The organism is Nakamurella sp. GG22 (assembly GCF_052976845.2).
In genome coordinates this window covers 55,566-163,238 of record NZ_JBRIIO020000014.1, presented here as the reverse complement: position 1 = coordinate 163,238, position 107,673 = coordinate 55,566, and the positions used below count along the sequence as shown (strand labels likewise).

Genomic DNA, 107,673 nt, shown 5'->3' with positions numbered 1-107,673 from the left:
CCAGGTCCGGGCCGGTCAAGCCCTGCAACGCCTGCTGCTGACCGCGACCGCTCTCGGACTGTCGGCGTCATTCCTGTCCCAACCCATCGAGGTCAGCGACGAGCGCAAAGAACTGCGCCGACTGCTGGCCGATAACCGGCACCCGCAGGCCGTGCTGCGCCTCGGGTTCTCCGCACCTGCAACGGCCACGCCACGGCGGGACCCGGCGGACCTGCTGCTGCCCGAACACATCGGGGACCGCGCACTGAATCGGCACACCCGTTGACACAGACACCTTCTCCTTCAGCCAGGACACCCCATGACGCGAATACCCTGAGTCGCCCACCGGGGCAATCACCAACCGCAGCATGCAAAACCCAAGCACAAGCAACCCGATTCATTTGCAAGTAGCTAACCGGAGGGCAAAATGCGGAAAGGTTCGGCACGCTGCCAGCAGCCCTGACGGTCACGGCCACAGCGGCAGTTCCGCGCGGCTGGCTCCGTCCACGTGGGCGTGGCCGAGACGCCATACAGGTCATCCTTGGCTGGAAACATCCGCTGACGGCAACCGGCCAGTCGGCGACCGGGCGCGGCAGCCCTGAAACTTCTTCTGCTGCGCCACCGGGCCGAGGAGAGGGAGCGACTGCTGGCGCGCCTCGAGCGCGGTGCAGGGCTTGGCTCACCGGGGAGGCGGTGGGCCATGTCGCTGTGGCAGACCACCCGCAGGATCGACGCCCGAAGGGAAGCAGCGCAATTCCTCGAGGTGCTGCGTGACGCCGAGCCGCGGGTGCGCGCCGACCTGTTCATCGGCGCCCAGCGGCAGGGCTGAGCTGCTGGGCCACAGGACGGGACCAGAACCCTGGAGTTCCCGGTGACACCGGGACGAAGCCCAGAGCCGTGTTCGAGTGTGGGCAACCCGGCATTTGTCCAGATCTGACGTTGCCGCATCCGGCGAGTCGACACAGAGCATCCCGGCTGACGGCCGTCGACACACCGCCAGTGGTGTTTGGATGTCGGTCATGACCGAGCACCCTGATGTTCCGCGCGTCGTCAGTGCCAGCCGGGAGATCGCGGCCGGCGCGTCGCGGATCTTCGAGTTCATCGCCGACCCGGCCCTTCAGCCCCGCTGGGACGGGAACGACAACCTGGCCGGGGCGTCCGCCGGCCAGCGAGTCCGTGAGGTCGGTGACGTGTTCGTCATGACGCTGACCAACGGTGCGACCCGCGAAAATCACGTGGTCGAATTCGACGAAGGCAGGCGTCTTGCGTGGCGACCCGCCGAACCCGGCCACCAACCGCCGGGACATCTGTGGCGGTGGGAACTCGAGCCGGTCGGTGAGTTCCGAACCGCGGTCACCCACACCTACGACTGGACCGACCTGAAGGACGAGAAACGCCTGATCCGTGCGCGGGCGACCACCGATGACAAACTCAGGGCATCACTCGACCGGCTCGCCGCGGTGGCCGAGGTCTGATCCGGGTGCACCGCGACCCGCCGAAGAACTCGGCTGTCACGGTGCCACCCGTCCCTTCTCGCGAGTGATTCACCCGGCGGTCACTTGCCGCTCTCCTCTCTTCGACGGTGATCGGCCCGAACGACTGTCCGCCCACATACAGGGGTCGATCGGCCCGACTTCACGGGACCAACGCCGCTGACCTCTGGATGCGGCCCGCGCTTGACTGGTCTTGGTGGGATGGGGGCGCCCTGCCCTGATCCGCCGTGACGAGCGCGAAGAGGCGATCGACATGCGTGCACTGATGGCTCTGTGGCTGACCCGACTGCAGGCGGGGTTGATCCGGGGAATGACCGAGATCGATCTGCGTGCGCTCGAACTGTTCCTGCCGGCACCGTCGTTCGTCGAGCGGCGGAAGAATCAGGAAGTCACCCGCGGGTCGGCGGAACCTCGTCACGATCCGCTGGACCGTGCCGTCCCGGGTCTGTGGCTGTGGGCCCCCAGGGTGGCGGTCGCGCTCTGGTCGGCCCGCCAGGTCGCGGCGCTGACGAGCCGTTCGCGTCCGGTGCGCCCGGTCCGCATCGGCCGGTAGGCATCATCGGCCGGAGGCGTCAGGCCGACAGAAACCCGGGAGCCGCAGGTCAGCAGGCGAGGTAGCGCACGGACCAGGCCTCGCCGGTCCAACTCGCGGTGAACTGAACCCCGTTGGTGACACCGTCGCCCGAGTCGGCTCCGTTGACGGCGGAGGGGTCGCCGTTCCACGCGATGTCGATGGGATCGGTTGCGCGGAAGCCGCCGTGGCTGCCGCAGCCCTCGTTGTTGCCGTCGACGTAGCCCACGCTCAGGGCCACTTCCGCGGCCTCCCGCGAGTGCGCGCCGGCGTCGGTGAACGGTGCCGCCGACGATGCCGCGGCGTGAGCCGCCGCAACGTCCGCCGGCATGGCAACGGCCGCGGCGTGCCCCTCGGCGAAGCAGTGCGGGTCGAGGTCGGCTCGGGTGAAGGTTCCGACCTGCACACAGGACTCGCCGTGCAGAGCGGCGAAGCGGGATTCCAGGTCGCTGTAGACCAGCAGCACGGCGCGCTGGACATCCCGGTCGAGACCCGCGGGGATGGCCGCCGCGACGGCCGACGGACGGGCCTGGTCGACCAGATCGACGGTCGCCCGGGTGAAGGTGACCGTGTCCCCGGCATAGCTGTCGTTGACGGCAGCGGCAGCGGCCGTGAGGGCAGCATCGGCCGTGTCCGCGGCGGCGAAGAACGGCTCCAGAGCATCGCTCGCCGAAGAATCGGCCGGTGGGAGCGTCGTACCCGGATCGGGAACGAAGGTCACATCCGGCGGCGAAGTCCTTGTGGTGGCGGGGTTCTCCGTTGTGCTGTCCGGGGCGGTCGGCGGTTCGGTCGCCGGAGCCTGGGTCCGCGACGGCTGGCTCGTCGGCTGACTGGGAAGCCGGGTCGTGCTGGGCGGCGGCGTGCTGGGCCGGGTGGCGGCGGACCGGGCCGGTGCTGAGGATCCGGCTGTCGCCGCGACGCTCCCGGTGGTCGGTGAACCGGAAATCTCCGTTCCGGCACAGGCAGTCGTCCCGAGCGTGAGGATCACAGCAAGCGGGATCGCGAGGGAAATGCGCATGGTTCTCATGGCGGACCTCCGTCCACTGACCCTGAGTGTGCGCCGAAATCCCCGGCCGGGACAGAGGCGGAAGTCCCCCGTGATCCTCGCGAGCCCTTCTGCGGGAACCGCCGAACTCAGCTGCGCCGGACCGACGCCTCGACCAGATCCAGCACGCCTTCGAGCCGGTCCGCCGGTAGACCGGCCGCCAGGTGCGCCACCAAACCCTCCATCACCAACTCGAGATAGCCTGCCAGCTGGTCGATGTCGACACCGGGCCGGAGAGTGCCGGCGTTGCGTTGGCGCCTCAGCCGGGCGCGCACCGCCTGCTCGAGGGCTGTGGTTCTCGGGGCCCAGAGCGCACGGAACCCCGGATCCGTGCGGAGTCGCCTGGCCAGCTCGAGCTGCGTGCCGAGCCGACCGGCGTCCGGTGCGGCCACCATCTCGCGCATCACCTGGACGAGCCCGTGTTCCGCGACGGTGTCCAGCATCGATTCGGCGTCCTCGACGGCCAGCGCCAGGAAGAGCGCGTCCTTGTCCGGGAAGTGATGGAAGATCGCGCCCCGGCTGAGCCCGATCTCCTCCTCGAGGATCCGGACCGTGGCGCCCTCGTAGCCGTGCCTGGCGAAGCAGGCCCGTGCCCCGTCAAGGATCTGCCGACGGCGCGACTGGAGGTGATCAGCGCTGACCTTGGGCATCAGCGCCGATCCCTCCTGCTAGACGAGCACCACCGTGATCGAACCGGGCGACGGCGTCAGGACGCCGCTCCGGCGAGCAGGCTGCGCAGCACGTACTGCATGATGCCGCCGTTGCGGTAGTAGTCGGCCTCACCCGGCGTATCGATCCGGACCACGGCGTCGAACTCCACCACACCGCCCGACGGCTTCGTCGCCGTGACCTTCACCGTGCGGGGGGTGCGGCCCTCGTTGAGTTCGGTGATGCCCGAGATGGCGAACGTCTCGTCGCCGTCCAGCCCGAGGGTCTTGATCGTCTCGCCCGGCGGGAACTGCAACGGGATGACGCCCATGCCGATCAGGTTCGAGCGGTGGATGCGTTCGAACGACTCGGTGATGACGGCCCGGACACCCAGCAGCGCGGTGCCTTTCGCCGCCCAGTCGCGGGACGAGCCGGAGCCGTATTCCTTGCCGCCGAGCACGACCAGCGGGACACCCTGCGCCGCGTAGTTCTGCGCCGCGTCGTAGATGAAGGCCTGCGGCGCGTCCGGCTGGGTGAAGTCGCGGGTGTAACCGCCCTGCACGCCGTCCAGGAGCTCGTTCCGCAGCCGGATGTTGGCGAAAGTGCCGCGGATCATCACCTCGTGGTTACCCCGGCGGGACCCGTAGGAGTTGAAGTCCTTGCGCTCGATGCCGTGGTCGGCCAGGTACTGCGCCGCCGGGGTCCCTGCCTTGATCGCGCCGGCCGGCGAGATGTGGTCGGTCGTCACCGAATCGCCGAGCTTGGCCAGTACGCGTGCACCCGCGATGTCCGTCACCGGCTCCGGCTCTGCCGGCATGCCGTCGAAGTACGGGGGCTTACGGACGTAGGTCGACTCCGGATCCCACTGGAAGGTCTTGCCCTCCGGGGTCGGCAGTGACTTCCAGCGCTCGCCGCCGTCGAACACGTCGGCGTAGCTGGAGGCGAACATCTCCTTGTTGATCGAGGACGCCATGACCTCCTGGATCTCCGGCAACTTCGGCCAGATGTCGGCCAGGAAGACGTCCTTCCCGTCGGTATCGGTGCCCAGCGGCTGCGTTTCGAAGTCGAAGTCCATCGTCCCGGCGAGGGCATAGGCGATCACCAGCGGGGGAGAGGCCAGGTAGTTCATCTTGACGTCCGGGTTGATCCGGCCCTCGAAGTTGCGGTTACCCGAGAGCACGGACACCACCGTCAGGTCGGCTTCGTTGACCGCCGCGGAGATCTCGTCGGGCAGCGGACCGGAGTTGCCGATGCAGGTAGTGCAGCCGTAACCGACCAGGTTGTAGCCCAGCTTCTCCAGATAGGGCCAGAGCCCTGCCTTCTCGTAGTAGTCGGTGACCACCTGGGAGCCGGGGGCCATCGTCGTCTTCACCCACGGCTTGACGGTCAGGCCGCGCTCGACCGCGTTGCGGGCGAGCAGGGCGGCGCCGAGCATCACCGAGGGGTTCGAGGTGTTGGTGCACGAGGTGATGGCGGCGATCACCACGGCTCCGTGGTCGAGCTCGAAGTCGCCGTACTCGGATGTCGAAACCTTGGTCGGCTTGGACGGCCGGCCGGAGGACCCGTCGGCGGCCGAATGGAGCGCCGCGACGACGGCGGGGTTGGCGTCCTCGTCGGCGTAGCGCGGGTTCGTGGAGGGGACATCGCTGGCCGGGAAGGACTCCTCGACCGCCTCGTCGAGCTTGGTTTCCGGTGTGGGGTCGCCGTTCACGACGTAGTCGTGGACAGCCTTGCGGAACGACGCCTTCGCGTCCGAGAGCTCGATCCGGTCCTGCGGCCGCTTCGGGCCGGCGATCGAGGGGACGACGGTCGAGAGGTCGAGTTCGAGGTATTCGGAGTAGACCGGCTCGTGATCGGCGTCGTGCCACAGTCCCTGGGCCTTGGCATAGGCCTCGACGAGGGCGACCTGGTCGGCGGGCCTGCCGGTCAGTTGCAGGTACTTCACCGTCTCCTCGTCGATCGGGAAGATCGCCGCGGTGGACCCGAACTCGGGGCTCATGTTGCCGATCGTCGCCCGGTTGGCCAGCGGGACGGCGCTGACGCCGGCTCCGTAGAATTCCACGAACTTGCCGACAACGCCGTGCTTGCGCAGCATCTCGGTGATCGTCAGGACGACGTCGGTCGCCGTGGTGCCCGGCGGGATCTCACCGGTCAGCTTGAAGCCGACGACGCGCGGAATCAGCATGGACACCGGCTGGCCGAGCATGGCGGCCTCGGCCTCGATGCCGCCGACGCCCCAGCCGAGTACTCCGATGCCGTTGACCATGGTGGTGTGCGAGTCCGTGCCGACGCAGCTGTCCGGGTAGGCGATACCGTCACGCTGCATCACCACGCGGGCCAGGTACTCGATGTTGACCTGGTGCACGATCCCGGTGCCCGGCGGGACGACCTTGAACTCGTCGAACGCGGTCTGCCCCCAGCGCAGGAACTGGTAGCGCTCGAAGTTGCGCTCGTATTCCAGTTCCACATTGCGCTCGAACGCATCCGCCCGCCCGAAGACGTCGGCGATGACGGAGTGGTCGATCACCATCTCCGCGGGTGCCAGCGGGTTGATCTTGTCGGCGTCTCCGCCGAGGTCCGCCATCGCCTCGCGCATCGTCGCCAGGTCCACCACGCACGGCACGCCGGTGAAGTCCTGCATGATCACCCGGGCCGGGGTGAACTGGATCTCGATGGTGGGCTCCGCCTCGGGATCCCAATCGGCCAGCGCCCGGATGTGGTCGGCGGTGATGTTGGCGCCGTCCTCCGTGCGGACCAGGTTCTCCAGCAGCACCTTGAGCGAGAACGGCAACCGCTGGGCGTTCTCCAGCCCGGGCACTCCGGCGATCTTGTAGATCTGGTAGCTGTTCTCACCGACGGTGAGGGTTTCCTTGGCGGCGAAGCTGTCCTTGCTGGCGGCAGGCACGGAACTCTCCTTGCATCACGAGGCGGCAGGTTCCTCCGGCGGCGGTGCTGGCGGAACGGCGGTGCTGGCGGACGGCGGTGCTGATCGAACTGCGGTGCTGATCGAACTGCGGTGCTGGCAGAACGGCGGTGCTGGCGAAGCTGGGCCCATTGTTTCGCGCCCTTCATCGAGCGGGTCACCCGCCCCCGGAAGGCCGCCGGCGACCGGCTCGCGGATCAAACAGTACGCGCGTCCTGTTAGCCGTGCAAACGCGCGGAGACGCACATCGGCCCCGGATGGGATCCATCCGGGGCCGATGTAGGGACGTCTGCACTGCCGCGTGTCGGGGCGGCAGTGCCAGACGGGTCAGTTGCCGGAAAGGCTGATCAGGTAGTCGACATCGCCGGGCTCGAGACCCTTGAGCAGCGAGACGAAGACGTCCGAGAACGAGCGGACCGGGCTCACGTACCACTGGCCGTCCACCTGCACGGTGACGATGCCCAGCCCGATGATCTGCTTGAACTCGCGCTTGATGATCTCCAGCAGTTGCGGGTCCAGGTCGCCGGAGCCGAGCGCGTCGCCGAGGTAGCTGTCGATGGTCGTCTCGTCGAGGGTGACCGCCGGCTCGCCGGGCACCGTCAGGGTGACCGAATTGGCCGCCACGTCACGGGTGAGGGTCACGGTCTGGCCCTCCGCGGTCAGGGTCAGCGACTGCAGGGACACCTTGGTTCCGCCGGTGACCTCGGAGGTCGTCCATGCGACATCGTCGACGGTGACGCCGAGGTCGTTCATGTCGGAGCTGAGCCCGTCGGCGTCGGCCTGCTCGATCAGCAGCTTGCCGTAGTCGTGCAGCACGCCCATCTCGTCGGGCGGGAGCAGGGCGATGACGCCCTCCAGGTCGCTGGCGGTGGCCTTGCTGATCAGCGCGTCGACGGCAGCCTCCGGCGAACCGGAGCCGACCGGTGCGATGCGGTCCGCAGCAGTCGGATTGGCAAGTCCCGCTTCGTGCACCGCGTTGTCGGCGATCGTGTATAAGAGGCTGACGTACCACTCGCCGTCACGCTGGACGGTTGCGACGCGGAACGGCTTGCCGTCGTTCTCGGCCACGGCCTCGGCGATGTTGACGGTCTGCGACTGCGGCTGCGCCTGGTCGATCTCGGTGCCGAAGGCGTCCTTGATCTTGTCGCTCAGCGGGATGTTGTTCGGATCGCTGGAAACCGTCACCGTGCCACCGGTCAGCTTGACGATCTGCAGGTTATCGTTGATGACCTCAGGAGCACCGTCGAACGTGAGGCCCTGGACGGTGATGGTGGTGCCCGTCATGGTGTCCGCGGATGCGGCCGGGCTCAGCACCTCGAGGCGCTTCAGTTCGGTGATGACGTCGGTGTTGAGGTCGGTGAACAGCGAGGCCTCGGCGGGATCGAGCCGATCGGCCAGTCCGATCGGGTCCGAGTTGCTCAAGGTGGTGAACAGCGCCGAGACCGAGTCCTGCGGGGTGTCGGCACCGGAGGCAGTGGAGGTGTCGGTGTCACGGATGGCGAAGAAGTAGACGGCTGCCGCCGCGACCAGGGCGACGACCACGGCGATGGCGGTGATCAGGACCGGGGTCCGGTTCTTGACCGGCGGCGGAGTCGGACCGGGTTGGCCGTACTGCTGACCGGCCGGGTACTGCTGACCGGCCGGGTAATGCTGACCGGCCGGGTACTGCTGACCCGTCGGGTACTGCTGACCGGGGGCGAACTGCTGGGTCTGGCCGGGCTGCTGCCAGCCCTGCGGTCCGGTCGGCTGGCCCTGCGGTCCGGTCGGCCGGCCCTGCCAGGGCGCCCCACCCGGGCCGCCGGCAGGCGGGGTGGTGGGCTGCCAGCCCTGTGGTCCGGTCGGCTGCCCTTGCCAGGCACCGCCGGCGGGTGGTGCGGGCTGCTGCCAGCCCTGCCCCGGATGGGCCTGCCCCGGATGACCCTGGCCGGTGGGTCCGTAGGGGCCGCCTTGCTCGCTCATCTGACTCTGATCCCTTCGGTGACTTCGTTCCGGGGAGGAGGGGTCCCGGACACGGGTGGTTCGGAGAATCGTCGTGCGCGTGCTCGCGTCCGCCGCCGACCGCCCGTGGGGGCGGCCCGTTGTGCGCTTGCTCGTCACTGCCGGGTTGAGGAGGGCGCCCCGCCGCGAAACGGACCACATGCAGATGTGATCTACGTCTCAGACGCCAAGATTCCCCCGACAGACATCATGACTGATCAACCCCGTTTGGTCGAGTAACGGTTAGGCCGATGAGGTGAACCAATACCGAATGCGAGACACACGCCGCCGGCGAGCAACAACAGCGCACCTGCGGTCATCACGGCCGGCCCGATCGGATCGAGGCGCACGGTGAGCCCGACCTTGCCGACCGCGACGACGAGGATCGCGATGGACACTCCGGCCGCCGGCAGGGCGGCCAGGACGGAGAGGATCCCGGCCGTCCGCCACCAGCGCAGACATCCCGCGATGACCGGGCTCATTGCCAAGACGCCGAGCAGTGGCCAGCCGGTCACAAGCAGTGCAAGAACACCGTCACCGGCGACGCCGAGCCGGTCGACCACTCCGACGATGGCGTAACTCGACCGGCGCACACTGCCCGAAACGACCCACGGCAGGAACGATCCCCAGATCACCAGGCCGAGACCGGTACCCCCGACGACGCAGCACAGCACCCGAAGTCGACGATCCGTGACCGGTTTCCGCTCACGCCCGGGGGTTCCGGACGGTCCGGCATCCCCCGCCGGTGACACGGTGCTCTCGATCACCGCCACAGTTTCCCCGGCTCGGTCACGTTCCGCCCGTGCGGGTGATCTTGTGCCCGATTTGCACGATTTGTTGTATTTGGGACCAGAGTGTTCATCGTGACCGCTGGCCAATAGGGGGACCAAAGTGGCATGGTGCAACTGGCGTGTCGCCTTGACAGGCCGCCGCTCTGTACGCCTGCGGCGTTTGTGCCGTTCTGAACCACCTGTCCGCGGTGACACCGCGGGGGAGGAGCGACGAGTGCCCGTCCACACCCGGGGTCGCGGTCGCGCCGCCACCCGCACGATCACCGGCCTGGTCGGTGGTGTGCTGGCCACCGTCGTGGCGGCAGCCCTTGTCGTCGGTGCCGCGCTGCCGGCCGGCGCCGTGCCGCCGCCTCCGGTGAACCCGTCGGACGAGCAGATCGAGGACAGCCAGCAACAGGCTGCCGCCACCGCCGCCGAGGTCGGCCGGCTCGCCGGCCTGGTCAGCAAGACCGAAGGCGACATCGAGCGGCTCAAGAACGACATGGAACTCAAGGCCGAGCTGGCGAACAAGGCGGCGGTCGACCTCCAGGTCGCGCAATCGGATGCCGCCGACGCCCGATCCGCCGCCACCACCGCCCTGGCCGAGGCCGATGCCGCAGGCGAGGCCGTCGTCGACGCGAAGGACAAGGCCGCCGCGTTCGCTGCCGCCTCGTTCCGCCAGGGTTCCGTCCTCGGGTCGATGAGCGCGTTCATGGGGTCGGCCAGCGCCACCGACCTGTTGCAGCGGCAGGAACTGCTCGGGCAGATGTCCGAATCACAGCTCAACGTCATCGGTGCCCTCGAGAGCACCCGAACCCACAAGGCCAACCTCGACTCGGACGCCCGGGCAGCGCTGGACGCCGCCAACGCGGCGCAGGTGAGGGCGGACGCGGCCAAGGCCGCCGCGGATGCCGCCCAGCAGGAGGCACGGCAGTCGCTGGAGAGCGGGCAGCAACAACTCGCGGCACTCCAGACGCAGCGCGACCAGGAGCAGGCCGCCTACGGCGCGGCGCTGGCCCAGGTCGCCGGATTGCAGAACCAGCGGCAGCAGTACAACCAGTGGCTGGCGCAGAAGAAGGCCGAGGAAGAAGCAGCCCGCAAGGCCGCCGCCGAGGCAGCCAGACTCGCGGCCGAACAGGCCGCCCGTGAAGCGGCAGCCGAGGCCGCCAGGCAGGCTGCTGCACAGCGCGCCGCGGCAGAACGCGCCGCGGCCGACGAGGCGGCCCGGGAAGCCGCGGCCGCCCGGCAGGCGGCCGAGGAGGAGGCGGCCGCGGAACGCGCGTCGGCCGCCCGCGAAGCGGCCAACCAGGCCGCCCGCGAGGCGCAGGAGCGGCAGGCGGCGCAGAACAACGAGCCGTACTACTCCAGTTGCGACGCCGCGCGGGCCGCCGGACGCGGCCCGATCGCCAGGGGCGAATCGGGTTATCGGTCGGCGCTGGACCCGAATGGCAACGGGATCGCCTGCGAAGGCACCGCGACGGCCGCCGCCCCGCCCGCGGCGCCCGCCCCGCCCGCGGCGCCCGCCCCGCCCGCGGCGCCCGCCCAGCCCGCGATGGACGAGACCTACTACGCCAGGTGTGACGACGCCAGGTCAGCCGGTGCCGCGCCGATCAACCGCGGAGACCCCGGCTACCGGTCGGCTCTCGATCCCAACGACAACGGCATCGCGTGCGAGGGAACGTCATCCGTCGCTGTTGCCGACCCGCCGGCGGCTCCGAGTTACTCGGCCGGGTCCGGCGCCGGTCAGACGGTGGTCAACGCCGCCATGGCGTATCTGGGCACCACCTACGCCTGGGGCGGCGGTGATTCCTCCGGTCCCACGCTCGGGATCAGGGACGGCGGGGTCGCCGACAGCTACGGCGACTACATGAAGGTGGGCTTCGACTGCTCGGGCCTCGCGCTGTACGCCTGGGCTCAGGTCGGCGTCTACCTGCCGCACTACTCGGGGTACCAGTACTCCGGTCAGCCGCACGTCTCGCAAGGTGATCTGCAGCCCGGTGACCTGGTCTTCTTCGCCCACAACACCTCCGATCCGTCGACCATTCACCACGTTGCGATCTACATGGGCAACGGCCAGATGATCGAGGCGCCGAACTCCGGTTCGTACGTCCGGGTCGCCCCGTTGCGCACCGACGGGTACATCGGCGCGGCCCGTCCGGGCGGGTGACCGGACCGGCGGCCGCGGTGATCCTCGCCGGCGGCCGCGGGAGCCGGCTCGGCGGCACGGACAAGCCGGCGCTGCGACTCGGAGACCGATCGTTGCTGGACATCGCCATGGCCGCGTCGGCCGGTGGCCGGATCGTGGTGGTCGGTCCGGGCCGCAATCTGCCGGCGGGTGTCAGCGGCGTCTCCGAGGACCCGCCGGGCGGCGGACCGGCAGCGGCCGTCGTCGCGGGTGTCCGGGCGCTCGCCGACCTGCCCGATGACGCGCTGGTCGCTGTGCTGGCTGCCGATCTGCCCGGCGTCACCCGCGACACCGTTACCGGGCTGTGTGCGGCGCTGTCCACGGCACGGCCGGCGGAGGGTGCCCGGGGTGATCGGCCCGGCGGTGCGGTGCTGGTCGACCTGGGCGGTCGTCGGCAGTACCTGATCGGGGTTTGGCGACGCAGCGCACTGGCGTCGGCGGCGGGTGTCCGGCAGGACTGGTCAGGGGTGGCGCTGCGAGAACTGCTTGCGCCCATCACCGTTCTCGAGGTGGCGGGATCGGCGCTGGAAACGGCGGACGTCGACACTCCGGACGACTGGCGGGACTGGCAGCAGCGACGTTGATCGCGCCGATCGGTCCACCCGGTCGGAAGTGCAGGGAACAATGGGGTGAGCAGCATGCTGCTCCGGCTCTGCCGGTTCGGGCGGGATTCTCATCTTGGCTTGATCTGCTGGCGCCCGCCGGTGGGGTCGGCCGGTGCCCTGTGCGCCGCCCGGCGCGTGAGAAGGACAGTCAGGCGGCCGTCGAGGCGGCCGATGCGAGGAGGACTTGGTGAGCTCAGACGTGCGAGGCGGGGGATCCGTCGCCGGAGTACCGGACGGGCGACCGCCGGTCCACCAGACGCCCGCGAACGACGCGGCCCTGCTTGAACGCACCGTGTTCGAGGTCAAACGGGTGATCGTGGGCCAGGACCGCCTCGTCGAGCGGATGCTGGTCGGGCTGCTCGCCCGGGGCCACCTGCTGATCGAAGGCGTCCCCGGCGTCGCCAAGACGCTCGCCGTCGAGACGTTCGCCAGGGTGGTCGGCGGCACCTTCTCGCGGATCCAGTTCACTCCCGACCTCGTCCCATCCGACCTCCTTGGGACCCGGATCTACCGGGCCGGCCGGGAGCAGTTCGACATCGAACTCGGCCCGGTGGTGGCGAACTTCGTGCTGACCGACGAGATCAACCGCGCACCGGCGAAGGTCCAGTCCGCGCTGCTCGAGGTGATGGCGGAGCGGCACGTCTCCATCGGCGGCAAGACCTTCCCGATGCCCGACCCGTTCCTGGTGATGGCCACCCAGAACCCCATCGAGAACGAGGGCGTCTACCCGCTGCCGGAGGCGCAGCGCGACCGCTTCCTGTTCAAGCTGCTGGTCGGCTACCCGGAGCCCGACGAGGAACGCGAGATCGTCTACCGGATGGGCGTCGTCCCGCCGGTCGCCAACCAGGTGCTGCCGATCGCCGAACTGGCGCGCCTGCAGCAGGTCGCGTCGAACGTCTTCGTCCACCACGCCCTCGTCGACTACGTCGTGCGACTGGTCTTCGCCAGCCGGACGCCGGCCGAGCACGGGCTGACCGAGGTGGCCGGCTGGTTGTCCTACGGCGCCTCGCCGCGCGCCTCGCTGGGCATCATCGCGGCGGCGCGCGCGCTCGCCCTGGTGCGCGGCAGGGACTTCGTCGTGCCGCAGGACGTCATCGACGTCGCGCCCGACGTGCTCCGGCACCGCCTGGTGCTCTCCTACGACGCGCTGGCCGACGGCGTGCCGGTCGAGGCGATCCTCGGACGCCTGATGCAGGCCATTCCGCTGCCGCAGGTCAGCCCGTACACGCACCCGGGCGCCGCCTGATGATCCCGAGTCACCCCGGGGCGCCGCCCGGCACCGCCGACCCGACACGGCTGGACGCGGCGTTGGCGACCCTCGAGCTGACCGTCCGGCGCCGGCTGGACGGTTTGCTGCAGGGCAACCACCTCGGGCTGGTCCCAGGACCTGGCACCGAACCCGGTGACGCCCGGCCCTACCACCCCGGCGACGACGTCCGGCGGATGGACTGGTCGGTGACCGCACGGACCACCGAACCGCACATCCGCCAGACGGTGGCCGACCGCGAACTCGAGACCTGGCTGGTCGCCGACCTTTCGGCGTCCCTGGACTTCGGCACCATCGGCTGCGAGAAGCGGGATCTGGTGGTCGCCGCGGCCGCCGCGGTCGGGCACCTCACCCGCGGCGGCGGCAACCGGATCGGCGCCGTGGTCGCCAGCGGGAACGGCGTGACCCGCATCCCGGCCCGCGGCGGCCGGCCCTACCTGCAACACCTGCTGCGGCAGCTGGCCTCGACGCCCCGGTCGGAACCCGGCGACCGGGGTGACCTGGCGATGGCGCTCGAGCAGTTGCGCCGACCACCCCGGCGCCGCGGTCTCGCGGTCGTCATGTCGGACTTCATCGGCCCGCTGACCTGGGAGCGCCCGCTCCGCGCGCTGTCCGGGCGGCACGACCTGCTGGCCGTCGAGGTGCTCGATCCGCGCGACCTGGAACTCCCGGCGGTCGGCCTGGTCACCCTGCTCGATCCGGAAAGTGGCCGCACGAAAGAGGTGTCGACCACCGCCGAGCTGCGCGGTGCCTTCGCCGCCGCGGCAGCGGAGCACCGCGCGCAGGTGGCGGTCGCCCTCCGTCGGGCCGGCGCCGCGCATCTGGTGCTGCGTACGGACGGCGACTGGGTCGCGGACGTGATGCGATTCGTGGTGTCCCGGAAACGGGGCTGGACGGGCGCAGCGGCCGCGACGGCCGGACCGGGGGCAGCGCGGGCGGGGGAGGCCTGGTGAACCTCGCTCAGCCGTACTGGCTCGCCGCGGGACTGCTGGTGCTGGCCCTTGCCATCGGTTACCTGCTCGCGCAGCGCCGCACCCGGCGGCACACGATGCGATTCGCGAACCTCGAAATGCTGGAGCGGGTCGCCCCGAAAAGGCCCGGCCGCTGGCGTCATCTGCCGACCGCCCTGGTGCTGGTCGGATTGCTGCTGCTGACCGTCGCGCTCGCCGGGCCGACCGCCGACGCGAAGGAGCCGCGCAACAGGGCAACCGTCATGCTGGCCATCGACGTGTCGCTCTCGATGCAGGCCACGGATGTGCCGCCGAACCGCCTGGCGGCCGCCCAGGACGCCGCGACCCAGTTCGTCGACGACCTGACCCCGGGCGTCAACCTCGGCATCGTCTCGTTCGCCGGAATCGCCACCGTGCTGGTCAGTCCGACCACGGACCGGACCGCCGCGAAGCAGTCGATCGCCGGCCTCACGCTCGACGAGCGCACCGCCACCGGCGAGGCGATCATCTCGAGCCTGCAGACCATCCAGTTGTTCTCGAAGTCCCTGCCGGGGCCCACCGACGGCAGCGACCCGGGCGCACCGCCCGCGCGGATCGTGCTGATGACCGACGGCAAGCGCACGGTCGGCCGCACCGAGCAGGACGCGGCACAGCGGGCAGCGGACGCCAAGGTGCCCGTCTCGGTGATCGCCTTCGGCACCGACAACGGGTCCATCACCGTCAACGACGAGACCATCCCGGTGCCGCTGGACACCGAGGCCATGCAGCAGATCGCGCAGATCTCGGGCGGCGACTTCCACACCGCTGCCACCACCGAGGAACTCAAGTCCGTCTATGCGCAACTCGGTGAGCAGATCGGCTACGAGATCCGGCAGCGTGACGTCTCCAGGCCGTGGATGATCGCCGGCACCGTGCTGGTGCTGCTCGGCTCGGCTGCCGCGCTGGCGCTGACCTCCCGGATCCCGTAGCGGATTCCCTGGCTCGAAACCAGAAGCCCGAGACCCGGAAACCCAGGACCCAGCGGGCCTGACTGCCGGCCGCCCCGCCGGACGCTAGGGTCGAGCGGCACCGGTGCGCGGATCGCCCGGTGGCCGGACGACCGGCTCGGCGGCGACTCGGAGGACAGCTCGTGACCGTGGCAGCACAGGCGGAGCCGGGGCGATCAGTCCTCGTCACCGGTGGCAATCGCGGGATCGGCCTGGCGATCGCGAGGTCGCTCGCGACGGCCGGTCACCGGGTGACGGTCACGCACCGCTCCGGCGAGCCACCGGAAGGCCTCAACGGGGTCATTTGCGACGTCACCGATCCGGCTTCCGTCGACGCCGCCTTCACCGAGGTGGAGAAGAACCAGGGCCCGGTCGAGGTGCTGGTGGCCAACGCCGGGATCACCGACGACACACTGCTGCTGCGGATGAGCGAGGACGCGTTCAGTTCCGTGCTGGACGCCAACCTGACCGGTTCGTTCCGGGTGGCCAAACGTGCGGCGAGCGGGATGCTCCGCAAACGCTGGGGCCGGATGATCTTCATCTCCTCCGTCGTCGGGTTGTCCGGCGGCGCCGGCCAGGCCAACTACGCGGCGTCCAAGGCGGGGCTGGTCGGTCTGGCCAGGTCGATCGCCCGCGAGCTCGGGTCGCGCAACATCACCGCCAACGTCATCGCCCCCGGGTTCGTCGACACCGACATGACCCGCTCGCTCCCGGAGGCCAGGCGCGCCGAGATCATCGCCCAGGTTCCGCTCCGCCGCTACGCCGCTGCCGACGAGATCGCCTCCGCGGTCAGCTTTCTCGCCTCCGACGCCGCTGCGTACATCACCGGCGCGGTGCTGCCCGTCGACGGCGGGCTCGGAATGGGGCACTGACCCGCCGGGCAGTACGTCTCCACCGACACCGCGTCACCCCGCACCGACCCTGCACCAGCCCCGCAACTGCAACCACAGGACGAGGACGAACACATGACCGACCAGCTCGGCACCGGACTGCTCGCCGGCAAGAACCTGCTCATCACCGGCGTCATCACCGAGGCATCGATGGCCTTCCACACCGCCAGGCTCGCCCAGCAGCAGGGCGCCACCGTCGTGCTGACCGGCTACGGCCGGTTGTCGCTGGTGGAACGGATCGCCAAGCGGCTCCCGGAACCGGCACCGGTGGTCGAGCTCGACGTCACCGACAAGGCGCAGCTGGACTCGCTGGCCGACCGGGTCGGTGAGTTCGTGCCGCGACTGGACGGCGTGCTGCACTCGATCGGTTTCGCCCCCGCGACGGCACTGGGCGGCGATTTCCTCGCCTGCCCGTGGGAGGACGTCGCCACCACGGTGCACACCTCGGCGTACTCGCTCAAGGCGCTCGCGGTGGCCTCGCTGCCGCTGATGACCTCGGGCGGCAGCATCGTCGGGCTGGATTTCGACGCCCGGCAGGCGTGGCCCGCCTACGACTGGATGGGCGTCGCCAAGGCCGCGCTCGAGTCCGTCACCCGTTACCTGGCACGCGATCTCGGGCCCCGCGGGATCAGGGTGAACCTGGTCTGCGCCGGCCCGGTCAAGACGATGGCGGCGAAGTCGATCCCCGGATTCACCGACCTGGAGAACGGATGGAGCGGCCGCGCGCCGCTGGGCTGGGACACCTCCGACCCGACACCGGTGGCGCGGGCGGCCGTCGCCCTGCTGTCGGACCTCTTCCCGGCGACCAGCGGCTCGATGGTGATGGTCGACGGCGGGTTCCACGCCGTCGGCTTCGGCACCGCCGAGATCCAGCAGGCGCACGGATAGCGAACCGGCGCCGGTCGTGGTCCGGTCAGTCCGACCTGCCGGTCAGTCCGACCTGCGGGCCCGCCCGGTCGAACGGCTCCGGACCGCATGCACGGAGCTCCTCGGCTCGCGCAGCGCCGTGACAGCCGCGCCGACGGCGGCCCTGCGGCTCTCCCGGATGGCGATGGCCAGCGGCCTCAGCACATCGTCCACGGCGGCCATCTCGTAGCTGGTGACCGCCGCCGTGTCCTGGCTGCTGGCGACTGTGAGCAGCGCGTGCAGCGAGATGGAGGTGGCCAGCAGGGCCGACGCCGCCGCAGGTGTACCCGGCGGGCAGCTGACGGCTTCCTCGAGCATCACCAGTCGCACCTGCTCGCGGGCCGAGTCGGAGCCCCTGGCCACATCCAGCGCCGTCAGTGACCGGGTCGCCCTGCCCACCGAGGTGTCCAGCAACTCGTGCGCCTCGGCCAGTCCGAGCGCCGGATGCCGGGTGTTGCAGGCGAACACCCGCCATTGGCCGTCGCTCGGGACCAGGGCGAGATCGTTGCCGGTCAACACGACCAGCGCACCGGCATCCAGGCCGGCCACGGTGAGCTCGCCACTGGTGGGCAGGCCCCGCATGTCACCCGGGTAGGGCAGCAGCAGTCCGGCGGGACCACCCGCGCGCAGCAGCGGCAGCAGAGCGGCCGAGCCCGTGCTGGGCCAGCCGGGACCGGGCAGGCCGGTGACGCCGGCGATCTCGTCGTTCGCGGCCCGTACGCCGGCCCGATGTCCCGAGTCGTCGATGGCGGACAGCACGTCGTCCGCACTGGCGCCGCCCTGCCACGCGGCAGCCCACAGGGCCAGCGTGGTCGCGGCGCGCAGGGTGCCGGCTGAAGACATGAGGGCCACCGTACGTCACGCCACCGTCTGCCGATGGTTGTGCACGGGGGCTGTCGGGGATCCCGCACCCGTCCGGCTGGCGTGGTTCGCCCGCGCCGGGGTTGCCGGCAGGTAGCGTCCTGCGCCGTGCCCACTCCCAGGACCACCGGCGGCGGGGGACAGCGGCCCGCGCGCACTCCCGGCCGGTACGACAACCCTTACCCGACCGACGTGCTCGCCCAGCGCCAGCAGGTCCGGGACATTCCCGAACTGCCCGCCACCGCCGACGTCGTCGCGGAGGACCCGCTGTCCGGGTTCTGCGGTGCTGTGGTCGCCTGTTCGTCCAGCGCCGTGACGCTCGAGGACCGGGCCGGCCGCCGCCGGCTGTTCCCGCTGGAGCGCGGGGCGTTCCTGGTCGACGGCCGACAGGTGACGCTCGTCCGGCCCCCGGTTGCCGCGGCGGCTCCGGCGTTGTCCGCGTCCGGCTCCAGGGTGGTGACCGGGTTGCGGGCCCGGACGGCGCGGGCGGCCCGGATCTGGGTGGAGGGCATCCACGACGCGGCCCTGGTGGAACGTGTCTGGGGCCACGACCTGCGCGTCGAGGGCATCGTCGTCGAGCCGATCGACGGGCTGGACAACCTGCCGGCGGCGGTCGCGGCGTTCGGCCCCGGGGAGGGACGCCGGCTGGGCGTCCTGGTCGATCACCTGGTGCCGCGATCCAAGGAAAGCCGTATCGCCGACGCGGTTCTCGCCGCACACCGGGACGTGGTGCTGATCACCGGGCACCCCTACATCGACATCTGGCAGGCGGTGCGCCCGTCCGCGGTCGGCATCGCGGCCTGGCCCGACGTCCCGCGCGGCGTCGACTGGAAGACCGGCGTCTGCGCCGCCCTCGGCATGCCGGACACCAGGCAAATGTGGGGCCGGGTGAACGGGGCGGTTCGCAGCTACCGGGACCTGGACACGCCCTTGATCACCGCGGTCGAGCAGCTGATCGACTTCGTCGCCCAGCCCTGAGGCTGCGGCTATCAGGACGGCGAGTCCGGTCAGCAGCAACGTGCCCCCGGGTTGGCGTCCATCGCCGCGTACCGGTCCCGCCAGTACTGCTTCTCCGTCGGAACCGGTGCCCCGGGATGGCGGCTCGCAAGGTGATCGCAGTAACGGGCGTAGGCGTTGTCGCCCATCACCGACGAGATCCACCACCGAATCCCGTTGCCCGCCCGCCGCAGGTCAGCCATGGCCGCCACCCGACCGGGCGGGGGTTCGGCCGGTCGCCGCCCACTGAGCGGCGACCTCCTTCTCGGCCGGTGTCGTCACGAATCCGCTGGGCGCGAACATGTGTGACGGCTCGTCCGGCTCCTCGGTGGTCGGCAGACCGCCTGCCCGGATGGACCGGATACAGACCACGATGGCCGCCAGCACGACGATGATCACCAGCGAGGCGAACAGTATCGACAGGATGCCCTGGATCATCGTGTTCCGGATGACGGCGTCGATCGCGGCCGGACTGCTGGCGGTGCCGAACGTCTGCGCGCCGGATTCCTTGGCGGCGACGAAGTTGTTGTGCTGGGTGAAGTAGCCGATCGCGGGGACCGAGGAGAAGATCTTCTGGTACGAGGCGGTCAGCGTCACGATCAGGTCCCAGACCAGCGGCACGCCAGGGATCCACGCCCACTTGTAGATCCGTTTCTTGATCAGGACGGTGAAGACCACGGTCAGCGCGATGGCCGCCAGCAGCTGGTTGGCGATACCGAACAGCGGGAAGAGGGTGTTGATCCCGCCCAGCGGGTCGGTGACGCCCATCAGCAGGATGGCTCCCCAGGCGAGCACGACAAGTAGCGAGCAGGTCCACGCGCCGATCCGCCAGGACGGATCCCGGAACTTCCGTGCACCGGGGATGTTCCCGATCGAGTCGGACAGCATGAAGCGGGCCACCCGGGTGCCGGCGTCCACCGTGGTCAGGATGAACAGCGCCTCGAACATGATCGCGAAGTGGTACCAGAACGCCTTGAGGCCGGCGCCGCCCACGACGCTGCTCAGGACCTCCGACATGCCGAACGCGAGGGTGGGGGCGCCGCCGGTGCGCGAGATGATCGACTCCTCGCCGACGTCGGCCGCGGCCTGGGTGAACGACTCGGCCGTCACCGGCGGGCTCGTCAGGCCGAGCCCGTTGACGTAGTCGGCCGCGGTTTCCGGGGTGCCGCCGGTCAACCCCACCGGCGCGTTCAGTGCGAAGTACAGGTGCTGGTCGAGGATGACGGCGGTGACCAGCGCCATGATCGCCACGAACGACTCGGTGAGCATGCCGCCGTAGCCGATCATCCTTGTCTGGCTTTCCTTCTCGATCATCTTCGGGGTGGTCCCGGAGCAGATCAGCGCATGGAAGCCGGACAGCGCGCCGCAGGCGATGGTGATGAAAAGGAACGGGAACAGCGAGCCGGCGAACGCGGGTCCGTTGCCCTCGGTGGCGAACGAGGTGACCGCCGGCATCTGAACCACCGGCCGCGCCACCAGGATGCCGACCGCGAGCAGCACGATCGTGCCGACCTTCATGAACGTCGAGAGGTAGTCCCTGGGCGCGAGCAGCAACCAGACGGGGAGCACGGAGGCGGCGAAGCCGTAGATCACGATGCCCCAGGCGATGGTCACCTTGCTGAGCGTGAACCAGCTCTGGCCCCAGTCTGTTTCGGCGACCCAGCCGCCGGAGATGATCGCCAGCAACAGCAGTGCGACGCCGATCAGCGAAACCTCCGACACCCGCCCGGGCCGCAGGAACCGCAGGTACACGCCCATGAACAACGCGATCGGCACCGTCATCAGCAACGAGAAGACGCCCCAGGGGCTTTCGGCCAGCGCGTTGACGACCACCAGCGCCAGCACGGCGATCAGGATGATCATGATGACGAACACGCCGATCATCGCCGCGACGCCGCCGATCCGGCCCAGTTCGTCCCGCGCCATCTGGCCGAGGCTCCGGCCGCGGCGGCGGGTGGACAGCCACAGCACGAGGTAATCCTGCACCCCGCCGGCCAGCACGACGCCGATGATGATCCACATCGTGCCCGGCAGGTAGCCCATCTGCGCGGCCAGCACGGGGCCGACGAGGGGGCCGGCGCCGGCAATCGCGGCGAAGTGGTGACCGAACAGCACGCGACGGTCGGTGGGATCGAAATCCTTTCCGTTCGAGTATCTCTCGGCCGGCGTGGCCCGCTCGTCCCGCGGTTTGACGACCTTGTACTCGATCAGCCGGGCATAGAAGCGGAACGCGATGATGTACGTGCAGACGGCGGCGAAGACGAACCAGACCGAGTTGACCTGCTCCCCCCGGATGATCGCGATCATCACCCAGGAGAATCCGCCGAGCAGTGCGATGACCAGATAGGTCACCCGCGCCGTCGGGGTCAGCCTGGTTCGCTGCCGGATCGCCACCGGGGGCTGGTCGGGATCGGTTCGGACGGTTTCGGTATCTGCAACCATTGGGCCACTTCCTCGTGACGTTTCCTGCCGGTGACCTGAGCCTGATCGGCCCGTTGTTTCCCCGGGCAACCATCGGAGAAACCGCTTTCCCGTCCTCGGGTCCGGTCGGGCCCGTGGACGATGAACTGGGTTCGCCGGGCACACCATGGCATGTGTTCCGTGCATTCGCCGTGCGAAAGGACAATGCACCGGTGTTATGCCCATAAAGTGTGGAAATGGGCGAATCCGAACCACTTTTCGCCTGCTGGAGGCTCGTTGTGGTCGGCCGGGCGCGCCGGGGCCGGCAAGACCCCGTCCGGGGCTGGCCCGCACTGGCATGATGAAGTTATGTCCGGATGGATCTGGTTCAGCGGAGCCGTGTTGCTCTCGATCGCCGAGGTGCTCGGCGGGGAGTTCGTGTTGCTCATGCTGGGCGGCGGCGCACTCGTGACGGCCGGTTTCGCTGTCTTCTTCCCGGAGCTCCTGTGGTTGCAGTTGATCGTCTTCGCGCTGTCGTCCGTGGCGCTGGTGCTCGGCCTGCGACCGGTGTTGCTGCGCAAGTACTACCAGCCGTCGAACATCCGCAGCGGGATCGAGGCCATCGTGGGTTCCAAGGGAACCGTGGTGTCAACGGTCGATGCGGACGGCGGGCAGGTCAAGATCGGCGGAGAGGTCTGGTCCGCCGTCAATATGGAAGGTCATCGTGCGCTGCCACCCGGCACCACGGTGACCATCGTCGAGGTCCGCGGTGCCACCGCGGTCGTGATGTGGGGGCCGTGAATTCATGGATCCAGTTCTGATCGTCGCCATCATCGTCGCCGTACTCGTTGTGGTGACACTCATTCGCTCGGTCAAGGTGATCCCGCAGGCGCAGGCCGCGGTGATCGAACGGCTCGGCCGGTTCAACAAGGCGAGCGGCGCCGGGCTGGTCTGGCTGGTGCCCTTCATCGACCGGATCAGGGCCAGGATCGATCTTCGTGAGCAGGTCGTGTCCTTCCCGCCCCAGCCCGTCATCACCGAGGACAACCTGACGGTCTCCATCGACACCGTGGTGTATTTCCAGGTGACCGATCCGCGCGCCGCCGTCTACGAGATCGCCAACTACATCGTCGCCGTCGAGCAGCTCACCACGACCACCCTGCGCAACGTCGTCGGCGGGATGAACCTGGAACAGACGCTGACCAGCCGGGATTCGATCAACGGCCAGCTCCGCGGCGTGCTCGACGAGGCGACGGGCAAGTGGGGGATCAGGGTCGCCAGGGTGGAGCTCAAGGCGATCGACCCGCCGCCCTCCATCCAGGAGGCGATGGAGAAGCAGATGCGGGCGGATCGCGACAAGCGCGCGATGATCCTGAATTCCGAGGGTCTGCGGGAATCGTCGATCAAGACGGCGGAAGGTCAGAAGCAGGCCGCCGTGCTGACCGCCGAGGGCGCGAAGCAGTCGTCCATCCTCGCCGCGGAAGGCGAGCGGCAGTCGCGCATCCTGCGGGCGCAGGGCGAGCGGGCCGCCCGATACCTGCAGGCGCAGGGCCAGGCCAAGGCGATCGAGAAGGTCTTCGCAGCGGTCAAGGCGGGCAAGCCGACGCCCGAACTCCTTGCCTACCAATACCTCCAGACCCTCCCGCAGATGGCGCAGGGCGACGCCAACAAGGTGTGGATGATCCCGAGCGACTTCTCCAAGTCGCTCGAGGGATTCGCCAGGATGCTGGGGACAAAGGGCGACGACGGCGTGTTCCGGTACGAGCCGCCGGCGGACGACCCGGTCGATCCGTCCAAGCCGAAACCGCGTCCCGGCGACATCGACGAGGACGTCGCTGACTGGTTCGAGGGCACCTCGGCCCAGGAGGTCGCCGAGGCCGTCCGGGCGGTCGAGCGCGAAGCGGCGGTGACCATCGAGGAACAGGACGCCGCGCGGCTGGCGGCGAACCGCGACCGGGCCGAACTCGCTGCCTCACCCGAGCGGCCCGCCATGCCGCCGGGCCAGCAGCAGTCGCAGCCACAGCTCGGCGGCAGCTACCCGACCCAGGGCTACCCCGGCCGGGATGCGCCGGGGTATGGCTACCCGCCCCAGCAGTCGGGCGGGCCGCAGCAGCCGGGCAGGCCGCCGTACCCGAACCAGCCGCCCCCCGGACAGCAGGGCCGGCCGGACCAGGGCTGAGGTGCAGCCGGTCGCCGTCGTCGGCCCCGGTCGCCTCGGGCAGGCCCTGGCCGCGGCCCTGCGGTCGGCCGGTCGCCCGGTGTCCGGTCCGCACGGCCGCGGCTACCGCGGAATCGGTGACGGCGTCGTGCTGCTCTGCGTACCCGATGACGTCATCGCGAAGGCGGCGTCGATCGTTGTCCCCGGGCCGCTGCTCGGCCACTGCTCCGGTGCCACCGGTCTCGACGCCCTCGGCGATCGGGAGGCTTTCAGCGTCCACCCGTTGATGACGGTGACGCCGGACGGCGCCGACTTCCGCGGGGTGTGGGCCGCCGTTGCCGGCTCGTCGCCCGCGACGCTCGAAGTGGCCCGTAGTCTCGCCACGGCCATCGGCCTGCGACCGGTGGAGGTCGCCGAGGCCGACCGGGTCGCCTATCACGCGGCCGCGGTGATGGCTGCGAATTTCCTCGTGACGCTGGAAAGTGCTGCGGCCGAACTGATGTCGACCGCAGGACTCGAGCCCGAGGTGCTGCTGCCGCTGGCCAGGGCGGCGCTGGAGAACTGGGGACGCAAGGGGCCGGCGGCGCTGACCGGTCCGGTGGCCCGCGGCGATGCGGTGACCGTCGGCCGGCACCGGGACGTGGTGGCGACCCGTACCCCGGAATTGACCGCACTCTTCGACGCCATGGTCGCCGCGACCGAGAGGATGGCGGCACTGCGGGGGCGGCGCGATGCCGGTGGCACCGCGGGTGCCGTTCATCTGGAACCATGACACCCCGGCTTCCACCGGATCAGGCTTCCGCCGGACCCGGCCCCGACCAGACGGAGCGCAGCAGATGAGGATCGTTCGCACGGTGCGCGAACTGCGCGCAGCGTTGCGGCCGCACCGCTCGACCGGGTCCGTCGGGCTGGTGACGACGATGGGCGCGTTGCACGACGGTCATCTCGAACTCTGCCGGCGGGCGCGCTCGGAGAACGACGTCGTCGTGATGTCCATCTTCGTCAACCCCACCCAGTTCAACGACGCGGCGGACCTCGCCGCCTACCCACGGGACGAGGCCGCCGACGCGCGGATGGCCGACGGAGCGGGTGTCGACCTGCTGTTCGCTCCCGATGCCGCGGAGGTCTACCCGCCCGGATTCAGCGCATCCGTGCAACTGCACGGGCCAATCGTGGAGACCCTGGAAGGCGCGCGGCGCGGTGTCGGCCACTTCCACGGTGTCACCACCGTGGTGTGCAAGCTGCTGAACATGGCCCAACCCGACCGCGCCTATTTCGGCCAGAAGGACGCCCAGCAGGCGCGGGTCGTGATGGCGCTGGTGGCGGACCTGAACATCGACACCGAGATCGTCACCGTGCCGACCGTTCGGGAGCCGGACGGGCTGGCGATGTCCAGCCGCAACCGCCGGTTGTCACCGGCCGACCGCATCCGCGCCGCCGTCATTCCCGGCGCCCTGGACGCCGCAGCGGCCGCTGTCGCCGGTGGCGAGCGCGATGCCGGAAAGATCGCCGGGATCGCCGAGCAGCGCTTCACTGCGGCGGGGCTGGCGCCCGAGTACGTGGCCCTGGTCGACGCCGCACGCTTCCAGCCGGTCGCGACTCTCGGCCCCACCGCCACCATCCTCGCGGTCGCCGTCGAGATCGGCGGAACCCGGTTGATCGACAACATCCCGCTGTCCGCCGGCTGACAACCGTCTCGGCGGTGGAGTCCGTCACATCGCGTTCATCCTGCTCGACTGCTGCTGGCGCAGCGAGCATGATCGTCGGTCAGAGGACGGATCAACCAGTTCAGGTCTCCGAATGAGCGCCGGTGGGGCACCGAGAGCCATGATCACCCCACACGTCGAAACCACCCGCAGTACCACCACCCGCAGGTCCGACCACCCGTCGTACTGACACCGCACAGATCAGCATTCCGCAGGGCACGGCGGTAGCAAAGGAGCAGCCGATGTTGACCCAACCATCCCTGCCGGCCGATCGGCGGCCGGTGACCATTCCGAATCTGCACGCGATGAAGCGTGCCGGGCGGCCCATCGTCATGGTGACCGCCTACGACTACCCGAGTGCACGTGCGGCCGAGGCGGCCGAGGTCGACATGGTCCTGGTCGGCGATTCCGGTGCGATGACGGTGCTGGGCCACCCGTCCACCGTGTCGGTGACAACGGACGAGATGCTGGTACTGGCGAAGGCGGCCAGGCGGGGGGTCGAACACGCGCTGCTGGTGGCGGACCTGCCGTTCGGCTCCTACGAGGGCAGCGACGAGCAGGCCATTGCCACCGCCGTCAGGTTCGTCAAGGAAGCCGGCGCCGACGCGGTCAAGCTGGAACGTGGCGACGACAGCTCGATCAGCCGGGCCAGGGCGATCGTCGGTGCCGGTATCCCGGTGGTCGGTCACGTCGGGCTCACCCCGCAGTCGGCGACCTCTTTGGGCGGGTACCGGGCGCAGGGACGCACCGCGGAATCGGCGATGCGGATAGCCCGCGGCGCGCTCGGCCTGCAGGACGCCGGCTGCTTCTGCATCGTCTTCGAGGCCGTGCCCACTGCGGTGACGGCCGAATTGATGCCGCGGATGACGGTTCCGATCATCGGAATCGGCGCCGGTCCTGCCACCGACGGCCAGGTGCTGGTTTTCCACGATCTGCTGGGCATCAGGGACGGCGCCGGCGCGAAGTTCGTCCGCCGCTACGCCGATCTGCAGGACGCGATGAACGAGGGCGTCGCGCAGTACGCGCAGGAGGTCAGGTCCGGCGCCTTCCCGTCGACCGAGCACGGCTACGGCATCGACCAGTCGGAGCTGGCCAGGTTCCGGGCGCTGCAGAGCGGGAGCCTGGGCCAGAACCATCTGGTCCGTCCCGCCCAGGCCCTGTGACGCGGGCTGGAGAACCGGGTCCGCACAACGGTTTGACCGACATCGCCGGCCTGCGGGTCGGGCACCACACCGCTGTCGGTGAGGGGCTTCTCACCGGTACGACGGTGATCCTGGCGCCGGACGGGGGAATGACGGCAGGGGTCGATGTCCGCGGCGGCGGACCCGCCACCCACGAGACCGATCTGCTCGACCCGACCGCCTCGGTACAGCGGATCCATGCCATCGTGCTGACCGGCGGCAGCGCTTTCGGGCTCGCCACCTGCTCCGCGGTGATGGACGAGTTGGCCGCCGACGGAGTGGGGCTGCAGGTGGCTCCGGACCCCACCGCGGTCGTCCCGCTGGTGCCCGGCGCCGCGTTGTTCGATCTCGGTAGGGGCGGCGACTTCACCGCCAGGCCCACCCGGGAGTTCGGGATCGGGGCGCTCGCGGATGCGCGCCGGGGCGGTGACCGGCCGGTCGGGGAGGGCTCCGTCGGTGCCGGCACCGGCGCGGTTATCAGCAACCTCAAGGGCGGCATGGGTAGCGCCTCCGTCGTCACCGGCTCGGGATTCACCGTCGCCGCACTCGTGGCGGTCAACGCGGCCGGCTCGCCGATCGATCCGGCGACGGGAGAACTGTTGGGCGCCAGACTGTTACATCCAGCCGACGGACCGGCGCCGGTGCGGCCGGACGACGCGGGACGGGACGCGCTGCTGGCGGCCACCGCTCCCCGCCCGCCCGGAATCGCCTTCGGCGGCGCAGGTCCCGCTGGTCCCGACGCGGACGCGGCGTCCATCACGAACACCACCCTGGCGGTGGTGGCGACCGACGCCGCGTTGACCAAGGCCGAGTGCTGCAAGATGGCCCAGGTGGCGCAGGACGGGATGGCGCGGGCCATCAACCCGGTGCACACGATGTTCGACGGCGACACCGTGTTCGGCGCTGCCACCGGTACGGCGGGGCAGCCGGAGGCGGTCGCCCTGTACGAGATCACCGCCGCCGCAGCCGACGTCGTGTCCCGGGCGATCGTCAGGGCGGTGCTGGCGGCGCGGACCACGAGCACACCGGTCGACCGCTGGCCGTCCTGGTCGGATGTCGTCGCCGGGACCCGATCGGAATGACCCGCGGGTCGGGCGCCGCGGCGGGCGGTGCGGAACCCGGCAGCACGGCGTGGCGCACGGCGGGGCGCGCGTGCGCCCTCGTCGGATGGATCTGCTGGGTTGTCATGCAGGTGGCCGCCGGCGATCCGTTTCCGCCGGACATCTCGATCTCGCAGTACGGGCTCGGCGGCGCCGGCTGGGTCTTCTCGATGTGGGCGTTGTCGCTGGCGATCAGTCCGCTGCTGCTGCTGGAATACCGTCCGGTTCCGGAAGCCGCCCGACCGCTCCTCCTGGTGGGCCTGGCCGGCGCCGTGGTCACGGCCCTGGTCCGCACCGACGAAGGCGGGCTGCAGGTCTCGCTGACGGCGAAGCTGCACATGGTCGGGGCCGTGGTCGCGCTGGTGATGATCCCGCTCGGAATCCTGTTCGCGATGATGCACGCACCCCGCCCGTGGTGGCGGTTCGCGGTCGGACTGGCGCTGACCACCGCCGCTGTCGGCGTACTGGTGCTCGCCTCGGCGGCCGGATTCGACACCGCCGGGAGGGGGTCGGCGGGGTCATGGGCGTTGTGGCAGGGCGTTTTGGGCGTTTTGGAAATGGTGCTGGTCGGCACCTACGCTCTTGCCGTGACCAGCGTCGATCCACCGTCGGCTCGGCCGGGCACCGGTCCGCCGGTACAGTCTGCGATCCAGTAAGTCCGTTCGTCCCGGCAGCGTCCGCACCAGCACCGTTCGCAGCAGCAGTTCGCACCAGCACCGTTCGTTGAAGCACCGTTCGTTGAAGCACGTTCGTTTAAGCACCGCCGCATTCGGACACTGACCACAAGGCTCACGTCGTCACGCCGCATCCGGCCCGCCCGAGTGGCAGCCGTGCGACACGGCGGCGCACACCACATCCGGCACGCGTCAACCCGAGGACGATGATGACCCAACCGAGCACCCCCGCCCGCCCGTCGACCGCGCGTCGGCGTCCCCATGTGGTCGTCATCGGTGGCGGCTTCGGTGGGTTGACCACCATCAGGGCCCTGGGGAAGTCGGACGTCGACATCACCCTGATCGACCGGCACACCTACAACGCGTTCCAGCCGCTGCTGTACCAGGTGGCGACCGCCGGCCTCAATCCCGGCGACGTGACCTTCTTCCTGCGCGCCACCCGGATGCGCCAGAAGAACGTCAGCTTCCGTCAGGGCGAGGTCACCGGCATCGACACCGACGAGCAGCTGATCACGTTCCACGACGGCGGGACGCTGGACTACGACTACCTCGTCATCGCGACGGGCGCCACGACCAACTACTTCGGTACCAAGGGCGCCGAGGAGAACTCGCGGGCCATCTACACCCGCAAGCAGGCGCTGAAGCTGCGCGACGAAATCTTCACCAACCTCGAGCACGCGGCCGCCTCGAACACCGGTGAGGACCTGGCAATCGTCGTGGTCGGGGCCGGTCCGACCGGCGTCGAGATGGCCGGCGCGCTGGCCGAACTCCGCAACGATGCGATGGCATCGATCTACCCCGAGCTGGACCCGCGGCGTACGCACATCGTGCTGGTCGAGATGGCCGACAAGGTGCTGGCGCCGTTCGCGCCGTCACTGCGCGAGTTCGCCGCGAAGGCACTGCGCGAGCGCGGCGTCGAACTGCGGCTGAACACCTCCGTGCAAGAGGTGCGGAAGGATGGAGTGGTGCTCGGCGGCGGGGAGTTCCTCAAGGCCGGCGTGGTGATCTGGGCGACCGGTGTCGCGGTGCCCAAAGTTGTCGGCACCTGGGGTCTGCCGCAGGGCCGTGGCGGCCGGATCAGCGTCGAGAGCGATCTGCGGGTCACGGGTTTCAAGAACATCTTCGCCATCGGTGACGTCGCCCTGCTGCCGGACCCGTTGCCGCAGCTGGCGCAGCCGGCCCTGCAGGGCGGCAAGCATGCGGGCAAGCAGATCGCCGCACTGGTCACCGGACGCCCGACGCACCCGTTCCACTACCACGACAAGGGCACCATGGCGACGGTCGGTCGCCGCGCGGCCATCGCGGACATCGCCGTCGCCAAGGGGAAGTCGATTCGGCTGACCGGCACCTTGGCCTGGCTTGCGTGGCTGTTCGTGCACATCGTCATGCTGCTGGGCAACCGGAACAGGTTGGCCACCCTGGTCAACCTGTCGACGAAGTACCTGGCGCCGTCGCGGCGGACCAACCCGATCGTCGGCGACGTCCCGGTCTTCGAGCATCAGATCCCCGAACACGAGCACTGACGATCCGGCCCGGGACCCGGCACGCCGAACGGCCTGCCGGGTACTCCGTGCTGAGTAGGGTGCGGTGCCATGACGGAAACCCGCTGGCTGACGCCGTCGGAGGCGCGGGCCTGGCGTGCGCTGCATCAGCTGCGCACGCCGCTGGCGGCCGCGCTGAACCGGCAGTTGATGCGTGACTCGGCACTGTCGAGCGCCGATTACGAGATCCTGGTGGTGCTGACCGAGGCGGATGGCGGCGTGCTGCGGGCGGGGGAGTTGGGGCGGGCCACCGGCTGGGAGAAGAGCCGGCTGTCCCACCACCTGAAGCGGATGGAGGCCCGCCGGCTGGTGGAGCGGCGCGAATGCCTGACCGACGGCCGTGGCCTGCTGGTCGCCGTCACCGACTCCGGGCGGGAAGCGATCGAGGAAGCCGCACCCGGCCACGTGCGGGCGGTTCGGGAGTACGTGATCGACATCCTGACGCCCGAGCAGCTGGCCGTCCTGGCCGATATCGGTGAGGCGGTCGGTGCCAGGTTGACGGCGGAGAACTGCCGCGCGGCCGAGGCGGGCGAGGACGAGTGCCCGGCGGACGGGACGATGGTCGGATGACGGGGCCCGACGCGCAGGACCTCCCCGGAGAGCGGATCTCGCTGAGCAAACCTCCTGCGGCAGAGCCCGCGGAGCCCACGGTCGAGATGCCGGAGCAACTCCCCGCACCCTTGGCCGCCGACGCGCCGGCGCAGGTGTCGAGGACCCGCCGGGCGATGGCCGCGGGTGCGAACGCCCGCGATCAGGCGCTCAAGCAGTTGGTCGCGCTGCTCGTGCCGTTGATCAGGGCCACCCGCTACCCGACGCTGGCCGTCGTGCTGCTGGCCGGTGTGCCGGCCGTCGCGGTCATCGTGGTGAGCATGCTCCGATGGGGACCCGACGATCCGTTCTGGCTGCTGCTCGGCGGGGTCGGGCTGCTGCTCGCCGGTTGGTTCGGCCTGCGACGCCGGCAGCTGCTGGCCGTCGCCGACGACCCGGCGGCGCTGACCGACGCGTTGGCCGGCGTCATCACCGGCCGGGAGATGTGGGATCAGTTGGTGCACAACGTCTCTGCCGGGAAGGTCGCCGCGAAGGTGGTGCGCCGGTCGCGGCCGCTGCGGATTCTGGGCGGCCTCTGGCGGGGCGTGCAGATGACGGGCGTGCTCGCGCAGATCACCGACCGGCCCGAACTCCAGCCGTTGCTGCCGGGCCGGCTGCGCGGGATCTGGTTCCTGGGGATCGCCTGCGTCATCTCCTCGGTGGTGCTGACTGTCGCCGTGCTGGTGGCCGGCCTGCTCTACCTGCTCGGCGCCTGAGGGTCCCCGCCGGACGACTACCGTGGATGGGGCCCACCGGCTGAACCGGCGGGCGAAGGAACCAACCTGATGACCAATCTGATCACCAACCTGATCACCATGCGAAGGGATACACCGATGAGCCAGATCGACGAGACCGAGCCGAGCCCGGACGTCGACGACCGGGTGACCGATCAGTTGACCGAGGGCGACACGCTGGGCGATGGCAGCGACGACATGCTGGACAGGGGTTTCTCCCCGCCCGACCGCCGTCCGTCGGTGCACGTGCCGACGGAGGCCGAGGAGGAGCGCGGCGAGAGCCTGGACGAACTGCTGTCCGCCGAGGAGCCCGAGGTCTGGGAGCAGGACGAGACCAACCTGTTCGACGAGTCGGGTGAGGAGGTCGGGGGTGTCCGCTCCGGGCGGCTGGTGGACTCCAGCTCGGACGGGCTGGCCGACACCGAAGAGGACCTGGTGGCCGACGATGTCGGGATCGACGGCGCGGGCGCGTCCGCCGAGGAAGCCGCGATTCACGTCATCGACGAGTACGACCAGCGCTGACACCTGTCGCCTCCCGGCAATGTTCGCTGCCGGGTGAAAGTCGTTGCACACCGCGGGTGGAGCACGTACTTTCGGCGGTACACGAGGAAGGAGGTGGTCCCACGTTGATGACGTATCGGACACGTGAGGTGGCTGGCCGCTAGGCCGCCGTTCCCACCGTCGGACCGGATCGGTCTGGCAAAACCGGACAGTCACCGGCCCCCGGGCTGCCGACATTAGTCCAGTCGGCCCTGCTGAACGATCTGGCAGGAGCAGCCCGGGGGTTGTCCGTCCCCGGACCCTTTCACATTCCACGCTCGAGTCAGCGCAGCGCTCGATTCAGATGCCGCGCTCGAGTCAGATGCCGCGCTCGATCGGCACGATGCCCCGCTCCGCCGCCGTGACCAGCGCCTGGTGATCCTTCTCGGTCTGATCGGCGTAGAGCCGGGCGAACCGGGCCAGTGCCGTGTCGAGCTTGTCGGAGTTGCCGGCGTAGCCCGCGATCATCGACGCTCCACTGGTCCGCGCATGGCCCTTGGCCAGCAGGTGCCCGACGATCCCGGCGTAGTCGGCCAGGGCGGCGCCGTCGATCGAATCCAGCGCCACCGTGCCCTTCATGTTCCGGAACTGGCGCACGTAGTACTGCCGCCCACCGGCGCTCGTCCAGCCCAGCAGCGGGTCGCTGACGGTCTGCAGCGCCTGCTGGTACTCGACCACCCGTTGCCCCTGGTGGGCGTGCCACGCGGACTCGCCGTGGACGTACCGCGCCAGGACCGACCGCCGGGCCTGCTTGAGTTGCAGGAACACGACGTCGTCCGGGCTGCTGCCCTCCAGCAGCGCCACATACGCGCGGAGACCGACACTGCCGACCCCGACGACCTTGTGGGCGATGTCGACGAGCGTGTAGCCGCCCAGGGCGCGTCGCCAGTGCGGGGCGAGCGTGTCCAGGTACTCGTCGAGCGCCTGCGCGAGCATCTCGGCGTCGTCGTCGCTCACCCTGGTGATCAGCGGCGGGTCCTCGACGATCCGCCGCCGGCCCTGCGACTCCTGGGTGAAGCGGGGCAGCGCACGGTCGCTCGTCCGGGTCCTCGCCCGTTTCGCGGCCCGGACGATCTCCTCCCGCAGGGACTGATGGGATGTGGTGTCCTGCAGCTTGTCGACGTCCACCCGCTGGTAGGACCGGGCGAGCAACGGCATGCCGGCGAGTTCGGCCACCTCGGTGCGGTAGGCGGCGACGCACTGGGTCACCGCCGATTCGCAGTCCTGCTCGGTGGCGCCGTTCTGCCGGCCGGCGACCCAGATGCTCGCGACGAGCCGGCGCAGGTCCCACTCCCAGCCGCCCGGGTGCGCCTCGTCGAAGTCGTTGAGGTCGATCACCAGGTCGCGTTCCGGTGAGGCGTAGAAGCCAAAGTTGCCCAGGTGCGAGTCACCGCAGATGACCGGCGTGATGCCGGTCGCGGGCAGCCCGGCGACGTCCTCGGCCATCACCACAGCTGTCCCGCGCAGGAAGCCGTACGGGCTGGCCGTCATCCGGCCGACGCGTAGCGGGATCAGCCACTCCTCGCGTCCCTCGTGCGACTCGTTGATCTGCTGCACCGGGTCCGGGCGGTCCGCCGGCGGCTCCCACCTTCCGAGCGAGCTGCGTGGGACCTGTTGGCGCAGCGCCTTTCCCATCCGGTAACGGTCCGAGCGGGCGGTCGGGCGGCGGCGCAGCGAGGAGAATGCCTCGCTGTCCGCGGTCGCGAGGACGACGTGCCGGTGAGCTGTGCTGCCAGGGGCTGCTGTGCTGCCAGGCGCTGCCATGCGGGAACTCCCTCGAAACTGCGCGGTGGGGCCGTGGCCGTCCGGCCGGTCGTGATCGCGGGCCCGCGACGCGCTCACGCTAGCGCGTCGTGGCGAACAGGTCCCGCGGTTGTGTCGGTTCGACCTCGGTGCCGGGTGGCACGGACGCGTTGGCCGGGATCCTCCGGCGCGCCCCGATCAGCGCTGGATGGGTCGCGTTCACCGCGCCGACCACCGCGTTGCGCCCGATGGTGACGTAGTCGGCCACCACGGATCGGCTCACCCTGGCCCCGGCCCTGATCACCGCATCGCCCATGATCACGCAGTGCCTGACCTCGGCGCCGGCCTCGATCCGGACGCCCGGGCCGATCACCGAGTTGACCACCGTGCCGGCGACGTCGGCGCCGGGGGAGAGCCACGTCCGCTCGAGTTCCGCGCCGCGTCGCACCCGGGCCGGGGCCCTGGACGGCATCGAGGTCAGGATCGGCCAGTCCGGGTCGTCCAGCCTCATCGGCGGGCGGTCCCGGAGCAGTTCCAGCTGGCCGTCGAGGTAGGACTGCGGCGTGCCGAGATCGCGCCAGTGACCGTGGTGCTCGTGGTCGGCGACCTTCCCGCCGGCCAGCATCCTGGGCAGCAGCCGTTCGCCGTAGTCGCCGAGCTCACCGCCCTCCTTCTGCAGCTCGCGCAGGCAGTCGCGCAGGCTGTCGGGGCGGTAGGCGAAGATCTCCGTGCCGACGTACCGGCCGCGCGGCTTGTCCGGCTTGTAGTCGACGGAGCGCACCTCGCCACCCTTGGCATCGACCACGAGATACCGCGAGACATCGCTGCCCGCAGGCATTTTCGTCGAGACGACAGTGGCGTCGGCGCCCGAGTCGAGGTGCGTCGCGACGACGTCGCGGTAGTCGATCGCCAGCAGGTGGTCGGCACTGCAGACCAGCAGGACCTCCGGGTCGAAAGCCGAGATCACCGGCCAGTTCTGGGCCAGCGCGTCGGCGTTCCCGTCCGCGAAACCGTCGGTGTCGTGACCCTCGAAGGGGGGCAGGGTGCGGAAGCCGCCACGGGTGCGGTCGAGATCCCACGGCCGGCCGCCTGACAGGTGTTCATTGAGCAGGTGCGGCTCGTACTGCTCGAGTACCCAGACGTCGATCAGGCTGCTGTGCGCCGCATTGGACAGCGCGAGATCGATCAGCCGGTAGTTGCCCCCCACCGGCAGCGCCGGTTTGGCCCTGCCTGTCGTCAGCGGGCCGAGACGCGATCCTCGGCCGCCGGCAAGGACGATGCACAACACTCGGGGGACAGGCATCGGACCATTCTGCCGGTCGCCCGTGCCGGCCCCGCCAACCGCCTCAGCGGGGGGTGTCGTCGGCCTCCATTGGATCACCCGGCAGGGTCGGTGCCCGGACGCCCGGCGGCAGATGGCCGTGCCGTTCCTGGTACGCGGCGAGGTAGGCGGTGACCGCCGTCGGCAGCGTCGGGAAGATTCGGTGCTCGCCCACGCTGTCCACCAGGCCGGCACGGATCAGGTCGTCACGCAGGTCCTGCTTAACCCGGGCCATCGCGAACGTCATGCCCATCCCGGTGACCTCCCGGCGGAGCTGTTCCAGTGCGTCCGCGGCGGTGATGTCGATCTCCACGTTGGCCTCGGCGTTGAGCACGAACCACTCGACCGTGGCGGGCTCGTGACTCTGGCCGTGGATGTCGACCGACTCGCCGGCGATGTCGATGGCACCCAGCGCCCGCCGGCGGAAGTCCTCCGCGTTGGCGAAACACAGTGGGGCGTCGTACCGGTACACGACCAGCCCGGGCACCTGACGCGCGAGCGGGTAGTCGTCCACGTCGTGCATGCCGGCCATCTTGGGGACGTATCCGAGGATCCCGTCGTGCGGGCGGGCAACCCTGCGGAGCAGATCCAGGATGGACAGCGCAACCGCTGCCAGCACCCCGTACAACACGCCGAGCGCCAGCACGGCGACCGTCGTGAGCGCTGCCAGCAGGAGCTCGCTGTGCCGGAACTTGGCAATCCGCCGCAGCTCCTTGACGTCGATCAGGCTGACCGCTGCAAAGATGACCAGCGCGCCCAGCGCGGCCTTGGGGAACAGGGCGAGCAACGGGCCGGCGACCACCAGGGTCAGGATGATCAACCCCAGCATGACCATCGAGTACAGCTGGGTCTTGCTGCCCACCGCGGCGCCCAGTGCGGTCCGGCTGCCGCTGCAGCTGACCGGGAAGCCACTCGACAGCGAGGCGACGGCGTTGCCGGCGCCGAGTGCGGTCCACTCCTGGTTCGCGTCGATCTCCAGCCCGGCCCGGGCCGCGAAAACCCGTGCCGTGAGGACGTTGTCGGTGTAACCGACGAGGGTGATGCCGAGCGCGGGCACGATCAGGATCGCCATGTCGGCCAGGCTGGGCAGCGACGGCACCGGAAGCCCGACGGGGACGTCGCCGACCACCTTGATCCCGCGTTCCTGCAGGGCGAACACCCAGGTGACCACTGCGGCGAGCGCCACGCAGATCAGCGGCCCCGGAAGCGTGGGGATCAGCCGCTTGAAGGCGAACAGCATCACCACCAGGATCAGGCCCATCACCAGCGTCGGCCCGTGGATGCCGCCGATGCCGGCGACGAACGATTCGATCTGCGGGATGAACTCGTCACCGGTGACGTTGACGCCGGTGATCTTGCCGAGCTGGCTGGCGATCATGATCACCGCGACGCCGGCCATGTACCCGACCAGCACCGGTTTGGACAACAGATCGGCCAGAAAGCCGAGCCTGGCCAACCTGGCCAGGAAACAGAGTCCCGCGACGGCGAGCGCGAGGGTGGTGGCGAGGGTGGCATACCGGCCCGGATCACCGGCGGCGATCGGCATCAGGGCGACGGCCGTCATCAGGGCGGTCGTCGACTCCGGGCCGATCGACAGCTGGCGGGACGTCCCGAGGAACGTGTACACCGCGAGCGGTCCGATGATCGACCACAGGCCGACCACGGGCGGGAGGCCGGCGAGTTCGGCGTAGGCCATCACCTGCGGGATGAGGTACGCGGCGACGGTGAAGCCGGCCACGATGTCCCCGCGGAGCCAGCTGCGCTGGTAGCCCCGGAACTGGGCGAGTCCGGGGAGCAGCTTGTCGACAGTGCTGCGCGGGGCAGTGGCCATCAGTTGTCGGCTCCGGTTCGGTGAGCGGGGTGCAACGAGTGGTTGCGTCGCGATGGATGACGGCCCGGTGCATGACTGCCCGCTGCGTGGCGCCCCGGTGCATCACGGCCCGGTGCATCACGGCCGAGCGGATGGGTTTGGGTCAGCCGGGTCGTTGCCCGGCCGACCGCGTGATCAGCTGTGACCCCGTGCCGCGCAACAGCTCCCGAGACCAGGCTGACGTTCCCCCGATCGGGTGAAATTCGGCGAAATCTGCTGTCCAGAGCACGGCAGACCACGCGTGCCTGGTGCACCCCAAGCAATCTGCGGAAACGCGGTTTTTCTCGGCTCATGGGTGATCGTTATCATTCCGTTATGTCGGTATTCGGCCTCTGGACTTCACAGGAGCCGTCCGTATGGTCTGGATCGGCCGGTGTATCGCACTGGTCCTACCACGAAAACCTCCGGGACTCGCGCCGAGTGCTGTCCTATTTGTCCCGGAGACCCACGAACAGGAAAGGCCTGGACAGCAGCGGGGAAACCACTATTGCGGGAGCCACGGCTCCCTTGGGGTTAATCCGGCCCACTGGACTCTGACCAGCGGGGCTGGACGGGCGATCCCCTGCACACATCCGGTCACCACCACGGATGCGTCGCGCCCGAACCCGACAGCTCACCTCGCAGGCGCAGCTAGGGGAACACACACCATGAACCGACGTCTCACCGGACGCCACCGCAAGCCCTCCGCAGCACGCGTGTACGCGCTCCGCGGAGCCACCGTCGGCGTTGTCGCCGGCGCCGCAGCACTCGGCTTCGCCGGGTCGGCGTCTGCCGCCCCCGAGTCGACCTGGGATGCAGTTGCCCAGTGCGAGAGCACCAACAACTGGTCCATCAACACCGGCAACGGCTACTACGGCGGCCTGCAGTTCTCGCAGTCCACCTGGGATGCCTACGGTGGCCAGGACTACGCCCCGCGCGCCGACCTCGCGAGCCGCGAGCAGCAGATCGCCGTTGCCGAGAAGACCCTCGCCGGCCAGGGCTGGGGAGCCTGGGCCTGCGCCCATGCCGGTGGCCAGGAGGCCCCGGGCGGTAACTCGGGTGCCGGCAGCGCGCCCGCCAGCAACGACGCGCCGCAGGCTGCGGATCGCAGCACCCGTGCGCCGCTGGAGAGCAGCAACGACTCGAGCAGCAACGACTCGAGCAGCAACGACTCGAGCAGCAACGACTCGAGCAGCACCGAGTCGACCGATTCGTCGAGCGACGCCGGCACCTACAGCGACGACTCGAGCTCGAGCGATGCGAGCTACAGCGACGACTCGAGCAGCAGCGACTCCAGCTCGAACGAGCCGGCCGCTGCCCCGGCCAGCGCAGCGGACGGCACCTACACCGTCGCCCAGGGCGACACGCTGTTCAAGATCGCGTCGACCAACGGGGTCGACGGCGGCTGGGAGGCCCTGTACAAGGCCAACGCCGACGTCATCTCCGATGCGGACCTGATCTTCCCGGGCCAGGTCCTGCGCCTCGGCTGAGCCGCACCACCGCATCACCGCACCACCGCACCAAGACACCACATTGCCGTCATCCCACCCCTCGGATGACATCCAGAGGCGTCGACCGCTGTCGTACCGGCGGTCGGCGCCTCTGGCGTTCTCCGGAACAGGGCTAGGAGTGGCGAGCCCGATACGATCCCGACCATGATCACCAAGGCGGCACAACGGGCAGCGGGCGGACCGATCGTGATCACCGTCTGCCTGGCGCTCCTGCTGGCGGTCGCCGGCTGCACGTCCACCACGGACACCGCCACTCCCACCGCGGTCACCCCGTCCGTGGACACCCTGCTGACCGACTCGGCCGCGGCGATGGCGGCGGTGACCAGCGCACGTTTCGTCCTCACCGTCGACGGGGAGCTGCCCGCGGTACCCGTGCAGCAGGCCGAGGGTCAGTTGACCGCCACCGGCGACGCCCAGGGATCGGGCACCATCAGCCAATTCGGCCAGCTCGTCGAAGTCGAGTTCGCGCTGGTCAGCGGCGAGCTCTATCTCAAGGGCGCCACCGGCGGCTTCGCCAAGGTGCCGTCCGCACTGGCCGGCAACATCTACGACCCGTCCGTCCTGCTGAATCCGGAGACAGGTGTCGCCGCCGTGCTGTCCTCGGTGCAAAACGCGTCCATCACCGGCACCGAGGGTGACGCCTGGCAGGTCAGCGGGACGGTCCCGGCCGCCGTCGCGGCCGGCCTGGTGCCCGGCATCACGACCGATGTGACGGCGGTCCTGACCATCTCCATGTCCGGTTCGCTGCTGACGTCGGCGAAGCTCACCGTGAACGGCGCGGGCGGCACGCCGGCCACCATCACGGTGCAGCTCTCCGAGTTCAACGAGCCCGTCACGATCAGCCCACCGGGGTGACGGGCCGCCGCCGGCTCGCGATCAGCGCCGCTGGCGCAGCCGTCCTGCTGGCAGCGCTGGACGCCTATGTGGTGGTCGGCGTCCTGGTCGACATGGTGCGCGACCTCGGCATCCCGGTGAACCGGCTGGAACGGGCGACGCCGATCGTCACCGGGTTCCTCCTGGGTTATGTGGCCGGGATGCCGCTGCTCGGGCAGCTCTCCGATCGGCTCGGCCGCCGGCCGGTGCTCCAACTGTGCCTTGTCGGGTTCGCGGCAGGGTCCGCTGTCACCGCCGTCGCCGATCAGGTTCCGGTGCTGGTCGCGGGCCGGGTGCTGCAAGGGCTGGCCGGCGGCGCGCTGCTGCCGATCACCATGGCGCTGGTCGCCGATCTCTGGACCGAGCACCGCCGCTCGACCGCCCTGGGTGTCGTCGGCGCGGCCCAAGAGCTGGGTAGTGTGCTGGGGACCCTTTATGGGGTCGGCATCGCGGCAGCGGCCAACGCGTGGCGGCTCACCGAGGACCTGCAGCCGCAGAGCTGGCGGTGGATCTTCTGGATCAACCTGCCGCTCACCGCACTGGCCATGCTCGTCGTGCAGCTGACGGTGCCGCCCGGTTCGACGACCAGGACGGCGGGCCGGATCGATCTGGTCGGCGGCGGTCTGCTGGCGATCGGTCTCGGGCTGCTGGTGGTGGGCCTCTACAACCCGGACCCGGCGCGGGGTGTGCTGCCGTCCTGGGGGGTGCCGTCGCTCGCTGCCGCGGTGGTCGTGCTGGTGCTGTTCGTCCTCTGGGAACGCCGCGCACGCGTCCGGCTGATCGACCCGGAGGGCGTGCGGATGGGCCGCTTCCTGGCGACCCTGGGCGTCAGCATGGCCGCCGGTGCCGCGCTGCTGGTCACCCTGGTGATGGTGGAGCTGTTCGCCCGGACGCTGCTGGGCCTTGACTCGGGCCCCGCCGTTCTGCTGCTGACCCGATTCCTGGTGTTCCTGCCGGTCGGCGCCGTGCTCGGCGGCTGGCTCGGTACGAAGGTGGGCGAGCGACCGGTCGCCGTCACCGGACTGGTCGTGGCCGCCGGGGGATACCTGCTGATCTCCCGCTGGCCCGCCGACCTGCTGGCGGCCGAGCACCCCCTCGGGCTGCCCGTTCCGGACACCGACCTGGCCATCGCCGGGTTCGGTCTCGGGTTGGTGATCGCGCCGGTCTCCGCCGCGGTGCTCCGGCTGGTGCCGCCGACCTCGCACGGGGTGGCCTCGGCGGCCGTGGTGGTGGCCAGAATGACCGGGATGCTGGTCGGGGTGGCCGCCCTCACCGGGTGGGGCCTGTACCGGTTCGGTCAGTTGACCGCCACGCTGATCGCTCCGCTGCCGTTCGGCGTCAGCGAGACGGAGTTCACCGAGCAGCTCGCCGAGTACAACGCTGCCGTGTCGGCGGCCCTGCTCACCCAGTACAACGAGATCTTCCTGTTGACGGCCGTCATCTGCCTGCTCGGTGCCGGGTTGGCGTTGCTGCTGCCGGCCCGCCGGCCGGTGAGCCTGACGTCCTGACGGACCCGTCGAGGAATCCGTTCAGCACGGTCGCGAACCGGTCGGGCTCGTCCAGGTGCGGGAAATGCCCTGCACGGTCGAAGATCTCCACCTGGGCGTCCGGGAGTTCGGTGCGGGCGTTCTCGAGGTGGGACGACGGAACGATCCGGTCGCGGGCGCCCCAGATCACCAGGCTGGGACGGGAACGGAGTCCGGGCAACCGGTCGCGGGCGGCGACGGTCTGCCCGCCGACATTGATGACCGAACGGCTGGTCGCGAGGAACGCCGTCCGCGTCGGCCCGTCCGCCAGGGTGGACAGATTGCGCCACGCCTCGTCGGAACTGGGGCTGATCGGCGGCAGCCCGAGCTTCCCCCAGTACCGCAGTGCGGTGTCGCCGACGCCGTGCAGCCAGCTCGAGGCGACCAGCGGCAGCACGAGTTCGCTGCCCGGCAGGGTGGCCGCCCGCAGTAGCGGGTTGACCTCTTTACCCAGGCCGCCGCTGCTGACCAGCACCACCGCGTCCACCCGGTCGGGGAAGAGGTACGCGAACTGCAGGGCGACGCCGCCACCGAGCGAGTGGCCGACCACGGTGACCGTGCGAACCTCCAGCTCGTCCATCAGGTCGCGCAGTGTCGCGGCATGGGCGCCGAGCGAGTAGTCGCCCGGCGGCTTCGCCGACTCGCCGTGCCCGAACAGGTCGGGTGCGATCACCCGGCGCCCGTGCAGCCGTCCGGTCTGGTCCGACCAGGTCTGCGACGAGCTCATCAGCCCGTGCACGAACAGGATCGTCGTGGCCGGCGGCGGCGCGGTTGCGGCGTCCGGGCAGGCATCGTGATCCGGGCGGGTGTCGGTGTAGCTCAGCCGGTGGCCGTGCAGCGTCATCGAGCGGGGATCCGGCATGGCCGACCGCCTTGGTTACTCGTCGGTAACTTCCTGATGGGAGCAGCGTACGCGGACGTCGCGGCCAGCAGCACCCGTCACAACCGGCTGCCACCCGCGCCCCGATCACCCCGAGTGGGCCGTGAAACCTGATCGGTACATAGCCTGGCTACGCTGTTGCGCACCGACTGCCCGTCGGGATGGTGTGCGGGGACGGAGACGGTCGTTCATGGGTTTTCGACAGGTGCGTGTCGGGTGCGATTTCGAATACGACGCGCAGGTGGACACCCCAGCGGTGTTCCAGGTGACGCCACTGGGCGTCGACGGAATCGAGATCACGGGAGAGGAGTGGTCCAGCCGACCGGATCAGCACTACCACGAGTACCAGGACATCTACGGTAATCGATGCCAACGCATCATCCTGCCGGCGGGGCTGTCGAAGATCTCCTACCGCGCGACGGCCACCGTGCCGGACGCCCCGGAGGACGCCGACCCGTGGGCGCCCGAACTCGCGCCGGAGGACCTGCCCGACGACGTACTCGTCTATCTCATGCCGAGCAGGTACTGCCTTCCGGACATGCTCGGTACGGAGGCGTGGTCGCGCTTCAGTTCGCTGCCGCGTGGTTACAGCCGCGTGCAGGCCATCTGCCAGCACGTCAACGACCACCTGCAGTTCGCGTACGGGAGCAGTTCGCCGACGTCGACGGCGGTGGACGTCAACGCGTCGGGCTTCGGAGTCTGCCGTGACTTCACCCACCTGGCGATCACCTTCTGCCGGGCCATGAACATCCCGGCCCGGTACGTCTTCGGGTATCTGCCGGACATGGACGTGCCGGCCGACCCGTCGCCGATGGATTTCGCCGCGTGGATGGAGGTGTGGCTCGGCGATCGGTGGTGGACCTTCGACCCGCGGAACAACATGCGGCGCAAGGGCCGGATCCTGATCGGACGCGGCCGCGACGCCTCCGACGTCGCGATGGTGACCTCCATCGGCGGTCCCGCGCTGCTGTCGATGTCCGTCATTGCCGAGGAGGTGCCGTCCGGTTCGGCCGCGCCGTCGGCGGTCGGCGGGTGACGCCGGCCGGCGGGCAGGACGGTGGCACCGGCCGCCGTGACCGGGATGCCGAAGGTCGCGCCCGGAACGCCCGGCCGCGGGATGCGCTCGGTCGACCACTGCCGTACGGATCGCCCGACGTCGCCAGAGCGCCCGAGGGCGTGGTGCGGGCACCGGCCGAGACCCTTGACGAGGCCCAGGGTTTCCTCGACCGGGGACTTCCCTTCCATGCCCACGAGGTGTTCGAGGACGCCTGGAAGTCGTCGGTCGGGACGGAGCGCGGGCTGTGGAAGGGGCTCGCCCAACTCGCGGTCGGGCTCACCCATCTCGCCCGCGGGAACGCCCGCGGCGCCCGGACCCTGCTCGACCGCGGTCGGACAGCGATCGCACCGTTCGATCCGGCGCCGTACGGCATCGATACGCCCGCGATCGTCCACTGGGCGTCGGCCCTGATCGACGCGTTGCAGTCGCCCGATGCGCCGGCCGGGGTCAGCTGGTCCGCACCGGCCCTGCGGGGCCCGTCGTCACTGCCGTCGTCACTGCTGCCGGAGCCACAGCGGGGCGACCCGGTCCCAGTCGCGATCCCACCTGGCCCGGCGGCCCCGATCGAAGGCATTGGCGCAGAACCGCATTCCGCCGGCCAGCAGCAGGCCCCAGACGGTGAGCATGCCGACCGAGACGAGCAGCCCGGTCACGACGGATCCGGTTGAGCTCAGTGGCGCCTCGACGAGCGCGCCTGTCTTGTCCACCCAGATGTCGACCCTGGTACCCACGACGGATCCCGCCTGGCTGGGGACGTTCCCGACCCTGGTGCTGCCGTCCGGTGCGGACCATTGCGCCGGCACCGCGGTCGTACCGAGCACCGGGACGCCCGAGGCGGTGAACACCATCGGCGGGGCCGCAGTGGTGAGGATCGCGGTCGTCGCGGTCCGGTCGTGGGACTGGCTCTGCCCCTTGTGCAGGTCGTTCGAGGCGACCATCCATCCGATGACGGCGGCGACCGGCAGCATCACGACGAAGAGGGCGACCAGGACCAGCCGGACGCCAGCCTGCCAGCGATCGACGTCGCGGGCGAGGTCGTTGCCCCAGACGCTGGCGAGCCAGTTGCGCCGGGAGAGCGTGCGGGCCATCCCGGCACCGTCACCGGAATCGTTGGTGCGCATGGACTCTCCTGTCGCGGTGCCTCGGGTGAGGCGGTTCCTGGCGGTGCGGTGGGTGGTGCGGGTGCGTGTCAGTCCAGGCTGTCGGGTCTGACGACGACGACGGGGCAGACGGCGTGGGTGATCAACGAATGGCTGGTCGAACCGAGCAGCATCCCGGCGAACCCGCCGCGGCCGCGACTGCCGACCACCAGCATCTGAGCGGTCCGGGCCAGGGACAGCAGCACCGCGGTCGCCTTGCCGTGCGCCACGTGCTGCTGCACCACGACGTCGGGATACTTCTCATGCCAGCCGGCCAGTTCCTCGGAGAGCAACGCCCGTTCGGTCTGGTCCATGGCGGCGAGGTCGGGGATGCCGTCGACCATCGCGGCCGGCTTCGGGTGGTTCCAGGTGTGCACGGCGATCAGTTCGGCGCCGCGGATCGCGGCCTGCTCGAAGGCGAAGCGGATGGCCGCCTCGTTGGTGGCCGACCCGTCGACGCCCACGACGATCGGTCCGTCGTCGATCCAGCCCGGGCCCTCCGTCGGGATGACGGCCACCGGGGCGGTGCCGTGCGCCGTGATGGCCATCGCGACGGAACCGAGCACGACCCCGGCCATCCGGCCGTTGCCGCGGGAACCGACCACCGTCAGCCGTGCCTGCTCAGATTCGCGCCGCAGCGTCAGCAGCGCATCGCCCTGGACGAGCCGGGTCTGTACCTCGAGGTCCGGGTGGTGCGACCGCAATTCGGTGGCCATGCCGCCGAGCAACTGCTCGCCCTCGACCCGCATCAGGTGGCCGAGGTCGTCCGGGGCCATGGAGTACCCGGCATACCCGGCCACCGGCAACGAGTAGGCGTACACCAACCGGAGTGCCGCGCTGCGCTGCACCGCATCAATGGCCGCCCACCTGGCGGCCATCGCCGCATGCTGCGAACCGTCGATGCCGGCGATCACCAGGTCGGCGCGTGGGGTGGCCGCCGGAGCGGCCGGCAGGGTATCCGGGCGCACGGCGCTGGCGACCGGCGCGGGGTGACGGGTCGGCGGCGCCACCCAGTCGTCCCACCCGCTGCGGCCGCTGGCAGTCTCGTACTGGACCGCGCCGAGGTAGCGCTTGAGGGCGGCATCATGGCGCGACAACGGCGCAGACTTCCTGGCGGCCGCGCTCTTCGCCTCTGCCGCTGCCCGGTACCGTTCCTGCTCGCTCATCCGACTCTTCTCCTCCGCCGACCCCCAGTTGATCGGCCCGCCCCGCGGCGCGGGGACTGCGACCAACTTTTCATTCGGCATGCGAAGCGGACAGGGCCGAAAGACCCGCAAACGGGGTCGCCGAAGGTGTTCTGGAGCGCAATCTTCGCCGGACCGGGTGTGTCACGCCCCGAACCGGAAAAACTGAGAAGGCCAGCCTGCCCACAGCATGACGCCGGCGCGACGCCGGCGCTCGTGCCGAAAGGCCCTGGAGGACGGGACCTCCGCAGGCAGTCAGCGGTGCGGTCCGGACCTACGTTCGGGGCAGCGGGACTATCGTCCCCGCTGAGGACGGGAGCACGCCATGCGGGTCCGGGAAATCATGACCAAGTCGGTACTCACCGCGCAGCCGGGAGTCACGGTCGGCAAGGCGGCCGAGTTGCTGGCCTACCGCGGCTTCAGCGCGATGCCGGTCGTCGACGAGAACGGGGATCTCATCGGCATCGTCAGCGAGGCCGACCTGATCCGGAACCGATTCCCCGGTGCCTTCGCCGGCGACGCCTCTGTCACACCGGAGCGCCGGCCCGCGAAGACCGTCGGCGAGGTCATGACGAGCCCGGTCGCCGGGGTCAGCCACGACGCCGATGTGTCGGAGTTGGCGAAGTTGATGGTGGACGACAAGCGCAGGTGCGTACCGATTGTCGACGGCAGGCGGCTGGTCGGGGTGGTGACCCGGCGGGACATGCTCCGGATGTTGTCCCGCTCCGACAGCGACGTCGCCACCGATGTTCGCCGGCATCTCCAGGTCCTCGGCGGCCAGGCGCGCTGGACGGTGCACGTGGTGGACGGCGACGTCACCATCCGCGACGAGTTCGACGAGGCCTCCGACCGGAACGTCGCGCAGGTTCTCGCGGAGGCAGTGCCCGGCGTGCTGCGGGCCACCGTCCTGGCCAGGGACGCGGTGCCCAGCGGCAACTGAAGGCCGCTCCCTACGATGACCGGGTGGACATCGCATTCTGGGTCGTCGTCGTTGTCGTGGCAGCGTTCGCGGCGTGGTTGATCGTCAGCAGAACGGCGTCTGCGGCCAGGTCCAGGGTCGACCCGACGCAACTGACCATCGACCCGGCGCTCGCCACCAGGGTGCGCGACCTGTACGCGGCCGGCGACAAGGTGAAGGCCGTCAAGGCGCTGCGGGAGGCGACCGGCCTGGGACTCGCCGACGCCGTCCGGATCGCCGACAAGCTGGGCGCCACCGCCGCGCCGAAACAGCCGGCCGGCTCGAGCGTCACCACCGACCTGCCCAGCATCAGCAAGGCCGACGAACGTCAGGTCCGGTCACTGGTCGAGACGGGGCAGACCCTGGAGGCGCTTCGGCTGATCCGGCAGTTGACCGGGATGGACCTGCGGCAGGCAAAGGCGTACATCGAGAAGCTGTGACCGGTGTGCCGCGGTCGCATCCGATGGCGGCGGCACCGATGATGACCCGGTGAACACACTGCTGGCCGGGATCAGCTCCCGGCGCGTCGACACCGGCCGCCTGACCATGAACGTCCTCGAGATCGACGGCAGGAAGGGCATCCCCGTTCTGCTGGTGCACGGGAACGTCTCGTCCAGCCTGTTCTGGCAGCCGCTGATGCTCTCGCTACCCGAGCGGTACCGGCCGATAGCACTCGACCTGCGGGGCTACGGCGACACCGATCCCGCGCCGGTGGATGCCACCCGCGGCCTGAGCGACTTCGCCGACGACGTGGCGGCGGCCGTCCGGGCACTCGATCTCGCTCCGGTGCATCTGGTCGGCTGGAGCATGGGCGGCGGCGTCGTCCTGCAGTACCTGACCGACGCGCCCGGCGATGTCGCGTCGGTCAGCCTGGTGAACCCGGTGTCGCCCTTCGGATTCGGCGGTACGGCGGGACCTGAGGGGCGGCTGCTCGACCCGCCCGGGATCGGTACGGGCGGCGGCTGCGCCAACCCGGCTTTCGTTGCTCAGTTGGCAGCCGGGGACCGCTCGGGCGACTCGCCACTGTCCCCGCGGCAGGTCCTGCTGGCGCACTACGTCAAGCCGCCGTTCGTCCCGGAGCACCTGGACATCTTCGTCGAGTCGATGCTGTCCACCCGGCTGGGCGAGGACAACTACCCGGGTGACGCCACCGCGACGCGGGCCTGGCCCGGGATGCTGCCCGGCAAGAGGGGGGTGATGAACACGTGGGCGCCCACGCACTTCCGCATCGACAGCCTGGCCGATCTCGACCCGAAGCCGCCGGTCCTCTGGGTGCGCGGGGCCGACGACGTCATCGTCTCGGACACCTCGCTGTACGACTTCGCCCGGTTGGGCGCGCTGGGCGTGGTGCCCGGCTGGCCCGGCGAGCAGGAGCGCCCGGTCCAGCCGATGGTGTCCCAGATGAGATTCGTGCTCGACGGCTACCGGGCGGCCGGCGGGACGTACCGGGAGGTCGTCATCGCGGACGCGGGGCACTCGCCGTTCCTCGAGCGCCCCGAAGAGTTCCTGGCCGCCCTGGTCGGGACGCTCGACGCGGCGGGCTGAGCAGCAGGGCGCTGTCAGGCGGGTCGCTGCTGCGGTGCGTTCCTGGCCGTCATCGCTGGGTCGGTGGTGATCGCGTCGCCCAGTGCCTCGTCGATCCGCTGCATCAGGTCGGCGGGAACCCGGACCCCGACCGCCTTGACGTTCTCGCTCACCTGCTCCGGCCGGGACGCACCGACGATCGCCGCTGCGACGTTGTCGTTGGCCAGCACCCAGGCCACCGCGAGCTGGGCCATCGTCACGCCCAGTTCGTCGGCGATCGGCTGCAGCGCCTGCACTCTGGCGAGCACGTCGTCGTCGAGGAAGCGCTTGATCATCGTGGCGCCACCCTTCTGATCGGTGGCTCTGGAGCCCTCGGGCGGAGCGCTGCCCGGTCGGTACTTGCCGGTCAGCACGCCCTGGGCGATGGGGGAGAAGACGATCTGGGAAAGCCCGAGTTCCGCCGAGGCCGGGACGACCTCCTGCTCGATGACCCGCCAGAGCATCGAGTACTGGGGCTGATTGCTGATCAACGGGATCCCGAGTTCTGCCGCCAGTGCGGCCCCGGCCCGGATCTGCTCGGCGGTCCACTCGCTCACCCCGATGTACAGCGCCTTGCCGTCCCGCACCACCTGCGCGAAGGCCTGCATCGTCTCTTCCAGCGGAGTCTCGACGTCGAACCGGTGTGCCTGATAGAGGTCGACGTAGTCGGTCTGCAGCCGGCGCAGCGAGGCATTGATCGATTCGGCGATGTGCTTGCGGGAGAGGCCGACGTCGTTGTGGCCCTTCGGTCCCGTCGGCCAGTAGACCTTCGTGAAGATCTCCAGGGACTCGCGGCGTTCGCCCTTCAGAGCCTCGCCGAGGACGGACTCGGCCGCGCCGTTCGCATAGACGTCGGCGGTGTCGAAGCTGGAGATGCCGGCATCGAGAGCGGCGCGGACGCAGCTGGCGGCCACGTCATTCTCGACCTGCGAGCCGTGGGTGAGCCAGTTGCCGTAGGTGATGGCGGAGATCTTCAGGCCGGAGCGGCCGAGGGCGCGGAATTCCATCGCTCCACCGTAGGTGCCGTGCGGGAGTCGACCTCGACGGTGTGGGCCGACCGGGTGACGGGCGCGCACGCCCCGAACGGTGCAGTCCGATCGAAGGGTTTTCGGAATCGGAACCCGGCGGCATCATGCTCGTTACAGAGAGCTGCGTCACACTCTCCCGAACAAGCGCCCTATGTCCGTTTCCGTCAGGATGCACGCAGGAGGTAGACAAATGGACGATTACGAGAAGGTATTCCGGAGCAGTGTGGAAGATCCGGAAACGTTCTGGCTCGACGCCGCCGCCGCCATCGACTGGCAGGTGAAGCCCACAACAGCCCTGGATTCCTCACGGCCACCGTTCTACCGGTGGTTTCCCGATGGGGAGCTGAATGTCTCGTACAACGCCCTCGACCGCCACGTCGAGGCAGGCCGCGGCGACCAGGCCGCGCTGATCTACGACAGCCCGGTCACCGGCACCACGAAGACCTACACCTACACCGAACTGCGCGACGAGGTCGCGCTGTTCGCCGGGGTGCTCGCCGGGCTGGGAGTGGTGAAGGGCGACCGGGTCGTCATCTATCTGCCGATGGTGCCGCAGGCTGCGATCGCGATGCTGGCCTGTGCACGCCTGGGTGCCGTGCACTCCGTCGTGTTCGGTGGTTTCGCCCCCAAGGAGCTGGCGATCCGGATCGACGACGCCGCTCCCCGGGTCATCGTGTCCGCATCGTGCGGCATCGAGGGCAAGCGGGTGATCGAGTACAAACCGTTGCTGGAAAAGGCGATCGAGCTCGCCACCCACAAGCCCGAGACCTGCGTCATCCTGCAACGCCCGCAGGCACCAGCGGTCCTCGGCCCGAGCGACGTCGACTGGGCGGAGGCGATCGCGACCGCGACGCCCGCCGACCCGGTCACCGTCAAGTCCACCGATCCGCTGTACATCCTGTACACGTCGGGCACCACCGGGAAGCCGAAGGGCGTTGTCCGTGACGGTGGCGGCTACGCGGTCGCGCTTGCCTGGACGATGCCGAACGTCTACGACATCGGTCCCGGTGAGGTCATGTTCACCGCCTCCGACGTCGGCTGGGTGGTCGGCCACTCCTACATCGTGTACGCGCCGCTGCTGGTCGGGGCGACCACGATCCTGTACGAGGGCAAACCGGTCGGAACCCCGGATGCCGGCCAATTCTGGCGGGTGGTCGCCGACTACAAGGCCAAGAGCATGTTCACCGCGCCGACCGCCTTCCGGGCGATCAAGAAGGAAGACCCGAAGGGCGAACTGCTCTCCTCGTACGACGTCTCGGGTCTGAAGTACCTGTTCCTGGCCGGTGAACGGCTCGATCCCGAGACCTACCACTGGGCCTGCGATCTGCTGCAGATCCCGGTCATCGACCACTGGTGGCAGACCGAGACTGGTTGGCCCATCGTGGCCAATCCCGCCGGCATCGAACTGCTGCCGATCAAGCCTGGATCGCCGACCAAGGCGCTGCCTGGCTGGGACGTGCGGGTGCTGGACACCTTCGGCAAGCCCGTTCCGCCGGGCGAGGACGGTGCCATCGTCATCAAGCTGCCGCTGCCACCCGGATCGCTGCCGACGCTGTGGAATGACGACGAGCGTTTCGTCAACTCCTACATGTCCGTCTACCAGGGCTTCTATCTGACCGGCGACGGCGGACGGGTCGACGAGGACGGCTACGTGTTCGTGATGGGCCGGACCGACGACGTGATCAACGTTGCGGGACACCGGCTCTCGACGGGCAGCATGGAGGAGGTGCTGGCCAGCCACCCGGACGTCGCGGAATGTGCCGTCATCGGTGTGGCGGACCAGCTCAAGGGGCAGGTGCCGCGCGGCCTGGTGGTGCTCAAGTCCGGCGTCGACCGTGACCCTGTCGAACTGCAGGCGGAACTGGTTGCGCTGATCAGGGCGCAGATCGGTGCGGTTGCCGCGCTGAAGGATGTCGCTGTCGTCCCTGCACTGCCCAAGACGCGCTCGGGCAAGATCCTGCGAAAGACCATGCGGGGCATTGCCGATGGGGTCAACGAGCCGATCCCGTCGACGATCGACGACGCGAGCGTGCTGGACGTACTCCGGCCGATCCTGCGTCGTAGCAGCTGATCTCGAGGACTCCTCGTCCGCGGGTAGTGATTTTCCAGGGATGACCGGCCGGGTGCGAACAGCACCCGGCCGGTCATCGTTCAGGTAGTGAGCATCACCGATCGAGGATCACGATCGAGGATCACCGATCGAGCGTCACCGATCGAGCGTCACCGATCGAGGCGGCGGGTCCGGCGTCGTTCCGAGCGCGCTTCGGATCGTTGCTCGTCCAGCGCCTTGTCCAATGTCATCAGGTTGATGGCGCGACCGAGCACGGCGACGGTCTTCTCGTCGTCGTGCGCAATGCTGGCCAGGCGGAGTTCGAAGAGGATGTTCGACGGCGTCGTGCCGTTCTCCTGAGCCAGTCGCATGGCGTCGAGGTAGATCTGCGAAACCAGTCCGGCCTCGTTGACGGCGGGTGCGGCAGGGTCGTATCGGCTGGAACCGTGGCGTATGGGCATCGCTCTCCCTCTCGTTGGATTGAGGGTAAAGCGGACAATCCTTATTTTCGTTCCTGAACGGCCTATTTCATCGGTTTGTTACACAAAAGACTTAGTGGGCTTCTTGGACCCCGCGATGCGCCACTGTGCGTGACATCGGGGGGTTACCAACCGGTCGGTCAGCCGGTCCCATACCGTTGGGCAGCGCTGGCCACCTGCGCGGCATCGCCCAACCGGACGACGCAGTGCGGCCACAATCCGCCGCCGACCAGATCCCTTACCTTCCGGCGGCGTGCGGAGTCCGCCAGCAGATCGGGAAGGACGGTGGCTGCAAGATCCGTGCTCGTAGCCGTGAGCAGCACCCTTTCCAACGCCTGTCCGGCCTGCAGCCGGGCCGTGGGCAGGTCGCGGAGCGAGCCGATCACGGCCGTCACGGGGCTGCCCTGCTGCCGGACGTTCGCCGCAGACCCGGACACCGACAGGTTCGCTGACACTTCGGCAACAGATGATCCGGTTCGGATCGCATCCACCTGCTCGTGACTCAGCGTGGCAATCCAACTCTGCTCCATCTTCGCCGCCTGCCGAAGGCGCAGCATCGTTTCGGCAGGCACCCCGGGCACCGCCGCCGGCCGACCCCGCCGGTGCTTGATGGCCTCGGACAGCGCCAGGTCGTCCGGGGTGGGGACGCTGCGGCCCTGCGGCAGCACGATGGCCAGCAGGTCGGGTTCGTCGTCGTCCGGCAGCAACTGGACGGTCGGGTGGACACCGCGCGCCCGGATGGCGACCCGCAGATCGAGGATGATCCGGCCGCACCGCACCAGCAGATCGCGATCGTCAACCCTACCCTGCTGGCCGCCCGGACCGGTGTACCTGATCTCGAATCCGAGGCCGGCACAGTCGAGCGACCAGTCGTCACTGTCCGGGAGCCATTTCGTCACCGAGTTCAACACCGACCGCACTTCGTTGCGGCCGAGGCTGCCCACTGCAGCGACGCTCGAATACACCGGAACAGCCTCCTTCGCCACCGCCGGGGAATGCTGTTCGTTCGGCGGTCGGTTCTCTGGCGCCCACTGTTCCGCAGCGGCGCCCGCCGCAGCCAGGGCCGAACGTCCTTGCCGCACACGCCTGCTCGCGGGTCATCCGGGCCGGTCAGCGACCGTGGCCGTCGTCGGAGCGCAGGCCGACCACCCTGTGCGACAGTGAGCGGGTGACCAACGGTGACCGGGCCGCGGACCGGGTGGACGCCCTACTCGAGGCGGTGCTGGCGGTCTCTTCAGGCCTCGACCTGGACGTCACCCTGCGCAGCATCGTCGATGCCGCCCTGGAATTGGTGGACGCCCGTTACGGCGCACTGGGCGTCGTCGACCCGGACGGCGATCTCATCGATTTCGTGTTCACTGGGATCGACGACGAGACACGGCAGCTGATCGGTTCCCACCCGACCGGCAAGGGCCTGCTCGGCACCGTCGTCCGCAACGGCCACACCATCCGGCTGGACGACCTGACGGTCCACCGGTCGTTCGCCGGCCTGCCGCCGCACCACCCGCCGATGCGGACGTTCCTGGGTGTTCCGGTCCGCGGGCACGGCTCGATCGTCGGCCGGCTCTACCTGACCGAGAAGGCCGGCGGCCGGTCGTTCACGGCGGAGGACGAAGTCCTGGTGATGTCGCTCGCCGGCGCCGCCGGCGTGGCGATCGACAATGCCCGGTTGTATGCGCAGGCACGGGATCGGCAGCGGTGGCTCGAGGCGAGCGCGGATGTGACCGCGGTACTGCTCGCGGGCAGCGAGACCAGCGACGCACTGCACCTGATCGCGAGCCGTGCACGCGACATGACCGCAGCGGACTTCACCCTCATCGCGTTGCCGCCCGCGACACCCCGGTCGCGGGACAGCGCGCCGCCGGCCGAGCTGATCGTCGCGGTGGCGGTCGGTCAGGACGCCGACGGATTCGCGGGCCAACGCATCCCGATCGAGGGATCGACGTCGGGCGCCGTCTTCGCCGATCATGTGCCGCGCAACGTCGACGGCCTCGCATACAGCCTGGAGGACGCCACCGGTGTTGCCCTCGGTCCGGCCCTGGCCCTGCCGTTGGGATCCGGTGACGCGCACGGTGGCGTGCTGCTCGCCGTTCGGAGACCGGGTTCGGCGTCTTTCAACGATGCCGAACTGCAGGTGGTCTCCTCCTTCGCCGACCAGGCCGCCCTGGCGCTGCAGCGCGCGGAGGTGCAGACGTCACGGCGGGAGCTGCAGGCGCTGACCGAGCGCGACCGGATCGCCACCGACCTGCACGACCACGTGATCCAGCGCCTGTTCGCGGTGGCGATGGCCATGGAGGGCACCCAACGCCGGGTCGATGCCCCGTTGATCGCCCTGCGGCTGGCCGATCATGTCGATCAGCTGCACAAGACGATCTTGCAGATCCGCAGTGCGATCTTCGACCTCCGGCACGAGCCGACGCCGCCGCCGAGCCTGCGGACCACCCTGTCCGAGCTGGTGCTGGGACTGACGGCGGGGTCGCCCGTGACCGTCACCGTACGGCTGGCGGGCGCCGTGGACAGCGTGCCGTCCGACGTGGCGCTGCAGGCCGAATCCGCGCTCCGGGCCACGGTTGCCGAAGTGGTCAGGGACAGCGCCGTGACCGCGATGGCGGTCGACGTGACGCTGGCCGACACCCTGCGGATCGAGGTCACGGTGGACGCCGGCGTCGAAACGGCCGTGCGGCTGCGGTGGTCCAGCGCCACGCTCTGACCGCCACCGCTCTGACCGCCACGCTCTGACCCGCACTGCTCTGACCGCCACTGGGCCCCGGCTGATCGTCACGCCGCCGCCCGGCTACCGTCCTCGGCGTGTACGTGCTGTTGCCCCCGTCTGAAACGAAGGCCGTGGGCGGTTCCGGGCCGGCGCTGGATCTCGGCGCCCTGCGTTTTCCGCAGCTGGCGGCGCCGCGCGCGGAGATGATCGCCCGGGTGACGGAGTTGTGCGGCGACGTCGCTGCCGCGCGCCGGGCGCTGTCGGTCGGCCCGGGGAAGGACCCGGAGATCCTCGCCACCGCGATGCTTCATCGGTCGGCGACCCTGCCGGCGCTGCTGCGGTACACCGGCGTCCTGTACGACGCCCTGGATGTCCGCAGCCTGCCGCGGGCGGCGCGGTCGCGCGCGGACGAGCGGTTGCTGATCACCTCGGCGTTGCTCGGCGTGGTCGGCGGCGGCGATGCCGTGCCGGGTTACCGGCTGTCCGCGGGCTCGGCGGTGCCGGGCGTGGCCCGGCCGGCCGCCTACTGGCGGCCGCACCTCGCGGCGCTGCTCGGCCGGCTCGACGGTCCCGTCGTCGACCTGCGGTCGGCCGCCTACGCGGCGTTCGCGCCCATGCCACATGCGATCTCGGTGCGGGTGCTGAACGAGGACGCAACCGGCCGGCGCAGCGTCGTCAGCCACTTCAACAAGGCGGTCAAAGGCCTGCTGGCCAGGGCGCTGGTCACCTCGAGAGCGGAGATGACAGGCCTGACAAGCATTGTCAGGATCGCGGTCAGGTCGGGTCTGCGGGTGGAGCGGACCGGCGAACGATCGATGGACGTGATCAACCGCGGGTGACCGCCCGCATCAAGGGCTGTGGCGCGTCGCGGTCGCCGGCCGCCGGTCCTTCGCGGCGAGGCAGGGCCTGCGGTAGCGGGTCGCCCACGGCTGGTCTCCCTGACCCACGGGAAGCCAGCCCTCGCTCATCAGCTCGGCGTTGAGGTTCAACAGACTCCGGGTCATGCCCGGAGACCACTGCTCCTCAGCAGGGACGTGGGCGAGGAAGCCCCGGGCTGCGGGGAAGGTGTCGCCGGGGATCCGGTAGGTCGGCCACCGGACGTCCGAGCTCTGGGCGATGCCCACGAAGCGGTAGTACCCGTGGCCCTCCTGCGTACCCAGCGTGGCAAGGATGCTGGAGATCCACGACTCACCGCCGGATTCCTCGAGCTGGATCTCCGCGGTGTCGGCCGCGGTGTCGTCCAACTCCAGCCACTCCTGCTCGCTGTCGTCCCACCAGCGCCGCCGGTCGGCGGAATAGTGACCCCGTCCCCGTTCGGGGTGGGCAGGCTGTTTGGTGATGTATGGCGTCATCCTCGATCAACTCCTCCGCTCGAACGTAGGTCGCGCGGAGGATCAATACCCAGAGTCCAAAGTCCCTGGTTGCCCTGTGCCGCAGCATCAATCGAGCATCAGTCGAGCATCAATCGAGCATCACCCGCCGTGCCTGGGCGGGACGATCGCCGTGCGCGGGGCGTGACTCAGGGCCGGATGCCGTTGCCGCCGACAACGTCGGCCGCCACCTCGCGGAGCTTGCGGTTGCCGTTCTGGCTGGTCTTGACCAGCACCGCGAACGCCTGCTCGGGCGTCAGCCCGTTGGAGCCGACCAGGACGCCGGTGGCGATGCCGATGAGCCGGTTGCTGTCCAGCGCGGTCCGCAGGTGGGTGACCCTGGTGTGCGCCTCCCCGAGTGCGTCCTCACGGACCTGATTGAGCTGGTGGTGCACCCGTACGCGGGCCAGCAGTTCCTGGGACGAGAACGGCTTGGTGATGTAGTCGTCGGCGCCGTAGCTCAGGCCCTCGATAGCGGAATCGGCACCCGCCCGCGCGGTCAGCAGGATGATCGGCACCCGGGCCGTTCCGTCGGCCGACCGCAGGGCCGTCAGCAGGTCGAGCCCGCTCGAGCCGGGCAGCATGATGTCGGTCAGCACCAGGCCGTAGGGCGTGCCCGAATCCGTCGAGAATGCAGCTGCCGTGGCGGATTCCGCATCAGCGACGGCGTCGACCGCCCAGCCGTCGGACGTCAGCAGATGGCCGAGATAGGACCTGAGATCGTCGTCGTCCTCGACGAGCAGGAGCCGCGGCCGCCCGGGTTGGTCCGACTCCACCCGGCGCCGGTCATCGACGCCGCCGGCCATCTGCCGGGCCGCACTCTGCACGGGGGCCGGGGCCGCTGCCTGTGTCGCGGCCGATGTCGCGGAGCCGTCCGCCGGAATCAGGGCGCCGACCGCCGCCCGGGACGCCGCCGGGTCCGCGGTAGCCGCAACGGTGACGGTGAACGTGCTGCCCGCACCGGGCGTGCTGGTCAACTCGATCCGGCCGCCGTGCGCGGAGACCAGATCGGACACCAGCGCGAGACCGATACCGGCGCCGTCACTTCCGCCGTCACCGGCCCGGTGGAAGCGCTCGAACACCCGGGGCTGTTGCTCGCTGCTGATCCCGACTCCGGTGTCGGTGACGGTCAACTCGGCGAATCCTGCGGGAAGTCCGCGAACCGTGATCGTGATCCCGCCCCGAGCGGTGTACTTCACCGCATTCGACAGCAGGTTGTTCACGATGGTTGCCCACATCTCCCGGTCGACGTCCGCGGTGACGGGGCCGGTTGGGAGCTGCACGGTGAAATCCAGGCCGGCGTGCTCTGCGGTCGACCGGAACATGCTGGCGATGTCGGCCGTGGTCGCCGCGAGATCGGTCTCCTCGAACACCGGCACCCTGATCGAGGCCTGATGGGAGAGATCGAGAAGTGCTTCCACCATCCGCTGCAGTCGCTCCGCCGCCCGCACCGCTGCCGTCAGGCTCTCCCGGCCGGGCGGATCGAGCTGCGAGGAACTGTTGGCCAGGACGTCCTGCAGGGGAGCGAGCAGCAGGGTCAACGGGGTCCGCAGCTCGTGGCTGACGTTCTGGAAGAACTCGGTCTTGACGTGGTCGAGGTCCGCGAGGGTCTGCGCCCGCTGCCGCTCGTCGTGGTACGCGTAGGCGTCCGCGAGGGCGACCCGGAACTGCCGGCCGACGAGCGCCAGGAACTCCTGGGTCCGATCATCGAGGGGCCGGTACGGATTGACGCCGAGCACCACTGCCCCGGCCGGTCCCGTCCCGGCGCCCAGGATCAGCGGCAGCACCACGGCCTGGTCGGGCAGCAGGGGACCGAGCGGGCCCGGCTGCAGGGTGTCGGGCAACAGTGCCCGCAGCGAGTCGAGCATCTGCGCCCGTTCCTCGCGGACGGCGGTGCCGACGGTCCAGCTGCCATCGGCCGCCGGCTCGATCAGCCCCGGTCCGGGCGCTCCGGTGAAGCCGTAATCCGCAACCAGCCGAAACTGGCCGTCCGGTTCATCGCGGAGGAACACCGCGGCGAACGGCACGCTCTCGCGGGCGCCGGCGAGCACCAGGGCCGCTGCTTGGCAGGTGTCGGCCGGGTTGTTCGACCGGGTCGCCGAGAGCGCTCCCAGCTGTTGAGCCACCCGGAGCCGGCGTTGCGCCAGTACCTGGCTGGTGGTCTCGGCAGCAACCGTGAACATCCCGACGATGCTGCCGTCGGTGTCGCGGATCGGGCTCTGCGAGAAGGTGAAGTAGCACTCCTCGGGATACCCGTTGCGCTCCAACACCATTTGCATGTCGTCATGCCGCACCGCCCGGCCGCCCAGCATGACCTCTTCGATGATCGGCCCGGACACCGACCATGCGTCGGGCCAGACCTCCTTCGCGGGCCGGCCCAGCGCGGCCGGATGCAGTTCGGCGCCCAGCAGGGGGATATAGGCGTCGTTGTAGACCATCACGACGTCGGGCCCCCAGGACACCACCATGGGGAACGCGGAATCCAGGCAGAGCTCGACGAGCACCCGCAGGAGTGGCGGCCACCCGGGGAGCGGGCCGAGCGGAGTCGCCGCCCAGTCCATCGATCTGAACCGTTCGCGCATCTCACCGGGTCCGGCGAACGCCGGAGAAGCCGGACGATCCGCGGGGTTCACCGGCTCAGCCTACCCAGAGCGGTCGGTGCGGAACCGAATCCGGCGATGTTCTCAGGACTCGACACCCGGCGTCGGCACGCAATAGGGACCATCGTCCTTGACCTGCAGGGTCCGACGCCTCTGCGTTCCGAACGACGCACCAGCGCAGAGTCGAATCAGAGCACGCCGAATCAGAGCACGACGACACCTCGGGCACCGCGCAGGGGTGTCGCGGCCCGCCCTGCGACACCGCGCTGAACGGCGCGGTGTCGAACCGGACGGTCCGCAGACCCGAGAGGAGCACGACATGATGGCCTATGGCCCGTCGACACGCGGAGCATCGGTGGCGTCGCAATCCCTGCCGTCGGACCCGGTCCGGCTGATCATGCGATCGCCTGTTGCCACAGTCGATATCGCCGACACCCTGCGCGACGCCGCGGAAGAGATGGCCTCCGACGAGATCGGCGCCCTGCTGGTCACCGGCGACGGTGCGCTCGGCATGCTGTCCGAACGCGACGTGGTCACCGCGGTGGCGGGCGGTCGCGATCTGGACGAGGTCCAGGCCGGTGATGCCTTGAATCCCGAGGTCATCTGGGGTGATCCGGAGATCTCGATCGAGCGCGCGGGTCTGCTGATGATCGAGAGCGGCGTCCGGCACCTGCCGATCGGTGATGGCCGGACCGCCGTCGGCATCGTGTCGATGCGCGACGTGCTCGGTGTTCTCGTCGGCGCCCCCGCGGAGTAACGCCCTCTTCACCGGATGGCGATTGGTGACCGGAAGATTTCGATGTCCGGGATATCAACGCACCGGAATACCGAATCCTCTGACCGAAAGGCGCGACGCACCGAAATTATCAGCGCCGCACCGATACCAGAAAAAGCACAGCGACCGCCGACCCTGTGGGTCGGCGGTCGTCGTTGCGCTGGAGCGGCAAATCCGGGCGGATCAGCGGTGGCCGTGCCGATCAGAAATCCACATGCCTTGCGCTGCCGCGCAGTTCGGTCATGTGGTAGGTCCGCAGCTGGCCCCTGGCAACACTGCTCGGGCGGGTGCGGTGCATGGTGATCAGTCCCATGGTTGCGACCGTCTGAGGGCCGGAGGAAACGTCGACCGCGGGAATGACCAGGGTGAACGACGTGTGCCCGATGTCCTTCGTGCTCATCGTCGTCACGGTGGCGAGCTGGCCCAACGAGGTGCTCTCCAGGTAGATCTCGTCACCGGAGAATTCCATGGCGTGGTGCGAGTCCTGGTATTGGAGGTGCGGCTCGCCGTCGATTCCACCGAGCGACAGCCTGATCAACAGGTTGCCGCCGTTCAGGACGAAATGGTTCGGGTCCTGCACTTTTGTCGGGGCGAGTTGCGGGTGTGTCATAGCCGGCTCCATTCCTTGCGCGTCATCGGGCAGGGAGCACCGGTTGCTGACGGATGCGATGGACCCGTCGACCCGCAACCGGTGGTCAACTGACTGTCACTCAACGGGATTCGGCTGGGCGGCAACAGGGTCGTTGGACCCGGCTGCGCGGGGTCGTCGGGTCCCGTGCGGATGCCGGCCGCCGCACGTCCTCGCAACCGTGATGGCCGGGACCTTCGTCCCTGTCCCCCCGGGGGCGGTCGGCGGGATGGTGGAGGGAAGAGGGTGGAACAGAGGACGAAGGAGAAACCATGATTGTCGCCGGATCGTCCGTCGTGGTCGGTGTCGACGGTTCGGAACCGTCGCTCACAGCAGCGGAATGGGCTGCCGGGCAAGCAGCCCGCCGGCACCTGCCGCTGCTGATCCTGCACGCCTACCAGGTGCCGTTCGTCGGCCAACCTGAGTACGAGTTCCCGCCCGAGGTCGCCGAGTCGGTGCGGACCAGGGCGGCGGAGCTGCTCAGCGATCTGGTCGGATCGATGGCCCGGTCGCATCCCGCCGTTGAGTGCACCACCTCGTTGGTGGAGGGTGACGCGAGGTCGGCTCTGGTGGACGTGTCGCGGGGCGCGGCGCTGACCGTTGTCGGGTCGCGTGGCGGCGGCCGGCTCCGAGAGGTGCTGCTGGGGTCGGTCGCGCTCTACGTCGCATCGCACGGCCGGTCGCCCGTTGCGGTCGTTCCTGCCGCCGGATCACCCGACGGCCCGGTGGTCGTCGGAGTGGATGGATCACACAGCAGCGACGCAGCCGTGGAGTTCGCGTTCGACGAGGCCGATGCGCGCGGTGCAGACATGGTCGCTGTTCTCGCCTGGGACGAACTGGCGAAGCAGCGCTTCGCTCGCCGGCCGGTCGTCCGGGACCCCAGGGACAGCACCGACGACGACGCGATGCTGGCAGAGCAGCTGGCGGGCTGGCACGAGAAGTACCCCGATGTCGCCGTGCGCAGGGTGTTGTTCAAGGGCCAGCCTGCGGAGGCAATGCTGAGGTTCGGCGACCGCGACCAGCACCCCGCCATGCTGGTCGTCGGCAGCAGGGGTCGCGGCGGATTCACCGGTCTGCTGTTGGGTTCGACCAGTCAGACGGTACTCACCCACGCGACCTGCCCGGTCGTCGTGGTGAGGCACAGCTCCGACTGAACCTCAACTCGGTCAAGCGGTGTCGGGGCGCGCCCGTCGGGCGCGTATCGCACGCCCGATGCCGTACGAGGCCGCCCCGAGCGCCACCACGGACGCGCCGGCGATCAGCGCGGCGGTCGGCACCGACACGCAGAGCAGCACGCAACCGGCCAGGCCGACGGCCGGCACAACGGCCGGCGGCCGGCCCTCCTCAGGCCGCAGGGTCCACGCCGAGGCGTTGGCGATCGCGTAGTAGACGAGCACACCGAATGACGAGAATCCGATCGCACCGCGCAGGTCCACCGTCGCCGCCAGGACGGCCACGACCGCGCCGACCGCGAGCTCGGCGTGCCGGGGCACACCGACCCGTTGCTGGACGACGGCGAGCGTCGCGGGCAGGTGACGGTCGCGGGCCATCGCGAGGACCGTGCGCGACACCCCGAGGACGAGGGCGAGCAGCGCACCGATCGCGGCAATCGCCGCGCCGATCCGCACGACGGTGGTCAGGGCCGGTGCGCCCGCCACCGTGACCGCTGCCGCCAGCGGGTCCACGGCCGCGGCCAGCGCGTCCGGTCCCAGTACCGACAGCGCGGCGACCGCGACGGCGGCGTAGATGACGAGCGTGATGCTCAGTGCGGTCGGGATCGCCCGCCGAATGGTCCGCACAGGGTCACGGACCTCCTCGCCCAGGGTCGCGATGCGCGCATAGCCCGCGAACGCGAAGAACAGCAGTCCGGCGGCCTCCAGTGCGCCGCGGACGCTGCCGCCGCCGCCCGCCCCGAGCCGCTGCAGATCGGCGGCCGGACTGTTCAGGCAGACCACGACGACCGCGGCGAGGACGACCACCACCACGCCGACGATCAGCCGCGTCAACCAGGCCGCCTTCTGCACGCCCGCCCAGGACACCGCGGTCACCACGACGACAACGCCGACCGCCACGGCCTTCTGCCGGTCCGGCCAGACGTAGCTGCCAACGGTGAGGGCCATCGCCGCGCACGATGCCGTCTTGCCGACGACGAAGGACCAGCCGGCGAGATACCCCCAGAACGGTCCGAGTCGTTCGCGGCCATAGACGTAGGTGCCGCCCGACGACGGGTAGCGGGCCGCGAGCCTAGCCGACGACGTCGCATTGCAGAACGCGACCACGGCGGCCACCGCGAGTCCGACCAGCAATGCCCAGCCGGCCGCTGCCGCCGCCGGAGCCAGCGCCGAGAAGATGCCGGCGCCGAGCATCGCCCCCAGGCCGATGACGACGGCGTCGGTGACGCCCAACCGCCTGGCCAGCTCGGGCTGGTCGCCGTTCGTCGCTGCGGTCACCGCTGGCACCCTAGGGCAGGTCCGCGCCGTGCGACCAGGAGGAACACCGTCATGCGTGTTGCAGTGTTGGGAACGGGAATCATGGGTGCCGGCGTTGCGGGGTCATTGCTGCGCTCGGGCCATCAGGTGACGGTGTGGAATCGGGATCCGGTCAAGGCCGAGCCGCTCCGGGACGCCGGCGCCGTGGTCGCACCGACCCCACCGGCCGCGGTGGGCGACGCAGAGGCGGTGCTGACCGTTCTGCACGACGCGGATGCCGTCCTGGACGTGATGGCGCAGGCCGCCTTGGCGATGCCCGCGGGGTCGGTGTGGGCGCAGCTCAGCACCATCGGTCTGGACGGCACGGCGCGTACCGCGGTACTGGCGCAGCAGCACGGGATCGCAGTGGTGGAGGCGATGATGCTGGGCACCAAGCAGCCGGCAGAACAGGGCAAGCTCGTGCTGCTGGTCGGCGGCGATCCGGCGCACCTGGCCGTGCTGGCGCCGGTGTTCGAAGCGATCAGTGCGAAGGTGGTGAACGCCGGCGAGCAATCGGGTCAGGCGTCCGCATTGAAGCTGGCGGCCAACGCATGGGTTCAGTCGCTGACGGCCATTGTCGGGCAGTCGTTGGCGCTCACCTCCGCGTTCGGTCTGGATCCGCAGAAGTTCCTCGACGCCATCGGCGGCGGCGCCACGGATTCGCCCTACGCCCACGTCAAGGGCGCCGCGATGCTCAAGGGGGAGTACCCGCCGTCCTTCAGCATCGACGGCGTCCTGAAGGACCTCGGGTTGATCCGCACAGCGGCGCAACGGTTCGGCGTCCCCGACGACGTCCTGGAACGGGTCGAGGCCAAGTACGCCGCGGCGGCGCGCAAAGGTCATGCGGGTGACGACATGGCTGCCGTCTACACCGCTTTCGAGGCGGGCTCCGGCTGATCCGCCGTCGCCGTCTGCAGCCGGACGGTCGCCAGCCGGATCGCCATCTCCGGGAGCGCCTGCAGGCAGATCGACCCCAGTAGGTCCTGAACGGCGCGGGCCGCGCATTCCGTGATGACGGTGGCGGCAAGGAGCCCGCTGAAGATCGGGTTCAGTTCGTCCACGATGGCGGCCACGGTCCCCGTCAGGTCCGCGGGGCGCCCAACGGTCGGCGCCCTGCGGGTGGACCAGCGATCGCCCGCGGAGGTGTCAGCGGTGGTCGTGTTCCCGGTTCGGCGATCCTCGGCGACCTCGGCCGGGTTGGGCAGCAACGGACTGGTCACGGCCATGGCCGGTCACCGCTGTCGATCGAGGAGGTCGGCTGCCGGGGCGACGTCCTCGGGCTGGAGATGGATCCTCTCTGTGCTTCTCATACCGTTCAGGGTCCAGAACGGTGCCCGCACGGACCAGAGCCGAAGGTCCCCACCAGGCGCCGATCGCAACGATCAGGTCTCCCGAAGGGCGAGCCGGTGGACACCGGCGGCGATCAGCGCGGCGGTGGCGATCAGCGAGACAGCGATGGCCGGCAGGTAGTCCACCAGCGCCGTCGTGCCGAGCAGCGCGACCTGTGCGCCGGACAGGGTGGTCGGCAACCAGTCGTGCAGCACGCCCAGCCCGCCGATCACGGAGAGTGCGATGACCGAGCCCAATGCGATGCCGAGGATTGCCGGGGTGCTCCTGGCCAGCGATGCCGCCGCGGTCACCACGGCCACCACGAACAGCAGGTAGACCGCCTGGCAGAGCAGGCCGGCCAGCAGTGCCGCCGGGTCGAGAGGGCCCAGCAGCACCACGGTCTCGAACCAGGCGGCCAGCAGGCCGGCGCCGTACGCGGCGATCCCTGCCGCGCTGACGACCACGATCCGCGGACGGACCAGTTGCCACATGCTGCCGACCCTGGACCGGAGGAAAATGGACAGGCCGGGGCGGCTGTCGAAGCCCATGGCGCCGGCGGCGATGGCGACCAGCACGATGAGGCCGATCTGACTCGCCTGGCTGACGTAGTTGATGATGCCGTCCCGGGGCTGCGGCGGCGGGACGATGATCGTCATTCCCGACTGCACGTTCGCCACGATGTCCGGGAGGTAGGTGGCCGTCACCGGGCCGAGCAGGCCGAAGAACACGAACACCCCGACCAGTGCGACCAGCCGCGGGGTACGGGTGAGCCGCAGCCACTCGAGGCGCCAGATGCCCATCGCCCGTGGCGACCGTTGCGGCTGCATGGTGAGTGCCGGTGATGCGCTCATGACGCCATCACTTCCGATCCGGTGAGCGCGAGGAAGGCCGATTCCAGATCAGCGGCGAGCGGTTCGCACGACACCAACCGGCCGCCGCACGCTGCGACGACCGCCGGAATGCCGCGCTCGCCGGCGGCGATCGAGCTCGCCTCGAGGCGGACCGAGTCCGGTGCGGCGGGCTCCAGCCGGGTGACCCAGTCGCTCAGCGCGAGCCGTTCGAACACGGCGGTCGGATCGCCGGCGACCCGCAGCAGCCAGCGAGGTTGCAGGTGGTCGTCGATCAGTTGCCGGGTCGGGCCCTGGTAGATCAGCCGACCAGCCCGCAGGATGCCGACATGATCGGCGACCCGTTGGACGTCGGCCAGGATGTGGCTGGAGAAGATCACCGTCCGCTCGCCGCGTAGACCCGCCACCAGGTCGAGCATCTCGGCTCGGCCCGCCGGGTCGAGGGCGGAGGTCGGCTCGTCCATGATGAGCAACTGCGGGTCCGCGACCAGTGCGCAGGCCAGGCCCAGACGCTGCGTCATACCGCGGGAGAAGCCGCCCACCCTGCGGTCGGCAACCTGCCGGAGACCGGCCGTCCGGAGCGCCCGGTGCACGGCATCCGCGCCGTCGAGTCCACCTGCCCCGAGCCCACCGCCCCCGAGCCGACCGTCCCGAAGCTCACTGTCCCGCCCCCCACGGTGATCCGCGACCAGCGCGGCGGCCAGCGCGACGACTTCCGTGGCCGTCAGCCAACCGTCGAACTCGGGGACATCGGGGCACACGGCGACCGAGGTGCGGGGCAGCGTCAGGTGTACTTCTCCGTGGTCGGCGCGGCGCATCCCGGTCACGATGGACAGCAGCGTCGTCTTCCCAGCACCGTTGGGGCCGACGAGGCCGTATACGCAGCCGCGGGGGACGGCCAGGTCGACATCGAAGAGCCCGCTGCCGTGGCCGTAGTCACGGGTCAGCCCGACCGTTCGCAGCACCGGTTCCGACGGTGGCGGCTCCCGATCCGCGCTGACGATCAGCGGTCCGGATTTTGCGGGCGCGGTGTGCTCACCCGCGGCGGGTTCGGCGACCCGGTGCGTTCGGTCCCGGCCGACCAGGAGATAGATGATGGCGCCGATCGGCGCGGATCCCAGCACGATGATGAATGCCCACGCGAGCTTGGGCAGTTGTTTCACCGACGGGGCGCGGACGAGATCGACCAGGCAGTAGATCTCGAAGCCGAGAATGAGCAGCAGCAACGGCAACAGGGCGATCAGGGTGGCCCCGGACGGCAAGTTCAGGCTGTCGGCCGAGTACACCACCGGCACGATGGGCATGGCATCACCCCTCACGGTGCGTCCTTGATGGTGCCCCGGGGTGGCTGCGAGCACATGAGTCGAACGGCCCCACATCGCCGGGACATCGCGATGGACCACAGGAATCCCCCTCCGCCGTTTGTCCGGTTGCTGCCGGTCTGCCTACTACGGAGAGGGGGATGCGCGCGTCGGGGCACGGTGGTCACGATGACCGGGCGATGGTCCGGAGACGGGCAGCCGGCGACCAGGGAGTACCGATGGCAGCGATCGACGACCTCACCGAACTGGTGGAACGTGCTGCCGCGGCAGAACGTGCGGCGCTTGCCTCGAAGTGGAAGGACCGCCCGGATGTCGAGAAGACAGCCACCAGGGTCAGGACCAACGCCCAGCGGCAACGCGCCGAGCTGGCCGGCGACACCGGACTGCGACAGCTCTCCCCGAGGTGGGACGCGCTGCGCCGAGAATATCTCGAACTCGGTGCAGTGCAGGCGCTCTCGGCCGGCACGACCGAACCGGACGACAGATTCGCGACCGCCGCGCAGGCGGAGCGCGATGCGGTTGCGGCCGTCGCACTGGCCCGTCTCGCGCTGAACGACGCAGCCCTCGCCGTGCTGCAGGCGAGGCTGGCCCGCATCGACGCCGGCGAGGACGACCCGGATGCCGCGATCGTCGACGGTCACGTCCCGTTGCACGGCCGTAACCCCGTAAGCCGGCACGGCCCGGCACTTGCGCACGGGCTCACCGGCGAGATCCGCTACATCCTGACCCGCAAGCCGCGGTCGACCGTCAAGAGTCTCGCGATCGCGCTCGCGATGGGGCTGCTGTACCTCGGCTTCATCCGGCTGTTCGAGTGGGACGAGGACCAGAAGTGGTTGCCCTACCTCGGGCTCTGGGCCATCGGCGTGGTGATGGGCGGGAGCGTCTGCGTGAATGCGATGAGCTTCGACGCGATGCGGGTCCGTGCGGCACTGGACAGCGGTGCGCGGCTGTGGCACCTGCTGGTGATCAAGAACCTGGCGCTGATCTGCATCGTCTCGCCGATCGGGTTCCTGCTCTGCGCGCTGCTCGCGTGGCGGGCCGGCGACATCTACGCCTTCTACAAGGCCTGCGTCCTGATGCTCTGCATGATCCTGTTGTGGCTGGGTGTCGGCAACATCCTGTCGGTCGCCCTTCCGTCACGGGACGAGCCGATCAGGAAGCGACGCCAATCGGGCAGCCTCAAGCAGTTCGTCATCGCGTTCGTGGTGTCCTACCTGATCGGCTACCTGGTGAACGGGATGCTGGTGTGGCGCGCTTTCGCGGCGCAGGAACTGACCGCGAAGCTGGGATCGGCGTTGCTCCCGTCGGTCCTGATCCTTGTCTCCAGCGCTTTCATGTGGATCCTGCTGACGGTGTTCGCGGTGGCCCTGGCCCAGCAGCCCAAGGTGCGCAGGACGATGCAGAAGGAGATCGCGGATTACACCGGCAATGCCGAGATGACCGCGTTGGCACAGGACCTCGCGCGGGAGGACGCCCGGAGCCGCTGACGGGCGCGGCCGATGACAGACTGACCCGATGAACAGGCTGGCCATCCATGAGTCCGCTGCGGGTGGGCTGTCCCCGACGGGCCTGGTCGACGTCGCGTCGCAGACCGGCTTCGATTCCGTCGGGCTGCGGGTGGCGCACTCACCCGGCGCCGACCTGTGGTGGACCCGGGGCGCCGGATCGCCGGAACTCCGCAGCATGATCACCCACCTGTTGACCAGCCGGGTCTCCGTGCTGGATGTCGGCCGGGTGGAACTGGGCGTGGGTGTCGAACGGGGTGTCGAACCTGGCGGCGACGGATCGCAGCGCACGGTGCTGGACCTCGCGGAGCGGTTGGGCGCCCGCTACGTCACGGCAGGTGGCAGCACCGACCTCGCCGACCTGGCCGAGTTCGAACACCGGTGGAACGTGTTGCTCACCGAGTCCGAGAACTACCAGGTCCTGCCGCTGCTGGTTCCCGGGCCGGGGACCGCGGTCGCGACCGCCGCGGATGCCCTGGAGCTGGTCAGAAGGGTCGGCGGTGGTGTGGTCCTGACCGTCTCGACCGACCAGTCCGCGTTCGACATCGAGACGCAGGTGCTGGAGGCGGGAAGCCATCTGGGGTATCTGCGGCTGCTCGCGGAGGATCTCGACACGGTGACTGACGAGGATGCGGCCGGCCTGCTGGCCACGGTTCCGGTGCACGTCCCCATCGCGGTCGGCACCGCACTGCCGACCGCGGGTGGCGACCTGCTCCCGCGTGCCCGGCGCTGGAGCCGGTTGATCGACAGCATGCTCGAGCATCCACTTGCCCGGGCGAGAAGGCTGGGCGGCGGGCCGGGCGGGGACTGATCGTTCCTAGCGCGGGGATCACCGGCCGGCGTCGGGCTCAGCTGAATCGCGGCGCCGCCATCGCCTCGATCGAGCCCTCCTTGTGGGTGCGCTCGTCATGGCCGATCTGCCGCAAAAGGTCGGCCACCGACTCGAAAGTGCCGTACTCGGCGGAGAAATCGGCGTCATACGGAGTGGTCTCCCACTCCGGATGCTCGGCCACCATCGTCATGTACTCGTGCTCGGCGTGGTCCTCGAAGTCGGCGTTGAGACGGTAGGACCAGGCCGGCCGGATCACGAACAGCAGCCAGGAGATCTGGTAGTACACCAACGCGATGAACTGCGGGATCCAGAAGTAGTAGATCCGGCTCTCGCGCTTGCCGGAGCTCACGATCAGGTCCTCGAGAATCAGCAGGTGCCACTGCTCGTTGTCCTGCTGCTCGCGCGATTCCTTCACCCGTTCATGGATGCGCCGGGCGAGGCCCGTCCGGCTGTAGACATGCGTGATCGCGATGTAGGCGACCTGTTCCCACGACTGGTAAGGGACCCTGGCCACCAGTTCCAGAACCTTGAACTTCGACAGGGTGCGCTTCTTGCCGTAGAGCAGGTCGAGCGTGACGAACAATGCCCGGGCGAGCGCACCGTAGGGCCGGCGCGGCGCGGCCAGCGTCTCCTGCTGCGCCCTGATCAGCTCATCGTGATTCAGGCGGGGTGGTCGGCCGGGGACGATTTCGAAGAGATCCGCCACTGTTCTCCTTTGATCCGCCACTGTTCTCCTTTGAATGGTGGGTAGGCGTCGCGCGGTTTGGCGTCTGGGTGGTTCGCCGGGGGTCGGTTCGCCGGTCAGCGGGCGGGTCCACGCACCTGCAATTCCCGGCTCAGTGCCAGTGCGGCTGTCTTGACCGCGGGGCCGATGCGTCGGATGTCGAGCCGTCCCGTCCAGCCGGAGATCGACAGCGAGGCCAGCGGTCGGTCGCCGGTGCCGAACACCGGGCTGGCGGCGCAGCCCACCCCGTGGCCCGATTCCTCGTGTTCGTACGCGATGCCACTCTCCTTGATGCGGCGCAGTTCGCGCATCAGCAGACCGGGTGCGGTGATGGTCCGCGGCCCCACGGCCGGGAGCCCACGCTCGATCAACGCCTGGACGACGTCCGGCGGCGAGTAGGCCAGCAGGGCCTTGCCGACAGCTGCCGCGTGCGCGGGCAACCGGCCACCTACCTCGGACGGCATCCTGGGCGCGTCCCTGCTCCGGACGATCTCGACGTACACGACGTCGGTGCCGGCCAGGACCGCCAGGTGCACGGTCTGCTTGCTGACCTGGCGGAGGTCGGCCATGTACGGCAAGGCCACCTCCCGCAACTGGCGTTGCCGCGAGGCCAATTCGCCGAACTCGAAAAGCCTTGTGCCGAGTCGCACTTCGGTTCCCTCGGTGCGTTCGAGCATCCCGTGCGCGGTCAATTCCAGCACGAGCCGTGCGGTGGTCGATTTGGGTAGTCCGGAGCGGCGGGACAATTCCGACACCCCCATCGAGAGGTGACGGGCATCGAACGCACCGAGCAGGGCGGCCACCCGCCCGACGACCGAATCGAAGGTGTTGCCCTCGCCGGTGCGCATGGTCCCGATCATGGGGGGCACCGCACCGCGGCGCAACCGATTCCGGCCGGGTTCGGTGCCTTCGGGTGGTCCGTGGCGGTTGCTGATCAGCTGTCGGGTCAGCGCACTGTTCCGCGTCGCCGGCTTCTGGCCATCGGAGTCGTCTCGACGAAGGCGGCGAGAGACCCTGCGGCCAGCAGCATCCCGGGAACCATCAGCAGCAGCTTGCCCCACCCTCCGAGGATTTCCGGGGTGGCCCCGATCAGCGTCACCGACAGGCCGATGGCGACACCGAGCACCGCCAGGGCCCTGATGAGCCACGGTCGGGCGGCGGCCGATGCGTGCACCGGAGGCACGGGCGGTGCGGGTGGCGCAGCGGTGCGCGGGTGGTGCTTCTTGCGGCTGGACGTCACCCGTCGAGTATCGCCGGAAGTGCGCCGCCGGGTTCGAACGGTCCGCCCAGCGGAAGGGCGGCCGCCGGTCCACAAGGTCACGGCGGCGCAGCCCGTCCCACTCAGCAGGAAACGCGGCGGCAGGGTTCGCCGGTGGGCGCGCCGGTGCTTGACTCGGCCAGCGAGATCAGCCTGACGACGCGGCCGGGCCTCGGTCGGAAGGGAATACGGAGATGGGCGAACCGATTCTGGTCGAGACGCCGCAGGGCGCAGGCACACCGCTCGTGCTGCACGGACTGGCCGACATGGAGAGCAGGGTCGGCCAGGAGTTGGGTGTCAGTGGTTGGCGGACCGTCGAGCAGGACGACGTGAACACCTTCGCGGTGCTCACCGGCGACGAGCAGTGGATACACGTCGACCCGGATCGGGCGCGCAGCGGCCCCTACGGGGTGACGGTGCAGCACGGGTTCCTGACGCTCGGGCTGGCCACCGGATTCCTCTGGGAGGTCTGCACGGTGGAGGGCTTCGGGATGATCCTCAACTACGGGCTGAACAGAGTGCGGTTTCCCGCGCCGCTCAAGGTCGGTGCGCGGCTGCGGATGCGGGTCCTGCTCTCCGAGGTCACCGCCCTGACGGCACCGGACGGGGGTGCAGGTGCGCAGGCTGTGTATCGGCTCACCTTCGAGGTGGAAGGCGAGCAGAAGCCCTGCTGTGTGGCCGATCTCGTGTTCCGCTACTCCAACTGACGACACCTCTTGCAGTCGCGATCGCAGCGGCGCGCCCATTCGCCACCAGACACCGAGTTCCCAGCAGGAAGTGGAGCATCATGACGACGACAACCCAGAAGCCAGAAGTCGGCCAGAGCGTGGTGGCCAACGGCATCCGCACCAATTACCTCGAGGCCGGATCCGGCCAGAGCACGGTGGTCCTGATCCACGGGTCGGGCCCCGGCGTCACCGCGTACTCGAACTGGCGACTCGTGCTGCCGGCTCTCGGCGCGAACTTCCGCGTCCTGGCGCCGGACATGGTCGGCTTCGGCTACTCCGATCGCCCGGAGGACATCGAGTACGGGCTCCAGACGTGGGCCGATCAGACTGTCGGCTTCATGGATGCCATGGGCATCAAGAAGGCGCACCTGGTGGGCAACAGCTTCGGCGGCTCGATCGCCCTGCGCATCGCCAGTCAGCACCCCGAGCGGGTCGACAAGCTGGTGCTGATGGGCAGTATGGGTGTCGACTTCCCGATCACCGAGGGCCTGGACACCGTGTGGGGCTACGAGGGCACGATCGAGAGCATGCGGAACGTGCTCGATTACTTCGCATACTCCCGCGAACTGGTCAACGAGGAACTCGCCCAGGTGCGCTACAAGGCCAGTGTCGAACCCGGCTTCCAGGAGTCGTTCTCGTCGATGTTCCCGGCGCCCCGGCAACGCTGGGTCGATGCGATGACCACGCCGGAGGAGGAGATCAGGAAGCTGCCGCACCGCACCCTGGTGATGCACGGCCGGGAGGACAAGGTCATTCCGGTGTCGAACTCCTACAAGCTGGAAGAATTGATCGAGAACGCCGACCTGGCCGTCTTCTCGCATTGCGGACATTGGTCGATGATCGAACGGACTGCGGACTTCAATCGCCTTGTCCGTGACTTCTTCCTCGGCCTGCACACAGCACCGGTGATCACCGGAAGCGACGAGTAGGCGCTGTGGCCAGGACAGCCAACGCGACGACGCAGGCGCCGACGACAGGCTCGAACGGGAGCCCGGCCGAACCGGCCGCCCGCGATCCCGAGCTGCTGTTGCGGATCTACCGCACGATGGTGCTGACCCGCGCCGTCGAGGACCGGATGGTCGCCATGTACCGCGGCGGCGACCTGCTCGGCTCGCTCTACACCGGTCACTGGCACGAGGCGATCAGCGTCGGTGCGGCGTCGACCCTGCGCACCGATGACTACGTCGCGGCGATCCACCGGGATCTCGGTGCGCACCTGTACCGCGGCATGGAGCCGTGGCAGGTGATGGCCAGCTTCATGGGCAAGGCAACGTCGCCGACCGGCGGCCGCGACGGCACCCTGCACTACGGCCGGCTCGACCTGGGTTTCTACAACCTGCCGAGCCACATCCCGGCCAACTTCCCGGTCGCCACCGGGATGGCCTTCGCGGCGAAATACCGGGGCGAGGACAAGGTGTGCCTGGCGTTCTGCGGTGACGGCTCGACGTCCCGGGCGGACTTCCACGAGGCGCTGACCATGTCCAGCGTGCTCGCGCTGCCGAACGTCTTCGTCATCGAGAACAACCAGTTCGCCTACTCGACACCGCTGTCCATGCAATCGAACTCGGAGACGTTCGCCGCGAAGGCCGTCGCCTACGGCATCCCCGGGACGAAGGTGGACGGCACCGACGTCCTCGCCGTGCACGACGCCGTCGCCGCGGCGGTGGCACGCGCGCGGGCCGGCGACGGACCGTCGATCATCGAGGCCGTGACCATGCGCATGCACGGACATGCCGAGCATGACCCGGCCGATTACGTGCCGAAGGCGATGTACGAGGAATGGTCGAAGAAGGACCCCGTCGAGCTGTTCGAGAAGGTGCTGCTGGAGTCCGGCGTCCTGGACGCCGACGCGGCCGCGCAAGTGCGCAAGGACGCCAGGCAGGCCGCCATCGATGCCCGGCGCAAGGCGCTCTCGGATCCGATGCCGGATCCGGTCAACATCGAGGAAGGCGTCTATGCCGACTGACACGGCTGTCACTGATAACGCTGGAACTGGTAACGCCCCCGCTGAGAAGACATCCAAGGCCACCGGCCCCTTGGATTCCGGCCAGGCGACGTATCTCGAGGCGATCGGGCTGGCCCTGGATCACGAGATGACCAGGGATCAGGACGTTTTCATCATCGGCGAGGACGTCGGGCAGTTCGGCGGAGCCTTCAAGGTGACCAAGGGTTTCCTCGACAAGTATGGTCCGCGAAGGGTTGTCGACACGCCGATCGCAGAGACCGGGTTCACCGGACTCGCGGCCGGCGCCGCACTGGTCGGTCTGCGGCCCGTGGTGGAGTTCCAGTTCGCCGACTTCATCTCGTGTGCCTTCGACCCGATCATCAACGTCCTGGCCCGGCACCACTGGCGCACCGGCGACCCGATGCCGGTGACCATGCGGGCGCCGTTCGGTGGCCGACTGCGAGCCGGCCCCACCCACTCGCAAAGCGTCGAGAGCTATTTCGCGCACGTTCCCGGCCTGAAGATCGTGATGCCCGGAACGCCCCAGGACGCGGCCGGTCTGCTGATCGCCTCCATTCGGGACAACAACCCGACCCTGTTCCTGGAGAACAAGTACCTGTACCGGCGGCTGAAGGCGGCCGGCCCGTTGTCGATGGACCCCGTGCCGCTGGGCGTGGCGAACGTGATCAGGGAGGGCAGGGACGTCACCCTGGTCACCTACTCGGCGGGCGTTCACCAGGGTCTGGAGATCGCCGACGAGCTGGAGAAGGAGGGGATCTCGCTCGAGGTCGTCGACGTCCGCACGCTCGTCCCGCTCGACGTCGAGACGATCGTGAACTCGGTGCGCAAGACGTCCCGTGCCGTCGTGCTGCACGAGGCGGCCAGGCGGATGGGATACGGGGCGGAAATCGCCGCGACCATCCAGGAGGAAGCGTTCTGGTACCTGGACCAACCGGTCCTTCGCATCGGCGCCCGGAACACCCCCACCCCGACGAGTCCGCCGTTGGAGGACGCGGTGATCCCGCAGCCCGCCGAGATCGCGGACGCCATCCGGAAGGTGGCCCGCGCGTGAGCGACCAGACGGGCAACGACTACGACATCGTGGTGCTGGGCGGCGGTCCGGGCGGCTATGCGGCAGCCCTGTACGCCGCGTCCGCCGGTCTCACCGTGGCACTGGTCGAGAAGGACAACGTCGGTGGCACCTGCCTGCATCGCGGGTGCATTCCGGCCAAGGCGCTGCTGCATGCCGCCGAGGTCTTCAGGACGGTCAACCATGCGGGGGCGCACGGCGTCCGGTTGCCCGAAGGTGTTGTGCCGGAACCGGATTGGCCGGCGGCGAACCAGCGCAAGGCCGGGATCGTCAAGCAGTTGCACGGCGGACTGTCGGGTCTGCTGAAGCGCCGGAAGGTGCAGGTGGTCGTCGGCGAAGGCCGGCTCACCGAGGACGGCGCCGTGCTGGTGGACGGTCAGACCCTGCGCGGCCGGGCAACCATCCTGTGCACCGGGTCGGTGCCGAGGGCGATCCCGGGCATGAACATCGACGGGGAACGGATCATCACCTCCGACCACGCCACCAACAGCGCCGCCGACCGGTTGCCCGAACGTGTCGCAGTGATCGGCGGCGGCGTGATCGGGGCCGAGTTCGCCTCCGTCTACACCGATCTCGGGGTGGACACCACCCTGCTCGAGGCCATGAACGACGGTGTTCTGCCGATCGGCCCGGACCGGGATGTGGCCAACGTCCTGGCAAAATCGCTGAAGAAGCGTGGCACCAAGATCCACCCCGAGGCACGTGTCGGCACCCTCGAGCGGACCGAGAACGGCGTCGTCGTCCCGTTCGAGACGCCCAAGGGTGTGGACAAGATCGAGGTCGAGCAGGTGCTGGTCTCGATCGGCCGCCGTCCGGTCACCGAGACGGTCGGTGCCGAAGACGCGGGCATCAGGATCGACGAACGCGGATTCTTCGAGGTCGACACCGCGACGATGCAGACCTCCAAGCCGGGGGTGTATGCGATCGGCGACTGTGTCGCCACGCCCGGCCTCGCGCATGTGGCCTACGCCGAGGCGGTGGTGGCGGTCGACCACATCCTGGGTGAGACCCCGGTCGCCGTCGACTACACGAAGGTCCCGTGGGTGGTGTACACGCACCCCGAGGTGGCCTGGTCGGGCATGACGGAGGCGCAGGCCAAGGCGGCGGGGCACGAGGTCGTGGTGCACAAGCATTCCTTCGCCGGGAACGGCCGGGCGATGATCCTGGGCGAGACCGATGGCCTGGTCAAGATTGTCGCGGCGAAGGACGGCCCGGTCCTCGGTTTCCACATCGTCGGTCCGTGGGCGAGCGAATTGCTGCACGAGGGCTACCTGGCGGTCAACTGGGAAGCGTTGCCCAGTGATGTCGGCCGGCTGATCCATGCCCACCCGAGCCTTTCCGAGGCGATCGGCGAAACCATGATCACCTTCTCCGGCCGTTCGCTGCACGGCTGAGGTATTCGAGCGGGACCGGGATTTCGAGCGCGAACGGGAGACGCTGCATGTCGAACGACGAGTGGTTCGTCACGATGCCCAAATTGGGCGAGACGGTGACCGAGGGCGAGCTGACCAACTGGCTGAAGAACGTGGGCGACAAGGTCGCCTTCGACGACCCACTGTTCGAGGTGTCGACCGACAAGGTGGACTCCGAGATCCCCAGCCCGTACGACGGTGTAATCGCCGAGATCCTGGTTCCGGCCGGGTCGACCGTCCCGGTGGGCACCCAGGTGCTGCGGATCACCTCGGTCGCCGAGACGCCCGACGCACCGGATCGCCGGCTGCCGTCGGCCTCGCACCACGCCGCGGCCGCGGGCGGTCCGGCACTCGGGAATCCGGCCGCGCCGCAGATGGGTGGGTCCGAGGGTCCGTCGGACGAGGTCGTCGGCCTGGGCGCACCCGCCGACGTCATCCACGACATCACGATGCCCAAACTCGGCGAGACGGTCACCGAGGGCACGATCGGCTCGTGGCTCAAGCAGCCCGGTGACGCCGTGGAGATGGACGACGCGCTGTTCGAGGTGTCGACCGACAAGGTGGACTCCGAGATCCCCAGCCCGTATGACGGGGTGCTGCTCGAGATCCTCGTGCCGGCGGGCGACACCGTTCCGGTCGGTACGCCGCTCGCCCGAATCGGTGAGAACGTGGCGGCCGGCGGGTCGGGCGACCCGTCACCCGCTCCCGCTCCGTCCGGGTCGACCCCCGACGCGCTGTCCGGAGCTGTCCCGGGCGGGCCCAATGGTGGCACTGGAAATGGTGGCACTGGAAACGGTGCCGGGAACGGGTCGGCGGCGCCGGCCGCCAGGGTCGGCGGTGTGCTGCTGTCGCCGCTGGTCCGCCGACTGGCCGCGGAGCACGGGCTGGACACCTCCGCCATTCCCGGCACCGGGGCCGGTGGGCGCATCCGGCGGGAGGACGTGGAACTGGCCATCGCCGGCGGGAACGGCAATGGCGGCGGGCGCACAGCCGCCGCCGCACCGGCGACCGCACCGGCCCCGGCCGCCCCGCAGGTCCCGACCGCTGCGCCTGCCCCGACCGCTGCGCCTGCCCAGGCACGGACCGCACCGGTGGCCGCCGCGCTGACGTCGGCACCGGCCGATCCGCGCGACGAGGTGGTCACGCTGTCCCGGATGCGGCTGGCGGTGGCGGGCGGAATGATTGCCTCGCTCGCTGCTTCGGCCTCGGTCTGGACGTCCATCGAGGTCGATTTCGACAATGTCGAGAAGGTGCGGCGCAAGCACAAGGACACCTTCAAGAAGGAGACCGGGGCGTCACTGTCCTACCTGCCCTTCGTGTCCCGCGCAACCATCGACGCGCTGCGCGCCTTCCCGGCCGTCAACTCGTCGATCGACATCGCCGCCAAGACCAGGACGCTGCACCCCTACGTCAATCTGGGAATCGCCGTCGACCTCGACCAACAGGGGCTCGTGGTGCCGGTGGTCAAGGACGCCGACTCGCTGAACATGCGCGGGATCGCCAAGCGGGTCACCGAACTGGCGTCGGCCGCGCGATCGAAAAAGCTCGGCGCGGAGGACATGAAGGGATCGACCTTCACGATCACCAATCCCGGCCCGTTCGGCAGTTACGCGTCATCACCGATCATCAACCAGCCCAACGTTGCCATTCTCTGCACCGACGGCGTCAAACGCCGGCCGGTAGCTGTCGGCGACGCGATCGCCATCCATCCCACCGGCATCATCGGACTGGTCTACGACCACCAGGCGTTCGACGGATCGACCGCGTCACTGTTCCTGATGCACATCCGGGATTCGCTCGAGCAGCGCGACTGGGAGTCCGAGGTGACCTGACGTGCCCGCGCGGCGGGTCCCGAGGACGTCACCGGCCGAACCGGTCACCGTCACGGTGGCCCGCCGGGTGGCGGCGGGACGCGAGGTCGATTTCGAGAACTGGAGTGACGAGCTGACACTCGCCGCGGCGCAGTTCTCCGGTTTCCTGGGCGCCGGGCGTCTGCGGCCGAGCCGGCTGGGGGAGCCGTGGCATGTCGTGTTCCGCTTCGACAGTCCGGGCAACCTGCGGGCCTGGGAGGAGTCGGCCGAGCGTGCGGCTCTGCTGACCCGCGGCGAGCACCTGGTCGAGGCCACCGACATGCACCGGGTCAGCGGCCTGGAGACCTGGTTCACGCTGCCCGGTCGAACCGCGCCTGCGCCGCCGAAATGGAAGATGTTCCTGGTCTCCGCGACTGTTTTCTACCTGCTCAATGTGACGCTGTCACTGCTGTACGGCTGGGCGCTCGTCGATGTCCCGTTACCGGTGCGCATCCTGCTGGTGTCGGTGCCGGTGACGGGCATCGCCACCTGGCTGGTGATGCCCAGGGTGGCACGGTGGTTGCGATCCTGGCTCTATGCGGCAGCAGGGCCGGAACCCGAAGGGGTTCCAGCCCTGCCACGACGTCGATCGAACCGTGCCGTCAGGCGCCGAGTGCCGTGGCGATGAGGGCGACAGCTGTCGCCGCACCGACGACGAGCGCCCCGGTCAACGCGCTGTACTTGTAAACCCTGGTGATCTCACTCATAAAAGGCTCCTTCTCTCTTTACTGGTTTCACTGCGGTCGATTCCGACAAGGTGTGAACGGAATCAATTCATTCGGCAATTCGTGTCGAACCGCCATCACTAGTATCGGTTCGGTATGGCCGCAGTTGCGGCACTCCGAGCTGTGAGCAATGCGTCGGAGCGTCGGGGCAACCCGGAACGACCGGAAGAGTGCAGGTCAACAGGTTGCCTGTGTCCGCCGACGCGCGGGTGTGATGAGCGAACGGTCCGGTGAGCGGGACGGGCTCGTGATGCCCGCCACCGCTCAGTTCGCGGCAACAGTCTCGGCAACAGGCGCTGCATCACAGGCGCTACATCACAGGCGCTACATCACAGGCAGTGGCAGGAGCCTCGCGGCGTTGTCCCAGAGGATGGCTCTGGCGGCGGCGCGATCGAGACCGAGTGCGCCCACCGTCTGCCTCGGGGAGCGATCGCCCAACTCGAAGGGGTGGTCGGTGCCCAGCATCACGTGATCGGCGCCGACGTCATCGATCAGTCGACGCAGCAGGGTTGTGTTGAACACTGCCGTGTCGTAGAACAGCCGGTCGGTCAGTTGGCTCGGTCGCAATGCCGTCGTCCTGGCAACATCCTTGCGCTCCCAGCCCATGTCCAGCCGGCCTCGGAGCGACGGCAGGCAGCCGCCGCCGTGCGCAAGACAGAGGTTCAGCGGGAACCGCTCGAGTACCCGGCCGAAGACCAGTCGGGCCACAGCCAGAGCGGTCTCCATCGGATAGCCGACGAGTTGTGGAAGCCAGAAGTCCTTCTGCCGCTGCGGGTCCGGGACTCCGCTCGGATGGAGGAAGACAAAAGCGCAGCGTTCGCTCAGCAGGGCCCATAGGTCATCGTTCACCGGGTCGTCGAGATCCCGGCCGCCGCCCCTGCTGCCGATCGCGATGCCGGCCAGTCCGAGTTCGTCCAGGCAACGACGTGCTTCCTCCGCGGCGCCGGGCCAGCCCATCGGGACGGAGCCGAGCCCCAGCAGGCGGTCACGCCCGTCGCTGACGTACTGGGCCAGCTCCTCGTTGCCGGCGGCGACGATGTCGGCGACGAACCGGCGGTCATCCGCTGTCGAGCAGAACAGGAACGGCGGCAGCGAAACGGCGTGGTGTTCGACGCCCACCCCGTCCATCTCGGACAACCGGACCGCGACGTCGTACTGCGACCTGGCCAGCGGCAGCGGAGCGCCGGGCCCGACGCCGCTCACCCTGGGATCGAGCCGGACGACACCGTCCGGAACCCCGGCTAGGTCCGCGAGCCCCCGATCGGCCAGCTGCTGCAGAAGGGGCAGCGGCATGGCGTGGGTGTGGATGTCGACCGCACCGCCCCCCGTCGACGGGCCTGCTGCCGGCACGGCGACAGGTGAGTTCGTCACCGTCATTGGCCGTCTCCCTCCGGTTGGTCGAGCGGCTGTCCGCTCCCTACTGTCACGGGCGGTTGGCACTGGTGCCAACGACTCTCACTGGTCGGAAGAACGGCCCGTGGCGGTAGGTCCCGCGGTCGGGCGCGTGTCACGCTGCTCCCGATATTTCCACTGGGCCCGCCGGCTGCGGGCATCGGGCAGAGGAAGGATCACACCGATGAACAGTCCCGCCGGGAGGTGCGCCTCCCGATGAGCTGGTACCAGATGCACAGGGCCGTGTACGACTGGGTGCGGGTCGGCGAGGTGAACAGCGATGCCGCCGCCGGGGAGGATCCGCGGGCGTCCTTCGACGTCTCCGTCTACGAGCTCTCACCAGAGGAGCGAAAGGCGTTCGACAATCAGGACATTGCCGCCTTTTATCAGCTGGGTCTGCACGAGGTGCTGATCAACCGCTATGCGCGCGCATGCGGTTTCAGCCGCGAGGACTATCGCCGACGCCTCGAACCGCTGGCGGTCAAGAACGAAAGGAAGGGCCGATGGCAGAAATAGTCCTGGCGTACTGCTCGTCCCACGCGCCGATGATGTCCTCCCAACGCGAAGCCGCGACGGAGGAACAGCGCAAGAACTTCTTCGGCGCGCTGGACTTCCTCAAGGAGGAGTCGGTCAAGCGGGGCGTCCAGGCGGTCGTCGTGCTCTCGAACGAGCACTACACGAACTTCTTCCTGGAGAACTTCCCGCAGTACTGCATCGGCCTGGGCGAGAAGAACTGGGGGCCGACCGAAGAATGGCTCCCGATCGACAAGGTGTGGATTCCCGGGCACGCCGGTCTCGCGAATCACATCGCCCAATACACGTTGAACAATGGATTCGACCCGGCGTTCTCCCATCTCCTCGAGCTCGATCACGGCATCATGACCGTCTACTACGAGCTCGACAACGGGATGAAGCTGCCGCTGGTGCCGATCGTGCAGAACTGCGCGGTGCCGCCCTTGGTTCCCGTCCGCCGGGCCTACGAATTCGGGAAGGCGCTGGGTGACGCCATCCGCTCGTACGACGGCCTCGAGCGGGTCGCTGTCGTCGGTGCCGGTGGGCTCTCGCACTGGATCGGCAACCCCCGGGTCGGGGACATCAACGAGGAATTCGACAACTGGTTCCTCGGCGTGCTGGAGAGCGGAGATCTCGAGCAGGTCCTCGACATGCCGAACGAGGAGATCGAACTCGCGGGCAACGGCAACCACGAGATGCGCAGCTGGCTCGCGGTCGCCGGGGCCGTCTCTCCGACAACTCCGAAAGCCACCAAGCTCGCCTACGAGGCCGTATACCCGTGGATCACCGGAATGGCGGTGGCGTATTGGGAGACGCAGGACAGGGGCACTGCAGGAGATGTCCCCGCCATGAAGGAAGCCGGCCGCCGCGATGCGTCGATGGCATGACCGGCGCATCGTGAGGAGCACCGGATGATCAGCGGCACCACGACTCTGATCGCGCACGTGGGATTCCCCACCTACGCGTTCAAGTCGCCCATGATCTACAACCCCTGGTTCGAGAAGCAGGGCATCGATGCCGCCGTGATCCCGATGGGTGTGCGGGCCGAGGACTACCGCGCCTGGTTCGCGACGATGACGAAGATGACCAACGTGCGCGGAGCGCTGGTGACGATGCCGCACAAGGTCGTCACCTGCGAACTAGTCGACGAGCTGAGCCCGATCGCCGCCGTCGCCGGCGCGGCGAACGCCGTGCTGCTGCGGGAGGACGGCACCGTCGTCGGTGACCAGTTCGACGGCGCCGGCTTCGTCAGGGGAGTCGAGCGCAAAGGGTTTGCGCTGCAGGGGAAGCGGGTTCTTGTGGTCGGGAACGGCGGGGTCGGTTCACCCATCGCCGCCTCCTTGGCCGGCTCCGCGGTGGCGGCGATCGGATTGTTCGACCCGGTCACCGCGTCGTCCGAGGGACTTGCCGAACGGATCGCCAAGCACTATCCGGATGTCGATGTCACGATCGGCTCCAAGGACCCCGACGGGTACGACCTGGTCGTCAACGCCACGCCGATCGGGATGAAGGACGACGACCCGCTGCCGATGGACACCGACCGCATCGCGCCCGGGACCTTCGTGGCCGACGTGGTGATGAAACAGGCAATCACGCCGTTCCTGCAGGCGGCACTCGACAAGGGCTGCAAAATCCAGATCGGCAGCGACATGCTGTACGAGATGATCCCGGCCTATCTCGAGTTCTTCGGCTTCGGCACTGCCACGGCCGACGAATTGCGTGCCGTCGCACAGATCCCGGGCTGAACGATGCCGTACCGCAGTGTGCGCAAGCACTCTCGATGATGGGCTCCGCCCAGCGGAACTGAGTCGCTTTCTCGTTGACCACGCAATGTCCCACCTGTGCACTGAGCGACAGCCGCCGCAGCCAGTGCCGGGGCACACCCGACAAGGAGATGTCCATGGATGACAAGATCGCCGAACCTCCAGGTTCGCACGAGCCGACGGAGCATGTGAAGACGCCGAAGAAGGCCGCGGCAAGTGGCTGGATGGGCAGCGCGCTGGAGTACTACGACTTCTTCATCTACGCGCAGGCCGCCGCACTGGTCTTCCCGACGCTGTTCTTCCCGTCGGACAACGCGCAGGCCGGCATCGTGGCATCCTTCGCGACATTCGGCGTCGGCTATGTCGCCCGGCCGATCGGTGCGTTCGTTCTGGGTCACTGGGGTGACACGCACGGCCGGAAAAACGTTCTCGTGCTCTGCATGCTGCTCATCGGCGCCTCGACCTTCGGTGTGGCCCTCCTGCCGACCTACGATGCGGTGGGTATCTGGGCACCGATCCTGCTGGTCTGCTTGCGGCTGATCCAGGGCTTCGCGGTCGGCGGCGAGATCTCCGGCGCGAGCGCGATGATCCTGGAACACTCACCATTCGGACGACGTGGATTCTTCACCAGCTTCACCCTGCAGGGCGTGCAGGCGGGACAGGTGCTGGCCGCCGCCGTATTCCTGCCGCTGTCGGCGATCATGCCGAAGGAGGCCTTCGAGACCTGGGGCTGGCGAATTCCTTTCCTGCTCAGCGCAGTGGTCGTGTACGCGGGATACCAGATCCGCAAGAACGTGGACGAGACTCCTGCCTTCGTGGAGGAATCCGAGCACGGCGAGGTGCCGCAGGCGCCGATCATCATGGCCGTCAAGGAAAACGGCATCGACATGTTCCGGGTGTTCTGCATGGCTCTGATGAACGCCATCCCGACGGTGGTGGTGACGTTCGGTGCCACATTCGCCACCAACGCGGCCTACGGCGTCGGCCTGACCACGACGAACTATCTGTGGATCTCGGTGTCCGGCAACATCGTCGCGGTGCTGCTCATCCCATTCGTCGGCAACCTGTCCGACGCCATCGGCCGGCGACCGGTGATCATCGTCGGATGCCTGGGTTCCGGCCTGCTCGCCTACCCGTATCTGTACTTCGTCAGCCAGGGCAATTTCATCGGGGCGTTCGGATTGGCGATCCTGATGTGGGGCATGGTGTATCAGGGATACAACGCGGTCTTCCCGTCGTTCTTCCAGGAGCTGTTCCCGACCAAGACCCGGGTCACTGCGTTCGCTGTCTCGCAGAACCTCGGAACGCTGGTGACCGCGTTCCTCCCGGCGATCTACGCAGGGCTTGTTGGCCCGACACCCTCGAGCTGCGTCGTGGACAAGAAATTCCAGCCCGATGTCGTTCTCGACACCGGACTGACTTGCCGGGCGACGGCCGATTCGATCGAATCGAGTGTGGTCTGGACTGTCGGCAGCATCACCTTCGCACTGGCGGTCGTCGCGGCGATTGCGGCCTTCAGTGCACGGGAGACCTTCCGGGTGCACATGAACGACCTCGGCGCGAAGAATGCCGTCCCGGTGCCCAAGGCAGAATACGACCGGATCCGCAAGACCGGTGTCGACCAACCGGTGCGCTGACACCGTCTTTCCATCTGAAGGAAGCGGCCGGTCGACCGTCGTCGACCGCCCGCTTTCCTGTCGAGAAGAGGCCAGATGCTGTCCATCTCCGTGCTCAACGGCCCGAATCTGAACCTGCTCGGCACCCGCAAGCCGGAGGTGTACGGACGCACCACGCTCGCCGACGTCGAGGCGATGTGCGCGCGGCAGGCGTCGGACCTGGGTCTGGACCTGACATTCCGGCAGTCCAACCACGAGGGCCGGCTGATCGACTGGATCCAAGAGCTGGGACCCGCAGTGAAGGCGGGCGAGTCGATCGGCGCCGTCTACAACCCCGGAGCGCACACCCATTACTCCTACGCGATCCGCGATGCGATCGAGGCGGCGAGTATTCCGGTGATTGAACTCCACATCTCGAATGTCCATGCGCGCGAGGAGTTCCGGCACCACTCCGTGGTCTCGCCGATCGCCCGCGGCATCATCGTCGGCTTCGGTGTCTCGGGGTATTCGCTGGCGATCCGGGGCCTGCACGAGCTGCATCTGGCGGAACCGAAGCCGGCGCTGCGGAGCTGACCGCGGTCAACTGTGGTCGAGCAGTTCCGGCAGCCACAACCGCGGCTGCAGCCGCCAGCCGAACCAGAGGAGCGCGGATTCGACCAGCGCGGCGCTGCGCGCCGCCTGCATGGCCTCCGCGTAGCCGCGGGTGTCCGGGTGGACCTTCGCCAGACTCTTCTCCAGCTGTTGCCTGGCAACGGTGTGATCGATGCCGGTGCGGAGCAGGGCGTCGCCCAGTCGCTGACGGACGGTGCGGTCCATGATGTCTCCTCGCTCGTACCCGATCGAAGCCTGACCATCCGGTCGGCACCACATCGTCGAGGAGCATCAAGTAAGACTTCGTACTGCGAAGGCTACGCCGAATGGCGGCTACGCGATTCACGTTGGCGTCGGTGCGCGGCCATCCTGACCGGCGAATTGGTCTCGCCGTATCCGTCGTAATCGCCGATTCGCTGGACGATCTCGAAGAACACGCGACCGCCTAGGACCTCTGTATAGAAATGCAGGAATTCGCCCGCCGGGTTGCGGTCGTAGAGCACACCCAGCTCACGCATGGCCCTGAGCTGCGCCGATGGCGGCGCCAGCCGGGCGTCGAGGTCGTCGTAGTAATTGTCGGGAATCGACAGGATCGGCGCTCCGGCGGCGCGGGCGGCGGTGGCCGCGGCGATCGCGTCGGACGTGGCAAAAGCCACATGCTGAGGATCGGTCACACCCGGCTGCCATTCGTTGCCGCGACGCAGGACGGACACACTCAGGCACAGCCGCAGGGAACCGTCGGGATCGGCGACAGCCCGGTTGCGGACCAGGCCGAAAGGCGCTGCGACTTCGGAGCTGTGCTGCGTGCGGAGCCCCAGGACGGATCGGTAGAACAGGGCCGCCTCGTCGAATCGGTCGTAGGGCTGCGTCAACGCGACGTGATCGATGTGGGTCAGGCCGAGACGGTGGTCGGTCTGCGACGGCACCCCTGTGGGTGCGAAGTCGGAGAGCCATCCGGTGGCATGGTCCGCGCCGGTGCGGCAGAAGAAGACCGACGTGCCGTCGGGTGCCGCCACCGCCGACAGGTCCGCCTCGGACGGCCCGCGGCGCCTGGGCAGCAGCGGCGCCAGCAGTGCACCGGCGCGGGTCGCGGCGGCGGTCGGATCGGTCGTCTCCACCGCGAGGGCAGCGACCGCGGCGGTGGCTGCGACGCCGTCCCCGTCAGGTGCAGCCCAGTTGAGCAGGACCCGGGCATCACCCTGTTCCCACAGCTCGACGGGTTTCGAGCGATGCAGACCGGACGCGGTGAAGCCCAGCGCGGCCAGGGTCGCGGCCACAGCGGATCGACCGCCGTCGTCCACCGCCAGCTCGGCAAACGCGTATCCGCCCAATGGCGGAACGGCGGGCGCAACGGTCACGCTCTCCCGATCTTCGGCCGCGCGGGCCAACCGACCGGTCACGGCCTCCTGGAGTGCCAGCAGGGACCGGAGCGCATCCACGGCCGCCCGGGCGGGGTCTGCCTGCCGGAACACGTCGTTGAAAACCTCGAGCGACCAGGGGCCGCGGTAGCCGGCGGACAGCACATGGTTCATGAAGGCCGGGAGATCAAAGGAGCCCTGCCCGGGGAAGAGCCGGTGGTGACGGCTCCACTGCAGTACGTCCATCGTCAGGTGCGGGGCATCGGCCAACTGGAGGAAGAACAGCTTCTCGGCGGGAATGTCCTCGATGCCTGCCGGGTCCGAACCCCGGGACAGGATGTGAAAGCTGTCCAGGCAAAGACCCAGGGCCGGATGATCTGCCCGCCGGACGATCTCCCACGACCGCTCGTAGGTGTTGACGTGACGACCCCAGGCCAGCGCCTCGTATGAGACCCGCAGGCCGCGTTCGGCGGCGGCGGTGCCGAGAAGGTGCAGCTGCTCAGCGATCCGGTCGTCGTCGTCCACCGCGTCGGGGGCCACCGACGAGCAGACGAGAACCAGGTCGGTGCCGAGCTGTTCCATCACATCGAACTTGCGGTTCGCCCGGCGGAGGTTCGCCGCCAGGGTTTCTTGCCGCACCGAATCGAAATCGCGGAACGGCTGGTAGAGGTCGATCGACAGGCCGAGGTCGGCACACCGCGACCGCACCTCGGCGGCGGACCACGGCGCGACGACGAAGTCCGGTTCGAAGATCTCCACGCCGTCGAAACCGGCGCCCGCCGCGGCGACCAGCTTGTCCTCCAGGGTCCCGGAGATGCAGACCGTCGCGAGACCGGTTCGATACCCGGTTTCCGCTGTCGTGGAACGCTTGTCGGACTCGGCGATCTGTGCGGTCGCAGAACGACTGGACGCTGGCATGGGGCGGCCCTTCGGTCGGCTCGGCACCCGCTCGCCGGATGCTCCGCGCCAACGGCGATCCGCGTCGGCACCCCTGATCGTGCACGCCGCGCCGCCGGTTGCGCCGGTCGTTCCGGCCAGCGGGAGCCCTCCGGGAACCCCCGATCAACCGTTGACGGCCACGTCCTCGTCCTCGGCCTCGGTCGGCTGGAATGAGCCGTGGCCGACCAACGGGCTGGCCAGTTCCCTGGACAGGCTGCGCGAGGCGATCGCCAGCGCCGCCAACACCGGCTGGAGTTGGTGACCGAGATCGGGCACCGCCAGTTCGATCGCCGCGATGACCTCGCCGCCGGGACCGAACACGGGCATGGCCACCCCGCAGACGCCCTGTTCGAGTTCCCAGCGGGTCACGGCCACTCTGGTCAGCCGGGTCACCGCGAGCGCACGCCGGAACCGGTCGGGTGAGGTGACGGTGTGCTCGGTGTACGGCCGAAGACCTTGCAGGATGGTCATCTCGATGGTGCGGGCCGGGGAGAAGGCAAGCAGCGCACGGCCCACCGCGGTCGCGTGCAGCGGAAGCCGCGCCGCCGCGCTGAACGCCGTGGCCGGCTTCGGACCCGGCTGCTTCTCGATGTAGGCGACCTCCAGCTCGTTCAGGACGCCCAGCCGGGCCCGGCTCTTGGTCGCTGCGGAGAGGTCTTCGAGCACACACGGCGCCCGCTCGGCGATGCTCGGCCTGGTCGTCTCGACGGTGCCGATCATCCGCAGCGGCAGTCCCGCCCGGTACGCCCCCGCAGTGGTGCGCTCCAGCAACCGCCAGGACGCCAGTTCGGCGGTCAGCCGGTGCGCAGTCGAGATCGGCAGGCCGGCGAGGCGGGCGATCTCGGTCAGCGAATGCTCGCTGCCCTCGGTGAAGGTGAGCAGGATCGAGGTGATCTTGCTGGTCACCGACCGCCCCGACTCGGCAGAGTTCCCGGCCATTGCCTACCTTCTCGTCGTCGAGCAGTCGGCGAGGCGCCGCCGCGCTGCGGTGATCGGACCCAGTGCCGGAAATCCGAGTGCCGGACATCCCGGTGCTGGCCCAGTGGTGACAAACCCGGCGCTCGACGTGGATCTGAGTCAGCCGGTGTTTCGCTGGTACGTGCACTCTGTTCCTCGATCGGACCATCAACAAGCGGCCTGTACCGCTCAGCGGAACATCAGTTGTGACGGGCGGGACCGAGGTGATGCCGAACGGCACATCCCACTGCCCGGAAGGCCCAGCCACCCGGATTGCCTTCGCCACGCGCCTGGGCCACGCTGCGGACGTGCAATCAGCAGAGCTCCATGACGCCCTTGCCGACGAACTGTGGGAAGCGGACCGGTCGGCGAAGCCGGTCGCGCCGCTGACCGAGCGCCATCCCGATCTGGTGCTGGAGGACGCGTACGCGATCCAGACCATCAACATCACCCGCCGGGTCAACGCAGGTCAGCGGGTCATCGGCCGGAAGGTCGGCCTCACCTCCCGGCCGATGCAGGAAATGCTCGGCGTCGACGAGCCCGATTTCGGCGTTCTGACCGACGAGATGTTCGTCGAGGACGGCGATCTGATCGATCTGTCCAGATTGGTGCAGCCGCGTGTCGAGGCCGAACTCGCCTTCGTCATGGATCGCGATCTGTCGGGGCCCGGGGTGACCACCGGAGGTGCGCTCGCAGCGATCGCCGGGGCCTTGCCCGCCGTCGAGGTGGTGGACAGCAGGGTCGCCGATTGGAAGATCAAGCTGGTCGACACGGTGGCCGACAACGCATCGTCCGGGCTCCTGGTGGTCGGCGGGCGCATGCGCAAGGTCGAGGAACTGGACCTGCGGCTGCTCGGGGTTGCGGTGTCCCGGCACGGTGAGCTGATCGACACCGGCGCAGGCGCCGCGGCGCTGGGCAATCCGGCTCGGTGCGTTGCGTGGCTGGCCAACAAACTCGGCAGCTTCGGCGACGGACTGCGGGCCGGCGACATCGTCCTGCCCGGCGCCGTGCACAAGATGGTGGCCGTCGAGCCCGGCGACGTGTTCCGCGCCGAGTTCGCGCATCTCGGTGCCGTCACGGTGCGTTTCTCGACCAGCAAGGAGCAGGCGGCATGACGATCACCGCAACCGAGATCGCCGAGATCCTGATCGCCGGTGAACGCGAACGCCGGACGGTGCCGCAGTTCAGCACAGCGGAGCCCGACATTCCTCTCGAAACCGCCTATCTCGCCCAGCGTGCCTTCGTGCAGTCGAAGATCGAGAACGGCGAAAGCCTGGTCGGCTACAAGCTCGGCCTGACCAGCCGGAACAAGCAACGGGCGATGGGAGTCGACTCGCCGTTGTACGGCCGGGTGACGTCATCGATGTTGGCCACCTTCGGAGAACCGATCGACCTAAGCCGCTTCATCCACCCGCGGGTGGAATCGGAGATCGCCTTCCTGATGGCCCGTGATGTCGAGGCTCCCGCGACCGTGGCATCGGTACTGGCTGCGACGGACGTCGTGTTCGCTGCGGTCGACGTGCTCGATTCCCGCTATGCGGATTTCACTTTCACCCTCAGTGATGTGGTGGCCGACAATGCGAGCGCCGGTGCGTTCTACCTCGGCCCCATCGCCCGCCGGCCGGATGAGCTGGACCTGCGACTGCTCGGCTGTGTCGTGCGGGTGGACGGCGACGTCGCCTTGACGGCGTCGGGTGCGGCCGTGATGGGTCACCCGGCGGCAGCCGTCGCGTGGCTGGTCAACCAACTGGCCGAGCAGGGCGAGAGCCTGCGGGCCGGGCAGTTGGTGTTCTCCGGTGGTGTCACGGCACCGGTCCCGGTGGTACGGGGTCGCAGCGTGACGTTCGAATTCGACGGGCTCGGCGCGATCGAGGTCTACGGACGTTAGGCGGGAATGCGATGCTCCACTCCACGGCGGTGGTCGGCACCGGGTCGCCCGCCCGGTATGCCAAGCAGTTGCTGTCCCATCTCGGTCGCAAGGTCGCCGTCGAGCCGGTCAGCGAGCCCGAACCCGCCGGTCGTCTGGTCTTCGCCTACGGCACCGGGACGGTGTTGCCGGCCGACAGCAACCTGACGCTGATCGCGGCCGCCGCCGACGAGGAGTCGTTGGCCCGGGTGCAGGACGTCCTGCAGCGGCACCTCGAGAGGTTCGGCGCCCGACAGGAACTCGTCGTCGACTGGGGACCGACCTCTTCGGACGGACCCGATGCAGTCGGACCTGACCCGGAAATGACCTGAGCGAGTGGGGCGGGGTTGAGGCGGACAGGCCGAGAACGGTCGACAACCCCACCCAGCTCGATGTGATCCGACAGCGGGCGACGATGCCCCTGGTTGACGTCACCGACCGGAGGCGATTGCTCAGTGCGCATCATCCAGACCGACCGGGCCCCGTCGCATACAGGACCGGTCCCACAGGCGGTGGAAGCCGGTGGCTGGGTCCATGTCTCGGCGCTGTTCGGCGTCGATCCCGCGACCCGCGGGATGGCGGCGGATTTCCGCGGCGAGGCGGAACAATTGTTCACCAATCTCGAAGCGATCCTGTCGGCGGCCGGCGCTTCGTTGGGCGACGTCGTGAGGGTGGGCATCGTGCTGCGCAATCTCCAGCGCGACCGCCCCGTCCTGAACGAGGTGTGGCAGCAACGTTTCGGCGACCACACGCCGGCGCGGTCTGCCATCGAGGCCGCGGATTTCGGGCGTGCCGGAGAGGATGCGCGGGTGATGATCGAGGTCGCCGCATATATCGGTGCTGCATAGATCGGTGCCGCCGATATCGGTGCTGTGTAGGACGGATGAGCCCGGCTTCGGCACCGTCTGTTGGTCCCTCGGGTTGTGCAGTTCCGGGGGTACTGCCACCGTAGTGTGAGCGGCGTCTCAGCTGTTCCATGTCTGATTTCGCCGGAGAGCGAACCGACCGGCCGACCCGGCCGGTGTCCGACCCTGCGGCGCTTGCGCCTGCCGACGACCGAGGAGCATCCCGAATGACCAAGTACGTGTACGACTTCACCGAAGGTGACCGAGATCAGAAGGATCTCCTCGGTGGGAAGGGCGCGAACCTGGCGGAGATGACCAAATTGGGATTGCCGGTGCCGCCCGGATTCACCATCACCACCGAGGCCTGCCGTGAGTACCTGGCACTGGGCACCGAGCCCAGCGAACTCCGGGTGCAGGTGACGATGGCGTTGCGGCTGCTGGAGGACGGAATCGGCCGGCGGCTGGGGGACCGGCACGACCCTTTGCTGGTGAGTGTGCGGTCGGGGGCGAAGTTCTCGATGCCCGGCATGATGGAGACGGTGCTCAACATCGGTCTCAACGATGCGAGCGTGAAGGGGCTGGCGGAGGAATCGGGCGACGAGCGGTTCGCCTGGGACTCCTACCGCAGGCTGCTGCAGATGTTCGGCAAGACGGTGCTCGAGATGCCCGGTGAGGTGTTCTCGGACGCTCTGGAGAAAATGAAGCGCGACGAAGGCGTCAGCACCGATGTCGAACTCGGCGTGGAGGCGCTGAAGAACCTCGTGGGGCAATTCAAGGCGGCGATCAAGGAGCATTCCGGGGCTGACTTCCCGCAGCACCCGCGGGAGCAGCTCGACGCGGCGATCGAGGCGGTCTTCAACTCCTGGAACACCGACCGCGCCCGGCTGTACCGACGCCGCGAACGTATTCCGCAGGACCTCGGCACGGCGGTGAACATCTGCACCATGGTGTTCGGCAATCTCGGTGAGACCAGCGGCACCGGTGTGGCTTTCACCCGGGATCCGGCCTCCGGAAAGGCCGGTGCCTACGGAGATTATCTGTCGAACGCGCAGGGTGAGGATGTGGTCGCCGGTATCCGGAACACCTTGTCGCTCGATGACCTCGCCACCATGGACCCGGCGTCGCACCGGCAATTGACGAAGGTCATGCGGCGCCTCGAGACCCATTACCGGGACCTGTGTGACATCGAATTCACCATCGAGCGCGGCAAGTTGTGGATGTTGCAGACCCGGGTCGGAAAACGCACGGCAGCGGCCGCTTTCCGGATCGGAGCGCAATTGGTGGACGAGCAGTTGATCACCCTCGACGAGGCACTGTCACGGGTGACCGGCGCGCAACTGGCGCAACTCATGTTCCCCCAGTTCGACCGCTCGGCCGCACGCACCCTGCTGACCCGGGGAATGGCGGCCTCGCCCGGCGCCGCCGTCGGTCGGGTCGTGTTCGACTCGCCGACCGCCACCGAGTGGGCGGCCCGCGGGGAGCAGGTCGTCCTGGTCCGCAAGGAGACCAATCCCGACGACCTCGAGGGAATGATCGCGGCCACCGGCATCCTGACGGCCCGCGGAGGCAAGACCTCGCATGCGGCCGTCGTCGCGCGCGGAATGGGGAAGACCTGTGTCTGCGGCGCCGAAGAGATCGACGTCGATGCCGAGGCACGGACCGTCACGGTCGGATCGACGGTGATCGTCGAGGGCGATCCGATCAGCATCGACGGGTCGACCGGTGAGGTGTACCTGGGTGAGATGCCCGTGGTGCCATCACCTGTCGAGACCTACATCGAGGAAGGACTCGACGCGGCAACGACCGGGGTCGACGACGAGACCGCCGACCTGGTCAGGGCTGTCGACCGGCTGCTGCGGCACGCGGACACCCGCCGGCGGCTGGCGGTCAGGGCGAACGCCGACACTGCCGAGGATGCCGCACGCGCCCGCAAGCTCGGCGCGCAGGGGATCGGCCTGTGCCGCACCGAACACATGTTCCTCGGCGACCGGCGGGGACTGATCGAGCGGGTGATCCTGGCGCAGGGTCGGACGGAGCGGGATGCCGCCCTCGCCGCGTTGCTGCCGTTGCAGCGGCAGGACTTCACCGAGCTGCTGACGGCGATGGACGGTCTGCCGGTGACCATCCGGCTGCTGGACCCGCCGCTGCACGAGTTCCTTCCCGACCGCACCGAATTGGCGGTGAAGGTGGGGGTGGCGAAAGCTTTGGGCAAGGCTGATCCGGCGGACGAGAAGCTGCTGGCCGCCGTCGAGCGGCTGCACGAATCGAACCCGATGCTCGGGTTGCGTGGCGTTCGCCTCGGGCTGCTGACCCCCGGCCTGTTCGCCTTGCAGGTGCGGGCCATCACCGAGGCGGCCTGTGAGTTGATCAAGGCCGGGAAGCATCCGTCGGTGGAGATCATGGTCCCGCTGGTCGGATCGGTGATGGAGCTGTATCTGGTGCGCGACGAGACGGACGGCATCATCGCGGACGTCATCAAGGAAACCGGTGTCGATGTGACGTTCCCGATCGGAACGATGATCGAGCTGCCGCGGGCTTCGCTGACCGCTCACCGGATTGCCGACGCGGCCGACTTCTTCTCCTTCGGCACCAACGACCTGACTCAGACGACCTGGGGATTCTCCAGGGACGACGTGGAGGCCACCTTGTTTGCGTCGTACCTGGAGAAGGGGATCTTCACGATCTCGCCGTTCGAGAGCATCGACGCCGACGGGGTGGGCAGGCTGGTGAAGATCGCCGCGGAGGAAGGCCGCCGGACCAAGCCGGGGCTCAAACTGGGGGTCTGCGGCGAACACGGTGGTGACCCGGAGTCGATCCACTTCTTCCACTCCGCCGGTTTGGACTACGTCTCCTGCTCGCCGTACCGGGTGCCGGTCGCGCGGCTCGAGGCCGGTCGGGCAGCGGTGGGCTGACCGTTCACTGCGGCCCCGCGGTGCCGGATTGCCCTGGTGGAGCGGCGTTCTCCATGAATCCGCGCCGTGCCATCTCGTACGGCGCCAGCGCCTCGACGAGGAAGGCGGCCGCCGCGTCGACGGTGTGGGCGACGTCCGCGGCGGTGGATGCGGTGCTCAGGACCTGTCCGAACACCGCATGGTGGGTGCGGATGAGGTCGAGCAAGCTGATGCCGTCGGAGAGCGCATCGCGGCCCAGTTCGTAGGCGCGGGCGAGGTTCTTCTCGTTCCGATGGGTCAGGAAGGCAAGGAAGGCCGGCGGGTAGTTGCGCGCCAGCCGGTCGACGGGGCCGCTCACTGCTGACCGACGTGCGGCAGGTGTGGTCGTCCGAACCGGCCGCCGCCGGTGATCTCGTCGAGGGTGACCAGGCCCTCGTCGAGATCGAGTGCGGTGCGGACGGTGTCGAGGTCCATACCGAGCCTGACCATGGCGAATGCCACGTCCGGATGGATGCCGACGATGACGGTCACCGCTCCGCGGAGCAGGGCCATGTGGGCGATGTTGCGCAGCGTGCGCGTGCCGAACGAGTCCAGCACGTCCAGCGCCGCGACATCGATGATGATGCCGCGGGCGCGATCACGGCCGACCTGCTCGATGAGGTCCCGCTGGAATCGGACCAGCTGGGTGTCGTCGAGGGCAGTGTGGATGGAGGCGATCAGGTACGTGCCCTGCCGGAGGATCGAGACCAGCGGCGGTCGGGCCGACCCGCCTGCCCTATCGTTCGGCATCGTCCGACCGGCTCACCTTGAAGCCCAGAATCCGCTCGGCTTCTTCGATCCCGCCCTGCAGGTCGCCGACGGTGATGATCTTGCTGAGGTCGACCCCGATGGTCACCAGGGTCTGGGCGATCTCCGACGACAGGCCGGTGACGATCACCCCGGCACCCATCAGGCGCGAGGCGTCGACGGTCTGCACGAGGTGGTTCGCCACCACCTCGTCGATGTCCGGTACGCCGGTGATGTCCACGACCACCACTTTCGCACGATGCGTCCGAATTGCGCGGAGGAGCTGCTCGGTGACCTGCCGCGCACGTTGGGTGTCCAGCATCCCGATGATCGGCAGGATCAGCAGCCTCTCGCGCACCTGGAGAACGGGCGTGGACAATTCGCGAATCGCATCCTGCTGTTGCCGGATCACCCGCTCCCGCTCTTCGACGAAGCTGACCGCGACCGTGTTGGCGATCCGATTGGCTGCCGGTTCGTAGGCGTCCAGAATCCGGTTGAGCAACGGGAAGTCGGAGTGGTACTTCTCGAACAGCGAGCGGGCCAGGACGTCTCGCAGCAGCAGCACGATGCCGAGTACCTCGTTCGTCTCCACGCCGCGCGGGATGATCCGCTCGGACAGGTCGCGGGCGTAGTGCTGCAGGGCCTCGACGCTGCCCGTCTCCAGGACCTCGACGTAGTTGTCGTACACCGAGGTGGCTTCGCTGAAGATCTCCTGATGCGTCATGGCGGAGAGCAATTGCGCATCGGTGATGCGGGAAGCCCATTCCTGACGCAATTGGGTACGCGCCTCGCGCAGGTGCGCGACCAATTCGGGCAGCAGGTCGTCGCCGGAGGCCTCATCTGTCGCTGCGGTCTCTGTCGTCATCGTCGTGCTCCCTTGTTCGTCCGGTTGCGGGTGTGCGTTTGCGGATGGCCACCGCACCGTTGCTGGGTGATGCCCGTTCTGGTTCATCGCCATTTCGCCATCGTGACCGTGGTGCCCTTGCCCTTTTCGGACACCACGTCGAACTCGTCCATCAACCGGCGGGCACCCGGCAGGCCCAGACCCAGACCCTGATAGCTGCTGACCCCGTCGCGCAGGGCGCGGGGAAGGTCCACGATCCCAGGACCGGCGTCCCTGGCCACCACCGTGACCCCGCGACGGCCCGGCTCGTCCACCATCCTGATCAGGATCTCGCCGCGCTCGGTGAACTTGACGATGTTCCGGGCGATCTCGGAAATGGCGGTCGCGATGACGGTGAGCTCGGTGGCGCTGAATCCCGCTCGCGCGGCGATCTCCCGACCGCGCTGCCGGGCGGTCACCACGTCGGCATCGACGGCGACCCGGACCCTGGCCTCGTCCTCGCTCTCCTTCGGCGGACGGCGCTCGAAAAGGTCGGCGCTCAGCTCCAGACACTCGTCGCATTCCAGCAGATGGCCGGCGGCATCGAGTTCGCGCTGTCGCCGGCGGTCCCCGGCCGACAGCGCATACAGCACGGGCCGGCACCGGTCGGTCGGCAGCCGGATCGCGAGATCGGCGATCAAGTATTCGACCCGAAGTTTTGCCCGGGTCCGGTTGAGCTGTGCGGCGATGGCTCCCGGGCTGGAATTCCGCTCGGCGGCAAGTTCCGCGGTCCCCGTCCCCTCGACTTCGTGAGCCAGCAGCACAGCCCGTTCGGCCGGCGCCAGTCGGGACAGCGCGGCCCCGACCACGGTGATCTCCTCCCGGCGGAACATCCTGTCGTCGGGCCGGACATCCTCCTTGCCGTCGACCATCAGGTGCGCCTTCCGCCTGGCCTGGTCGTCGCCCTTCCCGGCAGCGATCACCAGGTTCCTGGCGATGGCGACCGCGTACGGTGCCAGTGCGTCCGGTTCCAGCCGGTCCCGGGCGACCATCATCCGGGCGATCGTCTCCTGAGCCAGGTCGTCGACGATCTGGTGATCCCGCACGCGGGCCGCGATCACCCGTCGGACGATCGGCACGAGGTCGAGGATCTCGTCCTCGCCGTCGGGATCGAGCGCCGGCGGATCCGCCGGGGAGTCCCGCACGCATCCCCCTTCCCGGAGCGGCCGGAAACTCGACCGCAGACGACCCGAATGCTAACCCGCCGTTCACTTCTGCGGTCCCGCCCGATGCAAGCCACCCCGCCGTTCGTGGACACGACGGTATCCGGCTGTTCCTTGGAATACCCCAGGGGGTTACGAGCGCAGGGGCCAGCTCGATCCTGCACTCCCTGCGACAACTCTCCGGCTGCATGCGGCTCACCTCCTCACCTGTTCGACCCGTTCGGCTCGATGCGCCGCGACCGCCGAATCCCAGTCGGTGTGCGACGTTCGTCCGGAATGTTCCTGATCTGCACGCCCTGGCGGAACCGTCATCTGTTATGAGTCGGGCAGCGACACGGCATGACGGACGGGTCCGCATGGGGGGCGCCGTCGTCGATGGGGTTCCGCCCACGCTAGGTCGCGGAACGGTGGGTGACCCGCGTCATGCGATGCGGTCTCCGCACTTCTAACCAATGACCCGCGATGGCAGCGGACCGATCCAGGTGACCTGGCCGCACGGCAGATGCGTTCCGAACGTGGAGGAGGGAAATGATCGAGGACTCGTGGCCGGTGCCGTTGCGTGACGCCGGCGCCCCGTCGACGACCCGCTACCTCAACCGGTTGCCCGAGATGGACGGGCGGCCGCGCAGGCGACACGGGAAGCGGTCCCGACCCGGGATGCTCACCTCCGTCGACAGCATCGACGAACACCGCACCAACGAACCCCGCGCCGAAGCACCCCACATCGACGAACCCCGTATCGACAAACCCGGTACAGACAAACCCGCCGTCGCGCCCGGTCGGCGAGTCGCCGAGACGATGCGGTCGGCCGTCTCAGCCCCTTCGGTCGACCGCGCACTCGACCAGGTGGTCACAGCGGCGATGGAGACCGGTCGTTGGTGTGCCTGTGGAATGTCCGTGCTCGAGTCCGACGGAACGCTGCGGTCCGTGAGCCGGACGTCACCGCCGGCCCGCCGGCTCGATGAGTTGCAGTACCTGATCGGTGAAGGCCCCCTGCTCGACGTCGTGAGCGCTGAACCGGTCCTGGAGATCGTCTCGACGGATCTGCACCGGGAGAACCGGTGGCCCGGCTGGACGACGGTGGCGGCCGGGACGGGTATCCGGTCGGTCCTGACCCTGCGGCTCTTCACCGACGTCACGGTCGGTGCACTGAGTTTGTACAGCCGATTCCGCACCGGCCCCGACGAGGCAACGCTGGCCGCCGCCCAGGTGGCGGCCGCGCAGGCGTCGGTGGTGCTGGTGTACGCACAGTGCGAGTGGCGCCTCTGGAACGCCATCGACGTGCAGACCGCGATCGGCCGCGCCCAGGGAATCCTGATGCAGCGCTACGGCATTGCCGCTGACGCCGCGACAGCCGTTCTGCGTACCTACTCGGCGGAGCACGAGTTGACGGTTCCCGAGGTGGCGCGCCGGATCGCTGACAACGGTGCCTCTTTCGACCCTTCGAGCTGGGCGCTCTTCCACTCGCGACGAACACCGAAGGAAGGCAGATGACAGAAATGACATTCCTTGCAGACGAATCGGTCGGCTCCGGACAGCTGTATCCGGTGACCGATGTCGACGGTCGCGCGCCCCGTTCGCTCGCTGACTTCCGAGGCGAGGTGTGCGTGACACTGATCCGGAACGGCGACGCCGTCCAGATGCTCGGCTCGGGGTGCGAAGCGCCGACCGGAGTGCGTTTCCACCAGAAGGACCCTGGGCGCGACGGAAAGGACGTTCGGGTCTGGACCATCACGGAGGTCCTCGACGGATCCTTCGTCGCCTCGCCCGAGGCCGCGTTCTGATGGGCGCGCCGGTCAGCACGGTTGTCGACGCTTCGGTTGTCGACACAGCAGGTATCGACACAGCAGGTATCGACACAGCAGGTATCGACATGACAGGTGTCGATGCCTCGGGTATCGAGACTGCGCTTTTCGATGCGGTGCAGGCCGTCGCCATGTCGCGCAGGGCGATCACCGAGGCCGCCGACCGGCGGGAAGCCGCTGTCACCTCGGCCCGGTACGTGATGGAAGCGGCCGAGGTGGCCGAGCGGGCCGAGCAGGCGGCGGCAACGGCGGCAGCCGAGGCGGCCCTGCGAAGGCTTGCCGCGCAGGGCCTGACCCCCGCGATGATCGGCCGGCTCTGCTCCATCCCGGCCGGTGAGGTCCGGTGCCGGCTCGGCGGCGGTACGCAACCGGCGCGCGGAACGGTTCATCGCGCGCCGCCGAAAACCACGAGAAGAGGATGAGTTCGTGACGACGACACAGGGGAGCGCAGTGCTCAGCGAAGACGACTACACCGTCACCGAGGTGGCCGGCCACGCGCCGGACGGGCTCGACGATGTTGTTGGTGCAACAACAGTCACGGTGACCCGTGACGGCCATGCCTACCGGCTGATCGGCACGGGTGCCAGGACGGCCGAGGCCGTCCACTTCCACCAGAAGGAGATCGGGTCGGCCGGCGACGAGGTGCTCGTCTGGACGATCGTCGACCGCGGCGACGGGTGCCTGGTGGCCGAACCGCCGATCGCCGGCCGATAGGTCGGAGGGTCAGCGTCCCGCAGCACTGCCGCCGTCGGTGTCGTTGTCAGTCGCTGTCAGTTTCGCTGTCAGTCGCTGTCAGTGTCGACCCGCCGGCCCCGCACATAGACGCCTGTGATGGCCGGTTCGCGCATCGCCATGAGGAGGGCGAATAGCGTCTGGTCGCGGCTCAGGATCGGATCCTCTGAGCGCGATCCGTGTTCGAGCGCGGCTGCCAGTGGCGGCCAGTCGCGGGGATCGACCACGACGAGGTCGGCATCCCGGCCGATGTCGAAGTTGCCGATGCGGTCCTCCATGTCCAGAGCCCTGGCCCCGCCCACGGTGCCCATGAAGAGCATCTCGGCCGGGTGCAGCGACACCCCTGCAGAACCCGCCTCGGAAATGTGGACCTTGAAGGCATCGGCGAGCACCTGCGGGATGAGCCATTCATCCCCGCCGCCGAAATCGGAACCGACGGAGACGTTCACCCCCGACGCAATGGTGCGCCGCCACGGCATGGTTCCCGATCCGAGGAATTGTTGGGAGACCGGACAATGAGCGATCGATGTACCCGTCTCTGCCATTCGAGCGAGTTCGCCGTCCGCGCAATGGACGGCATGCGCGAGAATCGAGCGCGACCCGAGCAACGAGGCGCCGCCGACCCCGGAGCCGGCAAGGAATTTGCCGTCATAGGTGTCCAGGTACCGGTCGACCTGATAAAGCGACGTCGTCATGGCGATCTCGCCGGTACCCGGTCGATGGTTCTCGCTCAGGTGGCTGTGGAAGTAGACGCCGTCACCCCGCACCGATTCGTACAACTCCCCGAGCCCGCGCAGCGTGTCCCGCGTCACCGACAGCGCGAAACGCGGGATCACGGCGACGTGCAGGAGTGCTGTTGCCACGTCACCGGTGTCGGCGGCATGCCATCGGGTGATCTCTTCCCGGGTCAACCGGATGGCGTCGTCCTCGCTGGTGATGAGCGGGGCGGCGGTGGCCGGTCCGGTGGTCTGGATCCCACGCCCGGAGACGATGCGCAGACCCCGCCGGAGGGTCTCCTCGAACAAGGCGTCCTGCGCGTGCGGAAAGGCCGAACCGAATACCATTGCCGCCGTGGTTCCGGCGGCGATGCGCCGGCGGCAGAATTCCGCCGCGGCCGACCGCGCGAAGCCGGGATCCGCCAATCTCGCTTCAGACGGAAAGATGCAGCAGGTCAACCATTCGAGCAACTGACCGCCGCCGTAGGCGTCGCCGCTGAATGTCTGCGGATAGTGGACGTGGGTGTCGATGAATCCCGGGAGCAGGAATCCGGGTCGATGATCCTCCACGGGCCGGCCGACGAATTCCGCCGGCATTCGCGGGCGCTCGCCGCAGAACACGATGCGGCCCGCATCGTCCACGACCAGCGCGCCGTCGGGGATGGAGACCAGTGCGGACGGCGCATCGCTGACCGACGGACGGCCGGCGATATGGAAAACATGACCCCTGTGCACCGTCACCGGGCGAGCCAAGCACACGTCGGTCGCCGGCACCGAACCGGACCGGACACCCGGCCGGCGCGCCTTCACCAGATTGTGACCGTGCGGCGGCTCCGTGCCCCCTATCCTGGCCGTGGGACCAGGCGGAGCGCGGTCGGCGCCGGTTTGGCCCGCGTGCCGGGGGAGACACATGAGTGAGCACGTGCACGGCCATCCACGGCTGACGCTGGTGCCGGACCACGCCGAACGGCGTCGGCTCGACCTGCGCGGCATCTCGACCGGGGTCCGTCAGCTGACCCCGTCGGTCGAACCGGCCAAGGTTCTTGGTCAGTTGGCCGAGGTCATCGTTCCGTTGATCGCCGATGAGTGCACGGTGGCCATCACCGAATACGGCGGGCATCTGTACCGGATCCGGCAACCGATGGCCGATGGTGCATCGACCCAGCCGAGCACGACGCTCGAGGACGACCAACCTGCTCCGGCCGGCAACGGGCGCGGCCCGGCTGTCGGTCAACACCGTGTCGCCGTCCGCTTCTCCTCCACCGAGGGCGACTGCCGCGAGTACAGCGGTGTGCTGGCCTGCCGGTGGACGGACGGGTATCAACCCACCGATGCCGACGCAGGTGTGATCGGATTGCTGGTCGATCACGCGACGGCGATCGTGGAGCGACATCGGCTGGCCACCCAGGTGGCGGACCTGCGGGCGAACGCCGGTCAGGGATTGGCGCTTCCGGGCCATCAGCGCATCGCAGCGGCTGTCGGCATCCTGATGGCACTCCATCACCTCAGCGCTGCGCAGGCCGCCGACCTGCTGAACAGGGCGAGCGAGCACACGCACCAGTCCATCAGGGGTGTCGCCGATACGGTGCTCCGCACCGGGGGGATGCCCGACCACATCCACCATCAGCGGGTCCGGCCGCGCGAACATGCTCCCGACGAACGCGGTGTCGGTGCGACCGGTCTCGGTCGTCAGGAGCGCCGGGAAACTGGCTGAGTCGACGGCCGTGACGCTCAGGTGAGCGAGTGCACCGGCTCCGCATCGTCCAGTTCCGCCTCCGGTTCGCGGTCGTTGACCGCACGCGCATACCAGGGCAGTGCCGCCCACAGGCTCGCCAGCAGGGCGCCCGCAGCGACGGCGGCCGTCACGCCGACAGTTCGCCCGGCCACCACGTCGAAGATCAGCAACACCACGCCGGTGATGGCCACGGACAGCAGAGCAACGCCGATCACGGCGAGCCGGTGTGTCATCGTCACCATCAGATGACGGGCGTGCCGTCGGAACAGGATGCGGTGCAGGCTCACCGGGGCGATCAGGAACCCGATCGATGCGACCGCCAGCCCGACGGTTCCGAGGTAGATGCCCTTCTGGAAGCCGGTCAGTTCGGCGAACCGGGTCTGGAACGGCAGCGTCAGCAGGAAGCCGGTGAGCAGTTGCACCCCGGTCTGCAGAACCCGCAGCTCCTGCAAGAGGTCGGCCCAGTTCCGGTCGAGGCGCTGCATGGCGGTCTCGTCCCTGGCCTGCAGATTCCAGTCGTGATCATGCAATTCGGCAGTGCTCATCGTCGCCCTTTCACGTGGCGCGGCTACGCCGCAACCCACCCAGCTCCTGTCGCTCCGGACGCTCTGTGCTGAACGCCGAGCCACGACCACGGCCACTGGGCCGCGAATCACCCGACAACGCTTCACCGTTGTTCTCATCGCGCGACACCCTGTTGGTACCCGCGCGCGGCGCCGGACAAACGCGGGGCCCGCTGTCGGCTAGGTTCGGAAGCCTGCCGGGTGTTCCGGCTGCTGGCCGTTTTCCTACGGACCGATGTATCCCGGAAGGGGATGGCCGTGTCGATCGAGCCGACTGATGTCGACGTGGGCGCGGAGAGCGCCGACCGCCAGCGCCGCGCTTCCGCCGGCGAACCGCTCAGGTCCGCGGTGATCGTCAACCCGGTGCGGGTGCAGGACCTCGCCGAACGTCGATCGGTGATCGAGGCGTCGCTGGCCGATGCGGGGTGGCCGGAACCGGCATGGTTCGAGACGACCCGCGAGGACCCCGGCACCGGGCAGGCTCGCCGGGCGGTGGCCGAGGGCGCCGAGGTGGTCTTCGTCTGCGGCGGTGACGGCACCGTCCGCTCGGTGATCGCCGGGATGATCGGCACGGAGGCCGCGCTCGCACTGCTTCCGGCCGGCACCGGCAACCTGCTGGCGACGAATCTGGGTCTCCCCGACGATCCGGCGGAGGGCGTTCGGCTGGCTGTCGAACGCGGTCGGCGTCATCTGGACGTCGGCAGGGTGGACTGCGACGTGTTCGCCGTCCTGGCCGGGATGGGCTTCGACGCGGCGATCATGGCCGGGACGTCGTCAAAGCTGAAGGCGCGCATCGGTTCTCCCGCCTACGTCCTGACGGCGCTGCGGCACCTTCTCGATCGATCGATGAGTGTCGAGGTGGTCATCGACGGGCAGCCACCGATGCGCCGGCGCGCCCGGACGGTCCTGGTCGGCAACGTCGGCCGACTGCAGGGCGGGATCAGGCTGCTGCCGGACGCCGAGCCGGACAGCGGCGTCCTGGAGGTGGCCATCCTCGCGCCGCGCCATCTGGGCCACTGGGCGGCCATGGCACTGGCCATTTTGTTCCGCCGGCCGAAGGTGCCGAGCATGCAGATCCTGCGGGGCTCGAGGATCACCATCCGCAGTACTCGCCCGCAGCCCCGAGAGTTGGACGGCGACGTGATCGAACCGGGGCGGGTGCTGGACGTCGCCGTCGAACCGGCCGCCGTCTGGTTGTGCGTCGCACAGCCGGACGAGTCGGCCGATCTGACCGAGGGCGCCTGAATCTCCGCCGTCCGAACCTTGTTGACGGCTAGCGCGGTCGGGCCAGCGGAACGGTGTCTCCCGGCTTGACGTAGTGCACCCGGTCCGACAGTCCGCGGCGGTCCGCCTCGTCCCGGAATTCGGACAGGGAGGACCGGAACACCGGGTAGTCGTCATAGTGGATCGGGATGTTCGTATCGGCGCCGATGAGTTCGATTGCGCCGGCTCCCTGCTGGGCGTCCATCGTCACCATCAATCCGCCGGGCAGGGTGGTGCCGCCCAGATGCAGCACGCCGGTGTCGATGTCGGGGAATCGCACGGGGATCTCGTTCAGCTCGTCCACCAGCAGGGTGTCGCCGGAGATGTACACCCGTTGTTGTGCCGGCTCTGCCACCGTGCCCAGTTCCAGCATCGTGCCCATCACCGGCGGGAGGAGCCGGTGGGCCCAGCCGGGGGCATGACGGCCGGGGAGCGCGGTGATGGTCGCCGTGGTGTCTCCCCGGGTGATGCTGTGCGAGGTCCAGGTGCGGATCCCGGTCGCTCGCGGGAATCCACGCCACTGCAACCGGCGGGCGGCGTGCGGGGTGGTGAGCACCGGGAGGTCGTGGTCGAGGCCGCGGTGGGCGACCCGATCCCAGTGGTCGCCGTGCAGGTGTGACAGCAGGATCGCGTCCAGGTCCGGGAGTTCGGCAATCGACAGTGCCGGCTCCGTCAGCCGCTTGGAGGACAGGCCGTATCCCAGGTAGGCGCGCTGCCCCTGATGCAGGAAGTTCGGGTCGGTCAGCAGCGTCAACTCACCGAAGCGGATGATCGTCGTCGCGGTACCGAGGAAGGTCAGCGTGCCCTGCGCGGGTACGGCGCCGGTCGCCGGTGCCGGGACCGGCGCAGCCGCGCGGTTGACGTCGGTCACCTCGTGAATCCTTCCCGCTTGTTCGAAGGAACGGCGGGCCGGCCGATCGCCGGACCGGCCGGACCCGCACGTCAGGTCTCAGTTCATCGCGGAACCGGATTGGGAACTGCCGGCCAGTTCGCTGAGGAACTGGTGGCAGCGCGCCGCCCTTTCCGAATCCTGGGACATGACTTCCTCGAAGAACGAGGCGATGTCCTCGCGGCCGGCGTTGCGTGCGTCCCGAACGTACTGCCCGTAATCGTGGCTCGCCTTGAGCGAGTGGTATTGCACCGAGATCAGATCGAAACTGACATCGTCGAACCCGGTTTCACCGGTGGCCATCAGCGTCTCCTTTCCTCGAAACAACCGGACACAGCAGTAATCACCTGCCACCGGCAGCGCCAAGCAGCCAACCGCCGGCTGGGCCGGCATTTCACGCGGATGGCGTACGGGCTCCCGGCCTCGGGGGAATGCGCCGTCATCCGGATCGTTGACACGCGACGCGGTCCAAGCGAAAATGCCCGGTCTGTCCGGTTCGACCAGTTTCTCGTTTGGTTCATCCAGCGGTCCCTTTTCATCCGTATTAGTGGGGTGCGGCCGATTCGCGTCGTCGAACCCTGTGGAAGTGAGGGGCCCATGCCTCAGACGGTGCTGGCCGATGACTGCGCGATGCTCATCCGAACGGCCCTGATCTGCGACGACCGGGTGGCAGCGCGCAGTGCATTGACCCGCCGGCTCTCCAACTTCACGATCGTCGCGGCGGTGCCGGACGGCCGTTCGGCGCTCGACGTGCTGCTGACCGGTATGCCGGATGTGCTCCTGATCGGTCTGCATCGCGATTCGTCCTCCGGGCAGCACGCGATGAGGATGGTCCTGGACACCCACCCGTCGGCGGTGGTCGTCGTCTTCGGGTCGGTGGGCGACGCCGATGTCCTCGCCGCCGCCGTCGGCAACGGCGCGTCAGGGGTCATGCAGTGGGATACCCACCAGTCCCTGCATCCGGCGGTCCGCCCGCCGCTTCCGCAGCGGGCGCATGCTCATCCCGTGCAGCACCGGTCGCCGCTGACCGAACGGGAACTGGGCGTGCTGCGCGAGATCAGCAGGGGCCGTTCGAATCTCGAGATAGGCCACGATCTCGAACTGTCCCAGGACAGCGTCAAGAATGCGGCGCGCCGGGTTTTCCTCAAACTCGGCGCGCGCGATCGGGCACACGCCGTCGCCCTGGCGATGCGGCACGGACTGGCGATCTGAACCCCGGACCCGAAACGTTCCCGGTGGATCAGTTCTTCTTCGCCGGTGGCACGATGACGACCGGCACGGCACAGCGGGTGATCATCGCCTGGCCCGTGGAGCCCATGACCAGGCCGGCGAGCCCGCCGTGACCGCGGTGGCCGATGACGACCAGTTGCGCCGCCCCGGCCCGTTCCAGCAGTGCGGCCGTTGCCGGTCGGTCGGTGGTCAACCGTTCCACGGTAACGTGCGGGTGATCAGTGGTCCAGCGGGCCAGCTTTTCGGTCAGCCATTCTGTCTCGCCGTCACCGTTCGGCAGACCACCGAACGTCGCGGTGTACTGCTCCTGGACCAGTCCGTCCACCATCTCATCGGTCCAGCAGTGCAGGGCGATCAAGGGGCAGCCGCGCAGTTCCGCCGCTGCGAACGCGAACTCGATCGCCTCGTCGCCGGTCGTGCCGTCGATGCCGAGCAGAACGGGCCCGCCGGCGGGCAGCCGGCCGGGGTGGATGACGGCGACGGGAACCGGGTTGGAGTGGGCGAGTTTCGCGGCCACGGATCCGAGTGCCATGGCGACCCGGTTCCGGCCGTGCGCCCCAACCACGGTCACCGCGGCGTCGGCGGATTCTCTGGCGAGCACCCGCTTGGGGTCGCCGTAGACCATCTTGGTCGTCACGCCGAGCCCAGGGTGATGCCTGCGGACCTCGGTGACGGTGTCCGTGAGAAGGCATCGGCCCTCTTCGCGCATCTCCCCGAGCACGTTCGGTGGGTAGGGGTTGTACGCAGAGTACCCCGCGGGCGGGAGGACGTAGGCGTTGACCAGTCGCAGGCCGGTGCCGCGGCGTTCCGCTTCGGCCGCACCCCATTCCGCAGCACCGCGGGCACAAGCGGAACCGTCGATCCCGACGACCACCGGAGGGCCGGCAGCCCGGCGCGAATCGTCGAGGGGGCCCCTGGCCGGCACCCGCCCGGGGTGGTGGACCACCGCCGAGGTCGACAGGTAGGCCGACGTGGTCAGGTACTTCTGCAGGGCGGTTTCATGGTGCGCGCTCGGCACCCGGTCGGTGCCCACGGCCTCGCGTGCCTCTGCCCGTGCCCGGTGCGACTCGAAGGTGGTCATCGCTGTCCTCCTCGATGCCTATCAGCGTCCGTCTCTCGGCGGACCATCTCCCAAGCGTCGCCGCCCTCGGACCTTGCCGACAGAGGACAAGGACCCGAAACGGGTCGGTCGACTCACCGGCGCCGGTAGGGTCGGCGGGGTGCCGCAGCAGTGGGACCTGGTCATCGTCGGTGCCGGCCCCGCCGGTTGCGCGGCCGCTGCCGCTGCGCTGAACCGGGATCGGGACGCCCGCGTGTTGCTGGTGGACCGGCAGACGTTCCCGCGGGACAAGGCTTGTGGGGACGGCATTGCCGCTGAGGTCCTCGATGTGCTCGGCTCGCTGAGGTTCGACATCGGCGCCGTCCTCGACGGATATCCGGCGATCGACATGCTCCGGCTCACCGCACCGGGGGGAGCGGTGGCGGAGCGCAGGATGGCCCGCCCGGTGCACACCATCCCGCGGAGAGTCTTCGACGCCCGCCTGATAAGTGACGTCCTCGCCCGCGGGGCGGTGTTCGAAGAGCGAACCGTCCGGTCGGTGGAGTGCCGCAGCGACCGGGTCGTCATCGACGGGATCCACTCGGCCCGGGCGGTGATCGGAGCGGACGGTGCGGAGTCGTTGCTGCGCAGGGTGACCGCCCCGGACGGCGCCGGCCGCCCTTCCGTTGCGCTGGCCATCCGGGGCTATGCGCCGGAACTACCCGCGCAGCGGGGGAGCCAGTGGATCACCATGAGCCGCAACCGCTGGCCCGCATATGCCTGGAGTTTTCCGATCGGAGACGGCACCGCGAATGTCGGTTACGGCGAGATGCTGGCCGGTGATCCGGTGACCAGGGGCGTGATGATGCAGCGGATGGCCGCGCTGCTGCCGGGTGTGGGGCAACCGGAACGGCTTCGTGCGCACCGGCTTCCGCTGTCCCCGGGTCGACCACGGGTGCTGGACGGCCGGGTCATGCTGGCCGGCGATGCCATGTCGCTGATCAATCCGCTGAGCGGCGAGGGCATCTTCTACGCCGTGCTCTCCGGCTCGCTCGCGGGGTGCGCGGCCGGGCGCGGTGCCGGCGCGGGCGCCGCCTACCGCGCGGCGATGCGTCGCTCCCTCGGCCGCCACCTGCGCTCCACCGATCTGGCTGCCCGGTTGACGGGCGCCCCGCGATTCATCGACGCGGGGGTCCGGGCGGCGGCGCGCACCCAACCGGTGTTCGACGACCTGGTCAGGATGAGCCTCGGTGACGGCCCGCTGACTCCGCGACTGTTGGCCGGGCTGGTCCGCTCGCTGGGACGGTGAGCCGCGTACAGCGAAGCACAGTCGCCCGGTCCTCGGGAATCCTGAGGACTAGCCATGCCTACCGGCGGGTACTGAGCGGTCACCATAGTAACGACGGAGGGAAAGTCATGGCATTGAATACGGTTTCGCGCTCGCTGCACGACATCGGCCTCGCCGCATGGTTCGGCGGGACGTTGGCCAACGCGGTGGCGTTGAACGCGGCGTCCGCGCAGGCGGGTGCGCCGGGCGATCGAGCCGCGGTCGCCAATGCAGGATGGGACCGGTGGACGCCGGTCAACGCTGCGGCGATCGGCGCGCACCTGGTCGGCAGTGTCGGCCAGTTGGCGGGCAATCGGGGGCGGGTGTCCAGGCAGCAGGGCGTCGCGGCGATGTCCGTTGTCAAGACCGGGCTCACCGCGGCCGCTCTCGGCGTCACCGCGTACTCGCGTCTGCTGGGTGAGAAGGTGGCCCAGCGGGTCGATGTCCCGGTGGAGGACGGCACCACCCCGGTTTCCTCGACGCCTCCGAAGGTCGCGGCAGCGCAGAAGCAGTTGACCACGCTGCAGTGGGCCGTCCCGGCTCTGACCGGTGCCTTGATCGCGGTCAGCGCTTTCGCCGGAGAGCAGCAGCGTCCCAGTGCCTTCCTCGGGGGCTTGGTCCGTCGCTTCACTGCCTGAGTCCGCGATCTCGGGTCTGCGGATCCGAGTTCTGCCCGGGTCGGTTCGGCCGGCTGTTTTCTCAACCGGCCGAACCTGGGGCTCCTGCCACAATTTCCCGGGTACCAGGGGCGGGGTGCCTTACCTGAGCTATTACCAGTCGGGTGGGAAGGCAATCACCGGCGTCTCATCCTTGTGCCGTATGGATGTCCCGGGCGAGGACGCCGATGTCGGCCTGGTCGGTGAAGAATCCGTCGATGCCGGTGTCCAGGAACCGGTCGATCTCGTCGAGGATGCGCCCGTAGTCGGCCGGGTTCGCCGAAGATCGGTAGTCGGTGGGCAGGAACTCGTTCTCCGCCCTGAAGGTGTACGGGTGGACGAGCAGGCCGGCGGCGTGGGCGTCGTCGACGAGGCTGGTCGGCGTCGGGACGAGGTTGCCCTGTACGTCCCTCGGGATGATCTGATTCTTGTCCGGCCCGATGCCGTTGACCCATTTCGAGATCCGCTCCAGCCCCTTCGGTGAGGTGAGCGTCGCGTAGGTGTCTTTCCTCCCCTTGCTCAACAGGTCGAACGGTGCGCCGGTCGCGCTGGTCAGGAACACCAGTTTGGTCCGGACGCGGTACTTGGTGCGCAAGTCCTTCAGGTTGGTCAGTTCGAAGGACTGGATGAACACCGGGGATTTCGCCCGGTCCAGGCCGGCCCGTTTCAGTGCCCGCACCAGCGGGGGCTCCAGCGGCAGGCCGACCGACCGGAAGTAGGTCGGGTGCTTGGTCTCCGGGTAGATGCCGATCTCGCGGTGGAGTTCCCGGCTGAGTCGCTTGCGCAGGGCGAGGACCTCCGCGAATGTCGGGATCTCGAACAGACCGTTGTAGATGGTGTTCCGCTGGCGCAGCGCGGGCAGCCGCTCCTTTGCTCGCAGGGTCTTGATCTCGGCCAGGGTGAAGTCCTCGGTGAACCAGCCGGTGACGGCGGTTCCGTCGATCGACTTCGTCGTCTTCCGGGCGGCGAACTCCGGGTGGTCGGCGACATCGGTGGTACCGGTGATGTCGTTTTCGTGGCGGGCGATCAGGACGTGGTCCTTGGTCGAGACCAGGTCCGGCTCGATGAAGTCGGCACCCATCCGGGCGGCGAGTTCGTAGCTGGCCAGGGTGTGCTCGGGACGGTAACCCGACGCCCCGCGGTGGCCGATGACCAGCG

Annotated in this window: 104 protein-coding genes, 2 pseudogenes and 1 riboswitch (1 of these 107 cut by a window edge); of the genes and pseudogenes, 65 read left to right on the top strand and 41 right to left on the bottom strand. The window is 69.0% G+C overall.

The genetic code is table 11. The features are described 5' to 3' along the window. The 4 genes and pseudogenes from ACVBEQ_RS15680 to ACVBEQ_RS15665 form a co-directional block, all read left to right on the top strand. Positions 1 to 265 (top strand): annotated as a pseudogene (locus ACVBEQ_RS15680) (Acg family FMN-binding oxidoreductase); the annotation flags it as partial. Positions 266 to 679: 414 nt separating this feature from the next. After that, the gene (locus ACVBEQ_RS15675; protein ID WP_447154238.1) at positions 680 to 808 is read left to right on the top strand and encodes a hypothetical protein; all 129 of its coding nucleotides are present in this window, start codon (positions 680 to 682) and stop codon (positions 806 to 808) included. Positions 809 to 998: 190 nt separating this feature from the next. Further along, on the top strand, positions 999 to 1,454 hold the full coding sequence (locus ACVBEQ_RS15670) for an SRPBCC family protein (protein ID WP_447154237.1): 456 nt from the start codon (positions 999 to 1,001) through the stop codon (positions 1,452 to 1,454). Positions 1,455 to 1,668: 214 nt separating this feature from the next. Next, positions 1,669 to 2,025 carry a hypothetical protein gene (locus ACVBEQ_RS15665; protein ID WP_447154236.1) on the top strand — a complete coding sequence of 119 codons (357 nt, stop codon included), beginning with the start codon at positions 1,669 to 1,671 and terminating at the stop codon, positions 2,023 to 2,025. A 49-nt stretch (positions 2,026 to 2,074) separates the two neighbouring features. Here ACVBEQ_RS15665 and ACVBEQ_RS15660 read toward each other — a convergent pair whose 3' ends face one another. The 5 genes from ACVBEQ_RS15660 to ACVBEQ_RS15640 form a co-directional block, all read right to left on the bottom strand. Beyond that, a complete protein-coding gene (locus ACVBEQ_RS15660; RefSeq protein WP_447154235.1) occupies positions 2,075 to 3,070 on the bottom strand; it encodes a hypothetical protein in 996 nt (331 codons plus the stop codon). A 107-nt stretch (positions 3,071 to 3,177) separates the two neighbouring features. After that, on the bottom strand, positions 3,178 to 3,738 hold the full coding sequence (locus ACVBEQ_RS15655; protein WP_447154234.1) for a TetR family transcriptional regulator: 561 nt from the start codon (positions 3,736 to 3,738) through the stop codon (positions 3,178 to 3,180). Positions 3,739 to 3,794: 56 nt separating this feature from the next. Further along, positions 3,795 to 6,641 carry an aconitate hydratase gene (locus ACVBEQ_RS15650; RefSeq protein ID WP_447154233.1) on the bottom strand — a complete coding sequence of 949 codons (2,847 nt, stop codon included), beginning with the start codon at positions 6,639 to 6,641 and terminating at the stop codon, positions 3,795 to 3,797. A gap of 345 nt (positions 6,642 to 6,986) precedes the next feature. Further along, entirely contained in the window at positions 6,987 to 8,618 is a 1,632-nt protein-coding gene (locus ACVBEQ_RS15645; RefSeq protein WP_447154232.1) for a collagen-like domain-containing protein, read from the bottom strand. 236 nt (positions 8,619 to 8,854) lie between these two features. After that, positions 8,855 to 9,403, bottom strand: coding sequence for a hypothetical protein (locus tag ACVBEQ_RS15640; protein ID WP_447154231.1), 549 nt, complete (start codon positions 9,401 to 9,403; stop codon positions 8,855 to 8,857). A 238-nt stretch (positions 9,404 to 9,641) separates the two neighbouring features. On the opposite strand from ACVBEQ_RS15640, the gene ACVBEQ_RS15635 reads away from it, so the two are divergent. The 7 genes from ACVBEQ_RS15635 (at position 9,642) to fabI (ending at position 17,177) form a co-directional block, all read left to right on the top strand. Continuing rightward, entirely contained in the window at positions 9,642 to 11,573 is a 1,932-nt protein-coding gene (locus tag ACVBEQ_RS15635) for an excalibur calcium-binding domain-containing protein (RefSeq protein WP_447154230.1), read from the top strand. Further along, complete coding sequence (gene mobA / locus ACVBEQ_RS15630; protein WP_447154229.1) at positions 11,570 to 12,175, top strand: molybdenum cofactor guanylyltransferase; 606 nt, start codon at positions 11,570 to 11,572, stop codon at positions 12,173 to 12,175. The genes ACVBEQ_RS15635 and mobA overlap by 4 nt, the downstream gene beginning before the upstream one ends. Before the next feature lie 220 nt (positions 12,176 to 12,395). After that, positions 12,396 to 13,442 (top strand): AAA family ATPase, encoded by a 1,047-nt coding sequence (locus ACVBEQ_RS15625; protein WP_447154246.1) that lies wholly within the window; start codon positions 12,396 to 12,398, stop codon positions 13,440 to 13,442. After that, positions 13,442 to 14,416, top strand: coding sequence for a DUF58 domain-containing protein (locus ACVBEQ_RS15620; RefSeq protein WP_447154228.1), 975 nt, complete (start codon positions 13,442 to 13,444; stop codon positions 14,414 to 14,416). Before ACVBEQ_RS15625 ends, ACVBEQ_RS15620 begins: the two co-directional genes overlap by 1 nt. Continuing rightward, positions 14,413 to 15,381 carry a VWA domain-containing protein gene (locus ACVBEQ_RS15615; RefSeq protein ID WP_447154227.1) on the top strand — a complete coding sequence of 323 codons (969 nt, stop codon included), beginning with the start codon at positions 14,413 to 14,415 and terminating at the stop codon, positions 15,379 to 15,381. Before ACVBEQ_RS15620 ends, ACVBEQ_RS15615 begins: the two co-directional genes overlap by 4 nt. Positions 15,382 to 15,548: 167 nt before the next feature. Then, positions 15,549 to 16,271, top strand: a complete 723-nt coding sequence (gene fabG, locus ACVBEQ_RS15610) for a 3-oxoacyl-ACP reductase FabG (RefSeq protein WP_447154245.1) — start codon at positions 15,549 to 15,551, stop codon at positions 16,269 to 16,271. Between the two features lie 93 nt (positions 16,272 to 16,364). Next, on the top strand, positions 16,365 to 17,177 hold the full coding sequence (gene fabI / locus ACVBEQ_RS15605) for an enoyl-ACP reductase FabI (protein WP_447154226.1): 813 nt from the start codon (positions 16,365 to 16,367) through the stop codon (positions 17,175 to 17,177). 42 nt (positions 17,178 to 17,219) lie between these two features. On the opposite strand, the gene ACVBEQ_RS15600 is transcribed toward fabI, so the two are convergent. Beyond that, positions 17,220 to 18,038, bottom strand: a complete 819-nt coding sequence (locus ACVBEQ_RS15600; RefSeq protein ID WP_447154225.1) for a hypothetical protein — start codon at positions 18,036 to 18,038, stop codon at positions 17,220 to 17,222. A gap of 210 nt (positions 18,039 to 18,248) precedes the next feature. On the opposite strand from ACVBEQ_RS15600, the gene ACVBEQ_RS15595 reads away from it, so the two are divergent. Further along, positions 18,249 to 19,034 carry a DUF3097 family protein gene (locus tag ACVBEQ_RS15595; protein WP_447154244.1) on the top strand — a complete coding sequence of 262 codons (786 nt, stop codon included), beginning with the start codon at positions 18,249 to 18,251 and terminating at the stop codon, positions 19,032 to 19,034. Between the two features lie 29 nt (positions 19,035 to 19,063). Here ACVBEQ_RS15595 and ACVBEQ_RS15590 read toward each other — a convergent pair whose 3' ends face one another. After that, a complete protein-coding gene (locus tag ACVBEQ_RS15590; RefSeq protein WP_447154224.1) occupies positions 19,064 to 19,255 on the bottom strand; it encodes a YbdD/YjiX family protein in 192 nt (63 codons plus the stop codon). After that, complete coding sequence (locus ACVBEQ_RS15585; RefSeq protein ID WP_447154223.1) at positions 19,248 to 21,494, bottom strand: carbon starvation CstA family protein; 2,247 nt, start codon at positions 21,492 to 21,494, stop codon at positions 19,248 to 19,250. Before ACVBEQ_RS15585 ends, ACVBEQ_RS15590 begins: the two co-directional genes overlap by 8 nt. Positions 21,495 to 21,821: 327 nt before the next feature. Between ACVBEQ_RS15585 and ACVBEQ_RS15580 the strand changes: the two genes are divergently transcribed. The 11 genes from ACVBEQ_RS15580 (at position 21,822) to ACVBEQ_RS15530 (ending at position 31,656) form a co-directional block, all read left to right on the top strand. Continuing rightward, a complete protein-coding gene (locus tag ACVBEQ_RS15580) occupies positions 21,822 to 22,253 on the top strand; it encodes an NfeD family protein (RefSeq protein WP_447154222.1) in 432 nt (143 codons plus the stop codon). A 4-nt stretch (positions 22,254 to 22,257) separates the two neighbouring features. After that, positions 22,258 to 23,631 (top strand): SPFH domain-containing protein, encoded by a 1,374-nt coding sequence (locus tag ACVBEQ_RS15575; protein WP_447154221.1) that lies wholly within the window; start codon positions 22,258 to 22,260, stop codon positions 23,629 to 23,631. Position 23,632: 1 nt separating this feature from the next. Next, positions 23,633 to 24,382 carry a DUF2520 domain-containing protein gene (locus ACVBEQ_RS15570; protein ID WP_447154220.1) on the top strand — a complete coding sequence of 250 codons (750 nt, stop codon included), beginning with the start codon at positions 23,633 to 23,635 and terminating at the stop codon, positions 24,380 to 24,382. 64 nt (positions 24,383 to 24,446) lie between these two features. Next, positions 24,447 to 25,298, top strand: a complete 852-nt coding sequence (panC, locus tag ACVBEQ_RS15565) for a pantoate--beta-alanine ligase (RefSeq protein WP_447154219.1) — start codon at positions 24,447 to 24,449, stop codon at positions 25,296 to 25,298. Positions 25,299 to 25,558: 260 nt separating this feature from the next. Beyond that, positions 25,559 to 26,479, top strand: coding sequence for a 3-methyl-2-oxobutanoate hydroxymethyltransferase (gene panB / locus ACVBEQ_RS15560; RefSeq protein WP_447154218.1), 921 nt, complete (start codon positions 25,559 to 25,561; stop codon positions 26,477 to 26,479). 32 nt (positions 26,480 to 26,511) lie between these two features. Continuing rightward, positions 26,512 to 27,579, top strand: a complete 1,068-nt coding sequence (locus tag ACVBEQ_RS15555) for a P1 family peptidase (protein WP_447154217.1) — start codon at positions 26,512 to 26,514, stop codon at positions 27,577 to 27,579. After that, positions 27,576 to 28,253: a DUF998 domain-containing protein gene (locus ACVBEQ_RS15550; RefSeq protein WP_447154216.1), complete on the top strand. Its 678-nt coding sequence runs from the start codon at positions 27,576 to 27,578 to the stop codon at positions 28,251 to 28,253. Before ACVBEQ_RS15555 ends, ACVBEQ_RS15550 begins: the two co-directional genes overlap by 4 nt. 227 nt (positions 28,254 to 28,480) lie before the next feature. Beyond that, on the top strand, positions 28,481 to 29,794 hold the full coding sequence (locus ACVBEQ_RS15545) for an NAD(P)/FAD-dependent oxidoreductase (RefSeq protein WP_447154215.1): 1,314 nt from the start codon (positions 28,481 to 28,483) through the stop codon (positions 29,792 to 29,794). A 69-nt stretch (positions 29,795 to 29,863) separates the two neighbouring features. Further along, positions 29,864 to 30,382, top strand: coding sequence for a MarR family winged helix-turn-helix transcriptional regulator (locus tag ACVBEQ_RS15540; RefSeq protein WP_447154214.1), 519 nt, complete (start codon positions 29,864 to 29,866; stop codon positions 30,380 to 30,382). Then, positions 30,379 to 31,116, top strand: a complete 738-nt coding sequence (locus tag ACVBEQ_RS15535; RefSeq protein ID WP_447154213.1) for a hypothetical protein — start codon at positions 30,379 to 30,381, stop codon at positions 31,114 to 31,116. The genes ACVBEQ_RS15540 and ACVBEQ_RS15535 overlap by 4 nt, the downstream gene beginning before the upstream one ends. 69 nt (positions 31,117 to 31,185) lie before the next feature. After that, complete coding sequence (locus tag ACVBEQ_RS15530) at positions 31,186 to 31,656, top strand: DUF5709 domain-containing protein (protein ID WP_447154212.1); 471 nt, start codon at positions 31,186 to 31,188, stop codon at positions 31,654 to 31,656. 336 nt (positions 31,657 to 31,992) lie between these two features. On the opposite strand, the gene ACVBEQ_RS15525 is transcribed toward ACVBEQ_RS15530, so the two are convergent. The 3 genes from ACVBEQ_RS15525 to ACVBEQ_RS15515 all read right to left on the bottom strand — a co-directional run bounded on the left by ACVBEQ_RS15525 (position 31,993) and on the right by ACVBEQ_RS15515 (position 36,569). Beyond that, the gene (locus ACVBEQ_RS15525) at positions 31,993 to 33,438 is read right to left on the bottom strand and encodes a DUF2252 domain-containing protein (RefSeq protein ID WP_447154211.1); all 1,446 of its coding nucleotides are present in this window, start codon (positions 33,436 to 33,438) and stop codon (positions 31,993 to 31,995) included. Positions 33,439 to 33,517: 79 nt separating this feature from the next. After that, positions 33,518 to 34,720 carry a glucose-1-phosphate adenylyltransferase family protein gene (locus ACVBEQ_RS15520; RefSeq protein WP_447154210.1) on the bottom strand — a complete coding sequence of 401 codons (1,203 nt, stop codon included), beginning with the start codon at positions 34,718 to 34,720 and terminating at the stop codon, positions 33,518 to 33,520. 43 nt (positions 34,721 to 34,763) lie between these two features. Further along, positions 34,764 to 36,569 (bottom strand): SulP family inorganic anion transporter, encoded by a 1,806-nt coding sequence (locus ACVBEQ_RS15515; protein ID WP_447154209.1) that lies wholly within the window; start codon positions 36,567 to 36,569, stop codon positions 34,764 to 34,766. A 488-nt stretch (positions 36,570 to 37,057) separates the two neighbouring features. After that, a riboswitch (cyclic di-AMP (ydaO/yuaA leader) is annotated at positions 37,058 to 37,249 on the top strand. Between the two features lie 6 nt (positions 37,250 to 37,255). Here ACVBEQ_RS15515 and ACVBEQ_RS15510 point away from each other — a divergent pair. The 3 genes from ACVBEQ_RS15510 (at position 37,256) to ACVBEQ_RS15500 (ending at position 40,479) form a co-directional block, all read left to right on the top strand. Further along, complete coding sequence (locus ACVBEQ_RS15510; protein ID WP_447154208.1) at positions 37,256 to 38,077, top strand: transglycosylase family protein; 822 nt, start codon at positions 37,256 to 37,258, stop codon at positions 38,075 to 38,077. Positions 38,078 to 38,242: 165 nt separating this feature from the next. Beyond that, on the top strand, positions 38,243 to 38,953 hold the full coding sequence (locus ACVBEQ_RS15505; protein ID WP_447154207.1) for an LppX_LprAFG lipoprotein: 711 nt from the start codon (positions 38,243 to 38,245) through the stop codon (positions 38,951 to 38,953). After that, on the top strand, positions 38,950 to 40,479 hold the full coding sequence (locus ACVBEQ_RS15500) for an MFS transporter (protein ID WP_447154206.1): 1,530 nt from the start codon (positions 38,950 to 38,952) through the stop codon (positions 40,477 to 40,479). The genes ACVBEQ_RS15505 and ACVBEQ_RS15500 overlap by 4 nt, the downstream gene beginning before the upstream one ends. On the opposite strand, the gene ACVBEQ_RS15495 is transcribed toward ACVBEQ_RS15500, so the two are convergent. Then, positions 40,409 to 41,359 carry an alpha/beta fold hydrolase gene (locus ACVBEQ_RS15495; RefSeq protein ID WP_447154205.1) on the bottom strand — a complete coding sequence of 317 codons (951 nt, stop codon included), beginning with the start codon at positions 41,357 to 41,359 and terminating at the stop codon, positions 40,409 to 40,411. The two genes, ACVBEQ_RS15500 and ACVBEQ_RS15495, sit on opposite strands and share 71 nt — an antisense overlap. A gap of 208 nt (positions 41,360 to 41,567) precedes the next feature. Here ACVBEQ_RS15495 and ACVBEQ_RS15490 point away from each other — a divergent pair, with 208 nt between their 5' ends. Together ACVBEQ_RS15490 and ACVBEQ_RS15485 are read left to right on the top strand one after the other, a co-directional pair. Then, the gene (locus ACVBEQ_RS15490) at positions 41,568 to 42,413 is read left to right on the top strand and encodes a transglutaminase-like domain-containing protein (RefSeq protein ID WP_447154204.1); all 846 of its coding nucleotides are present in this window, start codon (positions 41,568 to 41,570) and stop codon (positions 42,411 to 42,413) included. Beyond that, positions 42,410 to 42,694, top strand: a pseudogene (locus ACVBEQ_RS15485) (DUF309 domain-containing protein); the annotation flags it as partial. The gene ACVBEQ_RS15490 and the pseudogene ACVBEQ_RS15485, both read left to right, overlap by 4 nt. 234 nt (positions 42,695 to 42,928) lie before the next feature. Here the strand turns inward: ACVBEQ_RS15485 and ACVBEQ_RS15480 are convergent. Both ACVBEQ_RS15480 and ACVBEQ_RS15475 read right to left on the bottom strand, forming a co-directional pair. After that, positions 42,929 to 43,555, bottom strand: a complete 627-nt coding sequence (locus tag ACVBEQ_RS15480; protein ID WP_447154203.1) for an Rv1733c family protein — start codon at positions 43,553 to 43,555, stop codon at positions 42,929 to 42,931. A 68-nt stretch (positions 43,556 to 43,623) separates the two neighbouring features. Next, a complete protein-coding gene (locus ACVBEQ_RS15475) occupies positions 43,624 to 44,739 on the bottom strand; it encodes a universal stress protein (protein WP_447154202.1) in 1,116 nt (371 codons plus the stop codon). 343 nt (positions 44,740 to 45,082) lie between these two features. Here ACVBEQ_RS15475 and ACVBEQ_RS15470 point away from each other — a divergent pair, with 343 nt between their 5' ends. The 3 genes from ACVBEQ_RS15470 to ACVBEQ_RS15460 are packed head-to-tail and all read left to right on the top strand — an operon-like array spanning position 45,083 to position 47,260. Next, positions 45,083 to 45,697 (top strand): CBS domain-containing protein, encoded by a 615-nt coding sequence (locus ACVBEQ_RS15470; RefSeq protein WP_447154201.1) that lies wholly within the window; start codon positions 45,083 to 45,085, stop codon positions 45,695 to 45,697. Positions 45,698 to 45,720: 23 nt separating this feature from the next. Beyond that, positions 45,721 to 46,155: a hypothetical protein gene (locus ACVBEQ_RS15465; protein ID WP_447154200.1), complete on the top strand. Its 435-nt coding sequence runs from the start codon at positions 45,721 to 45,723 to the stop codon at positions 46,153 to 46,155. Positions 46,156 to 46,204: 49 nt separating this feature from the next. Next, the gene (locus ACVBEQ_RS15460) at positions 46,205 to 47,260 is read left to right on the top strand and encodes an alpha/beta fold hydrolase (RefSeq protein WP_447154199.1); all 1,056 of its coding nucleotides are present in this window, start codon (positions 46,205 to 46,207) and stop codon (positions 47,258 to 47,260) included. A 14-nt stretch (positions 47,261 to 47,274) separates the two neighbouring features. Here the strand turns inward: ACVBEQ_RS15460 and ACVBEQ_RS15455 are convergent, their stop codons facing one another. Continuing rightward, positions 47,275 to 48,285, bottom strand: a complete 1,011-nt coding sequence (locus ACVBEQ_RS15455; RefSeq protein ID WP_447154198.1) for an aldo/keto reductase family protein — start codon at positions 48,283 to 48,285, stop codon at positions 47,275 to 47,277. Between the two features lie 211 nt (positions 48,286 to 48,496). On the opposite strand from ACVBEQ_RS15455, the gene ACVBEQ_RS15450 reads away from it, so the two are divergent. Beyond that, positions 48,497 to 50,377: a propionyl-CoA synthetase gene (locus tag ACVBEQ_RS15450; RefSeq protein WP_447154197.1), complete on the top strand. Its 1,881-nt coding sequence runs from the start codon at positions 48,497 to 48,499 to the stop codon at positions 50,375 to 50,377. 149 nt (positions 50,378 to 50,526) lie between these two features. Here ACVBEQ_RS15450 and ACVBEQ_RS15445 read toward each other — a convergent pair whose 3' ends face one another. Continuing rightward, positions 50,527 to 50,817, bottom strand: coding sequence for a hypothetical protein (locus ACVBEQ_RS15445; RefSeq protein ID WP_447154196.1), 291 nt, complete (start codon positions 50,815 to 50,817; stop codon positions 50,527 to 50,529). Between the two features lie 158 nt (positions 50,818 to 50,975). Further along, positions 50,976 to 51,800, bottom strand: coding sequence for a hypothetical protein (locus ACVBEQ_RS15440; protein WP_447154195.1), 825 nt, complete (start codon positions 51,798 to 51,800; stop codon positions 50,976 to 50,978). 203 nt (positions 51,801 to 52,003) lie between these two features. Here ACVBEQ_RS15440 and ACVBEQ_RS15435 point away from each other — a divergent pair, with 203 nt between their 5' ends. After that, on the top strand, positions 52,004 to 53,545 hold the full coding sequence (locus ACVBEQ_RS15435; RefSeq protein WP_447154194.1) for a sensor histidine kinase: 1,542 nt from the start codon (positions 52,004 to 52,006) through the stop codon (positions 53,543 to 53,545). Positions 53,546 to 53,643: 98 nt separating this feature from the next. Further along, a complete protein-coding gene (locus ACVBEQ_RS15430) occupies positions 53,644 to 54,387 on the top strand; it encodes a YaaA family protein (protein WP_447154193.1) in 744 nt (247 codons plus the stop codon). A gap of 9 nt (positions 54,388 to 54,396) precedes the next feature. On the opposite strand, the gene ACVBEQ_RS15425 is transcribed toward ACVBEQ_RS15430, so the two are convergent. Beyond that, positions 54,397 to 54,900 (bottom strand): hypothetical protein, encoded by a 504-nt coding sequence (locus ACVBEQ_RS15425; RefSeq protein ID WP_447154192.1) that lies wholly within the window; start codon positions 54,898 to 54,900, stop codon positions 54,397 to 54,399. A gap of 167 nt (positions 54,901 to 55,067) precedes the next feature. Further along, the gene (locus ACVBEQ_RS15420) at positions 55,068 to 57,551 is read right to left on the bottom strand and encodes an ATP-binding protein (protein ID WP_447154191.1); all 2,484 of its coding nucleotides are present in this window, start codon (positions 57,549 to 57,551) and stop codon (positions 55,068 to 55,070) included. Between the two features lie 322 nt (positions 57,552 to 57,873). Between ACVBEQ_RS15420 and ACVBEQ_RS15415 the strand changes: the two genes are divergently transcribed. Next, complete coding sequence (locus ACVBEQ_RS15415; RefSeq protein ID WP_447154190.1) at positions 57,874 to 58,275, top strand: CBS domain-containing protein; 402 nt, start codon at positions 57,874 to 57,876, stop codon at positions 58,273 to 58,275. 220 nt (positions 58,276 to 58,495) lie between these two features. Here ACVBEQ_RS15415 and ACVBEQ_RS15410 read toward each other — a convergent pair whose 3' ends face one another. After that, the gene (locus ACVBEQ_RS15410) at positions 58,496 to 58,903 is read right to left on the bottom strand and encodes a hypothetical protein (protein ID WP_447154189.1); all 408 of its coding nucleotides are present in this window, start codon (positions 58,901 to 58,903) and stop codon (positions 58,496 to 58,498) included. A gap of 290 nt (positions 58,904 to 59,193) precedes the next feature. Here ACVBEQ_RS15410 and ACVBEQ_RS15405 point away from each other — a divergent pair, with 290 nt between their 5' ends. Next, positions 59,194 to 60,075, top strand: coding sequence for a universal stress protein (locus tag ACVBEQ_RS15405; RefSeq protein WP_447154188.1), 882 nt, complete (start codon positions 59,194 to 59,196; stop codon positions 60,073 to 60,075). A 12-nt stretch (positions 60,076 to 60,087) separates the two neighbouring features. Here the strand turns inward: ACVBEQ_RS15405 and ACVBEQ_RS15400 are convergent, their stop codons facing one another. Then, positions 60,088 to 61,371 (bottom strand): APC family permease, encoded by a 1,284-nt coding sequence (locus ACVBEQ_RS15400; protein WP_447154187.1) that lies wholly within the window; start codon positions 61,369 to 61,371, stop codon positions 60,088 to 60,090. A 51-nt stretch (positions 61,372 to 61,422) separates the two neighbouring features. Between ACVBEQ_RS15400 and ACVBEQ_RS15395 the strand changes: the two genes are divergently transcribed. Then, positions 61,423 to 62,286, top strand: a complete 864-nt coding sequence (locus ACVBEQ_RS15395; RefSeq protein WP_447154186.1) for an NAD(P)-dependent oxidoreductase — start codon at positions 61,423 to 61,425, stop codon at positions 62,284 to 62,286. Here ACVBEQ_RS15395 and ACVBEQ_RS15390 read toward each other — a convergent pair. The 3 genes from ACVBEQ_RS15390 to ACVBEQ_RS15380 all read right to left on the bottom strand — a co-directional run bounded on the left by ACVBEQ_RS15390 (position 62,256) and on the right by ACVBEQ_RS15380 (position 64,870). Next, complete coding sequence (locus ACVBEQ_RS15390) at positions 62,256 to 62,615, bottom strand: hypothetical protein (protein WP_447154185.1); 360 nt, start codon at positions 62,613 to 62,615, stop codon at positions 62,256 to 62,258. The two genes, ACVBEQ_RS15395 and ACVBEQ_RS15390, sit on opposite strands and share 31 nt — an antisense overlap. A 156-nt stretch (positions 62,616 to 62,771) precedes the next feature. Then, positions 62,772 to 63,569 carry a hypothetical protein gene (locus tag ACVBEQ_RS15385; RefSeq protein WP_447154184.1) on the bottom strand — a complete coding sequence of 266 codons (798 nt, stop codon included), beginning with the start codon at positions 63,567 to 63,569 and terminating at the stop codon, positions 62,772 to 62,774. Next, on the bottom strand, positions 63,566 to 64,870 hold the full coding sequence (locus ACVBEQ_RS15380) for an ATP-binding cassette domain-containing protein (RefSeq protein WP_447154183.1): 1,305 nt from the start codon (positions 64,868 to 64,870) through the stop codon (positions 63,566 to 63,568). The genes ACVBEQ_RS15385 and ACVBEQ_RS15380 overlap by 4 nt, the downstream gene beginning before the upstream one ends. Positions 64,871 to 65,106: 236 nt before the next feature. On the opposite strand from ACVBEQ_RS15380, the gene ACVBEQ_RS15375 reads away from it, so the two are divergent. Both ACVBEQ_RS15375 and ACVBEQ_RS15370 read left to right on the top strand, forming a co-directional pair. Further along, the gene (locus ACVBEQ_RS15375) at positions 65,107 to 66,375 is read left to right on the top strand and encodes a hypothetical protein (protein WP_447154182.1); all 1,269 of its coding nucleotides are present in this window, start codon (positions 65,107 to 65,109) and stop codon (positions 66,373 to 66,375) included. A 28-nt stretch (positions 66,376 to 66,403) separates the two neighbouring features. After that, entirely contained in the window at positions 66,404 to 67,204 is an 801-nt protein-coding gene (locus tag ACVBEQ_RS15370) for a hypothetical protein (RefSeq protein ID WP_447154181.1), read from the top strand. A 37-nt stretch (positions 67,205 to 67,241) separates the two neighbouring features. On the opposite strand, the gene ACVBEQ_RS15365 is transcribed toward ACVBEQ_RS15370, so the two are convergent. The 3 genes from ACVBEQ_RS15365 to ACVBEQ_RS15355 form a co-directional block, all read right to left on the bottom strand. Continuing rightward, positions 67,242 to 67,931, bottom strand: a complete 690-nt coding sequence (locus ACVBEQ_RS15365) for an alternative oxidase (RefSeq protein ID WP_447154180.1) — start codon at positions 67,929 to 67,931, stop codon at positions 67,242 to 67,244. 95 nt (positions 67,932 to 68,026) lie between these two features. Next, positions 68,027 to 68,797 (bottom strand): IclR family transcriptional regulator, encoded by a 771-nt coding sequence (locus ACVBEQ_RS15360; RefSeq protein WP_447154179.1) that lies wholly within the window; start codon positions 68,795 to 68,797, stop codon positions 68,027 to 68,029. Between the two features lie 98 nt (positions 68,798 to 68,895). Continuing rightward, the gene (locus tag ACVBEQ_RS15355; protein ID WP_447154178.1) at positions 68,896 to 69,189 is read right to left on the bottom strand and encodes a hypothetical protein; all 294 of its coding nucleotides are present in this window, start codon (positions 69,187 to 69,189) and stop codon (positions 68,896 to 68,898) included. 212 nt (positions 69,190 to 69,401) lie between these two features. On the opposite strand from ACVBEQ_RS15355, the gene ACVBEQ_RS15350 reads away from it, so the two are divergent. The 7 genes from ACVBEQ_RS15350 to ACVBEQ_RS15320 all read left to right on the top strand — a co-directional run bounded on the left by ACVBEQ_RS15350 (position 69,402) and on the right by ACVBEQ_RS15320 (position 76,860). Continuing rightward, on the top strand, positions 69,402 to 69,914 hold the full coding sequence (locus tag ACVBEQ_RS15350) for a MaoC family dehydratase (RefSeq protein WP_447154177.1): 513 nt from the start codon (positions 69,402 to 69,404) through the stop codon (positions 69,912 to 69,914). An 80-nt stretch (positions 69,915 to 69,994) separates the two neighbouring features. Then, the gene (locus ACVBEQ_RS15345; protein WP_447154176.1) at positions 69,995 to 70,864 is read left to right on the top strand and encodes an alpha/beta fold hydrolase; all 870 of its coding nucleotides are present in this window, start codon (positions 69,995 to 69,997) and stop codon (positions 70,862 to 70,864) included. 5 nt (positions 70,865 to 70,869) lie between these two features. Then, on the top strand, positions 70,870 to 71,901 hold the full coding sequence (locus tag ACVBEQ_RS15340) for a thiamine pyrophosphate-dependent dehydrogenase E1 component subunit alpha (protein WP_447154175.1): 1,032 nt from the start codon (positions 70,870 to 70,872) through the stop codon (positions 71,899 to 71,901). Then, complete coding sequence (locus tag ACVBEQ_RS15335) at positions 71,891 to 72,952, top strand: alpha-ketoacid dehydrogenase subunit beta (protein WP_447154174.1); 1,062 nt, start codon at positions 71,891 to 71,893, stop codon at positions 72,950 to 72,952. The genes ACVBEQ_RS15340 and ACVBEQ_RS15335 overlap by 11 nt, the downstream gene beginning before the upstream one ends. Next, positions 72,949 to 74,364, top strand: coding sequence for a dihydrolipoyl dehydrogenase (gene lpdA, locus ACVBEQ_RS15330; RefSeq protein WP_447154173.1), 1,416 nt, complete (start codon positions 72,949 to 72,951; stop codon positions 74,362 to 74,364). The genes ACVBEQ_RS15335 and lpdA overlap by 4 nt, the downstream gene beginning before the upstream one ends. 47 nt (positions 74,365 to 74,411) lie before the next feature. After that, positions 74,412 to 76,214 carry a 2-oxoglutarate dehydrogenase, E2 component, dihydrolipoamide succinyltransferase gene (sucB, locus tag ACVBEQ_RS15325; protein WP_447154172.1) on the top strand — a complete coding sequence of 601 codons (1,803 nt, stop codon included), beginning with the start codon at positions 74,412 to 74,414 and terminating at the stop codon, positions 76,212 to 76,214. Position 76,215: 1 nt separating this feature from the next. Further along, on the top strand, positions 76,216 to 76,860 hold the full coding sequence (locus ACVBEQ_RS15320) for a putative antibiotic biosynthesis monooxygenase (protein WP_447154171.1): 645 nt from the start codon (positions 76,216 to 76,218) through the stop codon (positions 76,858 to 76,860). A 421-nt stretch (positions 76,861 to 77,281) separates the two neighbouring features. Here ACVBEQ_RS15320 and ACVBEQ_RS15315 read toward each other — a convergent pair whose 3' ends face one another. Next, complete coding sequence (locus ACVBEQ_RS15315; protein WP_447154170.1) at positions 77,282 to 78,334, bottom strand: amidohydrolase family protein; 1,053 nt, start codon at positions 78,332 to 78,334, stop codon at positions 77,282 to 77,284. A gap of 231 nt (positions 78,335 to 78,565) precedes the next feature. On the opposite strand from ACVBEQ_RS15315, the gene ACVBEQ_RS15310 reads away from it, so the two are divergent. The 5 genes from ACVBEQ_RS15310 (at position 78,566) to aroQ (ending at position 82,814) form a co-directional block, all read left to right on the top strand. Then, positions 78,566 to 78,865, top strand: coding sequence for a hypothetical protein (locus tag ACVBEQ_RS15310; RefSeq protein ID WP_447154169.1), 300 nt, complete (start codon positions 78,566 to 78,568; stop codon positions 78,863 to 78,865). After that, complete coding sequence (locus ACVBEQ_RS15305; RefSeq protein ID WP_447154168.1) at positions 78,853 to 79,749, top strand: DODA-type extradiol aromatic ring-opening family dioxygenase; 897 nt, start codon at positions 78,853 to 78,855, stop codon at positions 79,747 to 79,749. Before ACVBEQ_RS15310 ends, ACVBEQ_RS15305 begins: the two co-directional genes overlap by 13 nt. A 24-nt stretch (positions 79,750 to 79,773) precedes the next feature. Next, complete coding sequence (locus ACVBEQ_RS15300; protein WP_447154167.1) at positions 79,774 to 80,607, top strand: shikimate dehydrogenase family protein; 834 nt, start codon at positions 79,774 to 79,776, stop codon at positions 80,605 to 80,607. A gap of 155 nt (positions 80,608 to 80,762) precedes the next feature. After that, positions 80,763 to 82,262 (top strand): MFS transporter, encoded by a 1,500-nt coding sequence (locus tag ACVBEQ_RS15295; protein WP_447154166.1) that lies wholly within the window; start codon positions 80,763 to 80,765, stop codon positions 82,260 to 82,262. Between the two features lie 75 nt (positions 82,263 to 82,337). Beyond that, the gene (gene aroQ / locus ACVBEQ_RS15290) at positions 82,338 to 82,814 is read left to right on the top strand and encodes a type II 3-dehydroquinate dehydratase (RefSeq protein WP_447154165.1); all 477 of its coding nucleotides are present in this window, start codon (positions 82,338 to 82,340) and stop codon (positions 82,812 to 82,814) included. A gap of 6 nt (positions 82,815 to 82,820) precedes the next feature. On the opposite strand, the gene ACVBEQ_RS15285 is transcribed toward aroQ, so the two are convergent. The 3 genes from ACVBEQ_RS15285 to ACVBEQ_RS15275 form a co-directional block, all read right to left on the bottom strand. Then, the gene (locus ACVBEQ_RS15285) at positions 82,821 to 83,057 is read right to left on the bottom strand and encodes a hypothetical protein (RefSeq protein WP_447154164.1); all 237 of its coding nucleotides are present in this window, start codon (positions 83,055 to 83,057) and stop codon (positions 82,821 to 82,823) included. A 92-nt stretch (positions 83,058 to 83,149) separates the two neighbouring features. After that, positions 83,150 to 85,108, bottom strand: coding sequence for a sugar phosphate isomerase/epimerase and 4-hydroxyphenylpyruvate domain-containing protein (locus tag ACVBEQ_RS15280; protein WP_447154163.1), 1,959 nt, complete (start codon positions 85,106 to 85,108; stop codon positions 83,150 to 83,152). Between the two features lie 144 nt (positions 85,109 to 85,252). Then, positions 85,253 to 86,068, bottom strand: a complete 816-nt coding sequence (locus ACVBEQ_RS15275) for an IclR family transcriptional regulator (RefSeq protein WP_447154162.1) — start codon at positions 86,066 to 86,068, stop codon at positions 85,253 to 85,255. A 326-nt stretch (positions 86,069 to 86,394) separates the two neighbouring features. Between ACVBEQ_RS15275 and ACVBEQ_RS15270 the strand changes: the two genes are divergently transcribed. The 5 genes from ACVBEQ_RS15270 (at position 86,395) to ppdK (ending at position 91,749) form a co-directional block, all read left to right on the top strand. Then, the gene (locus ACVBEQ_RS15270; RefSeq protein ID WP_447154161.1) at positions 86,395 to 87,201 is read left to right on the top strand and encodes a 2-keto-4-pentenoate hydratase; all 807 of its coding nucleotides are present in this window, start codon (positions 86,395 to 86,397) and stop codon (positions 87,199 to 87,201) included. Continuing rightward, positions 87,198 to 87,974: a 2-keto-4-pentenoate hydratase gene (locus tag ACVBEQ_RS15265; protein ID WP_447154160.1), complete on the top strand. Its 777-nt coding sequence runs from the start codon at positions 87,198 to 87,200 to the stop codon at positions 87,972 to 87,974. The genes ACVBEQ_RS15270 and ACVBEQ_RS15265 overlap by 4 nt, the downstream gene beginning before the upstream one ends. An 11-nt stretch (positions 87,975 to 87,985) precedes the next feature. Further along, positions 87,986 to 88,324 carry a DUF2218 domain-containing protein gene (locus ACVBEQ_RS15260; protein WP_447154159.1) on the top strand — a complete coding sequence of 113 codons (339 nt, stop codon included), beginning with the start codon at positions 87,986 to 87,988 and terminating at the stop codon, positions 88,322 to 88,324. A 123-nt stretch (positions 88,325 to 88,447) separates the two neighbouring features. Continuing rightward, positions 88,448 to 88,840, top strand: a complete 393-nt coding sequence (locus ACVBEQ_RS15255) for a RidA family protein (protein ID WP_447154243.1) — start codon at positions 88,448 to 88,450, stop codon at positions 88,838 to 88,840. A 224-nt stretch (positions 88,841 to 89,064) separates the two neighbouring features. Next, positions 89,065 to 91,749, top strand: coding sequence for a pyruvate, phosphate dikinase (ppdK, locus tag ACVBEQ_RS15250; RefSeq protein ID WP_447154158.1), 2,685 nt, complete (start codon positions 89,065 to 89,067; stop codon positions 91,747 to 91,749). 4 nt (positions 91,750 to 91,753) lie between these two features. Here the strand turns inward: ppdK and ACVBEQ_RS15245 are convergent, their stop codons facing one another. The 4 genes from ACVBEQ_RS15245 to ACVBEQ_RS15230 form a co-directional block, all read right to left on the bottom strand. Beyond that, entirely contained in the window at positions 91,754 to 92,086 is a 333-nt protein-coding gene (locus ACVBEQ_RS15245; protein WP_447154157.1) for a phosphatase RsbU N-terminal domain-containing protein, read from the bottom strand. Next, positions 92,083 to 92,517: an STAS domain-containing protein gene (locus ACVBEQ_RS15240; protein WP_447154156.1), complete on the bottom strand. Its 435-nt coding sequence runs from the start codon at positions 92,515 to 92,517 to the stop codon at positions 92,083 to 92,085. Before ACVBEQ_RS15240 ends, ACVBEQ_RS15245 begins: the two co-directional genes overlap by 4 nt. Next, on the bottom strand, positions 92,504 to 93,379 hold the full coding sequence (locus ACVBEQ_RS15235) for an STAS domain-containing protein (RefSeq protein ID WP_447154155.1): 876 nt from the start codon (positions 93,377 to 93,379) through the stop codon (positions 92,504 to 92,506). The genes ACVBEQ_RS15240 and ACVBEQ_RS15235 overlap by 14 nt, the downstream gene beginning before the upstream one ends. Positions 93,380 to 93,462: 83 nt before the next feature. Continuing rightward, positions 93,463 to 94,542 (bottom strand): sigma-70 family RNA polymerase sigma factor, encoded by a 1,080-nt coding sequence (locus ACVBEQ_RS15230; RefSeq protein ID WP_447154154.1) that lies wholly within the window; start codon positions 94,540 to 94,542, stop codon positions 93,463 to 93,465. Between the two features lie 546 nt (positions 94,543 to 95,088). Between ACVBEQ_RS15230 and ACVBEQ_RS15225 the strand changes: the two genes are divergently transcribed. Genes ACVBEQ_RS15225 through ACVBEQ_RS15210 form a run of 4 tightly spaced genes read left to right on the top strand, consistent with a single transcriptional unit; the run spans position 95,089 to position 97,079 of the window. Next, on the top strand, positions 95,089 to 96,054 hold the full coding sequence (locus ACVBEQ_RS15225) for a GAF and ANTAR domain-containing protein (RefSeq protein ID WP_447154153.1): 966 nt from the start codon (positions 95,089 to 95,091) through the stop codon (positions 96,052 to 96,054). Then, positions 96,051 to 96,344, top strand: a complete 294-nt coding sequence (locus ACVBEQ_RS15220; RefSeq protein ID WP_473163182.1) for a hypothetical protein — start codon at positions 96,051 to 96,053, stop codon at positions 96,342 to 96,344. The genes ACVBEQ_RS15225 and ACVBEQ_RS15220 overlap by 4 nt, the downstream gene beginning before the upstream one ends. After that, positions 96,344 to 96,787, top strand: a complete 444-nt coding sequence (locus tag ACVBEQ_RS15215) for a hypothetical protein (RefSeq protein ID WP_447154151.1) — start codon at positions 96,344 to 96,346, stop codon at positions 96,785 to 96,787. Before ACVBEQ_RS15220 ends, ACVBEQ_RS15215 begins: the two co-directional genes overlap by 1 nt. A gap of 4 nt (positions 96,788 to 96,791) precedes the next feature. Further along, positions 96,792 to 97,079, top strand: a complete 288-nt coding sequence (locus ACVBEQ_RS15210; RefSeq protein ID WP_447154150.1) for a hypothetical protein — start codon at positions 96,792 to 96,794, stop codon at positions 97,077 to 97,079. Between the two features lie 68 nt (positions 97,080 to 97,147). Here ACVBEQ_RS15210 and ACVBEQ_RS15205 read toward each other — a convergent pair whose 3' ends face one another. Further along, positions 97,148 to 98,725, bottom strand: coding sequence for an amidohydrolase family protein (locus ACVBEQ_RS15205; RefSeq protein ID WP_447154149.1), 1,578 nt, complete (start codon positions 98,723 to 98,725; stop codon positions 97,148 to 97,150). On the opposite strand from ACVBEQ_RS15205, the gene ACVBEQ_RS15200 reads away from it, so the two are divergent. After that, a complete protein-coding gene (locus ACVBEQ_RS15200) occupies positions 98,724 to 99,527 on the top strand; it encodes an ANTAR domain-containing protein (protein ID WP_447154148.1) in 804 nt (267 codons plus the stop codon). The two genes, ACVBEQ_RS15205 and ACVBEQ_RS15200, sit on opposite strands and share 2 nt — an antisense overlap. A 17-nt stretch (positions 99,528 to 99,544) precedes the next feature. Here the strand turns inward: ACVBEQ_RS15200 and ACVBEQ_RS15195 are convergent, their stop codons facing one another. After that, on the bottom strand, positions 99,545 to 100,093 hold the full coding sequence (locus ACVBEQ_RS15195) for a DUF6328 family protein (protein WP_447154147.1): 549 nt from the start codon (positions 100,091 to 100,093) through the stop codon (positions 99,545 to 99,547). Between the two features lie 276 nt (positions 100,094 to 100,369). Here ACVBEQ_RS15195 and ACVBEQ_RS15190 point away from each other — a divergent pair, with 276 nt between their 5' ends. Next, positions 100,370 to 101,356: a diacylglycerol/lipid kinase family protein gene (locus ACVBEQ_RS15190; protein WP_447154146.1), complete on the top strand. Its 987-nt coding sequence runs from the start codon at positions 100,370 to 100,372 to the stop codon at positions 101,354 to 101,356. A 28-nt stretch (positions 101,357 to 101,384) separates the two neighbouring features. Here the strand turns inward: ACVBEQ_RS15190 and ACVBEQ_RS15185 are convergent, their stop codons facing one another. Together ACVBEQ_RS15185 and ACVBEQ_RS15180 are read right to left on the bottom strand one after the other, a co-directional pair. After that, on the bottom strand, positions 101,385 to 102,173 hold the full coding sequence (locus ACVBEQ_RS15185; RefSeq protein WP_447154242.1) for an MBL fold metallo-hydrolase: 789 nt from the start codon (positions 102,171 to 102,173) through the stop codon (positions 101,385 to 101,387). 150 nt (positions 102,174 to 102,323) lie between these two features. Then, the gene (locus ACVBEQ_RS15180) at positions 102,324 to 102,566 is read right to left on the bottom strand and encodes an acyl carrier protein (RefSeq protein WP_447154241.1); all 243 of its coding nucleotides are present in this window, start codon (positions 102,564 to 102,566) and stop codon (positions 102,324 to 102,326) included. Between the two features lie 294 nt (positions 102,567 to 102,860). Here ACVBEQ_RS15180 and ACVBEQ_RS15175 point away from each other — a divergent pair, with 294 nt between their 5' ends. Continuing rightward, positions 102,861 to 103,475 carry a response regulator transcription factor gene (locus tag ACVBEQ_RS15175; protein WP_447154145.1) on the top strand — a complete coding sequence of 205 codons (615 nt, stop codon included), beginning with the start codon at positions 102,861 to 102,863 and terminating at the stop codon, positions 103,473 to 103,475. 28 nt (positions 103,476 to 103,503) lie between these two features. On the opposite strand, the gene ACVBEQ_RS15170 is transcribed toward ACVBEQ_RS15175, so the two are convergent. Then, the gene (locus ACVBEQ_RS15170; RefSeq protein ID WP_447154144.1) at positions 103,504 to 104,574 is read right to left on the bottom strand and encodes a universal stress protein; all 1,071 of its coding nucleotides are present in this window, start codon (positions 104,572 to 104,574) and stop codon (positions 103,504 to 103,506) included. A 73-nt stretch (positions 104,575 to 104,647) separates the two neighbouring features. Between ACVBEQ_RS15170 and ACVBEQ_RS15165 the strand changes: the two genes are divergently transcribed. Next, entirely contained in the window at positions 104,648 to 105,841 is a 1,194-nt protein-coding gene (locus ACVBEQ_RS15165) for an NAD(P)/FAD-dependent oxidoreductase (RefSeq protein WP_473163181.1), read from the top strand. A 107-nt stretch (positions 105,842 to 105,948) separates the two neighbouring features. Further along, complete coding sequence (locus ACVBEQ_RS15160; RefSeq protein ID WP_447154142.1) at positions 105,949 to 106,497, top strand: hypothetical protein; 549 nt, start codon at positions 105,949 to 105,951, stop codon at positions 106,495 to 106,497. 166 nt (positions 106,498 to 106,663) lie between these two features. Here the strand turns inward: ACVBEQ_RS15160 and ACVBEQ_RS15155 are convergent, their stop codons facing one another. Beyond that, positions 106,664 to 107,673, bottom strand: the 3' portion of a protein-coding gene (locus ACVBEQ_RS15155) for a glycerophosphodiester phosphodiesterase (RefSeq protein ID WP_447154141.1). The gene runs 175 nt beyond the window's last position; the window shows 1,010 of its 1,185 coding nt (coding positions 176–1,185); its start codon lies off the right edge, out of view; its stop codon occupies positions 106,664 to 106,666.

Bases quoted from the DNA above. Each gene is read 5' to 3' on its own strand.
- ACVBEQ_RS15675 (WP_447154238.1), top strand. From the start codon at position 680: ATGTCGCTGTGGCAGACCACCCGCAGGATCGACGCCCGAAGGGAAGCA.
- ACVBEQ_RS15670 (WP_447154237.1), top strand. From the start codon at position 999: ATGACCGAGCACCCTGATGTTCCGCGCGTCGTCAGTGCCAGCCGGGAG.
- ACVBEQ_RS15660 (WP_447154235.1), bottom strand. From the start codon at position 3,070: ATGAGAACCATGCGCATTTCCCTCGCGATCCCGCTTGCTGTGATCCTC.
- ACVBEQ_RS15655 (WP_447154234.1), bottom strand. From the start codon at position 3,738: ATGCCCAAGGTCAGCGCTGATCACCTCCAGTCGCGCCGTCGGCAGATC.
- ACVBEQ_RS15645 (WP_447154232.1), bottom strand. From the start codon at position 8,618: ATGAGCGAGCAAGGCGGCCCCTACGGACCCACCGGCCAGGGTCATCCG.
- ACVBEQ_RS15620 (WP_447154228.1), top strand. From the start codon at position 13,442: ATGATCCCGAGTCACCCCGGGGCGCCGCCCGGCACCGCCGACCCGACA.
- fabI (WP_447154226.1), top strand. From the start codon at position 16,365: ATGACCGACCAGCTCGGCACCGGACTGCTCGCCGGCAAGAACCTGCTC.
- ACVBEQ_RS15600 (WP_447154225.1), bottom strand. From the start codon at position 18,038: ATGTCTTCAGCCGGCACCCTGCGCGCCGCGACCACGCTGGCCCTGTGG.
- ACVBEQ_RS15590 (WP_447154224.1), bottom strand. From the start codon at position 19,255: ATGGCTGACCTGCGGCGGGCGGGCAACGGGATTCGGTGGTGGATCTCG.
- ACVBEQ_RS15585 (WP_447154223.1), bottom strand. From the start codon at position 21,494: ATGGTTGCAGATACCGAAACCGTCCGAACCGATCCCGACCAGCCCCCG.
- ACVBEQ_RS15580 (WP_447154222.1), top strand. From the start codon at position 21,822: ATGTCCGGATGGATCTGGTTCAGCGGAGCCGTGTTGCTCTCGATCGCC.
- ACVBEQ_RS15575 (WP_447154221.1), top strand. From the start codon at position 22,258: ATGGATCCAGTTCTGATCGTCGCCATCATCGTCGCCGTACTCGTTGTG.
- panC (WP_447154219.1), top strand. From the start codon at position 24,447: ATGAGGATCGTTCGCACGGTGCGCGAACTGCGCGCAGCGTTGCGGCCG.
- panB (WP_447154218.1), top strand. From the start codon at position 25,559: ATGTTGACCCAACCATCCCTGCCGGCCGATCGGCGGCCGGTGACCATT.
- ACVBEQ_RS15550 (WP_447154216.1), top strand. From the start codon at position 27,576: ATGACCCGCGGGTCGGGCGCCGCGGCGGGCGGTGCGGAACCCGGCAGC.
- ACVBEQ_RS15545 (WP_447154215.1), top strand. From the start codon at position 28,481: ATGACCCAACCGAGCACCCCCGCCCGCCCGTCGACCGCGCGTCGGCGT.
- ACVBEQ_RS15540 (WP_447154214.1), top strand. From the start codon at position 29,864: ATGACGGAAACCCGCTGGCTGACGCCGTCGGAGGCGCGGGCCTGGCGT.
- ACVBEQ_RS15535 (WP_447154213.1), top strand. From the start codon at position 30,379: ATGACGGGGCCCGACGCGCAGGACCTCCCCGGAGAGCGGATCTCGCTG.
- ACVBEQ_RS15530 (WP_447154212.1), top strand. From the start codon at position 31,186: ATGACCAATCTGATCACCAACCTGATCACCATGCGAAGGGATACACCG.
- ACVBEQ_RS15525 (WP_447154211.1), bottom strand. From the start codon at position 33,438: ATGGCAGCGCCTGGCAGCACAGCAGCCCCTGGCAGCACAGCTCACCGG.
- ACVBEQ_RS15520 (WP_447154210.1), bottom strand. From the start codon at position 34,720: ATGCCTGTCCCCCGAGTGTTGTGCATCGTCCTTGCCGGCGGCCGAGGA.
- ACVBEQ_RS15515 (WP_447154209.1), bottom strand. From the start codon at position 36,569: ATGGCCACTGCCCCGCGCAGCACTGTCGACAAGCTGCTCCCCGGACTC.
- ACVBEQ_RS15510 (WP_447154208.1), top strand. From the start codon at position 37,256: ATGAACCGACGTCTCACCGGACGCCACCGCAAGCCCTCCGCAGCACGC.
- ACVBEQ_RS15505 (WP_447154207.1), top strand. From the start codon at position 38,243: ATGATCACCAAGGCGGCACAACGGGCAGCGGGCGGACCGATCGTGATC.
- ACVBEQ_RS15495 (WP_447154205.1), bottom strand. From the start codon at position 41,359: ATGCCGGATCCCCGCTCGATGACGCTGCACGGCCACCGGCTGAGCTAC.
- ACVBEQ_RS15490 (WP_447154204.1), top strand. From the start codon at position 41,568: ATGGGTTTTCGACAGGTGCGTGTCGGGTGCGATTTCGAATACGACGCG.
- ACVBEQ_RS15480 (WP_447154203.1), bottom strand. From the start codon at position 43,555: ATGCGCACCAACGATTCCGGTGACGGTGCCGGGATGGCCCGCACGCTC.
- ACVBEQ_RS15475 (WP_447154202.1), bottom strand. From the start codon at position 44,739: ATGAGCGAGCAGGAACGGTACCGGGCAGCGGCAGAGGCGAAGAGCGCG.
- ACVBEQ_RS15470 (WP_447154201.1), top strand. From the start codon at position 45,083: ATGCGGGTCCGGGAAATCATGACCAAGTCGGTACTCACCGCGCAGCCG.
- ACVBEQ_RS15455 (WP_447154198.1), bottom strand. From the start codon at position 48,285: ATGGAATTCCGCGCCCTCGGCCGCTCCGGCCTGAAGATCTCCGCCATC.
- ACVBEQ_RS15450 (WP_447154197.1), top strand. From the start codon at position 48,497: ATGGACGATTACGAGAAGGTATTCCGGAGCAGTGTGGAAGATCCGGAA.
- ACVBEQ_RS15445 (WP_447154196.1), bottom strand. From the start codon at position 50,817: ATGCCCATACGCCACGGTTCCAGCCGATACGACCCTGCCGCACCCGCC.
- ACVBEQ_RS15425 (WP_447154192.1), bottom strand. From the start codon at position 54,900: ATGACGCCATACATCACCAAACAGCCTGCCCACCCCGAACGGGGACGG.
- ACVBEQ_RS15410 (WP_447154189.1), bottom strand. From the start codon at position 58,903: ATGACACACCCGCAACTCGCCCCGACAAAAGTGCAGGACCCGAACCAT.
- ACVBEQ_RS15405 (WP_447154188.1), top strand. From the start codon at position 59,194: ATGATTGTCGCCGGATCGTCCGTCGTGGTCGGTGTCGACGGTTCGGAA.
- ACVBEQ_RS15395 (WP_447154186.1), top strand. From the start codon at position 61,423: ATGCGTGTTGCAGTGTTGGGAACGGGAATCATGGGTGCCGGCGTTGCG.
- ACVBEQ_RS15390 (WP_447154185.1), bottom strand. From the start codon at position 62,615: ATGGCCGTGACCAGTCCGTTGCTGCCCAACCCGGCCGAGGTCGCCGAG.
- ACVBEQ_RS15385 (WP_447154184.1), bottom strand. From the start codon at position 63,569: ATGAGCGCATCACCGGCACTCACCATGCAGCCGCAACGGTCGCCACGG.
- ACVBEQ_RS15380 (WP_447154183.1), bottom strand. From the start codon at position 64,870: ATGCCCATCGTGCCGGTGGTGTACTCGGCCGACAGCCTGAACTTGCCG.
- ACVBEQ_RS15375 (WP_447154182.1), top strand. From the start codon at position 65,107: ATGGCAGCGATCGACGACCTCACCGAACTGGTGGAACGTGCTGCCGCG.
- ACVBEQ_RS15370 (WP_447154181.1), top strand. From the start codon at position 66,404: ATGAACAGGCTGGCCATCCATGAGTCCGCTGCGGGTGGGCTGTCCCCG.
- ACVBEQ_RS15360 (WP_447154179.1), bottom strand. From the start codon at position 68,797: ATGCGCACCGGCGAGGGCAACACCTTCGATTCGGTCGTCGGGCGGGTG.
- ACVBEQ_RS15350 (WP_447154177.1), top strand. From the start codon at position 69,402: ATGGGCGAACCGATTCTGGTCGAGACGCCGCAGGGCGCAGGCACACCG.
- ACVBEQ_RS15345 (WP_447154176.1), top strand. From the start codon at position 69,995: ATGACGACGACAACCCAGAAGCCAGAAGTCGGCCAGAGCGTGGTGGCC.
- ACVBEQ_RS15335 (WP_447154174.1), top strand. From the start codon at position 71,891: ATGCCGACTGACACGGCTGTCACTGATAACGCTGGAACTGGTAACGCC.
- sucB (WP_447154172.1), top strand. From the start codon at position 74,412: ATGTCGAACGACGAGTGGTTCGTCACGATGCCCAAATTGGGCGAGACG.
- ACVBEQ_RS15315 (WP_447154170.1), bottom strand. From the start codon at position 78,334: ATGACGGTGACGAACTCACCTGTCGCCGTGCCGGCAGCAGGCCCGTCG.
- ACVBEQ_RS15310 (WP_447154169.1), top strand. From the start codon at position 78,566: ATGAGCTGGTACCAGATGCACAGGGCCGTGTACGACTGGGTGCGGGTC.
- ACVBEQ_RS15305 (WP_447154168.1), top strand. From the start codon at position 78,853: ATGGCAGAAATAGTCCTGGCGTACTGCTCGTCCCACGCGCCGATGATG.
- ACVBEQ_RS15300 (WP_447154167.1), top strand. From the start codon at position 79,774: ATGATCAGCGGCACCACGACTCTGATCGCGCACGTGGGATTCCCCACC.
- ACVBEQ_RS15295 (WP_447154166.1), top strand. From the start codon at position 80,763: ATGGATGACAAGATCGCCGAACCTCCAGGTTCGCACGAGCCGACGGAG.
- aroQ (WP_447154165.1), top strand. From the start codon at position 82,338: ATGCTGTCCATCTCCGTGCTCAACGGCCCGAATCTGAACCTGCTCGGC.
- ACVBEQ_RS15285 (WP_447154164.1), bottom strand. From the start codon at position 83,057: ATGGACCGCACCGTCCGTCAGCGACTGGGCGACGCCCTGCTCCGCACC.
- ACVBEQ_RS15280 (WP_447154163.1), bottom strand. From the start codon at position 85,108: ATGCCAGCGTCCAGTCGTTCTGCGACCGCACAGATCGCCGAGTCCGAC.
- ACVBEQ_RS15275 (WP_447154162.1), bottom strand. From the start codon at position 86,068: ATGGCCGGGAACTCTGCCGAGTCGGGGCGGTCGGTGACCAGCAAGATC.
- ACVBEQ_RS15265 (WP_447154160.1), top strand. From the start codon at position 87,198: ATGACGATCACCGCAACCGAGATCGCCGAGATCCTGATCGCCGGTGAA.
- ACVBEQ_RS15260 (WP_447154159.1), top strand. From the start codon at position 87,986: ATGCTCCACTCCACGGCGGTGGTCGGCACCGGGTCGCCCGCCCGGTAT.
- ppdK (WP_447154158.1), top strand. From the start codon at position 89,065: ATGACCAAGTACGTGTACGACTTCACCGAAGGTGACCGAGATCAGAAG.
- ACVBEQ_RS15240 (WP_447154156.1), bottom strand. From the start codon at position 92,517: ATGCCGAACGATAGGGCAGGCGGGTCGGCCCGACCGCCGCTGGTCTCG.
- ACVBEQ_RS15235 (WP_447154155.1), bottom strand. From the start codon at position 93,379: ATGACGACAGAGACCGCAGCGACAGATGAGGCCTCCGGCGACGACCTG.
- ACVBEQ_RS15225 (WP_447154153.1), top strand. From the start codon at position 95,089: ATGATCGAGGACTCGTGGCCGGTGCCGTTGCGTGACGCCGGCGCCCCG.
- ACVBEQ_RS15220 (WP_473163182.1), top strand. From the start codon at position 96,051: ATGACAGAAATGACATTCCTTGCAGACGAATCGGTCGGCTCCGGACAG.
- ACVBEQ_RS15215 (WP_447154151.1), top strand. From the start codon at position 96,344: ATGGGCGCGCCGGTCAGCACGGTTGTCGACGCTTCGGTTGTCGACACA.
- ACVBEQ_RS15200 (WP_447154148.1), top strand. From the start codon at position 98,724: ATGAGTGAGCACGTGCACGGCCATCCACGGCTGACGCTGGTGCCGGAC.
- ACVBEQ_RS15205 (WP_447154149.1), bottom strand. From the start codon at position 98,725: ATGTGTCTCCCCCGGCACGCGGGCCAAACCGGCGCCGACCGCGCTCCG.
- ACVBEQ_RS15195 (WP_447154147.1), bottom strand. From the start codon at position 100,093: ATGAGCACTGCCGAATTGCATGATCACGACTGGAATCTGCAGGCCAGG.
- ACVBEQ_RS15180 (WP_447154241.1), bottom strand. From the start codon at position 102,566: ATGGCCACCGGTGAAACCGGGTTCGACGATGTCAGTTTCGATCTGATC.
- ACVBEQ_RS15175 (WP_447154145.1), top strand. From the start codon at position 102,861: ATGCCTCAGACGGTGCTGGCCGATGACTGCGCGATGCTCATCCGAACG.
- ACVBEQ_RS15170 (WP_447154144.1), bottom strand. From the start codon at position 104,574: ATGACCACCTTCGAGTCGCACCGGGCACGGGCAGAGGCACGCGAGGCC.
- ACVBEQ_RS15160 (WP_447154142.1), top strand. From the start codon at position 105,949: ATGGCATTGAATACGGTTTCGCGCTCGCTGCACGACATCGGCCTCGCC.